At 67.0% G+C, this 81,229-nt stretch carries 82 protein-coding genes and 1 pseudogene; 39 read left to right on the top strand and 44 right to left on the bottom strand.

The genetic code is table 11. The features are described from left to right. Positions 1-709 precede the first annotated feature (709 nt). From ACX80K_RS15475 to ACX80K_RS15465, 3 genes and pseudogenes are all read left to right on the top strand, one after another. Entirely contained in the window at positions 710-1,321 is a 612-nt protein-coding gene (locus ACX80K_RS15475; RefSeq protein ID WP_459272789.1) for a TetR/AcrR family transcriptional regulator, read from the top strand. A gap of 258 nt (positions 1,322-1,579) precedes the next feature. Next, a pseudogene (locus ACX80K_RS15470) lies at positions 1,580-1,756 on the top strand (DUF3060 domain-containing protein); the annotation flags it as partial. 272 nt (positions 1,757-2,028) lie between these two features. Continuing rightward, positions 2,029-2,859, top strand: a complete 831-nt coding sequence (locus ACX80K_RS15465) for a GAF domain-containing protein (protein ID WP_459272788.1) — start codon at positions 2,029-2,031, stop codon at positions 2,857-2,859. Positions 2,860-2,938: 79 nt separating this feature from the next. Here ACX80K_RS15465 and ACX80K_RS15460 read toward each other — a convergent pair whose 3' ends face one another. After that, positions 2,939-3,142, bottom strand: a complete 204-nt coding sequence (locus tag ACX80K_RS15460) for an ANTAR domain-containing protein (RefSeq protein ID WP_459272786.1) — start codon at positions 3,140-3,142, stop codon at positions 2,939-2,941. 48 nt (positions 3,143-3,190) lie between these two features. Here ACX80K_RS15460 and ACX80K_RS15455 point away from each other — a divergent pair, with 48 nt between their 5' ends. The 3 genes from ACX80K_RS15455 to ACX80K_RS15445 all read left to right on the top strand — a co-directional run bounded on the left by ACX80K_RS15455 (position 3,191) and on the right by ACX80K_RS15445 (position 4,815). After that, positions 3,191-3,424: a hypothetical protein gene (locus ACX80K_RS15455; protein ID WP_459272785.1), complete on the top strand. Its 234-nt coding sequence runs from the start codon at positions 3,191-3,193 to the stop codon at positions 3,422-3,424. Positions 3,425-3,593: 169 nt separating this feature from the next. Beyond that, the gene (locus ACX80K_RS15450) at positions 3,594-3,752 is read left to right on the top strand and encodes a hypothetical protein (protein ID WP_459272784.1); all 159 of its coding nucleotides are present in this window, start codon (positions 3,594-3,596) and stop codon (positions 3,750-3,752) included. Between the two features lie 103 nt (positions 3,753-3,855). Further along, a complete protein-coding gene (locus ACX80K_RS15445) occupies positions 3,856-4,815 on the top strand; it encodes a DNA/RNA non-specific endonuclease (RefSeq protein ID WP_459272783.1) in 960 nt (319 codons plus the stop codon). 34 nt (positions 4,816-4,849) lie between these two features. On the opposite strand, the gene ACX80K_RS15440 is transcribed toward ACX80K_RS15445, so the two are convergent. From ACX80K_RS15440 to ACX80K_RS15415, 6 genes are all read right to left on the bottom strand, one after another. After that, positions 4,850-5,590, bottom strand: a complete 741-nt coding sequence (locus tag ACX80K_RS15440; RefSeq protein ID WP_459272782.1) for an SDR family NAD(P)-dependent oxidoreductase — start codon at positions 5,588-5,590, stop codon at positions 4,850-4,852. Positions 5,591-5,742: 152 nt separating this feature from the next. After that, complete coding sequence (locus ACX80K_RS15435) at positions 5,743-6,648, bottom strand: AAA family ATPase (protein WP_459272781.1); 906 nt, start codon at positions 6,646-6,648, stop codon at positions 5,743-5,745. Then, positions 6,635-8,116, bottom strand: coding sequence for a Mu transposase C-terminal domain-containing protein (locus tag ACX80K_RS15430; RefSeq protein ID WP_459272780.1), 1,482 nt, complete (start codon positions 8,114-8,116; stop codon positions 6,635-6,637). The genes ACX80K_RS15435 and ACX80K_RS15430 overlap by 14 nt, the downstream gene beginning before the upstream one ends. Positions 8,117-8,128: 12 nt before the next feature. Continuing rightward, complete coding sequence (locus ACX80K_RS15425) at positions 8,129-8,692, bottom strand: recombinase family protein (RefSeq protein ID WP_459272779.1); 564 nt, start codon at positions 8,690-8,692, stop codon at positions 8,129-8,131. A gap of 524 nt (positions 8,693-9,216) precedes the next feature. Then, the gene (locus ACX80K_RS15420) at positions 9,217-10,278 is read right to left on the bottom strand and encodes an aldo/keto reductase (protein ID WP_459272778.1); all 1,062 of its coding nucleotides are present in this window, start codon (positions 10,276-10,278) and stop codon (positions 9,217-9,219) included. A gap of 52 nt (positions 10,279-10,330) precedes the next feature. Beyond that, positions 10,331-11,602, bottom strand: a complete 1,272-nt coding sequence (locus tag ACX80K_RS15415) for an MFS transporter (protein ID WP_459272777.1) — start codon at positions 11,600-11,602, stop codon at positions 10,331-10,333. Positions 11,603-11,768: 166 nt separating this feature from the next. Between ACX80K_RS15415 and ACX80K_RS15410 the strand changes: the two genes are divergently transcribed. Further along, positions 11,769-12,674, top strand: a complete 906-nt coding sequence (locus ACX80K_RS15410; protein ID WP_459272776.1) for a helix-turn-helix domain-containing protein — start codon at positions 11,769-11,771, stop codon at positions 12,672-12,674. 101 nt (positions 12,675-12,775) lie between these two features. Here the strand turns inward: ACX80K_RS15410 and ACX80K_RS15405 are convergent, their stop codons facing one another. From ACX80K_RS15405 to ACX80K_RS15395, 3 genes are read right to left on the bottom strand one after another with little or no spacing between them, the layout of a single operon-like run. Beyond that, a complete protein-coding gene (locus ACX80K_RS15405) occupies positions 12,776-13,594 on the bottom strand; it encodes an AAA family ATPase (RefSeq protein ID WP_459272775.1) in 819 nt (272 codons plus the stop codon). Continuing rightward, complete coding sequence (locus ACX80K_RS15400) at positions 13,594-14,997, bottom strand: transposase (protein ID WP_459272774.1); 1,404 nt, start codon at positions 14,995-14,997, stop codon at positions 13,594-13,596. Before ACX80K_RS15400 ends, ACX80K_RS15405 begins: the two co-directional genes overlap by 1 nt. 48 nt (positions 14,998-15,045) lie before the next feature. Next, on the bottom strand, positions 15,046-15,651 hold the full coding sequence (locus tag ACX80K_RS15395) for a recombinase family protein (RefSeq protein ID WP_459272773.1): 606 nt from the start codon (positions 15,649-15,651) through the stop codon (positions 15,046-15,048). Between the two features lie 156 nt (positions 15,652-15,807). Between ACX80K_RS15395 and ACX80K_RS15390 the strand changes: the two genes are divergently transcribed. Then, the gene (locus ACX80K_RS15390; RefSeq protein WP_459272772.1) at positions 15,808-16,422 is read left to right on the top strand and encodes a recombinase family protein; all 615 of its coding nucleotides are present in this window, start codon (positions 15,808-15,810) and stop codon (positions 16,420-16,422) included. Between the two features lie 188 nt (positions 16,423-16,610). On the opposite strand, the gene ACX80K_RS15385 is transcribed toward ACX80K_RS15390, so the two are convergent. Both ACX80K_RS15385 and ACX80K_RS15380 read right to left on the bottom strand, forming a co-directional pair. After that, on the bottom strand, positions 16,611-17,435 hold the full coding sequence (locus tag ACX80K_RS15385) for an SDR family NAD(P)-dependent oxidoreductase (protein WP_459272771.1): 825 nt from the start codon (positions 17,433-17,435) through the stop codon (positions 16,611-16,613). 128 nt (positions 17,436-17,563) lie between these two features. Continuing rightward, on the bottom strand, positions 17,564-18,508 hold the full coding sequence (locus ACX80K_RS15380) for an alpha/beta hydrolase fold domain-containing protein (protein ID WP_459272770.1): 945 nt from the start codon (positions 18,506-18,508) through the stop codon (positions 17,564-17,566). A gap of 80 nt (positions 18,509-18,588) precedes the next feature. Here ACX80K_RS15380 and ACX80K_RS15375 point away from each other — a divergent pair, with 80 nt between their 5' ends. The 8 genes from ACX80K_RS15375 (at position 18,589) to ACX80K_RS15340 (ending at position 29,120) form a co-directional block, all read left to right on the top strand. Continuing rightward, a complete protein-coding gene (locus tag ACX80K_RS15375; protein WP_459272769.1) occupies positions 18,589-19,182 on the top strand; it encodes a TetR/AcrR family transcriptional regulator in 594 nt (197 codons plus the stop codon). A 107-nt stretch (positions 19,183-19,289) separates the two neighbouring features. Continuing rightward, positions 19,290-20,090, top strand: a complete 801-nt coding sequence (locus ACX80K_RS15370) for an SGNH/GDSL hydrolase family protein (RefSeq protein WP_459272768.1) — start codon at positions 19,290-19,292, stop codon at positions 20,088-20,090. A gap of 1,220 nt (positions 20,091-21,310) precedes the next feature. After that, positions 21,311-22,330 carry a UDP-glucuronic acid decarboxylase family protein gene (locus tag ACX80K_RS15365; RefSeq protein ID WP_459272767.1) on the top strand — a complete coding sequence of 340 codons (1,020 nt, stop codon included), beginning with the start codon at positions 21,311-21,313 and terminating at the stop codon, positions 22,328-22,330. A 77-nt stretch (positions 22,331-22,407) separates the two neighbouring features. Next, positions 22,408-23,727 (top strand): UDP-glucose dehydrogenase family protein, encoded by a 1,320-nt coding sequence (locus ACX80K_RS15360; protein WP_459272765.1) that lies wholly within the window; start codon positions 22,408-22,410, stop codon positions 23,725-23,727. Positions 23,728-23,753: 26 nt separating this feature from the next. Then, positions 23,754-24,800, top strand: a complete 1,047-nt coding sequence (galE, locus tag ACX80K_RS15355; protein ID WP_459272764.1) for a UDP-glucose 4-epimerase GalE — start codon at positions 23,754-23,756, stop codon at positions 24,798-24,800. A gap of 107 nt (positions 24,801-24,907) precedes the next feature. Then, a complete protein-coding gene (locus ACX80K_RS15350) occupies positions 24,908-26,668 on the top strand; it encodes a glycosyltransferase family 2 protein (protein ID WP_459272763.1) in 1,761 nt (586 codons plus the stop codon). A gap of 202 nt (positions 26,669-26,870) precedes the next feature. Further along, the gene (locus tag ACX80K_RS15345; protein WP_459272762.1) at positions 26,871-27,542 is read left to right on the top strand and encodes a PIG-L deacetylase family protein; all 672 of its coding nucleotides are present in this window, start codon (positions 26,871-26,873) and stop codon (positions 27,540-27,542) included. A 501-nt stretch (positions 27,543-28,043) separates the two neighbouring features. Continuing rightward, positions 28,044-29,120, top strand: a complete 1,077-nt coding sequence (locus ACX80K_RS15340) for a glycoside hydrolase family 53 protein (protein ID WP_459272761.1) — start codon at positions 28,044-28,046, stop codon at positions 29,118-29,120. A 514-nt stretch (positions 29,121-29,634) separates the two neighbouring features. On the opposite strand, the gene ACX80K_RS15335 is transcribed toward ACX80K_RS15340, so the two are convergent. The 6 genes from ACX80K_RS15335 to ACX80K_RS15310 form a co-directional block, all read right to left on the bottom strand. Continuing rightward, a complete protein-coding gene (locus tag ACX80K_RS15335; protein ID WP_459272760.1) occupies positions 29,635-30,186 on the bottom strand; it encodes a PadR family transcriptional regulator in 552 nt (183 codons plus the stop codon). Between the two features lie 250 nt (positions 30,187-30,436). Next, entirely contained in the window at positions 30,437-30,958 is a 522-nt protein-coding gene (locus ACX80K_RS15330) for a 2'-5' RNA ligase family protein (RefSeq protein ID WP_459272759.1), read from the bottom strand. 54 nt (positions 30,959-31,012) lie between these two features. Beyond that, positions 31,013-31,930 (bottom strand): FHA domain-containing protein, encoded by a 918-nt coding sequence (locus tag ACX80K_RS15325; RefSeq protein WP_459272758.1) that lies wholly within the window; start codon positions 31,928-31,930, stop codon positions 31,013-31,015. A gap of 15 nt (positions 31,931-31,945) precedes the next feature. Continuing rightward, positions 31,946-32,191 (bottom strand): hypothetical protein, encoded by a 246-nt coding sequence (locus ACX80K_RS15320; RefSeq protein ID WP_459272756.1) that lies wholly within the window; start codon positions 32,189-32,191, stop codon positions 31,946-31,948. Between the two features lie 147 nt (positions 32,192-32,338). Further along, the gene (locus ACX80K_RS15315; RefSeq protein ID WP_459272755.1) at positions 32,339-33,322 is read right to left on the bottom strand and encodes an aldo/keto reductase; all 984 of its coding nucleotides are present in this window, start codon (positions 33,320-33,322) and stop codon (positions 32,339-32,341) included. A gap of 8 nt (positions 33,323-33,330) precedes the next feature. Beyond that, positions 33,331-34,941, bottom strand: a complete 1,611-nt coding sequence (locus tag ACX80K_RS15310) for a cryptochrome/photolyase family protein (RefSeq protein WP_459272754.1) — start codon at positions 34,939-34,941, stop codon at positions 33,331-33,333. A gap of 146 nt (positions 34,942-35,087) precedes the next feature. On the opposite strand from ACX80K_RS15310, the gene ACX80K_RS15305 reads away from it, so the two are divergent. Further along, entirely contained in the window at positions 35,088-36,581 is a 1,494-nt protein-coding gene (locus ACX80K_RS15305; protein WP_459272753.1) for an FAD-dependent oxidoreductase, read from the top strand. Positions 36,582-36,611: 30 nt separating this feature from the next. Here ACX80K_RS15305 and ACX80K_RS15300 read toward each other — a convergent pair whose 3' ends face one another. From ACX80K_RS15300 to ACX80K_RS15290, 3 genes are read right to left on the bottom strand one after another with little or no spacing between them, the layout of a single operon-like run. Beyond that, positions 36,612-37,010, bottom strand: a complete 399-nt coding sequence (locus ACX80K_RS15300; RefSeq protein WP_459272752.1) for a hypothetical protein — start codon at positions 37,008-37,010, stop codon at positions 36,612-36,614. Beyond that, positions 37,000-37,587 (bottom strand): Asp23/Gls24 family envelope stress response protein, encoded by a 588-nt coding sequence (locus ACX80K_RS15295; protein ID WP_459272751.1) that lies wholly within the window; start codon positions 37,585-37,587, stop codon positions 37,000-37,002. The genes ACX80K_RS15300 and ACX80K_RS15295 overlap by 11 nt, the downstream gene beginning before the upstream one ends. After that, on the bottom strand, positions 37,578-38,450 hold the full coding sequence (locus ACX80K_RS15290) for an RNA polymerase sigma factor (RefSeq protein ID WP_459272750.1): 873 nt from the start codon (positions 38,448-38,450) through the stop codon (positions 37,578-37,580). Before ACX80K_RS15290 ends, ACX80K_RS15295 begins: the two co-directional genes overlap by 10 nt. 273 nt (positions 38,451-38,723) lie before the next feature. On the opposite strand from ACX80K_RS15290, the gene ACX80K_RS15285 reads away from it, so the two are divergent. From ACX80K_RS15285 to ACX80K_RS15260, 6 genes are all read left to right on the top strand, one after another. Continuing rightward, positions 38,724-39,263 (top strand): Asp23/Gls24 family envelope stress response protein, encoded by a 540-nt coding sequence (locus ACX80K_RS15285; protein WP_459272749.1) that lies wholly within the window; start codon positions 38,724-38,726, stop codon positions 39,261-39,263. Between the two features lie 100 nt (positions 39,264-39,363). Continuing rightward, positions 39,364-39,546 (top strand): DUF2273 domain-containing protein, encoded by a 183-nt coding sequence (locus ACX80K_RS15280; RefSeq protein WP_459272748.1) that lies wholly within the window; start codon positions 39,364-39,366, stop codon positions 39,544-39,546. Between the two features lie 6 nt (positions 39,547-39,552). Continuing rightward, positions 39,553-40,014 (top strand): Asp23/Gls24 family envelope stress response protein, encoded by a 462-nt coding sequence (locus ACX80K_RS15275; RefSeq protein ID WP_459272747.1) that lies wholly within the window; start codon positions 39,553-39,555, stop codon positions 40,012-40,014. Then, on the top strand, positions 40,011-40,544 hold the full coding sequence (locus ACX80K_RS15270; protein WP_459272746.1) for a DUF6286 domain-containing protein: 534 nt from the start codon (positions 40,011-40,013) through the stop codon (positions 40,542-40,544). The genes ACX80K_RS15275 and ACX80K_RS15270 overlap by 4 nt, the downstream gene beginning before the upstream one ends. Before the next feature lie 14 nt (positions 40,545-40,558). Beyond that, positions 40,559-41,185 carry an alkaline shock response membrane anchor protein AmaP gene (amaP, locus tag ACX80K_RS15265; RefSeq protein ID WP_459272745.1) on the top strand — a complete coding sequence of 209 codons (627 nt, stop codon included), beginning with the start codon at positions 40,559-40,561 and terminating at the stop codon, positions 41,183-41,185. A 71-nt stretch (positions 41,186-41,256) separates the two neighbouring features. Next, positions 41,257-41,430 carry a CsbD family protein gene (locus ACX80K_RS15260; protein WP_459272744.1) on the top strand — a complete coding sequence of 58 codons (174 nt, stop codon included), beginning with the start codon at positions 41,257-41,259 and terminating at the stop codon, positions 41,428-41,430. A 102-nt stretch (positions 41,431-41,532) separates the two neighbouring features. Here ACX80K_RS15260 and ACX80K_RS15255 read toward each other — a convergent pair whose 3' ends face one another. The 10 genes from ACX80K_RS15255 to ACX80K_RS15210 form a co-directional block, all read right to left on the bottom strand. Beyond that, positions 41,533-41,916 (bottom strand): DUF7793 family protein, encoded by a 384-nt coding sequence (locus ACX80K_RS15255; protein WP_459272743.1) that lies wholly within the window; start codon positions 41,914-41,916, stop codon positions 41,533-41,535. A gap of 54 nt (positions 41,917-41,970) precedes the next feature. Beyond that, a complete protein-coding gene (locus ACX80K_RS15250) occupies positions 41,971-42,381 on the bottom strand; it encodes a DUF7793 family protein (RefSeq protein WP_459272742.1) in 411 nt (136 codons plus the stop codon). A gap of 147 nt (positions 42,382-42,528) precedes the next feature. After that, positions 42,529-43,758: a D-mannonate dehydratase ManD gene (gene manD / locus ACX80K_RS15245; protein WP_459272741.1), complete on the bottom strand. Its 1,230-nt coding sequence runs from the start codon at positions 43,756-43,758 to the stop codon at positions 42,529-42,531. 50 nt (positions 43,759-43,808) lie between these two features. Beyond that, complete coding sequence (locus ACX80K_RS15240; protein ID WP_459272740.1) at positions 43,809-44,780, bottom strand: sugar kinase; 972 nt, start codon at positions 44,778-44,780, stop codon at positions 43,809-43,811. Next, positions 44,777-45,415 (bottom strand): bifunctional 4-hydroxy-2-oxoglutarate aldolase/2-dehydro-3-deoxy-phosphogluconate aldolase, encoded by a 639-nt coding sequence (locus tag ACX80K_RS15235; protein WP_459272739.1) that lies wholly within the window; start codon positions 45,413-45,415, stop codon positions 44,777-44,779. Before ACX80K_RS15235 ends, ACX80K_RS15240 begins: the two co-directional genes overlap by 4 nt. A 14-nt stretch (positions 45,416-45,429) precedes the next feature. Beyond that, complete coding sequence (dgoD, locus tag ACX80K_RS15230) at positions 45,430-46,590, bottom strand: galactonate dehydratase (RefSeq protein ID WP_459272738.1); 1,161 nt, start codon at positions 46,588-46,590, stop codon at positions 45,430-45,432. Continuing rightward, complete coding sequence (locus tag ACX80K_RS15225; protein WP_459272737.1) at positions 46,556-47,089, bottom strand: gluconokinase; 534 nt, start codon at positions 47,087-47,089, stop codon at positions 46,556-46,558. Before ACX80K_RS15225 ends, dgoD begins: the two co-directional genes overlap by 35 nt. Before the next feature lie 3 nt (positions 47,090-47,092). Further along, positions 47,093-47,989, bottom strand: a complete 897-nt coding sequence (locus ACX80K_RS15220) for a carbohydrate ABC transporter permease (protein ID WP_459272736.1) — start codon at positions 47,987-47,989, stop codon at positions 47,093-47,095. Continuing rightward, on the bottom strand, positions 47,986-48,927 hold the full coding sequence (locus ACX80K_RS15215; protein ID WP_459272735.1) for a carbohydrate ABC transporter permease: 942 nt from the start codon (positions 48,925-48,927) through the stop codon (positions 47,986-47,988). The genes ACX80K_RS15220 and ACX80K_RS15215 overlap by 4 nt, the downstream gene beginning before the upstream one ends. A 104-nt stretch (positions 48,928-49,031) precedes the next feature. Further along, positions 49,032-50,333: an ABC transporter substrate-binding protein gene (locus ACX80K_RS15210; protein WP_459272734.1), complete on the bottom strand. Its 1,302-nt coding sequence runs from the start codon at positions 50,331-50,333 to the stop codon at positions 49,032-49,034. A gap of 156 nt (positions 50,334-50,489) precedes the next feature. Here ACX80K_RS15210 and ACX80K_RS15205 point away from each other — a divergent pair, with 156 nt between their 5' ends. After that, positions 50,490-51,263, top strand: coding sequence for a FadR/GntR family transcriptional regulator (locus ACX80K_RS15205; RefSeq protein ID WP_459272733.1), 774 nt, complete (start codon positions 50,490-50,492; stop codon positions 51,261-51,263). A 24-nt stretch (positions 51,264-51,287) separates the two neighbouring features. Here the strand turns inward: ACX80K_RS15205 and ACX80K_RS15200 are convergent, their stop codons facing one another. Next, complete coding sequence (locus ACX80K_RS15200) at positions 51,288-52,058, bottom strand: alpha/beta fold hydrolase (protein WP_459272732.1); 771 nt, start codon at positions 52,056-52,058, stop codon at positions 51,288-51,290. Between the two features lie 126 nt (positions 52,059-52,184). After that, complete coding sequence (locus tag ACX80K_RS15195; RefSeq protein WP_459272731.1) at positions 52,185-54,461, bottom strand: beta-galactosidase; 2,277 nt, start codon at positions 54,459-54,461, stop codon at positions 52,185-52,187. A gap of 344 nt (positions 54,462-54,805) precedes the next feature. Here ACX80K_RS15195 and ACX80K_RS15190 point away from each other — a divergent pair, with 344 nt between their 5' ends. Genes ACX80K_RS15190 through ACX80K_RS15180 form a run of 3 tightly spaced genes read left to right on the top strand, consistent with a single transcriptional unit; the run spans position 54,806 to position 57,983 of the window. Beyond that, entirely contained in the window at positions 54,806-56,137 is a 1,332-nt protein-coding gene (locus ACX80K_RS15190) for an ABC transporter substrate-binding protein (RefSeq protein ID WP_459272730.1), read from the top strand. Beyond that, positions 56,134-57,123 carry a carbohydrate ABC transporter permease gene (locus tag ACX80K_RS15185; protein ID WP_459272729.1) on the top strand — a complete coding sequence of 330 codons (990 nt, stop codon included), beginning with the start codon at positions 56,134-56,136 and terminating at the stop codon, positions 57,121-57,123. Before ACX80K_RS15190 ends, ACX80K_RS15185 begins: the two co-directional genes overlap by 4 nt. Then, entirely contained in the window at positions 57,117-57,983 is an 867-nt protein-coding gene (locus ACX80K_RS15180; RefSeq protein WP_459272728.1) for a carbohydrate ABC transporter permease, read from the top strand. The genes ACX80K_RS15185 and ACX80K_RS15180 overlap by 7 nt, the downstream gene beginning before the upstream one ends. A 65-nt stretch (positions 57,984-58,048) precedes the next feature. Here ACX80K_RS15180 and ACX80K_RS15175 read toward each other — a convergent pair whose 3' ends face one another. After that, entirely contained in the window at positions 58,049-58,951 is a 903-nt protein-coding gene (locus ACX80K_RS15175; protein ID WP_459272727.1) for an AraC family transcriptional regulator, read from the bottom strand. A 52-nt stretch (positions 58,952-59,003) separates the two neighbouring features. Here ACX80K_RS15175 and ACX80K_RS15170 point away from each other — a divergent pair, with 52 nt between their 5' ends. The 4 genes from ACX80K_RS15170 to ACX80K_RS15155 all read left to right on the top strand — a co-directional run bounded on the left by ACX80K_RS15170 (position 59,004) and on the right by ACX80K_RS15155 (position 65,653). Continuing rightward, positions 59,004-62,342, top strand: a complete 3,339-nt coding sequence (locus ACX80K_RS15170; protein WP_459272726.1) for a DUF5107 domain-containing protein — start codon at positions 59,004-59,006, stop codon at positions 62,340-62,342. Beyond that, positions 62,339-63,643, top strand: coding sequence for a cellulase-like family protein (locus ACX80K_RS15165; RefSeq protein ID WP_459272725.1), 1,305 nt, complete (start codon positions 62,339-62,341; stop codon positions 63,641-63,643). Before ACX80K_RS15170 ends, ACX80K_RS15165 begins: the two co-directional genes overlap by 4 nt. A gap of 308 nt (positions 63,644-63,951) precedes the next feature. Beyond that, entirely contained in the window at positions 63,952-64,725 is a 774-nt protein-coding gene (locus ACX80K_RS15160; RefSeq protein ID WP_459272724.1) for a hypothetical protein, read from the top strand. Positions 64,726-64,819: 94 nt separating this feature from the next. Beyond that, positions 64,820-65,653, top strand: a complete 834-nt coding sequence (locus tag ACX80K_RS15155) for an amino acid-binding protein (protein ID WP_459272723.1) — start codon at positions 64,820-64,822, stop codon at positions 65,651-65,653. A 15-nt stretch (positions 65,654-65,668) separates the two neighbouring features. Here the strand turns inward: ACX80K_RS15155 and ACX80K_RS15150 are convergent, their stop codons facing one another. The 3 genes from ACX80K_RS15150 to ACX80K_RS15140 form a co-directional block, all read right to left on the bottom strand. Beyond that, complete coding sequence (locus ACX80K_RS15150; RefSeq protein WP_459272722.1) at positions 65,669-66,346, bottom strand: Pr6Pr family membrane protein; 678 nt, start codon at positions 66,344-66,346, stop codon at positions 65,669-65,671. After that, complete coding sequence (gene mscL, locus ACX80K_RS15145) at positions 66,343-66,762, bottom strand: large conductance mechanosensitive channel protein MscL (protein ID WP_459272721.1); 420 nt, start codon at positions 66,760-66,762, stop codon at positions 66,343-66,345. Before mscL ends, ACX80K_RS15150 begins: the two co-directional genes overlap by 4 nt. Positions 66,763-66,832: 70 nt before the next feature. Then, complete coding sequence (locus tag ACX80K_RS15140) at positions 66,833-67,390, bottom strand: TetR/AcrR family transcriptional regulator (protein WP_459272720.1); 558 nt, start codon at positions 67,388-67,390, stop codon at positions 66,833-66,835. Between the two features lie 61 nt (positions 67,391-67,451). Here ACX80K_RS15140 and ACX80K_RS15135 point away from each other — a divergent pair, with 61 nt between their 5' ends. After that, complete coding sequence (locus ACX80K_RS15135; protein WP_459272719.1) at positions 67,452-69,029, top strand: MFS transporter; 1,578 nt, start codon at positions 67,452-67,454, stop codon at positions 69,027-69,029. Positions 69,030-69,119: 90 nt separating this feature from the next. On the opposite strand, the gene ACX80K_RS15130 is transcribed toward ACX80K_RS15135, so the two are convergent. Next, positions 69,120-69,383, bottom strand: coding sequence for a WGxxGxxG family protein (locus ACX80K_RS15130; protein WP_459272718.1), 264 nt, complete (start codon positions 69,381-69,383; stop codon positions 69,120-69,122). A gap of 192 nt (positions 69,384-69,575) precedes the next feature. Between ACX80K_RS15130 and ACX80K_RS15125 the strand changes: the two genes are divergently transcribed. Next, on the top strand, positions 69,576-70,148 hold the full coding sequence (locus ACX80K_RS15125) for a GNAT family N-acetyltransferase (protein WP_459272717.1): 573 nt from the start codon (positions 69,576-69,578) through the stop codon (positions 70,146-70,148). Between the two features lie 100 nt (positions 70,149-70,248). Beyond that, the gene (locus ACX80K_RS15120; protein WP_459272716.1) at positions 70,249-71,859 is read left to right on the top strand and encodes a peptide chain release factor 3; all 1,611 of its coding nucleotides are present in this window, start codon (positions 70,249-70,251) and stop codon (positions 71,857-71,859) included. A 70-nt stretch (positions 71,860-71,929) separates the two neighbouring features. Here ACX80K_RS15120 and ACX80K_RS15115 read toward each other — a convergent pair whose 3' ends face one another. After that, positions 71,930-72,802, bottom strand: a complete 873-nt coding sequence (locus tag ACX80K_RS15115) for a TPM domain-containing protein (RefSeq protein ID WP_459272715.1) — start codon at positions 72,800-72,802, stop codon at positions 71,930-71,932. A 52-nt stretch (positions 72,803-72,854) separates the two neighbouring features. Next, positions 72,855-73,850: a squalene cyclase gene (locus tag ACX80K_RS15110; RefSeq protein ID WP_459272714.1), complete on the bottom strand. Its 996-nt coding sequence runs from the start codon at positions 73,848-73,850 to the stop codon at positions 72,855-72,857. Between the two features lie 426 nt (positions 73,851-74,276). Here ACX80K_RS15110 and ACX80K_RS15105 point away from each other — a divergent pair, with 426 nt between their 5' ends. Beyond that, the gene (locus tag ACX80K_RS15105) at positions 74,277-75,464 is read left to right on the top strand and encodes a glycosyltransferase family 2 protein (protein WP_459272713.1); all 1,188 of its coding nucleotides are present in this window, start codon (positions 74,277-74,279) and stop codon (positions 75,462-75,464) included. Between the two features lie 11 nt (positions 75,465-75,475). Then, on the top strand, positions 75,476-75,637 hold the full coding sequence (locus ACX80K_RS15100) for a hypothetical protein (RefSeq protein WP_459272712.1): 162 nt from the start codon (positions 75,476-75,478) through the stop codon (positions 75,635-75,637). A 67-nt stretch (positions 75,638-75,704) separates the two neighbouring features. Here ACX80K_RS15100 and ACX80K_RS15095 read toward each other — a convergent pair whose 3' ends face one another. The 3 genes from ACX80K_RS15095 to ACX80K_RS15085 form a co-directional block, all read right to left on the bottom strand. Further along, entirely contained in the window at positions 75,705-76,445 is a 741-nt protein-coding gene (locus ACX80K_RS15095; RefSeq protein WP_459272711.1) for a GAF and ANTAR domain-containing protein, read from the bottom strand. Positions 76,446-76,595: 150 nt separating this feature from the next. Beyond that, complete coding sequence (locus ACX80K_RS15090; RefSeq protein WP_459272710.1) at positions 76,596-77,249, bottom strand: DUF3105 domain-containing protein; 654 nt, start codon at positions 77,247-77,249, stop codon at positions 76,596-76,598. A gap of 121 nt (positions 77,250-77,370) precedes the next feature. Further along, positions 77,371-78,018 carry a DUF305 domain-containing protein gene (locus tag ACX80K_RS15085; protein ID WP_459272709.1) on the bottom strand — a complete coding sequence of 216 codons (648 nt, stop codon included), beginning with the start codon at positions 78,016-78,018 and terminating at the stop codon, positions 77,371-77,373. Positions 78,019-78,168: 150 nt separating this feature from the next. Here ACX80K_RS15085 and ACX80K_RS15080 point away from each other — a divergent pair, with 150 nt between their 5' ends. From ACX80K_RS15080 to ACX80K_RS15070, 3 genes are read left to right on the top strand one after another with little or no spacing between them, the layout of a single operon-like run. Continuing rightward, positions 78,169-78,492, top strand: coding sequence for a metal-sensitive transcriptional regulator (locus ACX80K_RS15080; protein ID WP_459272708.1), 324 nt, complete (start codon positions 78,169-78,171; stop codon positions 78,490-78,492). Between the two features lie 35 nt (positions 78,493-78,527). Further along, the gene (locus ACX80K_RS15075) at positions 78,528-78,749 is read left to right on the top strand and encodes a heavy-metal-associated domain-containing protein (protein WP_459272707.1); all 222 of its coding nucleotides are present in this window, start codon (positions 78,528-78,530) and stop codon (positions 78,747-78,749) included. Position 78,750: 1 nt separating this feature from the next. Further along, positions 78,751-81,024, top strand: a complete 2,274-nt coding sequence (locus ACX80K_RS15070; protein WP_459272706.1) for a heavy metal translocating P-type ATPase — start codon at positions 78,751-78,753, stop codon at positions 81,022-81,024. An 87-nt stretch (positions 81,025-81,111) separates the two neighbouring features. Here the strand turns inward: ACX80K_RS15070 and ACX80K_RS15065 are convergent, their stop codons facing one another. Continuing rightward, the gene (locus ACX80K_RS15065) at positions 81,112-81,228 is read right to left on the bottom strand and encodes an ANTAR domain-containing protein (RefSeq protein WP_459272790.1); all 117 of its coding nucleotides are present in this window, start codon (positions 81,226-81,228) and stop codon (positions 81,112-81,114) included. Position 81,229 lies beyond the last annotated feature (1 nt).

The following is an 81,229-nucleotide window of genomic DNA, read 5'->3' as shown; positions in this document are numbered from 1 at the left end:
AGCAGATCCAGCACGTCGTACTCGTCGACAAGGGTGTCCGCGATCCTCACGAAGGCGGCACTGACCCGGCCTGCGCGGGTGGTTATCTCCATGAACCCAATTTTAGGGCCCACCGCGCCGAAATCACGGGGTCGGGGGCGGCGTAAAAAGTTAGGAGGAACTAACCCGATTCGGTGATCATGCGGGCCGAATCAGGGTGCGCCGTGCATTCCCATGCTGGGCTGCCCGTGCACCGTCGCTCGATTGGCTCCGATGATCTTCTCGATGTCAGCGGGTGTAAGCTCCTGTGCCGTCAGATTTCGAGCACGTTCAGCACTGCCTACCGCCCGAATTACCTCGACCAGGACTTCCACCTCACACCTAGAAGCGCTGCCTGTGTCTGCGGCCCACATCCGGCGGTTCGGTTCCCATACGCCCTGGGCCATCCGCTTCAGATTTCTTAGAACAGCGGCCGTGAATTTCCATCGAAATCGCGGGCTTCTTGGATTTTCGTTGGTGTGTCCCTTGGTTGGATCCAGGGATGTGGTTGCCATGACCCACATCTGGGGGCGACCTTGGACCGACACGATGACGGGTCTCGCCATGCCGTAAATCCTGTCAGGGGTAACTGATGCCGGCCGTCGGTTCGGGAGTCTTTCCGGGATGTTCCATGCGTTTCATAGCCTGTGCACGGCATTGTCGGGGTATGAGCGAGACATACAGTACGGGTATGGCGAAGGTGCCGAAGTTGCAGCCGTTACGCGGTGGCGCTCTGGGAGGCACCCGGTCGGCAGTGCGCAAAGCGGTGGTCGGCGCCGTGGCGCAGCTCCTGCGGGATGGGGGTATTGCAGCGGTGACAATGCCAAGGACCGCAGACGCTGCCGGTATGTCACCGGCAACCCTCGACAAGTACTTCTCGGAGGCGGAGATCCTGATCCTGGCGTGGCGTGAGCAGCAGGTATCCCGCTATCTTGCCTACCTTCGCGGTCACGCAGTGCCGAGCGCTGATCCGATGGACACACTGCAAACGGTCCTCGAAGTCTACTCGGTGGTGTCCCAGCAATCTTCAACGCCGAACGCTCCGGCTGCTCGAGACGACATCACTCCGAGCGGGACTGCCGACGAGCACCAGCAGACGTATCTGACAGACCTCATCCAACAAGCTACCCACCAGGGTCTTGATACCGCCGCGTCGGGCCGCCGGATCAGGACCGACCTGAACGCCTCGCAGCTCGCAGCCTTCGCCTTGCACGCCGTACACAGCGCCGCATTCGCACCGACACCAGAAGCCGCACGAGCCCTCGCCCGCGTGATCGTCAACGAACTCACCGTCCGCGGATGAGATCACCCCGATACGGGGCGCCTGAAGCTTCTCCACAAATCAGGTGGCCGCAACTACACCAAATGCACCGCCGGCGGGTATCACACGAAGACTCGGGCAGTCTCAGTAACCGAGAAGGATTGGTACCTCACCGTGGTGCACCTCCTGCCCACCCGGGCACGGCACAAGCCTTCTCACGCTTCGTTAAGGCTTCGCCTGACAACAAAAGTGCTTGACCCATGAAAGTGGCAGGCACCCCCGTTCAAAGGCGACGGCAACACTGCCACAACAGGATCAGTGCCCGAGGTGAGCGTCGACGGAGACAACAACACCATCAAGGTCGAGGAGACCAGCGACATCAAGGTCGAAGGCGATGAGAACACAGTGACTTACGAGAGAGGCGACCCGGTCATTGAGACCGAAGGAAGCAACTCCGTCGCCGCCGCCGAACCCTGACCCTGGCCACAGTTAAGACAACTACCTCATCATTCCTGCCGTGGGTGACTCGTCCTACATTGCCCGCCTTTCGGGCAGTACCGCCCGAAGTTGCATCCCTCGCCCGGCTCGGACATATGCAGCAGGATCACGCAACAACTCGCCCTTCTGCGCTTTCGGCGGCTTCGCTTGCTACCGTAAATAGTAAGCATGCTGTTGAAGTGCTGGAGTGTTGATCGGCGACATGCGGTCGTGCAAGGACTGCGGTAGGCCGTGAGCCCGGAGGATTGATAGTGAGCACTGAAGCGCAGGTTCAGCGGATGCGGGAAGTACTCTCGACCACCCGGCTGAGCGTGGAGGATGTATGGATCAGCTATTACGGGGTCGGCGGAGCGATGTCCCAGTTCGAGATCGAGGCATACCTCGGCGGGCTGCTGATCCTGCCAATCGAGGAATGTGACCTGCTCGTCGAGGCGACGAATGACCTGCTCTCACAGGCAGAGACGAATCTGCGGATCCCACGATGCGACACAGAGGAGTCTTCCCAAGCGTCCAGAAATTCGCGCAGGGCCCTGGGGTCTGCGGGTGCGTTCCTGTTCACCGCGAAGGAGCAAGAGCAAGAACGCCTCGACGCTCTCACTCGGTCCCACCTCTTGGACACGGGGCCGGAGACACGGTTCGATCGGATTACCCAGGAAGCCAAGGACTACTTCCAGGTCAGCTCCTCGATCGTCGCGCTGATCGATGACCGACAGCAGTTCCTGAAGTCCGTCATCGGTCCGGTCCAGCAGAACATGCCGCGAGAAATCTCCTTCTGCAACGCCACGATCCGCAACGCGGGCCCTCTCATCGTCCCGGACGCGCTCGAGGACGACAGATTCAAGGTCAACCCCCTAGTTCTCGGCGAGCCATACATCCGCTTCTACGCCGGCTACCCGCTGCGCGGACCCGGCGGTTGGACGATCGGCACCCTGTGCGTCATCGATCAGAAGCCGCGCGACTACTCCCCGCGGGACGGCAGGAAACTGCGAACCCTCGCACGCCAGGTCGAAGCCGAGATCAATGGCCCGACACTCCTGCCCGACGAATCAGAGACCGACCCCACGCCGGAACCTGACCAGTAGCAGGCAGGCGCCCGACCCAAATCGAACACATGGATCAACCACACCATCAGGGGGTCGATGTGGCACCTGGCAGCGGGAGTCAGCTGTCGAAATGCGTCCGTACCGGGCCCGTCTGGCCCAAAGACACCAACACGTTTGAGGCGAGGTCCCGTAGCTTCACGTTCCGTCCGCTCGAGGCGGCACGCAGAATCTTGATCGCTTCGTCCTGGCTGCACCGGTTCTGCCCCATGATGACCCCGACTGCAAGGTCGATCGTGGTCCTGGATTCCATCGCCGTCCTCATATGCCGGGACGTATCGCTGAGCGTCGCGATCCGAACCGCAAGCCCTCCGTGGTGATCCAAGACGCCGGCGGTAACCCCACCACAAGTACTGCCCCGGTCACCCTCAGCCTCACCAACGCCGCCGGCGCCATTCTCACCTGCGCCCCAAACCCGAAACCGGCCGTCTCCGGAACCGCGGCATTCGCCGGGTGCAGGATCGACAGGCCCGGAACCTACACGCTCACCGCGACCTCCGGCACCCTCACCACCGCGGTCAGCACCACCATCACCATCGCGAGTTAGGAATCCTTGGTGACGTCGCGGATCTCACCGAATCGCAAAAGCGGACTCTCATCCTCCCGAGTCTGAGGCGCTTCCCAGGGTGGTCCGTCAGCTCCAGTCAGCACCAGTCAGCACTGCGCCCCTGGAGCTGCTGTTGTCCTCAACCGTGGTGGAACCTACGGTCTGACTCATGAATAGAAGCGTGCTGCGCAGCGTCATCATCGGAGTCATCGTGGGAGCTGTACTGGGGGTGCTCCTCTTCCGGGGAATCGGCCCCATCGTCGGCATCATCATGGGCGGATGTCTGGGCTACGCGTTCCACCTCGCCGCCCAGAGGAACAATAAATAGCCAGCACGGGCACCCGGCGCCCCTCGCCGCGTGCCCGATGAACGGCATGCGCCTTGCTGGACGCGTTCATCCACCTGTCACCTGCCGCTGATACCTTCAGCCGATGGACGCCACCCTGCCCGACCCCCGCATCACCACCACTGCTGCGACTGCTGCGACTTCCGCGACTTCCGCGACTTCCGCGACTGTCGAGAACCTCTCGGACCGTGAGGGCTTCGACGAGGACTTCCTGAGTCGCCGGGTACCGATCCCAACGCTGGACGACGTCGAGACGGTCCTGCTGCCCTATACCCATTTCTCGGTGCTGATGCGGCTGGACAAGCGCCTGGCAGCCATCACCGCACTTGGCATCGACGGGGCGAAACTCCTGAACCTCGACCGGTCCGGCATTGACTGGCGCCTCGACCCGCGCCTGGCCGAGGACCAGCAGACCGGGGAACGGGTCTACGCGAACAATGAGATTGACCGCGGGCACCTCGTCCGCCGGGCCTCCGCGGTCTGGGGTGACACCCGCGCTGAGGCAGCGCAGGCGAACGAGGACACCTTCCACTACACCAACGCCGCCCCGCAGGCCGCGACGTTCAACCAGGGCCTCGAGCTCTGGCTGGGCCTGGAAACCTACCTGCTGGAGAACGCCGCCGACCATGGCCGGCGATTGGTCGTCTTCACCGGCCCGATCTTCAGCGACCAGGATCCCGTGTACCGGGGCGTGGACATCCCGCTGCGGTTCTTCAAAGTCGCGGTGTTCCTGGTGGGCGGATCTCTGGCCGCTACGGGCTACGTCGTGGACCAGACGCCGCAACTGAAGGACCTACCGGACGTGCCGAAGCCGGGCGCTGTGGACGACGGGGATGAGGGGGACGCTCCCCCGCTGGGCCCGTTCCGCACCTTCCAGGTGCCAGTTCGGGACATCGCCGCTCTGACCGGCCTGGATCTGGCACAGCTGATCGCCGTGGACCGGATGCCGATTGCTACTGCGCTGCCGAGCGCGCGGGTCACGTCGGCCTGGCGGGAGCTCATCAGCCCGGAGTGTCTCGACCTGGACTTTGACCTGAGGAGCTAGTCGCACCCCGTGTTTCCCGCCGGGGCGAGGCTCTCTACCCAGACGAGTCATTTTCCTTCTTCATGAAGTAGTCCACCCCGGTGTAGCCCCCGTCGGCGACGATCGTTGCTCCCGTGATGAAGGATGCGGAGTCGCTGAGCAGGAAGGAGACGATGCCGGCGATGTCGCTAGGTCTTCCATTTCGACCCAGGGGTGTGAGGCCGGCCGCTTCGTAGGGTTCGGCCAGGATGCCGGAGTCGACCCATCCCGGACTCACGGCGTTGACGCGTACACCATGGGGGCCGAGCACGTTGGCCAGACTCCGGGTGACCGACAGAAGAGCTGCCTTGCTGGCCGAGTAGGCGATGCCGCGGAACGACCCCACCGATGCGTCCGTACTGGCGATGTTCACGATGCTCCCACCTGCCGGCATGTGGAGGCCGATCTCCCGGGCGAGGATGAGAGGGGCCGTGACGTTCACCTCGAACGACCTGTCCCAGGCGTCGAGGCTGAGCGCTTCGAACGGTTCCTTTTCCAGAAGCCCGGCGTTGTTGACCACGGCATCGAAGGAAAATTCGTCACGGATTCGAAGAGCGAAATGCTGCACCCCGGCCCGATCAGCGAGGTCGAGGCGGCGTATCTCCACTCCGTGCGTACGTCGGAGAATGTTCGCTTCGTCGAGGCTCGTGTTGTAGGTCGCGACCACCCTCCAGTCCCGCTCCGCGAGGTGTTCGGTGATGGCTCGACCGATTCCTCGCGCTGCGCCGGTAATGAGGACGGTGCGTTGGCGTGTCATCGTATTGCCTCCACCTTGATCTCGTAGCGAGGAATCGCATGATGGGCGGCGGAGACCGGCGCTGCCGAGCGCATGAGCATATCCGCCACCGAGGCCCTCTGGTAAAGGTCGCTTGTGAGTCGCAGCGGTGAATGGCGTGGTTCTCGCAATGGTTAATGGCCGATGAGGAGTGTTTCGCGGGCGGCGTCGACGACTTCGGGTGTGAGGGTGTCGAGCTTATTGATGGCCTGAATGCGTTCGATTTGTGTGGTGAGCCGATCGACGAGTCGGAAGTTCCCGCCGGTAATTCGGACGATGGTCGCGATCGCGGTGGTGTGAGCGATCGGGTCGGCGGTCGTGCTGTTGGCCGGAAGTCGTTGAGTCAGGACAGCGGTGAGTTCATCGGGTGTGAGTGGCCGGTATTCATGGGCGAAGCCGATGCGGCTATAGAGCTGCGGGTATCGGGCAAGTCTCTTCTCGATGCCGGGCATACCGATGAAAAGTACGCCCATGTGGTGGCGGTCGAAGTAGTCACGGACTTGTTCGAGGCCGGCAGTCTTGAGGCGGTCGGCTTCATCGATGATCAGTAGTTCGGTGCGGCCGCTGGAGCGAGACTCGGTATGAACGTAGGGGTCGACGGCGCCGTGCTCGGCGTAGTCGACCGCGAACGAAATTTGTTGGCAGGCCTTCGGGAGCCCGGTGTCGATCTGCCGGACGGTAGCGGCGACGGTAGGAGTGAAGAACGCTGTGCGTGCTTCAAGGGCCCGGGGCGGGACGGAGCCGGACTGGTCAGTAAACGCCGTGTGCCATTGTTCCCAATCATCAACGGCAGCGTAATGCCTTGCGGAGAGGGTCTTTCCGATGCCGGGTGGCCCCCAGCAGAGTCCGATGTAGCGGTGGGTGCGAACGGCGTCAGCGAACTCGGTGAAGCGTCGGTGCTCACGGGTGCTTAGGAACGGAGGCCGGGTCGGTAGCGGTGGGGCGTCGTCGTTGACCTCACCGAAGTCGCCGGTCAGGAAGCGGCGGCCATCGTCGTTCTTACCGAAAAGGACCGTGGGCTTGGTGCTAATCGGTCGCATAGAGGCGCAATCTGTTTCGTCGTGGAGTTGCCTCCACGTGCGGCGGGGCTGGGGTCGGTTCCGCGTCAATCGAGTCAGTCAGCCCAATCGAGTCGGATGGGTTGATCGGGATGTAGCGGGTATCGGTGGGTAGTGCGTCGGCGAGGCTGCGGCGTTGCCGGAGTTGCTGTTTGAGTTCACGCCGTCGTGTGGAGCGGGCGGCCCGGAGTTCTTCCAGGGAGACGGATGCGGCGGCGAGTTCAGGGGCAATGGCACGGCACAGGTACTCATTGTTGAAGTAGACGCGGATTTCCCCAACGTCGCGAGGGTTGAAACGCACGGTCACGTGCTCACCGACGTAGGCGGCGAGGACAGGTGAGATGTAGCGGGTGGAGGCAAACTGCACGCCGTCGCGCTGCACTTTTCGGGTGGCGGCCGCGGTCAGCAGGAGCAGGTCCAGGTCGTCGGGTCGGGCGGGGCTGCGAGGGATGAATCCGGCGGAGGCCCACCGGTGCGCGGGGGTGTCGCCAGTTTGGGAGTGCTTGCGCTGGTTGTAGTCGGTGACGATGAAGCGTTCGAGGATCCCATCGAGATCCTCGAGGTTCAGCGCCGGCGGAGAGACTGGTTTGCCGTTCATGCCGTGGGGGATGTGTCCGGGCAGGTGCGGCAGCAGTTCGGTGGCGATGGTGCCGTAGAAGCGTTCGATCTTCCCGCGGCCCTGCGGGACGGCGACCCGTGAGTGGATGAGTTGGATGTGGGTGTCGAGGCAAACCTGTTCGAGTCGGGCGGAGGTGAAGTCCGAGCCGTGGTCGCTGTAGAGGACATCGGGCAGCCCGGATACAGGCCAGGCGGGATTTGCCTTGCGGTTCACGGCCTGATGCAGCGCCAGGGCGGTCCGCTCGGCGGTTGGGGCACCAAGGAACACGGTGTAGCCGGCGATGGCTCTCGAGTAGTCATCGAGCACCACGGTCAGCCATGGCCGGACCGGGTCGCCGGCCTTATCGAGGATCATGACGTCTAGCAGCGTGTGATCGGCTTGCCACTGCTCATTGGGGTGGTTCGCGGTCCGGCGAAAGACCAGTTCGAACGTGTCCCGGTACGCGGCGTCCCCGTGGTGGGCGAGGGTCCAAAGGCCTGGGTCGATGCCAGCGATGATCGCGCGGACGGTGGAGTAACTGGGTGCCGGGAGCCCGCGGTCGCGGGCGATGTCGGTGACGCGCCGATGGACGAACGCTTTGCTGGGTTCCGGCCGGCGAAGCGCCAGACCCTCAATCGCCTCCACGAGTTCTGCGGGAAGGTGTCTTGTGCCGAGGTCACACCGTCGGGCTGGTTGCAGACTGGTTGACGACGGATCGGCGCGATAGCTGGTGGCCCAGCGGCTCAATGTGCGGAGCGGAACCCCTGACTCCGCGGCGATACGAGTCCATGGGATGCCCTGGTCGTGCTGGTGCAGCAGGTCGATCTTGTCCTGGACGCTGCGCCGCACCACGGCAGTCCGCCCTTATGCCCTGACGTCTTCGCCGAGGTGGCGGTAGATCGTCCCGCGGGAAACCCCGAACGTCTCCGCGATCTGCTGCACCGTGTATGTCTTCTCGTCATACATTGCCCGGGCCTGCCGGATCTTCGTCGCGCTCATCTTGATCCGGCCACCGCCTTTACGGCCGCGGGCCCGGGCCGCAGCCAGACCGTCCTTTGTGCGTTCCACGATGAGGTCGTGTTCGAACTCCGCGATCGCCGCGAGCATATGGAAGAACAACCGCCCACCAGGGGTCGTCGTATCAATGCCCTGCGAGAGAGCCCTCAACCCGACGCCTCGCTTCTCGAGCCCGTCGACGACTTCCTTCAGGTTCCGCACCGACCAACCAAGCCGGTCGAGCTTCGTCACGACGAGGGTGTCCCCGGCGCGCAGGTAGTCCAGCGCATCACCGAGGGCGGGACGTTTCGCGAGGACACCGGAGGCGTGCTCGATGAAGACCTTCTCGCACCCGGCGGCTTCGAGCACGTCGGTCTGACCGTCGAGATTCTGCTCCCGGGTCGACACGCGTGCATATCCGACAGCTCTCATGGCCCGAACTGTATCGCGAACGTCGGTGGCAGTACATAGCTCTCGGACACGGCCCATGGAACACGGCGCGCCGTTTCTGGCACTCTCGCTGTCGGTTCTCGCAGTCGTCTGCACAGATACTCAAAGTCCCCTGCACGAGCGAAGGGCCACCCCATTCGCTCGTTGTGGACGATGCCGGCACCGAATTCGGCACCGTCGCGATGAGGCGCCTGGGTCGGCAAGGGTGCGAGTTCGATGACGCACGTGCCGCCGACGAGTGCGACCTCAGCGCGCACCACGACCGCGCCAATGCCGTCAATGAGGTGTTGGCCGACGCCGCGGCCGGTTGCCGGCGGAGCCCGTGCAACGCGCGCAAACGCTACCGCCCTCTGTCCGACGGTCTAGAACCGGTACACAAGAGCGAAACGCTCGCACCCCGGAATGACGCCCGTTTGGTGGAGTCGAATAGTACGAAGGACGATCAACGGCACCCGGCGTGAGGGTTGGGGCTGCCCAGTCCTAACACTGGGCAGCCTCCGCTTCTCCTAGTGGTCGAATAGCTCGCCGAGTCCTTGTGCGCTGGAATCGATGTAGCGGGCGACCTGCAGTGTGCCGAACGGTCCGTAGGGGTAGTCGCCGGGTGTCGGGGCGCTGGCCTCGTTCAAGGCGGCGGTGTCGGCAGGGTCGAGGGTAAGGTCGGCGCCGGCGAGGTTGTTATCGAGTTGGGTAAGGCTGCGTGCTCCGACGATCGGTGCGGTGACGGCGGGCTGGTTGGCAGTCCAGCTGATGGCGACCTGGCTGGGTGTCGCATCGATGCGTTCGGCGATCGACTTCACCGTCTCGATCGTGCTCCAATTGCGGTCCTTAGACGCATAGTCGGCGGAGGCGTGCTCGTAGACCGGGTTGCCCGATCCGGCGCGGGTATCGGGTGACGCCGTGGCGTCACGCTGGTACTTGCCCGTCAAGTAGCCACCAGCGAGCGGCGACCACGGCAGCAAGCCGATTCCGTTGTGGAGAGCGGCGGGAATCACCTCCCACTCGATTTCGCGGGAGAGCAGGCTGTACTGCTGCTGCAGGGTGACCGGCAGGCTCACGCCCATGGCATTCGCGGTGGATAGGACGAGCTGCAGTTGCCAGCCGGTGAAGTTCGACAGACCGATGTAATGGATCTTCCCGGCGTGCACGGCGTCGTCGAGGAACGACAGGGTCTCTTCGACCGGGGTGATCGGGTCCCAACCGTGCAGCTGGTACAGGTCGATGGTGTCGACCTGGAGGCGGCGGAGGGATGCTGTCAGGGCTCGGTCGAGGTGGCGGCGGGAGAGGCCGACGTCGTTGACGCCCGGTCCGGTCCCGAAGCGACCTTTGGTGGCCAGAATGACCTTGTCGGTGAAGTCGTCGGGGCGGCTGGCGAACCAGCGGCCGATGACGGATTCGGACTCGCCGCCGCCGTAGACGTTGGCGGTGTCGATGAAGTTGCCGCCGGCGCCGAGGAATGCATCGAGGATGGCGTGCGAGTCGACTTCGGAGGTGTCGTCGCCAAAGCCCATCGTGCCGAGCGCGATGTTCGAAACCGAGAGGCCGGAGTTGCCGAGTGTGCGGTACTGCATGAGTGGTGCTCCTTCGTCGTCATACGGGTATGGATGGAAAAGTTCGTGAAAGCTACGCCTCGACGGCAGTGGGCTCCGAGACTGTCGGTGCGACTGTGGTTCCGGTGGGGGCGGTGTCCGCTGCGGTCGGTGCTGCGTTGTGTCGGTCGGCGCGGGTGGTGGCGAGGATCGCGAGTGGGATCAGGCCGATGGCGACCATGATGGCTCCGACCACTTCGGGGCCGACGACACCGACGTCGGATTCGAGGGCCTGTCCAGCGACGAACGAGCCGGCGGCTATGCCCAGATTGAAGGCGGAGACAGCGATCGCCGCGGCCAGCGTCGGAGCGGTGCTGGCGAACTTCACCGCGAGGGATGTCGCGACCGGGGGAACACTCATTCCGGCGACTCCGAGCACCACCACGAGCATGATGGTTGCTACAGGGTTCACCGACAGTGGGATGAGCAGAGCGAGCACGGTGGTGCCGATGATTGCGGCACCGATAAAAGTTCGGACCGGGTTGCGGTCACCGAGGCGTCCACCGAGGTTCGTTCCCACAAGGGAGCCGATTCCGAGGCCCACGAGGACGAGCGGGACTGCCCAAGAGGGGAGCCCGGTGCGGTCGGTGAGTAGTGGCGAGATGTAGCTGAATGCGGCCATGACGCCGCCGGTGACTGCGGCGGTGGCTAGCACGAGCAGCCAGATGCGGCCGCTGCGGAATGCTTGCAGTTCCCGGGTCATCGATGCTGGGGCCTGTTGGGTGTCGGCGGGGGCGAACCGTCCGATGACAGCGGCAGCGATCACGGCGAGGATCGCGAGGGACCAGAATGCGCCGCGCCAGCCGATCAGCTGGCCGACGAGTGCGCCGAGCGGCACACCGGCGACGGTCGCGAGTCCGACTCCGCTCATCATCACCCCGAGGGCGCGTGAGCTGAGAGCGGCGCCGGCGGCGGTCATCGCCACGACGGAGGCGACCGACCAGAACGCGCCGGTTGCGAGGGCGGCGGCGATGCGAGCGATCAGCGCGATCTCAAAGGAGACGCTGAGGGCTCCGACGATGTGGCTGGCAGCAAATACCAGTAGCGCGAGAACGAGGGTGAGGCGGCGGGGTAGGCGCAGGGTGGCGATCGCCATGACCGGGGCGCCGACGATCATGCCGAGGGCGAAAACGGTGATCAGCAGCCCGACCTGGGCGAGGCTGACCCCGAAGTCGGCGGAGATCTCGGGCAGCAGTCCGGCGATGATGTACTCGGTCGTGCACATCAGAAATGTGCCAAGAGCGAGCAGCGGCACAACCGCGGGAAGTTTCTGCCGATTCCCGGCGCCGAGTGTGGTGTGGGTCATGGTGATGTCGGTCCTTCTGATCGTGGACAGGGTGGGTATGCCGACGACGACAGTGACGTGCGAACACAATCAAGACAACCCGGTCGGATCGGGACAAAACAGTCACGGGTTATCCGTGTACTGGCAGGGAATGGCTACCCATACATGCCGGTCGTACTGTGAGGGCATGGACACGCACAACGACATCCGGGAGTTCCTGACCTCCCGCCGTGCGCGGCTCACGCCCGAACAGGTCGGTCTGCGCTCCTACGGACGCCGCCGCGTACCGGGCCTCCGTCGTGATGAGGTCGCCCAACTGGCCGAGATCAGCGTCGAGTACTACAGCCGCCTCGAGCGCGGAAGCCTCAAAGGCGTTTCCGAAAGCGTGCTCGTCTCCCTTAGCCACGCCCTGCGCCTCGACGACACCGAAGAACGCCACCTGCGCGACTTGATGCGCACCGCCGACACACACATCCGTCCAGCCCGTCCTCGCGCCAAACCCACCGGGGTCCGTCCGTCGGTGCAGCGGATGCTCGACGCGATGACGACTATCCCCGCGGTGGTTCAAAACAGCCGACTCGACATGCTCGCCACCAATCAGCTCGGCCGCGCCTTCTACCTCGACCACTGGGACAACCCCACCGGCAAGGCCAACCACGCCCAATTCATCTTCCTCGACCCCCGAGGACGCGATTTCGCCCCCGACTGGAACGCTGCCGCCACCGACGTCGTCGCCCTCCTCCGTGCCGCCGCCGGCCGCGACCCTCTCGACAAAGACCTCTCCGACCTGATCGGAGAACTCTCCACGCGCAGCGATGAATTCCGCGCACGCTGGGGCGCCCACAATGTGCTGCAACAAAAAGCCGGCGCGAAACTCATTCGCCACCGCATCGTCGGCGAACTCACCGTCGACTTCGACGTGCTCGAACTCGTCGCCGCCCCCGGCATGATGCTGTACACCTACAGCGCAACGCCCGGCAGCCCATCCGAAGACGGGTTGCGGCTCCTCTCGACTTGGGCCGCATCAAACACGACGTTGCTCCCAACTACCCCTCGTCACATAACCGGGAATCGAAACGTTCACGCACCGTAGAATAAGTGAACAGTTACGTGACGGTCGGCGGCGTCATCTCATGATGTGACTTTCAGCGGAAGTGGCGGGGTTCTTGCACGATGACTGGCGGGCTTGATCAATCAATTGGTCCCGATGACGAGTGTGCTGCGGGCTGCTTCGACGACGTCGTTGGTGATGACATGGAGGTCGTTGATTTTGAGGATGCGATCGATCTGGGGGAAGAGCCGTTCGAGGAGTCGGAAGTTCCCTCGGGTTATGCGTTCGATGGTGGCGGCTGCTTGGGCATCGGTGAAGTCCTCCGGATCGAACTTCTGGCCCAAGCGGGCCCATTGGCGGTGCAGAACGAATACGAGCTCGTCGTGTCCTAGTGGTCGGTATTGGTGGGCGAAGCCGAGCCGGCTGTAGAGCTGGGGGTAGCGGCTGAACTGTTTGTCGAGTCCTGGCATTCCAATGAAGATCACTGCCGTGTTTTGGCGGTCGTGTCGGTCGCGGAGGATTTCCAGTGCCGTGGAGTTGAGGCGTTCGGCTTCGTCGACGATGAGCAGTTCGACGAACTTGTGCCATGCTGCTGCTCGTCCGGAGGTGGGTGGCTTGTATCCGGTGGTAATCATGTGGTGTTCGATGCAGATTCCGGTGCGATCGATATAGAGGTCGAGTTCGTCCCGGAGTTGTTTGGGTCGGGCGAGGACGGGTGGGGTGTAGAGGACGGTGCGGGTCTGATCAGCTGCAGCCCACGCCTTTTCGTCACTTTCGTCGCGGGGCCCCCAGGTGTGGACGAGAGGTTCGATGGTGTCCCAGTGTGCGTAGCGACGGGCGGAGAGGGTTTTGCCGACGCCGGCGGGCCCGAAACAGATTCCGATAGTGCGTTGCTTGCGCACGGCGTTGGCGAACTCAACGAATCGACGATGCTCCTTGGTGGCAATGAAGCGGCCTGTCATCAGTCCTCCTCGTAGAGGCGCAGCCGTGGCCGCGGTGTGGTGTGTGGCGGTGCGGCAGGAGGTGATGGTTCGTCCTGCTCAGGTTCTAGACCGTGAGCGGGGAAGGTTGTGATGTGTTCGTTGATGTGGGTTCGAAGCTGGCGGCGGCGGGCAGTTCGAGCGGCTTGGATTTCCTTGATGCCGATGCTTGTGTGCTCGTAGGTGGGGTTGATGGCGTTGCAGACGAAGCTGTCGCGGTGGAAGACGCGGATTTCGCTGATGTCTCTGGGGTCGTATCGGATGGTGATGGTCTCCCCGACGTAGCTGGCAAGAATCGGGCTGATGTAGCGCAGGCCCTGGAAGCGGATGCCGTCGCGTTGGACCCGGCGAGGTGCCTGGACGGTCAGGAGGAGTTCGTCGAGTTGCTCGAGGGTGTCGGGTAGGCGCGGCATCCACCCGCCGGCGATCCACGCGTTGGTGGGGGTGAGCTTTGTTTCGCTGTGTCGGCGGTGGTTGTAGGTGTTCACGATGAGCTCGTGCAGGGCGGTGGGGAGGGTGCCGAGCGTCAGTGTGGGCGTCGGGTGGGAGCGCCCTGTTGTGATGTGTCCGGGCAGTTCGGCGAGGAGCTCGGTGTTGATGGTGCCGAAGAATCGTTCCACCTTCCCGCGGCCCTGGGGTCGGGCGACGGCGGAGTGGATCATCCGGATCCGCAGGTCGTTGGTGACGTGGGTGAGGTGGTGGCTGGTGAAGTCGGAGCCGTGGTCGACGTAGAGGACGTCGGGTATTCCACAGATCGGCCAAGCCGGGTCGTTTTTGGGCCAGATTGCCTGACGCAGCGCGAGGGCTGTGTTCATGGAGGTTGGAGCGCTGAGGAACACCATGTAGCCGGCGATTGCCCGGGAATGGTCGTCGAGGATGATGGTCAGCCATGGGCGGACAGGCTTCCCCTGGGTATCGAGGATGAGGATGTCGAGCATGGTGTGGTCGGCTTGCCAGATCGCGTTGGGTTGATCGGCCTGGCGGCGTAGCGCCAGCTCATACTTGTCGCGGTACGCCACCGGTCCTTCCAGTGCAAGCACTCTCATCCCGGGATCGAGGTCAGCGACGACCTTTCGAACCTGTGCATAGGTCGGTATCGGCCAGCCCTTCTCCGCACAGATCTTTGTCATCGTGCGCGTGATGGAGGCAATGGATCGTCGGGGTCGGACGAGGGCGAACCCTTCAATCATGCGCACGACGTCCGGAGTAAGAGATTCAGGTCGGGTGCGCTGTTTGGGCTTCAGCCCCTGCAGCCCCTGGACTTTGTAGGTGTGTTTCCAGCGTTCGAGAGTCCGCAACGGGATGCCGCTCTCTCGCGCAATTGCCGCCAGGGGAATATCGTCTTCGACGTTGAGGCGGAGGTAGGACCAGCGTTCAGTGACCACGTCCGCTGGGGTGGACGAGGAACCCGTTGGGGCGTGACCTTCTGCCATCTACGCCGCCGGCTTCACCTTCGGTTTACGGCCTTTGGTCGGTGTCGCATGGTCTCGCTTCAACGTCCGGTAGATCGTGGTCCTGCTGACACCGAGGACCTTCCCGATCTGTTCGACGGTCATGTCCTGCTGCTCATACATGCGCCGCGCGGCAGTGACCTGGTGAGGACTCAGTCGTGGTGGGCGCCCACCGGTGCGACCTCGAGCGCGGGCTGCCTCAAGGCCGGCGTTGGTGCGCTCCTTAATAAGGTCTCGCTCGAACTCGGCGAGAGCGGCGAAAACGTGAAAGACCAGTCGGCCGCCCGGTGAGGTCGTATCAATGGTTTCCTGCAGGGACTTGAACCCAATGCCCTTGTCCTGGAGTGCGGTGAGCTGGTCAATGAGGTGCCGGATGGATCGGCCGAGGCGGTCGAGCCGCCACACCACGAGCGTGTCTCCTGGGCGCAGCTGATCCAACAGTTTGGTGAGTTCCGGGCGCTTATCGAGGGACCCCGAAATGGTGTCGACGAACACCCGATAGCAGCCAGCAGCATTCAGTGCATCGACCTGCAGCGCGGCATCCTGATCAGTTGTCGACACTCGCGCGTACCCCAGAAGGTGACCCATGCCCTCCAATGTAGCGGAACTCGTCATGCGAGAGCAGAAGTGGAGCATAGATTCTGGCACTGAGTATCGCTACAGGAAACGAGCTTCTACGAGCCGATCAGCGGCACCTACGCCATCTGTAGCGAATACGGTCGTATAAGTGACAGGAGATTTGGGATGCTCGTGGGCTACATGCGCGTGTCGAAGTCCGACGGGTCGCAGACCACCGACCCGCAGCGGGACGCTCTGCTCGACGCCGGCGTCAACGAGGCCCAGCTGTACGAGGACCTCGCCTCGGGGAAAAAGGATGACCGACCCGGGCTGGTCTCGTGCTTGAAGGCCCTGCGGAGCGGGGACACGTTGATCGTGTGGAAGCTCGACCGGCTCGGCCGGAACCTGCACCACCTGGTGAACACGGTGCACGACCTCACCGCCCGCGGCGTCGGACTGAAAGTCCTCACCGGACAGGGTGCCGCGATCGACACGACCACCGCAGCAGGAAAGCTCGTGTTCGGAATCTTCGCCGCCCTCGCCGAATTCGAGCGGGAGCTGATCTCCGAGCGGACCGTCGCCGGCCTTGCCTCCGCTCGAGCGCGCGGCCGGGTCGGTGGTCGACCGTTCACGATGACGCCAGGGAAGGTGCGTTTGGCCATGGCGTCGATGGGCAAGCCCGAAACGAACATCGGCGAACTCTGCAGAGAACTCGGCATCTCCCGCCAAACGCTCTACCGACACGTCTCACCCACCGGGGAGATCCGCCCCGACGGCGAACGCGTACTCAAGAAAAAGTGATCCCATGCCTGGCCGCTGCGACGTCCATCTATCGCTGGATGCAGGCTAGTGCAGAGGAGTGTGAGAACCAGATACTCACACTCCTCTGCACGAACGCCGGAACCATGCACCCTGTCGTGCAGAGAACTGCGAGAAACGACACACGCGTCGAGTGCTCCATGGACCACTGTCGATAAGACGTTTGGCGATCATTTCTCCTTGACTTCCTGGCCGGCGCGTGTGCCGCCGTCAACGAGGATGTCGGTGCCGGTGAGGTAGCCAGGTGCTTCACTGGCGCAGAAGGCGAGAACGGCGGCAATCTCTTCGGGGTGTCCGAAGCGTTTGATGGCGGAAACTTTCAGGAACTCGGACGCGCCGTGGTCTTTCTCAAGCTGTCCCATTGGGGTGTCGAAGCTTCCCGGAGACACCGAAACGATGCGGGCACCTTTGTTGCCGAAGGCGCCTGCGAGTGAGCGGGTGTACCAGATCACGAATGCCTTGCTGAGACCGTAGGCGACACCGGTGTGAAGCTTCTTGCCAAAGACGCGAGCACGTCTGACGATGATGCGTTCGAACGCGGCGGGGTCGGTCTGTGCCAGCGGGAAGCTCCGGAACGGGATGAGAACTTTGGGTAGCCCGTGGCCCGCAATTGAGGCGACATTCACCAGGGCGTCGCCCTCGGTTGCGCGCTCAAGAAAGGCTTGAGCGACGTGAACCGTGCCGATGCCGTTGATGCTCGCTATGCGGCCGGGCGTTCCCATCTGCGGGCTGATGCCAGCGGTGTGCACAACGGCTCGCACGTGATGCCCACCGTCTTCGGCGCTTTCGAAGAGGCGGTTCACCGAGGATTGATCGGTGATGTCGCAGACGAATCCGGCGGCGTCGATGTCCAGCTCCGCCAGATCACGCACCGCTTGATCGATGCGGCCTTGATCGAGGTCCGCGAGGACGATGCGATGGTCTCGGCCGAGAATTCGTGCGGTGGCGAGCCCCATTCCTCCGGTCCCACCAGTAATGAGGGCTGTCTGGGTCATGTAACTCTCCTGGAAGTTGTTCGAGGCGTTCGAGACGAACCGAGCGGCCAGTGTCGGCACACGGTGTACTGCTGAAAAGGAGGTCTTCCGGCCCCTGTTCGGGGCGCAAAGGATTTTCTCCGTCAGAGTTAGACCACGAGTGAGAGGTGCTTGCGCACGAAGGCCACCGTTTCCGCGGACACGGCGGCTTCTTCGGGCGCGTTGCCGTAGCCGGCGTGCGGGCGCGCGTCGAAGATGTGCAGGTCAGCATCGACTCCCGCCTCACGGAGCTTGCGGTGCATGCGGACCGTGTTGGACAGGAACAGGTCGCGGGTCCCTGAGATGAGCAGGGTGGGCGGAAATTCGGTCACGTCGCCGAACAACGGCGAGAGGTAAGGATCGGTCAGGTCGTGGCCGCCGGCGTAGAGGAGGTTGGCGTCGCGGAGGCTCTGCAGACCGACGCTGACGTCGGCGAGGGTGACGAAGCTGTCGCCGGACTCGGTGAGGTCCACCTCGGGGGTGAGCAGGACGAGCCCAGCAGGCATCGGCAAACCCTCAGCTTTCGCGCGGAGCAGCAGTGCGGCGGCGAGGTTGCCGCCGGCCGAGCCTCCACCGACGATGATCCGCGACGGGTCACGCACCTCGAGCAGAGCCTTGTACACCGCCACGACATCGTCCAGTGCAGCCGGGAATGGGTGCGCGGGCGGCATCCGGTAGTCCGGCGCCCAGTGCACCACCGGTGTGCTCAGCGCACTGATCTCGGTCATCACCCGGGTGAGGTCGCCGCCGCCCATGATCAGTCCGCCGCCGTGAACGCTGAGGAAAACGGGCGAATCATCTCCCCTCGGTGCGCCGTCCGGCACCACGACGTACGTGGGGACGCCGCCGATCTGCTGCAGCTCCGAAGTCATCGGCAACGTCATACCACCCAGCATCTGGGCGATCATCACATCGGATTGTTCGACCAACGCCGTCCACCCTGCCGTGTCATCCAGCGCGGGATTCGGCGTTCGCATGATGGGTACTTCCAGTCCCGCACGGGCGGCATCGCTGAGGAAGCTCGGTGCGGGCGGGGGGTTGATTGGTTCGGTCATGACATCTCCTTTGACGTGGACATTGGTAATTGAATACGCATCGTCTCCTAAATGCAAGGGATGGGTGTTAGCCTCAGCGTATGAACGCAGCCGAAGGTGGCCCGCCACCGAGGCGGGGGCGTCCGCGGGATCCCGGGATCCGAGAGAAGGTCCTCACGATTGCGGCAGCCCTGTTTACCGAGCGCGGGTATGACGCCTTAACGATGGAGGCGATCGTTGCCGGCAGCGGGGTCGCCAAGCGCACTCTGTACCGGTGGTGGCCGGCAAAGTCAGCGGTCGTCGCCGACGCGATCCTTGGCGGATACCTCACCGTGCCCCGGAACCCGGTCCCGCACACCTCGGACGTCTGGGCGGACCTCGACGCCTGGCTCGGCCTGGTCTCCGTCACAATGCGTGGACCCTACGGCGAGGTTCTGCGCACCTCGACCGCGATCAGTGCGACCGAGCCAGCGCTCGGCGCACAACTCGCTGAAGCCTTCGGTCGCCCCGCGCTCACAGACATCCGTGCGCGCCTTGACGAGGCCGTCGACGCCGGACAGATCTCGGAGACCGCTGATCTGCCAGCGACGATCGATCTGCTGATGGCGATCATCGTATACGTGGGCACAACCCGCCAAGACGTTACGAGGATTCCTGCTGTCATCGCTGTTCTACGATCCGGTATCTCCTCATGAGTGCGTCGGCAGAAGAGTGGGGCACCGCCTGCAGAGGACAGTGAAGCGAAGCACTCGCGCGATCGATATGGGCGGTTTCACTGCAGCGGTTCTGAAAGGATCAGTTTATGAGTAGGTATCGGAAGATCGTCGGCTTGGGTAGCTCGTTCGCCGCTGGCCCTGGAATCGAGCCGGTCGAAGATGCCCATGCGATGCGCTCGTCGCGCAACTATGCCCACTTATTGGCAGATCGCCTCGGCGCGGACCTGGTTGACCTGTCCGTCTCGGGTGCGACGACTGCCACCATCCTCGATACGCCACAGATCACCATGGCAGGAGTGACGTTTCCGCCGCAGATCAATGGGGTACACGCCGATACCGACCTCGTCACCGTGACCGCCGGTGGAAACGACCTCCAATTCGCAGGATCCATGCTCTACGCAGCCTGGTCACAAGCACAGCCCGACAGCCCGATGGTCACCATGCTCTCCCAGGGCGTCTACGGCGGCATTCCCGAGCCGACCGACCAAAGCATCAACGCCGTAGCGGAGGGACTCGCCAAGATCGTGAACGAAGTCCGTGCCCGCGCACCTCACGCCCGCATTATCCTGGTGGACTACGTGACCGTCATCGGAGGTCAGAACCACGGCGAGGGTTGGCCTTTCTCCACCGACGAGACCGCCGTCTTCCTGCGCATCCAAAAAGCCCTCGTCCGCGGCTACGAGATCGCAGCCGAGCGATCCGGCGCCGAGTTGCTCCAAGCCTCGAAACTGAGCGTCGACCACGGCCTCGGATCAGCAGAACCCTGGGTGTTCGCGTTCCAGCCCTCGATAGAGAAAACCGGCTCATCGTTCCACCCCAACGACGCGGGAATGTCAGCGATCGCCAACGCCTTGACCCAACACTTAACCCATGAAATGTCCTCCTGAGGGTAAGTCCGCCATGAGCCGGCCGTTGCACCAAGCGACCCGCACAATGGACGCCAAGGACGAGCCCGCCACATAGCGCTGCGAAAGCAGAGCCTTTTACCGCTGCGATTCACAGGGTCGCTGTTCCTGGCCTCGGAGCACCTCGACGTGATCTGGCGGTTGGCATGCCGTCCGAATCTGCTGAGGATCTGCTACTGCAGTGCTGTCCGTATTCAGCGGGGCTTCCGGCACGGGTGGATCAGCGAAGTCAGGATTTTTCGGGTCAGACTGCCGGGCAGGACATGTCTCCTCGGAAGTATCAGCTTGCTCTGGGCGACCGCGCCCACCGCTCATCAAAGGCCAGTTCTTCCTTTGCTGAGAACAGGCGACGTGAAACACATTGTTGAGACAGAACATGGGCGTGAGCTTCTCCGCCGATGCTGAGGTTTAACAACCCTCTGCCGGACACCTCAACCATCCAGTCAAGGGATCCTTTACTAAGACAGCAAACAAATGGACTTCGGCCCCTCTCCTCCCAAAGCACACTTCAGCCCCCGACTGCCAAGACGGCTTTGTGCCGAATATTTTCCGCCATCTCAGGTCTACTCGCAACCAAAGCCGCCGTTACAGTCAGCATCAGGGTCGACAAGCAGTGAAGGTCGAATTATTGCAGCACGAAAAGTCCGGCGCCTGGCTTCGAGGCAGTCGCAAATCGTACTAATCGCCTGCTGCAGCCAAAGCTGGGGTAGCAGGTAGCGAGAGCATCATGCTAGATCTCCTACAAGTAAAGCTTCTTAGGCTACCAACGTCTGTTCTTCCGTCATAAACCGTCTCAAAGCATGTTCTCTCCGGAAACGCAGCTGCTACTTGACAGTCAGACTTCCGTTAGTTCTGCTCGCCCCGTCATGCGAGGCCCATTCATTCGCGCTTACTTTCTTCACACGCGTCACACCTCCGTTTCTCATGGTGCTCAAACCGGGTAGGAATGCAGGGAAGCAAGTAGGTGTTTACTCGCAGGGACGAGTATGCGAACCCGTACAGAGCACGCCCAGAGCGCGTACAGGATTTTGTCAGGCATCGTTCCCTGACGACGGGTTTGCTCGTATCTTCAACCCACCCAGCCATTCAAGGCACTGGCTGTGGCCAACTGCGGCGGCGTTCGCCGCCAGGGATAGGGCGCTGGACTGACGCCCTCTACACCTCACCTCAATAACCCATTTCAAGCATCGTTAGGGGTAAATATGCGTGTCCTAGTTACCGGAGGAGCTGGCTTCCTTGGCTCCCACTTGTGTGAAAGCCTCCTACAACGTGGTGATTCCGTAATTTGCGTCGATAACCTCTCGACCGGCCGACGAAGCAATATCGCAGCGTTCACCGAAGCCCCTAACTTCGCTTTTCTACAGGGCGATGTCAGCAGAGCATTGAAAGTTAGGGGTCGCGTCGATGTTGTAGCACACTTGGCGAGCCCCGCGTCTCCACCCGACTATCACCGACTGCCCCTGGAAACGCTGGCGGTGGGCAGTCGAGGAACCGAAAATGCATTGAAGCTTGCCGATGACAAGGGAGCACGTTTCATCCTCGCGTCGACAAGCGAGGTCTATGGGGATCCCAGCGTCCACCCGCAAAATGAGCAGTATTGGGGCAATGTCAGTTCGATCGGCCCTCGAAGCGTTTATGACGAAGCGAAGCGCTTCGCGGAGGCTATTTCGATGGCATATGCCCGCACCCGGGGGGTGAACGTCGGGATCGTGCGGATTTTCAACACCTTTGGCCCGCGCATGAGGGCGGATGATGGGCGGGTGGTGTCGAGTTTCATCGCGCAGGCGCTCAACGGTGATCCGTTGACTATCTACGGGGACGGCCGGCAAACCCGCAGCTTCTGCTATGTCGACGACCTCATCCGCGGGATCGTGGCAATGGTCGACAGCGACGAGAGGGGACCCATCAACTTGGGAAACCCGGTGGAACGGACGGTGGAAGATCTTGCCCGGATGGTCCTGGACATCACGGGGTCATCCTCGACGGTCGAATTTCATCGGCGACCCGTGGACGACCCGACACGGCGCCGTCCGGACATCAGTCTCGCCAACGCCCTGCTGGGGTGGCACCCCCAAGTTTCGACGGAAGAAGGCCTGCGCCACGCCATCGCGTACTTCCGCTCCTGCTCAGCCGAGGTGTTTGCAGCCGCAGACGGCCTTGGCGGAGCCCAGTTCGAAGGGGTTGCCTCACAGTCCGATCCCCTAGCTGCCGCGTCTGCCTGAGAAGGCCATCGGTCAGAACCAAGGTGCCACAGAGCGCCCCTGACCCCGTCCACACTTCACCTCCAAGGAGATCAGCCATGCGCATCACCGTGATTGGAACAGGGTATCTAGGTGCCGTTCATGCCGCTGGGATGGCCCAATTTGGACACGACATTCTAGGCGTGGACGTTGATGCCGCCAAGATTCAGCGGCTGGGTCAGGGGCTGGCACCGTTCTATGAACCCGGGTTCCCCGAGTTACTCCGTGAAGGACTGGATTCGGGCCGCCTGCGCTTTTCCACGTCTTTGCGGGAAGCTGCAGAGTTCGGTGATGTCCATTTCATCTGCGTCGGCACCCCACAGCGGCCGGGATCGACCGCAGCGGACATGAGGTTCGTGGACGCCGTCATTGAAGGACTCGCGCCGCATCTGCATCGACCCTGCCTGATCGTAGGTAAGTCGACGGTCCCGGTGGGAACGGCGGCCCGGCTCACGACGATGGCCACCGGGTTGGCTCCCGCAGGCGAACTGGTCCAACTTGCCTGGAATCCGGAATTCCTCAGGGAGGGGTTCGCGGTCAATGACACACTTCACCCGGACCGGCTTGTTGTGGGGGTCTCCTCGGCAAAAGCCGACGCTACACTGCGGGAACTGTACTCGAACATACTCGAGGCAGGGACACCCTACATTTCCACGGACGTCGCTACCGCTGAGCTTATCAAGGTTTCCGCGAACGCATTTCTGGCCACGAAGATCTCGTTCATCAACGCGATCTCAGAAGTCTGTGAGGCGGTGGGAGCTGACATCATGCCCCTTGCCGCGGCGTTAGGCCACGACGCGCGGATCGGCAACCGCTTCCTTTCTCCTGGCGTGGGCTTCGGCGGAGGCTGCCTGCCCAAAGACATCCGCGCCTTTCTGGCCCGGGCCGAGGAACTGGGTATCGACGAAGCGCTGACGTTCCTCAAGGGCATCGACACCATCAACATCAATCGACGTCGGAGCGCGGTCAATCTGGCCCGGGGGATGCTTGGTGGCTCCCTCATGGATAAGAGGATCACCGTCCTTGGGGCTGCTTTCAAGCCCAACAGCGACGACGTCCGTGACTCGCCAGCGCTCAACGTCGCGAACGCGCTCCAAAACGAAGGCGCGCTCGTCCGCGTTCATGATCCGGAGGCTATCGAGAATGCCCGCGCCGTTCACCCGTTGCTCAACTACACGATGGATGTCGACAAAGCCCTTGAAGGAGCGCAGCTGACGCTTCATGTCACGGAATGGCAGGAATACCGAAATCTCGATCCCTTCCGTCTTGCCACTCTCGTCACCGCCCCCCACATTCTCGATGCCAGAAACACTTTGGACATCGACCACTGGCGCTCAGCGGGATGGACCGTTCGCGCCATGGGCCGACCCACCCGGTGAATCACACCCCATGAGAGGACAGAAGCATGACTAGACCCACAGCCCTCGTCACCGGCGGAGCCGGCTTCATCGGTAGCCACTGTTGCCTGGACCTCATCCTCAACGGCTACGACGTCGTCGTGATCGATAATTTCATCAACAGTTCCGCGGCCGCTTTAGACCAGGTCCAACGGATGACAGGCACCGATATTGCCGTCCATCAGGCAGACCTGGCCGATAAGGAGGCCCTGACCACGGTCTTCAACAGGCACGAACTCGATGTGGTGGTCCATTTCGCCGCACACAAAGCTGTCGGCGATTCCATGAACCGACCGCTGGAGTACTACACGAACAATGTGTCGGGGCTGCTCAACCTCCTCAACGTCATGCAGGGTGCCGACCTCCGGCACATGATTTTTTCCTCCTCGTGCTCCATCTACGGGGAAGCCCTGGAGCAGCCCCTGACAGAGAAGTCGCCGGTGCACCCCACCAACCCGTATGCCCAGAGCAAATGGATGTGCGAGAAAATTCTTTCCGACGTGTGTGCACGCTATCCCGAGTGGTCCGTCACAGCCCTGCGCTACTTCAACCCGACCGGCGCTCACGAGAGCGGGGAGATCGGGGAGGATCCCACGGGCATCCCCGGCAACATCGTGCCCTTTCTGACCCAACTCGCCGCGGGCCGGCTTGATGAACTGCAAGTGTTCGGTGCTGACTATCCAACGCGGGATGGAACGGCCGTCCGGGACTATATCCATGTCATGGACGTTGTCGAAGGGCACCGACTGGCGCTCGAAAAAGGTCCGGTACGCGGCTTCCGCGCCTACAACCTCGGCACCGGCAGGGGAACCTCCGTCCTCGAACTCATTCGCGAGTTCGAGGCCGTCACCGGCCATGTCGTCCCCTATCGAATCGTCGAACGCAGGCCCGGGGACGTACCCGAACTCGTGGCCTCCCCTGCCCTCGCGAACGCCGAGCTGGGTTGGACGGCACGACGGAACCTTACGGAAATGTGCCGGGACGCATGGAACTTTCAGGAGAAACACCCGGCCGGTTATGAGAACTTCCTCCTGGGGTCCGGGAAAAACACATGAGCGGAGAAACAGCACCAGCTCTAGAACCCAGAGCGACGCCGCCCTCGCTCAAGGACCGCAGGGCAAGGGGCACGAGACGGCACAGGGACGGCAACCCGGCACCGAGCATGATGACAGCCGCCACACCCTACGGCCCGATCCTTGCCGGAAGCCGAGCACCCCGTCTCGAAACGAACTCCAGCCTCTACATTCCCGTACTGTCGCCGGGTCCACGGGCCGTGGTGGCCGCGCTGACGCTCGGATGGTGCATCGCGTTCATCGCCTTCTGGACCTGGTGGCTTCAACCGCAGCACAACGTGGGATGGCCAGGACTCCTGCTGAATTCAGCCCTGCTGTTCTACCTGACCTACATGCCGAGCTATTTCCTGGTGGTGGTCAACCGCCTCCGCCGGATCGATCCGGCCCTGCCGGTACCGGACCTGCGAACGGCCTTCGTAGTCACGAAAGCGCCGTCCGAGCCGTGGCCCCTTGCACGGAAAACGCTTCTGGCCATGCTGGCGCAAAAGTTTCCGCACCCCTACGATGTCTGGCTCTGCGACGAAAACCCCGGACCGGAAGTCAAGCAGTGGTGTGCCCAGCATGGCGTCCGGATCTCGACGAGGCACGAAGTCGCGGAATACCACCGCACCCAATGGCCGCGACGGACACGGTGCAAGGAGGGCAACCTCGCCTACTTCTACGACCTCCACGGCTATTTGGCGTACGACGTGGTCGCGCAACTCGACTGTGATCATGTGCCCTCCCCAACCTACCTGGCCGAGATGATCCGGCCCTTCACCGACCCCGCCGTCGGCTACGTCGCCGCACCCAGCATCTGCGACACCAACGCGGCAAACTCCTGGTCCGCCCGAGGGCGCTTATACCGCGAAGCGACCTTCCACGGCCCCGTGCAACTTGGGCACTCCGATGGTCTCGCCCCTTCATGTATCGGTTCCCACTACGCGGTCAGAACGACGGCGCTCCAGAGCATCGGTGGCATCGGTCCGGAACTCGCCGAAGATTTCTCCACTTCATTCCTGCTGACTTCTGCCGGATGGAAGTCCACCTTCGCTCACACCGCCGAAGCGCACGGCGAAGGGCCTCACAACCTCTCTGCGATGGTGACGCAGGAGTTCCAGTGGTCCCGAAGCCTGGTGATGCTGCTGATCGACACCGTGCCGCAGCACCTGCGTCGTTTCGCCTGGCCGCTGCGACTACGATTTCTGTTCGCCCTCTCCTACTACCCCCTCCTCACGCTGACCACCGCCGCGGGCCTGATCATGATGATGATCGCAGCAGTCACGGGCGTGCCATGGGTCAATGTGGATTACGTCGAATTCCTCATTCGATGGCTGACGATGAGCCTGTTGACGCTGGCCATCGCCGCGTTGATCCGTAGCCAGGGTCTTCTACGGCCAGCAACAGCACCACTCATCAGCTGGGAGAGCTGGCTGTATGCCTTCGTACGATGGCCGTTCATCGCGTGGGGAGTTTTCGCTGCCGTCATGCAGAAATTCCGGCCCAGCTCCCTCAGCTTCCTGGTGACCCCAAAGACAACCGGAGGGCTGGAACCCCTCCCCGTCCGCCTCGTGCTTCCCTACGCTGGCATCTCCGCAGCCATGGCCATAGCCGCTCTGATCGGCGAAACCACCACTGCCGCCTTCGGATACGTATTTCTCTGCATACTGGGCGCTGTTTCCTATGGGATTGTGACCATGACGCTCCCACTTCTGCATGCCCTCGAATCCGCGCGCAATGCAGGCACAGCCTTCCGCACAAGCCTCCACAGCACCGCAGTCGTTCCCCTGGCCCTGGCAGCAGGCGTCTGGGCGCTGATTGTGCCCGCGGTATGGGCCTACCCCACCTATTTCCTTCACTTCGTGCAATAAGTTCCGTCGTGACACGCGCCCTAGATAGACCTGCCCGACGGATCTGGCTTGAGAGAGGACGAACCATGGCTGAACCAGAAGCCCTCGTCATGGATGGAGCCGGCTTCACCGGCGTCGCCCTAATCCAAAACACCCGCTCCCTCACTGGCTCCGGAGTGGCGCGGCTGCGTAGCCTTCTGGTCCCCCAGTCTGTGGTGGCCACATGAACGACCACAGAGCTACGGCGACACACAAGGATGCGCAGTGGCGCGACAACACCCGGACTCGCCTCATCATCGCCCCGCATGCTGACGATGAAGTACTCGGCTGCGGCGGTCTCCTCGCGAAGTATCCCGAGGAGTGCGTCGTCGCCGTGTGTTCCATTCCAACCGAGACTCGCAGGCAGGAAGCGGCGGTGGCCCACGCGCTCCTGGGCCACCGCGAGACGCACTGGCTTGAGCTCGAGCCCGACTACACCGGACGTGGCCTCGTGACCGTTTTCGATGATTTGCTTGATAAACACCAACCGGACGAGATTTATCTTCCGTATCCGGACCTTCACCAGGACCACATAGCAGTGTATGAAGCCGGGATGAGAGCCGCCCGAACGTCCATGAAGGAAAGTCACTGGTACGTCCGGGCAGTATTTATTTACCACGTCGCAGCCTACACGGCGGAACTCTTCCCCACCGGGCTCAGATTCGACACGTTCGAAGATATTTCAGGGTGGCCCGTCGCTGCTAAGGCTCGGGCTATGGACGCCTATCAGTCAGAGACGGCACCGCCCCCTTTTCCCTCCAATGGAAGTGCGCTCCTCGTCCAAGCCGCCGCGCTCGGGTCGGTGCATCGCCTTGAGGCCGCTGAACAATACGCGGCAGTCAGGGTCATTCGCTGAAGATGGGCACTACCCCAGCATCTGAAAATCACCGAAGCGCATATCGTCACAAAAAGTGGGTGAAGTGAAAACAGTAACGAACCTCAGGGTTGGTATCTCTGCTCGTCACCATCGCCCAGTCGGCGCCCTGCGTTGGGTCGTTACCTGCCGTCCAGCAGACCGGGGCGGCCTCCGCAAACCACCTCGCTGGGTCACCAACATTTCGTGCGCAAGTACCCCGAGAATCGGATACAAGTTTATTGTCTTGATGTATGTGCCCACGCAGACCACGCCTCGAATAGCCTGCGGCCGATCTCGAGCCCTCCCACGGCGCCGCCTGCTCCAACTCGGGGTCACTGGCCTTGAGCATTGCATCGCCGCCCGAGCCCACTCGTGAAGCACCGCCCGGCGGACGCGACCGGAGCTCGGCGTCATCCAAGACGCCGGCGCAACGCCCGGCGGATAAGTGTTTTTCTTACCACGTCCGTAGTGATTGTCGGTGTAATTGTCGCAGGATCCTGCATGACCCGCCCAACGTCATTGTCGGCCGTGAGTGTCCGTGGCGCCGATATTTCCTTCACACTGCAACAAGAAGCTATCGGCCAAACCTTCAGCGATCGAGGCCGGACGGCGCCGCTCGAGGAGATCCTCGCCGACCACGGAGCGAACCACGTCAGGCTCCGGGTTTGGGTTGATCCTCCGGCCGGCACCAGCGATCTGAACTCCGCCCTGACCCTGGCAAAGCGCGCCCATGCTGTCGGCCTCGAACTCCTCCTGGATCTGCACTACTCCGACACCTGGGCCGACCGAACTTTCCAGCAAACACCCAGGGCGTGGCAGGGGCAGAGCCCAGAAGCGCTGCGACAAACCGTTGAAAGCTACACACGAAAGGTCGTGGCCGCTTTCGCCAATCAAGGCACGCCGGTCAACATCCTGCAGATCGGCAACGAAACAACGCTCGGGATGCTCTGGCCAACCGGCCAAATCTACAAAAAGAACGGCGAGGACTGGAGGGAATACGCCGAACTGGTCAAAGCCGGAATCGACGGAGCCAGGCTCGGCGACCCGGGAAACAGCCTCCAGATCATGCTTCACTCCGACACCGGCGGCGATCGAGAGTCGTCGATCTACTACTTCGACCGCCTCCAGCAGCAAGGCGTCACTTTCGACCTCATAGGACTGTCGTACTACCCGTTTTGGCACGGCCCGCTCGACGCACTTCGACGAAACCTCCACGAATTGGCGTCCAGGTACGGCAAGGACATCCTCATCGCTGAAACCGCCTACCCGTGGACCCTCTCGAGTAACAGCAATACCCAGAGCGTCGTCACAACCCTCAATGCCCTGCCTGAAGCATTCAGCTACCCACCCACCCCTGAAGGACAAGCAAAATTTTTCGAAGACCTCAACCGGGTACTCCGCGAAGTCCCCGACAGTCACGGCGCCGGCTACCTGATCTGGGAACCCGGTTGGCGTCCAGGCATTCCAGCAGACGCGAATACCGGCAACACACACAGCAACCTGACCCTCTTCGATTGGACAGGCCAAGGACTACCCGCACTGGACGCCTTCCAACCCACCGGCACAACACCGCCCTGAAGTAAACACTTCCCGCCTCGCCGTCCTCACCGCCCGCATCAACCCGTTTTAGGCAGCGCTAGCAGCCGTCGTCATCAATGAACGCCCCATTTGCTTACCCTTCAGATCCACCCGCGTGGATACTTAAGTTGGGTATTGAATTAGGTAGCGGTGTTAGATCTTGACTCGCCTGCGCTGCTTCTCGGTGACATATGCGCTGTTATCGGCAATTCGGCCTCGCGTAGTCCGCCAGCACCACGACGACCGGGTCCTGGCGGAACCGAACGCGTATGCACGGCGGCGACCACGGGGCCCTGCCGCCTTCCGTGCCCTACAGCGACAAGTGCGCTCGGCCTGACATGCAAGCACTTCATTCCTGGGCGATGAACGGCGTCCCGCTCGGGCCGCTCCTACCGGGTGTCGGAACCGGCTGCGCAGCGAATCCCCGATGTGTCGATTCACCGGCGGAGCTGTGATCCGACATCAGCCTGAGGGTGGGCTGCAGGAAGCGCGTTCCTCTCGCGGTGAGGTTCTCTCAGGGAGTGTCGGCGAGAAGCAGGTACATCTCCTTCCGCGCCCTGGCCAGGATCTTCTGGGCCTGACGCAGCTGCTCCTCCGATCCGCCCCGCCGCAGTTCGTGCGCCGCGGCCGCCAGAGCCCGCACCTCGTCGGTGAACTCCTGATCGCTCTGCGGTCCGAGATCCCAGGGTAGTCGACCCGCCTCGGCATGCGCGGCGGCCTCCGCCATGCCCGCCTCGGTAATCCTGAACAAGCGCTTGCCGTCGACCTCCAGCACGGTGACGAGCTCGGCTTCCTCCAGCGCCTGCAGCACCGGATAGATCGAGCCGGGACTCGGCACCCACATCCCCTGGGACCGGGCGCTGATGCTCTGGATCAGGCCGTACCCGTGCGAGTCCTCCTCGGCCAGCAGGATGAGCACCGCTGCCCGGACGTCCCCCCGGCGCGCTCTCGCTCCGAATCTGCCCTGCGGCGGGAACCCGCCGGCGAAACGACCGGGCCCGAACTTGCCCGCCGGTCCGAACCCTCCGTGCATGTTCTCCGGGTTGAAGCGAGGAAAGCTGAACATCATGACCTCCAGAATCGGTGTATCACGTGCGTCAACGATACATCGCTACGCGCCCGAGCGATATATCGTTGATCCACCTTCCCGGCTGTTTACCTGCGTCTGCCGTGTTCTGCTGCGGAGGCCTCGCAGGCGTGCCAGAGGGCATCGGGTACGGAAACGGCTTCCCTGTGACGCCACCCGGCAACCGCAGTGGAAGCACGCCGCGCGGCGGTAGGACGCGATGTCCGGTCGGGGCTCGCCGAGTCCGGAACTAGCCGCCGGCGAGCAGCACGAGGCGCTTCTCCTTCGCGTCCCAGCGGCGCACGATCCCGGCGTCGAGCCGTCCGAGCTGGCGGTCCCGCAGGATCCCGAGCGCCACGGCCAGCTGGTCCGCGGTGAGACCGTGACCGAGGGTGATGTGCGGCGTCCACGCCCCCGGGACGGTGGTCGGCACGGCGTCCGGGACGCCGTCGAGAGCCGCCCAGAGGCGGCGGTGCAGTTCGGTCAGATCGACGTCGGCCACGACCTGCCGCGCGAGGACGAACTTCCGCCGCGTCGGGAAGACGAGGAAGCCGGCCGTGACCAGCTCCAGCGCGTCCCCCGCGGCGGCGGCGAGGTCGGCGTCGTAGCGGTCGTCGATCCGCGCGGCAGCCGCGAGCGTGATGTGCGGGGCGTTGCTGAAGGACTGGTGCTGCGACTGGTTGGGCAGGCCTGCTGCCTCCAGCGCGGCCCAGTCCTCGAGCAAAAAGCCCTCCGACGCCGGGCCCAGCAGGAGTTCGACACTATCGGCCATGCCGGACGTGCCCTCCTGCCGGGCCCTGCGACGGGTGCAGTCCCCGGACCGGGATCAGCGTGGCTGCCGTCGGAAGTCGCCGACGCCCGCCGAGCCGTCCACCTCGGTGACACCGGTCCGCGGGTTGCGCTGCGGGCGCTGGTAGGACAGCTCGCCGCCGTTGCGGCCGCCGAACGGCCTGCCGTGGTCCGCGTACTCCTCCCGGAAGAAGGCCAGGGCCCAGGCGCCGAGCTGGATCCGCGCACCGGTCCTGAGGATCGAGGGCTCCCTGCCGTTCACGCTGCCCGTGATCGCTCCGTGCGGGACCAGCACGTACTCGTCGTCCTCGGTGTGGAGGATCTCCGCGTGGAGGTCCTCCAGGCCGCCGAGGTTCAGCATCGCGTCGTCGGCGCTGCCGATCGTGGTGCGGTCGGCCACGAGTTCGAACTCCCGCGGCACCTGACCGTCCCAGACCTGCGAGTTCTGCACGAAGATGAGCCGCGGGCGGCCGCCTCCCCGCACGTAGTGCGTCGTCGTGATGGTCCGCCTGATCCGGCGGTTGACCGTCGGTACCAGGGGGAACGGCGTGGACGGCGGGAGGAGCGACGGCGCGGAGCCCTTCTCGAGCGCGCGCCGCCCGATGCCGAGCAGCGGTGCGAGCGTCCCCGGCGCCCCGAGCCGGATGTGCGGGGAGCGTGTGAACAGGCGCTGCGCCATGGAGGTCTCCACCGCGCCGAGGCTGACCAGCGGCCCCTTGGGACCGGTGACGGAGACCGCGAGTCCGCGGCGGGCGAGGAGCCCGGCGAAGGCCCGTACCTGCCCGATGCTGGGCAGGTTGTTCCCGCGGAAGGCTGCCGGGTCGTCGACGAAGATCTCGACGGTGGTGCCGGCCGCTCTCACGGTGCCGGACAGTCGCGCCTCCGGCTTGCCGTCGGTGGCCGGCTCCCCCAGCGAGAAGTCGATGTCGATGTCGAACCTGAGTGACGAGGCCATGTCGGTCGGGGCGGTTCAGCCCTGGGAGGTGCCGGCGGTGTTGTCACTCGTGGTGATGCGGAGCGTCCCGTCGAACTTCCAGGTGGCACGCGGGGCGTCGGGGCCGATGTCCCGCGGGACCTCGATGGTCATGTCCTGGAGCGTGTAGTTGATGGCGGCGCCCCGGCCGGTGAGGTAGGACCACATCTCCTCGGCGAGGTCGGTCCAGTCGCGGATGGTGTGGGTCTCGCCGGTGCTCGCGCTCGAGGTGTTCTCAGTCATGTCGATTCCTTCATCGGTTCTTCAACAATGACAGACGTCCTCTGACTCCGTCTGACGTGGGTACTGCTCACCCTAGCGGAGGCGCCATGCGACCGGAACCCGCCGGCGGTACGTGCGGACCGCCGGCGGGCCCCGGCGCCCTGCGGGTCACCACTTCGGATGGACGGTGGCCCTGAAGTGGTGGTCGTAGATCCCGGCGACGGCGGTACTGATCCCGGCTCCGAGGTCCGCGTGCCCGGCAGCAGCGGCGTTGGCGCGGGCCTGTTCCGGGGTGCGCGCTCCGGGGATGACCGTGCTGACGCCGTCCTGCGCGATGATCCAGGCGAGGGCCGCCTGCGCGGTGGTGACGCCGTCCGGGACCAGGTCGGCGAACTCGCGCGCGGCCTGCAGCCCGGTCTCGTAGTCGACGCCGGAGAAGGTCTCGCCGACGTCGAACGCCGCGCCGCTCCGGTTGTAGTTGCGGTGGTCGTTCTCGGCGAACGCGGTGTCCTTCGTGTACTTGCCGGAGAGCAGCCCCGAGGCGAGCGGGACGCGCGCGATGATGCCGACGCCGGCGGCCTTCGCCGCCGGCAGGACCTCGTCGAGGGGCTTGAGGCGGAAGGCATTGAGGATGATCTGCACGCTCGCCGTGGTGCCCCGGGAGATGGCGGCGAGCGCCTCGTCGGTGCGCTCCACGCTGACGCCGTAGTTCCGGATGACGCCCTCGCCGACGAGCGTGTCCAGGGCGTCGTAGACCTCGTCGGAGCTGTAGACGGAGGTCGGCGGGCAGTGCAGCTGCACGAGATCGAGGGCGTCCACGCCGAGGTTGGTCCGTGACCGGTCGATCCACTGGCGGAAGTTGGCCAGCGTGTAGTTCTCGGGTGTCTGGTCGACCCGGCGGCCCATCTTCGTGCCCACGAGGATGTCGAGGTCCGGGTTGTCCGCGAGGAACCGCCCGATCGTCGTCTCGCTCCTGCCGTCACCGTAGACGTCCGCCGTGTCGAAGAAGGTCACGCCCGCGTCGACGGCCGCGTCGAGGACCGCGACGGCGTCCTTGTCCTCCACCTCGCCCCAGTCCGCGCCGAGCTGCCAGGTGCCGAGGCCGACGACGGAGACGGGACGGCCGGTTCTTCCAAGGGTTCGCTGTTCCATGGTTCCGACTATAGGCCGGGCAGCGTGGACTGGGCCGCCGGTGCCTCCTGCGCCGTCCGTGCGTCAGCGGGGCGCTCCTCCAGCGGCGCCCTCGCCTCCGTCCGTGTCCTGGCGCCGGGGTCAACGGACCGGTACCCGTCCACCGCCGTCGACCCCTTGCCGGGAATCCACCGGGCCGCCTCGTGCTGCAGGTCGGACCGCCGCTCGGCGTCCATGCGGTCGAGGAGGACCACCACCATGTTGGACCGCGGGTTGCGGCGGAACAGGTCCCGGTAGTCCCGGACGAACTCCCAGTAGAGCGCGTCCCAGCTGAACCGCCAGGGGCCGTCCTTGAAGTCGCTCATCTTCTTGATGTAGTTGCTGCCGCTGACATAGGGCTTGGTGGTGATCATGGTGCCGGCCGCGTACTGGCTCATGGCGTAGACGTTGGGGACCATCACCCAGTCGTACGCGTCGATGAACATCTCCATGAACCACTCGTAGACGGCGTCCGGCTTCGCCCGCATCAGCAGGGCCGCGTTCCCGAGGATCATGAGGCGCTCGATGTGGTGGGCGTACGCGGTGTCCAGGACGCGGGTGATGACGGAGTCCACGGGTTCCAGCCCGGTGTCCCCGGTCCACCACCGGGGGTCCAGGTCGGCCGTCAGCTCCAGGGTGTTGCCGGTCCGCATCTCCCGGCCGCGGAGCACGTAGGACGCACGGATGTACTCCCGCCAGCCGATGACCTGGCGGATGAAGCCCTCCACGCTGGCGATCGGCGTCCCATGGCGTCCGGCGAAGTCGAGTGCGAGGTCCACCACCTCGGCAGGGCTGAGGAGCCCGGTGTTCATGCTGGAGCTCAGCGCCGAGTGGAACAGGTAGGTCTGGCCCACGGCGATCGAGTCCTCGTACGGGCCGAACAGCTCGAAGCGCTCGGAGAGGAAGGCCTCGAGTGCGTCGGAGGCCTGCCGGTGCGTCACGGGCCAGTTGAAGGAGTCCGCGTTGCCGGGGTTGTCGGGGAAGGCGGTCCCGACCCAGGCGATGGCGTCCTCCACCTCGGGAGGACGCTCGAACTCGGGGAGGTCCGGCAGGGCGACCGTCTTCGGCAGCTTCTTGCGGTTCTCGGTGTCGAAGCTCCACTTCCCACCCGTCGGGGAGGCGTCGGACTCCACGAGGATGCCGAGCCGCTTGCGCTGCCACTCGTAGAAGGTCTGCATGCGCCAGTTGTGCGAGGAGAAGTAGGTGCCGATCTCCTCCCGCGGCGTGAGGAACTGCGGCGTCTCCAGGCTGCGCGCCTCCACCGCGGCGTCGGCGAGGGTGCGGGTGAGCCGGCGCTCGAGCCAGTCGTCGACGACGTCGTAGTAGGTCACGAGGGTGGCCCCGCGATCGGCGAGCACGGCGGACAGGCGTTCCTGGCTGGTGTGCTCGGCCGATGTCTCCACGTAGTCCACGCCGAAGCCGGCGTCCTCAACGCGGCGCGCGAAGATGGTCATCGCCGCGCGGTGCAGCACGAGTTTCTGCTGGTGGAAGCGCAGGCTGCGGAACAGGAGGTCGTCCTCGAGGAACACGAAGTGCGTGTCCCGGGAGGCCTCGAGGTGCTCCTCGAACAGTTGGTGCGGCAGGACGAGTCGAACGTGCACCGGGGGCGCCTTCCATGCGGGAACAGTCGTCGGACGCCACCCTAGCGTCCGCCTCGGACACGGGCTCAGGCCCGCCTCCGGGCGCTTGACTGTAAGCAGGCTTAGTGGTTCCGTGGGATCACCGTCCGGCTCCTGAGAGGACCACCGTGAGATCACTCTGGCTCGACACCGCCCCGACCATCCCCACCGACTCCCTGCAGGCGGGCGCGCGGTACGACTCCGTGGTGGTGGGAGCCGGCCTCACGGGCCTGACGACTGCGCTCCTCCTCGCCCGGGCAGGCCACCGTGTGGCGATCCTCGAGGCCCGGACCACGGGGGCCGTGACCACCGGCAACACCACCGCGAAGCTCTCCCTCCTCCAGGGCACCACCATCTCCACCATCCTCGGGCACCACGACGCCGACCTGGCGCGGGCGTACGTGACGGGCAACCGGGAGGGCCAGAGCTGGCTGCTGCGCTTCTGCGACGAGCACGGCATCGGCTACGAACGACGGGACGCCGTCGACTACGCGACCACGGACACGGGCGCGCGGAAGCTCGTCGCCGAGCACGAGGCCTGCACGGAGGCCGGCCTGGCCACCGAGCTCGGCAATGCCGCGGAGCTCCCCTTCCCCGTCCGGAGGACCCTGCGGCTGAAGGACCAGGCCCAGTTCCATCCGCTCGAGGTCCTCGCCGGCCTCGCCTCCGAGTTCCGCAGGCACGGCGGCGTGCTGATCGAGGGCGTCCGCGTGGAGGGCGTCACGAAGGCAGGCGCGGGCGCCCATGGCGTCGAGCTGAGGACCAGCGCGGGCGCGGTGACGGCATCGAACGTGGTGCTGGCCACGGGCATCCCCATCCTGGACCGCGGCGGGTACTTCGCCGTGCTGCAGCCCATGCGGTCGTACTGCGTGGCGCTCACCGTGGACGACGACGTGCCGGAGGACATGTACCTCAGCGCCGACTCCCCCACCCGGTCCCTGCGCACCGCCACGGTCGGCGGCAGGAAGTACCTGATCGTCGGTGGCAACGGGCACAAGGTCGGGCACACCTCCAACACGCAGGCCCGGGTGGACGACCTCACGCGCTGGGCACAGGAGTACTTCCCCACCGCCCGGCCTGCCTACGCCTGGTCCGCCCAGGACTACACGCCTGCCGCAGCCGTGCCGTACGTCGGCAAGGTCCCTGCCGGCGGCGGGCACATCTATGCGGCGACGGGGTACAACAAGTGGGGCATGACGAACGCCGTCGCCGCCTCCCTGGCCCTCGCGGCCGAGATCCTCGGGGGCAACATGCCGTGGGCGGAGACGCTCTACCGCACGAAGGTCAGCCCGGCCGACGCCCTGCAGACAGCGCAGGCGAACGCCGTCGTGGGCCTGGAGATGGTCACGGGCTGGCTGTCGGGCCTCGCGAAGACGGCATCGGCCGCGCCCTCGGAGGGCGAGGGGCGTGTGATCCGCGAGGGTGCGCGCCCCATCGGAGTCTGCACCGTGGACGGCGTGCAGCACCGCGTCTCGGCGGTCTGCCCGCACCTCAAGGGCATCCTCTCCTGGAACGACGCCGAGCGGTCGTGGGACTGCCCGCTGCACGGCTCGCGCTTCACGGCCGACGGGAGACTGCTGGAAGGGCCGTCGACGTCGGACCTGGCCGACACGCGGAGGTAGGCCAGGGACCCTCGACCCGCGGAGGGTCGATCAGGCGGCCGGGGCCCCCTCGATGGCCAGGATGGTGACGTCGACCCGGCCGACGGTCAGGCCGTGCGCCCGGACCAGGGCGGCGGCGAGGTCCTGCGCCTCCCGCGCCAGGCCGAGTGCGGATCCGTTGATGTCGGTGGCGATGTCGACCTGCAGGTCGAGGACCGCGTCCGTGAGCGTGAGGACGAGTCCGTCGCGCGTGACGGCGGGAGGCGACGCGGCGGGCCTGAGCTCCCTGTGCAGTCGGTCGAGGGCCGCCGGTGTCCAGCGGTCGATGACGCTGCGCACGGTCGGTTCCAGGCGCACCACCCCGGGATGCCCGGCGAGGGCGGCGCTGAGAGCGTCGGCGAGCGCGTCGAGGTCGGCGAGCTGCGCCTGCAGGGGCTGCTCAGACGTCATAGAGATCCTCCACGATGATGTCGATCTGCTGCATGGTGATGGACGTCTGGGCCCGCACGATGGTGTCGACCCGTTCACGGAGCAGATCCATGGTGGCGGGGATCCTCACCTGCGAGGAGATGGCCACGGTGAGGGTGATACGCACGTCCTCGGCGTCCACCGCCGCGGTCGTGGGGTGAGGGGCCGTCTGCGCACTGGCGATGGTGCAGCGGCGGGCGCGGACCCCGGGGAGCGTGGATGCCGCGAACCGGATGAGCCCGCTCAGCGCCTGTTCACTGATGTCGATGGTGCCCAGCGGTGTGGTGGCCAGTGGTGTGCGTCGACTCCGCCGGATCTCGGCACGGGCGACCATCATGATCGCCTCCTTGACCCTGACGCCGGGCTGCAGGGCGGGGTCGTCGCGGTCACGGTCGCGCAGTGATCCCGTGACTGCTGCGAGGTGGTGAAGCGCCAGGCGCGCACTCCGGCAGTCCGGGCATCCCTCTTCGTGGGGAGTAGGGGGCCGGTCGATGGACTCCCACACGTCGTCGATGATCCGCCCGCACCCCAGACGCGGCTGATCCTCGTTCAACGCCATGGTTGCATCCCTTCCGCGAGGAGCCGTCGGGCCCGCGCAATGCGTCCGCGGACAGTACTTTCGGGTAGTTGCACGATCACTGCAATCTCAGCGTAGGAGAAGTCGTGGACATCCCGCAGTAGCCAGCAGGCCCTTGAACCGGCGGGGATGGTCTGCAGCAGGTCGGCGAGCGCCTGCATCTGGGCTTCGGTCTCGTGGTGGAGCGCAGGATCCTGATTGGTCCTCGAGCCGGGTGCGGTGAGCATCCGGCCTCCGGTCCCGCCTTCCCGGAGCGCGGACTCCGATGATCCGTCGGATCCTCCCTCGTCGTCGAACGGGACAGGATCCACCGGCCGGCGCTGGCGGCCGCGGAGCAGGTCGAAGCACTTGTTCGTCGCGGACCGGTACAGCCAGGGGATGAAGGCCTGGGGGGCGGAGAGCGTGGGCAGGTTCCGCCAGGCGGCGATGAAGGTCTCCTGCACGACGTCCTCGGCCTCGGCATGATCACCCAGCATCCTGAACGCCAGCCTGAAGACTCCTCCCTGGTAGGCGGAGACCAGCCACTCGAAGGCATCGAGGTCACCGTCCTGGGCCCGGGCGACGATCGTCGATTCGTCCAGCTCGTCCAGGGACACCTCCATCTGCTCGGACGACGGGACCGCCTCCGGCCCGCGCGTCTCCTGGGCTGTTGCGGCGTCGCCCGCATCGGGCGTGGATCGGGGCGTCGGCGCCACCTCCTCCCGCGTCCCGGAACTGCGCCCGATCATCGCCGTCGGCGCGGCATCGTCGATCAGGGCGTCGAAGGATCGGCCGGCTCCTGGCCCGTCGGGGTCGTGCGTCCCGGCGGGCCCCGGCACGCCCGGGTCGTCAGGGATGGGTTCCATCGGGCATGCCTCCTTCCTGCAGGGTGGTGGGTCGGCGCGGTCCGCCGGGGCGCGCATCGACACGGAAAGCATAAGCGAACGCGCGGGACTCCTTCCGACCGGTGCGGACCCGGAGGTGGGGGGCCGGTGAGACCGGCGGTCGTGCCTGCTCCCGTCCGGAGCGGCCGACGGAGCCTCAGGAAAAGATTCCGAGCCATCGGCGTGACGAATCAGGAGCGGCGTCGTCCTTACCTGTGTACGGCACCATCCCCCACACAGAGGACATCGATTCAGATGGCAGAGGATCAGAGCACAGCAGCACGCCGCGTAGCGGCAGTCCCCACCACGGGCGAGGAGCAGAAGCGCCAGGTGGAGCAGGTGCGCGAGGCCCCGAAGTACCAGGCCGCGAGCCCCCTGCAGACCGATCAGGGCAACACGTCGATCGCCGATACCGTGGTGCAGAAGATCGCCGGCATCTCCGCTCGTGAGGTCCCGGGTGTCCACGCCATGGGCAACGCGGCGCGCCGTGCCTTCGACCAGCTCGCCGAGCGCATCCCCGGATCCCAGACCAACGCCTCCGGCGGGGTCAGCATCGAGAAGGGCGAGAAGCAGACCGCGATCGATGTCACCGTCGTCGTCGAGTACGGGGCGTCCATCGTGGACGTCAGCAACAACATCCGCAGGAACATCATCAGCGCGGTGGAGCGTGCGACGGGCCTCGAGGTCCTCGAGGTCAACGTGACGGTCTCCGACGTGCACCTGCCCACGGACGACGATTCCGACGATTCCCCGAACGGCACGAAGACGTCCTCGACCGGCAAGGAACTCGAGTAACCACTCGCCGCGATCCCCGTCGCCGGTCCGGGCCCCGGGAGGATGCTCCCGGTGGGCCCCGGACCGGCGCGCCCCATCCGCACCACTTCTTAGGACTGTCATGTCACGTAGCACTATCGGCCTGTTCGTCGGGCTCCTCCTCGGCATCGTCGCGATCTTCGGGGGGTTCCTCGAGTTCCTGGCGGTCGTCCTCTTCGCGGCGGCCGGCCTCCTGGTGGGGCGTTTCCTCGACGGCAAGCTCGACCTGCAGGACTTCGCCGGCTCCCGCGGCCGGCGGAGCTGACACCCCATGGCCATCATCACGCCCAGTAGCGGCGTCCGGCAGCCGGCACCCCCGCTCCCACACCACGCCGCGGCAGGAACAGCCCCGGAGGGTCGGCCGGACCCGCCGGTAGCACGCGGCCGGGGGACGCTCACGATGAGCGAGAAGGTCGTGGAGAAGGTCGCCGCACAGGGCGCCTCCGAACTCCCCTTCGTCGGAGGATTCGGCGGAGGGGTACTGGGCGTCGGACGGCACGCAGGAGCCGGGCACCGCCCCCGTGCCTCGATGGAGCTCAGCGGCACCGGTGTCACGGTCTTCCTCGACATCGCACTCGACTTCCCGGCGGACATCGCGGCGCGATCGGCGGACATCCGCCGACACGTGACGAGCACACTCGAGCGGGTCACCGGCCTCCGCGTGCGTCGGATCGACATCACCATCAAGGCCCTCACCACGGGAGCCGACCGACCCTCCAGGAGCCTGCAATGAGTAGCACCACGATCCGCAGGCGCCCGGCCCGGAGCATCCCGGCGATCATCTGCGCGGTCCTGCTCCTGGGCGCCGCGTCGGCAGCCGTCTGGGCCGGCGTCACCGCCCTGGCAGGGGACTCCCGCCTGCTCGACGCGGCCGCTACCGTGACCGCGGCGCCCTGGTCGGACCAGGCGGTACTCGCCGCGGCGATCCTCACCGCGGTGGCCGGCCTGCTGCTGATCCTCATCGCCCTGGTACCGGGCCGGTACGACGCCCACGTGATCAACCACGGAGGTGTCGCCCGAGCCGCGCTGAGGAACAGGGGGCTCGAGACCTTCCTGACCGATGTCGCGACCACGATCGACGGCGTCGATTCCGCCAGGACGGCCGTTCCCAACCGCAGGGCCGAGGTCCGGGTCGCGACCTACCTGCTGGAGCGCGGAGAACTGAAGGCAACCGTGACCCGCACGCTGCAGCAGCGGATCGATGCGCTGGATCTCGCGCACCCACCCCGGGTGTCCGTGAGTGTCAGCACCCACCGGAACTAGGACGAGGACCCATCATGCGCTACACCGCAGGACGCCTCAACCGCGTCTGGCTCACCATCACCGGCATCATCCTCCTCGGCGGCGGGGCACTGGCCACGGCCATCGGCCTCGGCGTGCTCGACGGCGCCCTCCCCGGCGCCCTCTCCGGACTGCGCGCGCCGGACCGCGACCAGCCGGTCCTCCTGCTGACAGGTGGGGACCCGGTGCTCGCCGGCGTCCTCACCGCCGCCGGCACCGTCCTCGGGATCCTCGCCGTCCTGTGGCTCCTGGCGCAGGTACCGCGTAAGCGCGGAGCCTCCACCCTCAAGCTCGAGGACCCCGACGGCAGGGGACTGACCGTCCTGAGACCCACCCTCCTCGAGGACGCGATCAGCAGCCGCGTCGGGGAGCTCGACGACGTGACCGGCGCGAAGACCGTCGTCCGCGGGTCCTCCCGGACTCCGGACGTCACGGTCCGCGTGGTCACCACCTGCCATGCGGACATCCCGCGCGTCCTCCGGGACGTCGAGGAGCGCATCAGGCACGACCTGCGCGAGACCCTCGGCCGGGAACCGGCGGCTTTGGCCATCGGGGTCGACGTCCGAGCCGACCCGAAGAAGGACGGCTCCGTCACCCTCGAGGGCGTGCCACTCCGCGCCTGAGGGCACCACGAACCCCGGCCGCGACCAGCGTGCCGGTCATCCAAGAGCACGACACGACAGAGGAGAATTCCATGGGACTGGACGACAAGATCAAGAACGCGGCGGAGAAGGTGACCGGCAAGGTCAAGGAGGGCGTCGGCGAGGCCACCGACAACGAGCGCCTCCGCTCGGAAGGCCACGCCGACCAGGCCAAGGCCGACGTCAAGGGCGCCGGGGAGAACGTGAAGGACGCGTTCAGGAAGTAGCCCTCCGTGCGTCGGGGGCCATCCGGCCGGGACACGGCGGGTGGCCCCCACGCAGTTCCGGCTGGAACGCCGCCGCGCACGGCGGCACGGCTACCCGGGTGTTCAGCCCGCGTGGGGATGATCCATCAGCCAGGCGAGCCCTTCGCTGCACTGGTCGAAGTGCCGGGTCGGGTACGGCGGGCGGTGCACCTCGGTGAAGAAGGCCGCGAGGGTCCTGTCCACGGCGGACGGGCCGACGATCGCCATGGCGGCGATGTTCAGGGTCCTCGCGAAGAGGAGGAGTGCGCCCCGGCTGAGGGACACCATGCCGTTGAGCTCCACGAGCATCGGCGGGCAGACGTCCGGGGCGAGGGCGTTGGCGCGCCCGACCAGCGCGGCAGCAGCATCATCGCTGACGCTCGTGCGCTCCCGCCAGCCGATCCACAGGACACCGTCCCGCATCGCGGCGGAGAACGGCTCCCCCGCGGCACCCGGCGCATCGCTCACTGTCCCGCCCCCATGATCTCTCCGGCGGCCCTCCGGCCGCCGCTGGTATGCACACTACCGACAGCCCTCGCCCCCGGAGCCCACCAGGGACTGGTGGGGATCAGGGAGATGACCGGACAACCACCTCAGCGCGAGAGCCTCGACGGTGAAGTAGCGGGCTGGATGGAGAGCCTGCTCCGCCGATGCGGCGAGGACCCGGTCCATCGGCGTGGAGCCCAGCATCGCCGCAGCCAGGACATTCCGGTCGGCGGCGAAGGAGGCACGTGCTCCGGCGTCGAGGCTGCGGATATTGCGCATGTCCACCAGGATCGCGTACGGGACCCGGTCGACCACGAGGAGGCTGCGCTCGAGGACGTCGTCGGCGTCCTCGGTGTGCACCTCGGTCCCGGGCAACCACGTCAGGCGGATGAGGGCCGGACGAAGAAGCGTGATGCACGCCCTCCCGCCCGCTGCTCGAACGTCCATGCTTCCGTCGCCCCATCCCCCATGGTCACCGCGGTACGACGAACCCCGTGCGCATGCGCCCACGACCGTCGACCGACGCCTCAGCCTAGCGTCGGTCCGGTCGTGAACTTCCGGTTGCACGGGAGCCGGAAGGATGCTTCCGGGCGTTCACCAGTCGTGGATGGTCCCGTCCTTCAACCGGTTGAAGGGCAGGTAGGCCGGGGTGTAGGGGTGCGCCCTCGCCGCCTCCATGTTCAGTTCCACGCCCAGTCCCGGCTGGTCGCCGGGGTGCAGGTGTCCGTCGGTGAACGTGAAGGACTGCTCGAACACCGTGTTCGTCAGGTCGCCGTGGCGCATGTACTCCTGGATGCCGAAGTTGTGGATGGCCAGGTCGAGATGCAGTGCTGCAGCCATGCCTACCGGGGAGATGTCCGTCGGACCGTGGATGCCCGACTTGATCTGGTACTGGGCGGCGAAGTCGAGGATCTTCTTCAGGGCGCTGATCCCGCCCGTGTGCGTCACCGCCGAACGGACGTAGTCGATCAGCTGTTCCTGGATCAGCGTCTGGTAGTCCCACACCGTGTTGAAGACCTCGCCGATGGCGAGGGGTGTGGTGGTGTGCCGGCGGACGAGCCTCAGGGCGTCCTGGTTCTCGGCCGGCGTGCAGTCCTCCAGCCAGAAGAGATCGTAGGGCTCCAGGGACTTGCCGAGCCGGGCCGCCTCGATCGGCGTCATGCGGTGGTGTCCGTCGTGCAGCAGCGGCAGCTCCGGACCGAATTCGTTGCGGACCGCTTCGAACACGGTCGGGATGTGCCGGAGGTAGGCTCGGGTGTCCCAGTCCTCCTCGGCGGGCAGGGCGGCGCGTTGAGCCGGCTCGTAGTCGTAGCGGGCCCCGCCGGACGTGGGCTGGGCCGCCACACCGTAGACCGCGTCGATGCCCGGGACCGCGGTCTGGATGCGGATGGACTTGTAGCCGAGCTCGAGGTGCTCGTGCACCGAGTCGATGATCTCCGGGATGTCCCGGCCGCTCGCGTGCCCGTAGGCCCGCACCGCAGTCCGGCTCGCCCCGCCCAGGAGCTGGTAGAGCGGCATGTTCGCGGCCTTCGCCTTGATGTCCCAGAGTGCGACGTCGACCGCGGCGATCGCTGCCATCGTCACCGGTCCGCGGCGCCAGTAGGCCCCGCGGTACAGGAACTGCCAGGTGTCCTCGATCCGGTGGGCGTCCCGCCCGATGAGCAGCGGCACCACATGGTGCTCCAGGTAGGAGGCGGCCGCCAGTTCCCTGCCGTTCAGGGTGGCATCGCCGAGTCCCGTCAGCCCCTCCTCCGTCGTGATCTTCAGGGTGACGAAATTACGGTCCGGACTGGACACGATGACCTCTGCGGAACGGATCTTCATGGTCTTCCTTCTACTCGTCGAGCTGCTGATCGGACGGCCGAGCGGACTGCTCAGCGGACTGTCGTCCCGGACGGTCGGCCCACGAGGGCGAGCTCCTTCCTCGTGGGCAGGCGCTCCCAGTCGGTGTTGTCGGAGACGGCGAAGGCCCCGAGCGCCACACCGCGGTCCAGGCGCTCGCCCAGCTGCAGTCCGTCGAGGGTCGCCGACAGGTACCCGGCGGTGAAGGCGTCACCGGCACCGACCGTGTCGACGACGGGCACGTCCAGTGCGTCCCGGTGCTCGACGGAGCCTGCGGCACTCCCCGCGAGGTCCCACCCCGTGGCGCCGTCGGCGCCCCGTTTCACGACGACCTCGCGCACCCCGGACGCGCCGAGATGCTGCACGGCATCCTCCTCGCTCGAACCTGCGGGGCCGAGCAGGAGCAGTTCGTCCTCCGACGCGATGACGATGTCGGAGTAGGCGGCGATCCCGGCCAGGACCTCGGACGCGCGGGCCGTCCCCCAGAGCTTCGAGCGGAAGTTCACGTCGAAGGACACCGTGATGCCGGCGGCCCGTGCCTGGCGGGCGGCAGCGAGGCCGGCGGCGGCGGCGCTCTCGGACAGGGCAGGGGTGATGCCCGTGAGGTGCAGGATGCGGCATCCTGCCCGCACGGGGGCTTCGACGTCGTCGGGGCCCATCGCCGAGGCGGCGGACCCGGACCGGTAGTAGGTGGCCTGCGAGAGTCCCGCCCCCTGCGACTCGAGGATCATCAGGCCGGTGGGCCGCACGGGGTCGATGGACACGGCGTCGGTCAGGACGCCCTCCGCGCGCAGGGTGCGGAGGGCGTAGTCCCCGATCCCGTCGTCGCCCAGGCGTCCTGCCCACCGTGCGAGGTGGCCGAGGCGGGCCAGCCCGATCGCGACGTTCGTCTCGGCGCCGCCGAGCGACATGGACATGCCCCCGCCCAGCCGGAGCGGCCGCGGGGTGCGGATCGATCCCATCGTCTCCCCGAACGTGAGGACGTCCACTTCCGGCAGGGTCATGGGGAGACGCCCTTCACCGCGGTGAGGAACCCCCGGGCGCGGCGGCGGAGGGCGTCGAGGCTCCCGCCCCCGGTGGCATCGCCGATCAGCGGGGACCCGACGCCGACGGCGAGTGCGCCCTTCCCGAGATAGGCGACGGCGGCGTCCTGGTCGACACCTCCCACGGGGATGAAGGGGATGCCGGGAAAGGGGTCGCGGAGTGCGGCCAGATAGCCGGGGCCACCGAGGGAGGCGGGGAACAGCTTGATGGCCGAGGCTCCCTGGCTCATCGCCGCGTAAGCCTCGGACGGGGTGAGCGCCCCCGCGAGGACCGGGATCCCGCGTCCGGTGGCGGCGGCGAGTGAGGGACCGGAGGCCGGCGTGACGATGAACTCCGCTCCTGCCTCGGCGACCCGGCGGACATCGTCGGCGGTGAGGACCGTTCCCGCTCCGATGTGGGCGCGGCCGTCCGTCTCCGCCCGGATGCGGGCGATGACGTCCACCGCATCCGTCGAGTTCAGGGAGACCTCCAGGAAGTCGACGCCCTCGTCCACCAGCGCCGTCGCCGTCCTGAAGCAGGCGTCGGCGTCGGTGCCGCGGATGATCGCCAGGAGGCGGGAGGTCCCGAGTCCTGCGAGGAGAGTGGGGGTGTCCATGGGGAGTCCTTCCGTCACCATTCGGCGTACGCGCCGTCGTCGTGCCGCCAGACGGGCGATCGCCACGCGTGACCGCGCTTGTCCACGCGCCGGACGGCGGCTTCGTCGATCTCGATGCCCAGTCCGGGCGCGGTGAGGCGTTCGACGGAGCCGTCGACGAACTTCAGGGGTGTCTTGTCCAGCACGTAGTCGAGGACCTCCGCGCCCTGGTTGTAGTGGATCCCGATGCTCTGCTCCTGGATGAGGAAGTTCGGGGTGGCGAATCCGACCTGCAGGCAGGCCGCGAGCGCCAGCGGGCCGAGCGGACAGTGTGGTGCCAGCTGGACGTCGTAGACCTCGGCGAGGGAGGCGATCTTGCGCACCTCGGTGATACCGCCGGCGTGGGAGAGGTCGGGCTGCGCCACGGCGATGCCCGCCTGGAGGACCGGCAGGAACTCCTGCCGGCTGTAGAGCCGCTCGCCGGTCGCCACCGGGATCGACGTGGACTGCGTGAGGCCCCCGATCAGGTGCGAGTTCTCCGGCACGGTGGGTTCCTCGAGGAACAGCGGGTGGAACTGTTCCAGGAGCGGAGCCACACGCCGCGTGTTGGCGAGGGTGAAGCGGCCGTGGAAGTCGACGGCGACGTCCCGGTGGGGGCCGAGGACCTCCCGGGCGGCCGCTACGCGCTGCACGACGTCGTCGAGTTCGGCGACGCTGGCGATGGGGCTCATGCGCCCGCTCGCGTTCATCTTGACCGCGGTGAGTCCCACGGACAGCTGGGCGGCGACGGCGTCGGCGATCTCGGCGGGCTCGTCACCGCCGATCCACCCGTACATGCGGATGCGGTCCCGGACATGCCCGCCGAGGAGTTGATGCACGGGCACCCCCAGGGACTTGCCGTGGATGTCCCAGAGCGCCTGGTCGAGCCCTGCGACCGCGCTGGCCAGGATGGCCCCTCCCCGGTAGAAGGATCCCTTGGTCATGACCTGCCAGTTGTCCTCGATGCGGAGCGGGTCCGCGCCGATGAGCAGTTCCGACAGCTGGTCGACCGCGGTGCGGACGGTCTCGGACCGCCCCTCGACGACGGGCTCCCCCCAGCCGACGATCCCCGTGTCCGTCTCCACGCGGACGAACAGCCAGCGGGGCGGGACGAGGAAGGTCTCAATCCTGCTGATACGCACGGGTCCTGCTTTCATCGAGGAACGCTGCCGCGTCGGAGACGAGCTCCTGAGGGCGGGATCCGAGGTCGAGGACGATTCCGTCCTCCGTGTCGTCGAGGTGCTCGAGGGTGGAGTACTGCGAGTCGAGGAGTGACGGCGGCATGTATTCGTGTTCGCGCAGCGAGATCCGGGCGGCGACGAGGTCCCGTGGCCCGTAGGGGTGCACGAAGGCGACGCCGGGGGCGTACCCCCGCAACAGGTCACGGTAGGTCCGCTTGAGGGCCGAGCACGCCACGACGATCCCGCCCGGGGTGCCGTCGGCGAGCCGGGCACCGACGGCATGGAGCCAGGGCAGGCGGTCCTCGTCGGTCAGGGCGGTCCCCGCCGACATCAGGGCCCGGTTCCGCGCGGGGTGCAGGTCGTCGCCGTCGACGAAGGGGACGCCGAGCGTGTCGGCGAGCATCGACCCGAGGGTGCTCTTGCCACAGCCCTGGACCCCCATCACCACGATGACGGGGGCTCGTCCGTTGTCCATGGCCTATCCCTTGGTGGCGCCGGCGGTGAGCCCGGACACGATGTACTTCTGGGTGAACAGCGCGATCACCATGATGGGGATGGTCACGACGACGGACGCCGCCATGAGTCCTCCCCAGTCGATGCTCGCGTAGGCCACGAAGTTGAAGATCGCGACGGGGAGGGTCTTCGTGTCGGCGCCGGACAGGACGAGGGCGAACATGAAGTTGTTCCACGAGAAGATGAACGCGAGGATGCTCGCCGTTGCGATCCCGCCGATGGACAGCGGCAGGGTGACCTTCAGGAACGCGCCGATGTGGGTCAGTCCGTCCACCCGCGCTGCCTCCTCCAGCTCGAGGGGCATCGAGTCGTAGTAGGACATGAGGATGTAGACGATCAGCGGGAGGGCCACGAACATGTGCGAGAGGATCAGCACGCTGTAGCCGCCGACCATCGAGAGGTTCGAGAAGACGTAGTACCAGGGCACGAGCAGGCTGACGCCGGGGATGATGCGGGCCATCAGGACCACCAGTGCCGAGCGCCGCATCGCGAACCGGCTCATCGCGTAGGCGGCCGGTATCCCGATGATGAGCGACAGCGCGGTGGAGGCGAACGCCACCCAGAAGCTGTTGAACACGAAGGACAGGTAGTTGTTCCGGCCCAGCACCGTCTCGTAGTTGGCCGTGGTCGGCGTGAACACGAGCGTCTTGCCGGCGTCGTAGATGTCCACGTTCGTCTTGAGGGAGGCGAGGAACATCCAGACGAGCGGGGCGATGAAGGCGGCCACCACGAGGATGAGGGCCACGACCCGGAACACCTTGTAGGCGCGCGAGCGGAACGGCTTCCTGCGCCGGGCCGGAGCGCCGGAGCGGGCTGCATCGTCGGCTCCTGGCTGGATCAACCTGGGTGCGGCGAGACTCATTTCTGCACTTCCTTCCGGCGGCGGGTCAGGACGAACATCACGGCGACGATGATCAGGAAGAAGATGATCAGGACCGTCGAGGAGAGGCCGTAGTCGTTGTAGTCGAAGCTGAGCCCGTACGCGTAGACGTTGAGGGTCTCGACCTCGTGGAAGGACCCTCCGCCGCGGCCCTTCGTCGCGTAGAGCAGGTCGAAGGTCTTCAGGGCGTCGATGCTCCGCAGCAGGATCGCCACGATGATGGTGGGCATGAGCAGCGGGACGGTGATGAACCGGAAGCGCTGCCAGGCGCTGGCGCCGTCGATCCTCGCGGCTTCGTCCGGCTCTTCCGACAGTGACGTGAGTCCCGCGAGCAGGATGATGACGACCATGGGCGTCCACTGCCAGATGTCGATGAAGATGACCGTCGGCAGGGCCGAGTAATGGCCGGACAGCCAGGGCTGCGGCGGGATCCCGACGAGCCCGAGCATCTGGTTGGCGAACCCGATGTTCGGATCGAAGATGAGGCGCCACATCATGCCGACGGCCACGGGCGTGGCGACGAGCGGGAGCAGGATCGCGACGCGCACCCACTTCTCGCCCTTGAACGGCCGCCAGAGCAGCAGGGCGATCGACATGCCGAGCACCAGCTGGACGGTCAGGGCGACCGCGGTGAAGACGAACGTCCGCGCGACGGCCGGCCAGAAACGCTCGGTGTCCGTGAGGACGTCGGCATAGTTGGCGAACCCGATGAAGTCGGATTCGGCCCGTACGGAGCCCGAGGCGTCGGTCAGGCTGAGGTAGAGCGTCCAGCCCAGCGGGAACACGATGAGGATCGCGACGAAGATCATGGCCGGGGCTGCGAACAGCCATTTACGGTGCTCGTTGGCCCAGTCGGAGTAGGCCTTCCACGCATTCTGCTTCTGCGGGACTCTCTTGGGGGGAAGTGCGGCGACGGCCATGATCCACGTCCTCGGGAATTGGAACTTCGGGAGTTCTGTCGGTTCGTACGGCGGCGGTCGCCGTCGCCCCTGGGCGGGACGACGGCGACGGCCGGGCGGCGGGTCTACTCGCGTTCGTCGTCGAGGAACTGCTGGAACGCCTCGTCCGCCGAGTCCGCGGCGGCGTCGACGTCGCCGTCGGTGATGCCGACGACGATCGGGTCGCCGACGATCTCGCGTGCCTCGCCGACGTTGACCACGAGCGGACGGTCATGACCGACGCCGTTCTCGGCGCTGACCTCGATGGCTGCCGCGAGGTCCTCGGGGTAGGTCTCGGTCCCTGCGGGGTCCTGCCAGACGGAGTTGCGGGGCCCCGGGACGCCCTGCTGCTGGATCTCCATCACCATCTCCTGGCTGGTGGCCCATTCGATGAACTTCCACGCGTTGTCCTGGTTCCCTGAGGCCTCGTTGATGCCGAGACCCCACGAGGGGACGTTGTAGGGCTTGGAACCGGCGGGCCCGGCAGGCATGGGCGCGAACCCGACGGTCTCGGCCACCTGCGAATTGGCGGGGTCGGTGGCGTTCTGGTACAGGCTGTCGGCTTCTGTGTAGAAGGCCGATCCGCCCTGCGTGAAGATCGCCATCGCCTCGGGCCAGCTCATGTCGGTGCTGACGTTCGCGGGTCCGTAGTCGTTGATCATGCGGCCGTAGTAGGCGTATGCCTCCTTCGCCTCCGGGGAAGCGACGGCGGAGTTGCCCTCGTCGTCGATGAAGTCGCCCCCGAAGCCGTACAGGAAGCTGGAGAACTGCGTGACGGCCGGCGACTTGCCGGTGCGGGCGACGAAACCGGCGATGTCCGGGTTCTCCTCCTTGATCTGCTTGGCGGCGGCCTCCAGTTCCTCGAAGGTCTTCGGCACCTCGAGTCCCGCCTTCTCCAGCAGGTCCTTGCGGTAGTACAGGACCTCGCGCTCGGTGATGGTGGGGACGCCGACGACGCGGTCCTCGAAGGTGGTGGAATCGACCGGGCCCTCCTGGAAGTCGTCCCACTCCCACTCCGGGTTGGAGCTCACGCGGTCGGTGAGGTCGGCGAGATACCCGTTCTGGGCGAAGAGCTTGCCCTCCTGCAGGGGCCGGTACATCATGACGTCGATCTCGTCGGTGCCGGCATTGAGCTGCACGTTGTACTGCGCCGAGAGCTGGTCCTCGCCGAGTTGGGTGAGTTCGACCGTCAGGCCGGTCTCCTCCTCGAACTGCGGGATGGCCTCGACGACGGCGTCCGTCCAGACGTGGTTGGCGAGGGTGACACGGACCGTGTCGGATCCTGCCTCGCCCTCACCGCCGCCCCCGCCACTACAAGCTGCCAGCGACCCTCCGGCCAGAACCGTCAGGACGGTCATTGCGAGGACGCGCGAGTTCCTGCGTTCCACAATTTCTCCACTTCTCTTCATTGAGGAGCGCCGTCAGTGAGCGGCGCAGGGGGAGTAGATGCGTGACACATCTGCTGTATGCCCTCACCCTAGTGTCATAGATCATACTTTTGAAGACTCGGGGCCATAAAGATCTGACTTTGTTACGCTCACCTCATGGCCTCGACGCATGCGACAGCTGAAGTCCCCGGCATGGAAGGAGTCTTCCTGCCGGCCCTGGATCTGCACGCCACCACGGTGGACCGGCTGGGCCTGGCCATGTGCAGCGGGGAGATGGCGAGCGGGTCGATCGTGCGGATCGACGAGCTCGAGGAACGGTTCGGGGTGTCACGGTCGGTGGTGCGCGAGGCGCTGCGGGTGCTGGCATCCATGGGCATGGTGGCATCGCGCCGGCGCGTCGGCGTGCAGGTCCGGCCCGCGGCCGAGTGGAATCTCTACGACCCCCAGGTCATCAGGTGGCGGCTGGCATCCCACGGGCGCGTGGCCCAGCTGCGGTCCCTGACGGAGTTGCGGACGGCCGTCGAGCCCCAGGCCGCGTCGCTGGCGGCCCTGCGCGCGCCGCTCGCGAGCGCCAGCGAGCTCATGGGCCTGTCGGGGAAGCTCTGGGAGGCCGGGCAGAGCGGGGACACCGACCTGTTCCTGCGGCTCGACATCCAGTTCCACCGCCTCGTGCTCTCGAGCTCGGGCAATGAGATGTTCGGGATGCTGCACTCCCTCGTCGCAGAGGTCCTCGCGGGCCGGACGCACTACGGCCTGATGCCGCAGCACCCGCACGAGGAGGCGCTGCAGATGCATGTGGACGTGGCCAGCGCCATCCAGCGCGGCAACTCCTCCGATGCACACGCGGCGATGCTGTCCATCATGACGCGCGCCATGGACGAGATGAGCACGCTGTGGAACGAGGAAGCGCACAAACCGGCCTCCGCGTGAGCCCCACGCCGCGCAGACGGCGGTTCACCGGCCGCGCACGACGAAGTCCCCGATCCACTGCACGGTTCCCGGATGGTCGAGATGGAAGCCGTGCCGCCCTCCCGGCACCTTCACCAGGGTGGCGCGCGGGATCCCGTCGAACAGCGCCCTCGCGTTCTCGAGCGGGGTCAGCGCATCCTCGGTCCCGTGCAGGACGAGGGTCCTTGCCGCAATCGCGCCGAGGCTCTCCCGCGTGTCGTGATCCCTGCTCGCCCTGAAGTGTCCGCGCTTCGCCGCCGTCGACGCGCGGGACGCGAAGAACGTCCGGACGTCGTCCCGGTGCTGCCCGGCCCACTCGGGATCGAAGAAGTAGGGCTCCATGCGGGCGGGGTCACCGCTGTACAGCGCGGCCGTCGCGTCCCGGGCACGGCGACGGCCTGAGGGCCCACCCGCCGACGTGGCGGCCAGGACCAGGGCGCCGACACGCTGCGGGTGGTCGATCGCCAGCCATTGGCCGACCCGCCCGCCCATCGAGTGCCCGTACACGTGGGCCCGGTCGACCCCTGCATCGTCCAGCACGGCGGTCGCATCCGTGGCGAACAGGCGGGTGGAGTACGCGTCAGGGTCCCCTTCGGTGCTGAGGCCGACGCCGCGGTGATCGAACCGGATCACCCGGAAGCCCTGCGCGAGCTCGGCGACGATCGGGGTCCAGCCGGCGGCGCCCGTGGCCTGGCCCGCGATCAGCAGGAGCGGCTCGCCGCAGCCCTCCGCGGTCCATGACACCTGCACGCCATCGGCGCCCTCTGCAACGGGCATGCTGTCCTCCTCCGCCTCCGGGCCGTGTCCCGACCACTCTTCCGCAGCGGCCGGGCAGTTGTCTGCCGCGGGCCCCGCCGATGAAGGACGCGCCTGGCACGGAAACGGCATCAGGTCCGGCGCGCGTCAGGGGACGGACTCCGCCCAGTGCCAGGACGTCACGGCCGTGACGCACTCGACGCTTCCGCGCTGCCGGTAGGGAGAGGAAGACGTCGGGCGCGCGTCCGCCGGGAGATGGACGTCCGCGTCCTCGTGGAGGGGCAGCACGGTCAGGAGGATCTCCTCCCCGGCGGATACGGGGGCGGCGTCGAGGTCGACGATCCAGCAGGATCCGTCCCAGAAGCGATCGGAGAAGAGGCCTGCCCTGCCGGCGAGGTGCGCGCAGTCGCCGGTCCACCGGATCTCCAGCTCCCGACGCATGATCGGCGACTGCTCGAGCGGCGGCAGGCTGATCCCGTAGGAGGCGCCCAGCGCCCGGATGGTCTCGCCGCTCGGGGCACTCGCGCGACCGGCCGACGTGCCGTAGGTCGGAGGCACCGTGCCGGCGGGCCTCCGGGGGGCCACGTCCAGCCGACGCCGCCCCACCGCGACGGGGGCCGTCCCTGTCCGCACCGCGGTGAAGGACCGCGTCGACGGGGTGTAGCGGACGACCTCGGGGTGGAGGGCCTCCGAGCGCCCGTGGAGCGTCCCGTCGGTCTCGAGCCAGAGGGGCTCCTCGGACAGCAGCAGCTGGCGCCCGCTGCCGGAGCCGAGCACCCAGGCCCTGGTCGCCTCCGGCGCGGGCAGGACGACGACGTCGAGGTGGGCCGTCCCGGTGGTGCACCGATACGTCCTGACCTCCGTGACGGACCCCGAACCGGAACACCCGGCGTCGTCGTCCGGCTGGTCCGGCGTCACGGTGATGCCGTCGGCCCAGTGCCAGCTCACGGGGATGCCGGGCTCCGCGGTGAGGACGAGGACACTGCCGTCCTCGCCGTGCAGGACCGTCAGGGGCGAAGCGGTCGCCCACTCCAGCTCGATCCCGTCGACGACGAGGCCGACGGGCCAGTGGGCGATCGTCCCGGCCGGGATCTCGAGGGGCGCCGGCGGGAACTCCACCGGCGCGCCGTCCATCGTCAGCGAGAACCGCGCGCCCGCGTAGGGCGGGAGCGGCACGTAGGGCTGATGCCAGGTGACGAAGACGAAGGCGGTGCGTCCGTTGCTCCGCACGGCCCAGCGAAGGGTCGTCGTGTCGTCGACCCCTGAGGGGCGGACGTCGGGGAGCCGCGACGGCAGCGGGGCCAGGAGCGCGCCGAAGGCGTCCAGGAAGGCATGCTGGCGTCGAAGGTGGGCGTGGCTGGGCGCGAGCCGGCCGGACGCTCCGACCGGTGCGTGGAAATCGTAGTCGTACCGGGGCAGGTCGTTCGGATACCCGGTGTCGTGCGATTCCTGCAGGCCCGTCGTGTAGGCGTGGTCGCGGGGTGAGGGATTCGTCCCTCCGGCGTACATGTAGTACCCCTGCCAGGCGGAGCCGCTGCCGATCTTGTTGTGGGCGACGGCGGCGATGTCGAGGCCGTCGGGGCGGGGCCGCCGATGGTACGCGGTGGCCATCCCTCCGCCGAGTTCGCACGTCGCCGGTGGGTACGGACCGGCCGCCGGGCCTGCCGCCCCCGGTGCTGTCCGGAGGTCCGCGCCGATGCCGGGGTCGTCCCAGTCGTGCGAGTAGAAGTAGTGTGCCCGGAACGTAGGGTCCCACGGCTGGTCCGCATCGACCCAGAAACCGTCGCCGTACCCACCGAAGAGCGGGACGACGTCGTCGAGCGGGAGGTCCGCCCCGCCCCATGCCGTCGCCGTCCAGAAGGGCGCGGTGATGCCGCTGTCGATCGCCATCTCCTTCAGCGTGCTGAGGTGACCGGGCTGGTCGTAGAGCTCGTTCTCCAGCTGGACCGCGAGCACGGGTCCGCCCGGACGGCAGAGGGCGTCGATCTGTCGTCCGATCGCACGTAGCCAGGGTGCGATCAGCGCCAGGTAGGCGGGGTCGTCGGTCCGGTGGTGCACGGGCGAATCGAGCACCCAGTCCGGGAAGCCGCCGTTGCGGGCCTCGCCATGGCACCAGGGGCCTATCCTGACGACGACGGCCAGGTCCAGCTCCCCGCACAACCGGATGAAGGCGGCGAGGTCGAGTCGGTCCGCGAAGGACACGGCTCCTTGCCGGGGTTCATGGTGCAGCCAGAACACATAGGTGGCCACGACCGTGATGCCTCCGGCCTTCATGAGGTTGAGACGCTCCCGCCACTGGTCGCGGGGTACCCGGCTGTAGTGCATCTCCCCGGAGACGGGGATGACGGGGAGTCCATCCTTCTCCACGAATCGCCCGGTGAGGCGGTAGCGGGACGACTCGTCCCCGCTGACCGGCGGTCTCACCGTTCCCGTTGTCGGCCCTGATCGTCCATCGATCCCCAGGGCGGCTCCCGGCCTACTCGTCATCACTGGCTGTGGACCTCCCGCCGGCCGTCCAGCCGGCTTCCCTGCCTGACGCACCGCCTCGGCAGCGCTCAGGCGGCTCCGCGAGGAGCCGATGCCGCACGGTGTGGCACGGGGATCATCTAAGCAAAGCGCGCCGTCGAATCAAACTTGCGCGGGCACATGTACAGGATCGTCCATATTCCCAGCGCATATACCTATGTCGGACGAACTCCTCCACGCCTAGATTTGCCGCAGCGGACTCGTCGGGTCCCTTCCCGTCCTGCAGTGCAAAGGAGCATGTAATGTTCGGCAACCACTTCTCGAGCCGCCGGTCGGTCCTGGCCGCATCGGTGATCATCGTCCTCTCCGGTGGGCTCACTGCCTGCAGCAGTTCCGGCGGCGAGGCCGCACCCGCCGCGCAGGAGGGCCCCGTGGACATCACCTTCCAGTCCTGGGTCCCCAACATCGATCAGGCCGTCGACGCCTACAACGCTTCCCAGGACGACGTGAATGTCACCCTGGAGACGATCACCGCCGGACCCGACGGCGGGTACGCCAAGATGCTGTCCGCCGTCCAGGCAGGCAACCCGGCCGATGTCGCCCAGCTCGGATACGACGCGATCCCGGACTTCCTCGTCAACGATGCGCTCGAGGACATCACCGAGTACGTCGGCGATCAGGAGGACGAGTTCGTGCCCTGGCAATGGGAGACCGGGGTCTTCAACGACAGCGTCTATGCAGTCCCGCAGGCGAGTGGGCCGCTCGGCCAGTTCTACCGCAAGGACGTCTTCGACTCCCTCGGTATCACCTATCCCACGACGTGGGACGAGTACTACGAAGCCGCCAAGAAGATCCGGGCCTCCGACCCCGACCGGTACATCACGGCATTCGCCTTCAACCAGGCACCCTGGCTCATCGGCCTGTCCCAGCAGGGTGGCGGGAACTGGTTCGCCGCCGAGAACGATGCCTGGACCGTCACCATCGACGACGACGAAACCCTCAAGGTCGCGGACTTCTGGCAGAGGATGATCGACGAGGACCTCGTGAAGATCGAAGCGGACTTCTCGAGCGAATGGAACGCGGACATCCAGAACGGCAACGTCGTCTCGTGGATCTCGGGATCCTGGGCCGACGCCATCCTCCGAGGCACGGCACCGGATACGGCAGGGCAGTGGGCCGTCGGCGCCATGCCCCAGTGGGAGGCCGGCGAGAACGTCTCCGCGACCTGGGCCGGCGGTTCCGCCAGTGCCGTCCTCAAGGGTTCGGACCATCCCAGGGAAGCGGCGGAGTTCGCGGCCTGGCTGAACTCCGACCCGGAGAGCGTCAGCATCCTGACCAGCGTCGGAGCAGGATGGCCGGCCATCGCCGACACCAGCTCCATCGCGTCCCTCCAGGACGATCCGGAGGTCTTCGCCTTCTACGGCGGTCAGGACATCTGGGACGTCTTCGCCGAGTCCGACAAGAGCGTCGACAACACCTGGAAGTGGCCTCCCCTGTCCTCGACCCTGTTCGCCTCGCTCAGCGACAACGTCAAGACAGCCGTCGAGAGCGGGACGCCGCTCAAGGATGCCTACAACAGCACGCAGGACGACATGACCGCCGCTCTCGAGGACAAGGGAATCGCGGTCAATTGAGCCAGACCCGAGCGGCGGGGCGCATCGAGCGCCCCGCCCCAGCCTCGACACCCTCCGGCAGCAGCCCCCGCACCCCCGTGACGGCACGGGCCCAGCCTCTCCGTCACTCCAGGGCAGCCGTGCTGGTGATGGTCGCGCCGTTCGCAGTCATGTTCGCCGCGTTCTTCATCGCCCCCATCGTCTACGCGATCAATGACAGCCTCTTCTCCACGAAAGCATCAGGACTGGGCTTCGGGGCGCCCGAGAAGACCTTCGTCCTCTTCGACAACTACGCTGCCGCCCTCGGCAATGCGTCCTTCCGTGAGAGCCTCGGGCGGCTCCTGGCCTTCGCGGCCATCGAAGTACCGCTCATGGTCGTCACCGCGGTCGCCCTCGCGCTGCTGATCGACTCCGCCAGCGCCCGGCTCCCCCGGCTCTTCCGGGTCGTCTTCTTCATTCCGTACGGGGTGCCCGGAGTCATCGCCGCCCTGCTCTGGGGCTTCCTCTACATCCCGGCGACCAGCCCGATCCTGCAGATCCTGTCCTCCGTGGGCATCGACCTGAACCCGCTCAGCACCGACAGCATCCTCTTCGCGATCGCCAATATCGCCCTGTGGGGCTTCGCCGGCTACAACATGCTCATCCTCATCGCGGCCCTCAACGCGATTCCCTCGGAACTCTACGAGGCAGCGAAGATCGACGGCGCCTCCGACTGGGCGATCACCTGGCGTATCAAACTGCCGCTGGTACGCCCCTCCGTCATCCTGATCACCGTCTTCACGATCATCGGCACCCTCCAGCTCTTCGTGGAACCACTCGTCCTCAGGCCACTGACGACGGCGATCAGCTCCGACTACACCCCGAACCTCGCTGCATACAACCAGTCGTTCTCCCAGGGGAACCCCAACCTGGCCGCCGCCATGGCTGTTCTCGTGGCGCTCCTCGGTTTCGCCTTCTCCTTCGGGTTCCTCCGGCTCGTGAACCGCACAGGAGACCGCGCATGGTGAGAACCAGCAGGCCGATACGCCCGCCGCTGACCAGCACCCTCGTGGTGAACGGCGTGCTCATCATCGCCGCCCTCTACTTCCTCCTGCCCATCCTCTGGGTCCTCGTGGCGGCGACCAAGAGCCCGGGAGAACTGTTCAGCAGCTTCGGCCTCTGGTTCACGGACTCGCCCCAGGCCTGGCAGAACATCGGCAACGTCTTCACCCAGGACGGCGGCATCTTCACCTCCTGGGTCCTCAACAGCATCCTGTACTCCGCGGTCGGCGCCCTGGCAGCGACGGTCCTCTCCGCCGCTTGCGGCTACGCGATCGCGAAATTCCCCTTCAAGGGCCGTGAGCTGCTGTTCTCGATCATTCTCGGCGGAGTGCTCGTCCCCGCTACGGTGATCGCGCTGCCGCTCTACTTCCTCCTCAACGCCGTCGACCTCACGGGTACGTACTGGTCGGTCCTTCTTCCCAGTATGGTCAGCCCCTTCGGCGTCTACCTCGCCCGTATCCATGCCAATGCCGCGGTACCGGACGAGATCCTCGAGGCCGCCCGCATCGACGGTGCCGGCGACCTGCGCATCTTCGGGGCCATCGCGGCCCGCATGATGACCCCGGCACTGGTCACGATCTTCCTCTTCCAGTTCGTGACGATCTGGAACAACTACCTGCTGCCGCTGGTCATGCTCAGCGAGACGAGGACGTTCCCCCTCACGCTCGGACTGACCCTGTGGAATTCGCAGACCCAGCGCGATCCCGCGTTCTACCAACTGGTCGTGACCGGGTCGGCGCTCTCGGCGATCCTGCTGGTGGCGCTCATGATCGGACTGCAGCGCTTCTGGAAGGCCGACCTGACCGCGGGTGCCACCAAGGGGTGAACACAGCCCCCGCCGGCCCTCCCCCGCAGCCTTCGTCCGTCCGGCGGACCTGCAGCCCCTTCCTCCTATCCCTTCCGCTCCGATCGGTAGGCACTCGGGCTCGACCCGTGCAGGCGACTGAACTGACGGGAGAAGTAGAACTGGTCGGACATCCCGATCTCCTGTCCCACCTGCTTCACGGACAGCTCGGTCGTATCCAGGAGGCGCCGGGCACGCGCCATCTTCAGGGCCAGATGGTGCGCGAGGACGCCTCCCCCGGTCGCCTCCCGGAACAGCTTGCTGAGCTGGGACGACGACACGCCGACGACCGCGGCCAGATGAGGTACACGGATCGCCCCGTCGATGCGTTCCTCGAGGAAGCGCATCGCCTGTTCCAGGGGCGTCCCCTGCTCGGGGGACCTGCGATCCACGGCCAGGGAGGTCAGCAGACGCCACGCCATCCCGGCCGTCGCGATCAGACGCGCAGGTGACTGGTCACGTTCCAGCGCGCTGATGATCTCATCGAGCACGGCCGTCAACCGATCCACGGCGATCAACCCGATCAGAGGCCGGTCGGGCGTGACGCCGGCCTCGGCAATGAGCTCCGGCACATCCGTTCCCCGGACGTGGCACCACCAGATCGTCCATGGATCGTCCTCGTCGGCGCCGTACGCGTGTGGCAGACCGGTGTTCCCGGGGAGGACGACCGCCGTCGACTTCGCCACCCGCATCCGGACGCCGGCAACCTCGACCCACCCGCTGCCCGCCGTGCAGAGCATGACGATGGTCTCAGGTGCTCCCCTCGGCCGGTGCCGCCCGTGACCGGTAGCAGTCGGGAAGAACCCTGCATCGGTGACGATCATCCGACGGGTGACCGGACGGCTGAGCGCCTCCCTGACCAGAGGACGCGGGACGACGACCAGGCGCTGGTCATCGAAGCCCGCAGCCCGTCCCTCGACAGGGTGGGGCGTATAGGATCGTCCATGCATATTTCATTATGTGCCATGGCGGTAGGGGCGACCCGTTCCTACTGTTGATCCTGTGAGCCATGCCGATGACGTCCAGAGTTCCATCGTCCTTCCCCCTGCGCCCGAGGATCAGCAGCGTCTTCTCGATGCAGGCGGCGTGGCCTGCTGGAGCGAAGCGGTCCTCATCGACACCTATGCGCCCGCAGAACCGGATGAATATCCGATGTTCCTGGACCGACGCGTGTATCAGGGTTCCAGCGGACGGGTGTACCCCATCCCGTTCACCGACCGGATCTCGGCGACGAAGGAGCCCCGCCTCTGGCAGGCGGTGCACCTCGAGAACCGGTGGATCCGGCTGATGGTCCTGCCCGAGCTCGGGGGACGGATCCATATCGGCTACGACAAGACCAACGGATACGACTTCTTCTACCGCAACAACGTCATCAAACCGGCCCTCGTCGGCCTGGCGGGACCGTGGATCTCCGGCGGGGTCGAGTTCAACTGGCCCCAGCACCACCGCCCGGGTACCTACCTACCGGTCGAGACGGCTGTCGACCGGTCCGAGGAGGGCGCGGTGACCGTCTGGCAGAGCGACATCGACCCCCTGCAGCGGATGCGCGGCAGCCATGGCATCCGGATCCGTCCCGACAGTTCGCACATCGAGGTGCCCGTCCGGCTCTACAACCGCACCGACGAGCCGCAGACCTTCCTGTGGTGGGCCAACGTGGCCGCCCATGTGCACGAGGACTACCAGTCGTTCTTCCCCGTGGACGTGCGTTACGTGGCGGACCATGCGCGACGAGCCATCACTGCTTTCCCCCGCGCGGACCGGCCCTACTACGGGGTCGACTACCCTGCAGGCGTCAGCCCGTCCCGACCTGACGCCGACCGGATCGACTACTACGCGAACATCCCTGTTCCCACCTCGTACATGGTCACGGAAAGTCGTGATGACTTCTTCGGAGGTTACGACCATCGGGCCGGAGCCGGCTTCGTCCACTGGGCCCCCCGCTCCATCGCCCCCGGGAAGAAGCAGTGGACCTGGGGCAACGGTCCCGTAGGGCACGCCTGGGACCGGCTCCTCACGGATACGGACGGCCCCTACGTGGAACTCATGGCCGGGGTCTTCACCGACAACCAACCGGACTTCAGCTACCTCGCACCCGGCGAGACGCGGACCTTCAGCCAGAACTGGTACCCCATCCGAGCCATCGGGCCCGCTCAGCAGGCGACCCGGGACCTCGCACTCTCCCTGCGCCGTACGGGCGAAGGGCCGGCAGGCGGGCATGCTGTCCAGGTGGGCGTCGCGAGCGCGGTCGTCCTCAAGGAAGCCCGGATCATCCTCACCAGCGGGGGTGCGCCCGTCTGGGAGACGGTGACGCCGATCGCACCTGACCGGCCCTTCACGATGCCCGTGCATCTTCCCTCCGCCCTGGCCCCAGCATCGCTCACAGTGCGCGTCCTCGTCGACGACGTCGAGCTCATCCGCTGGACGATGCCACCCGAGCAGCCCGACCCTCCGCTCCTCGACCCCGAGGATCAGGGGGGCGAGGAGCCGTGGGTTGCGAGCGAGCCGGCACCGCCGGCGGAGCTGGCCTCGGCCGACGAGCTCTACCTCACCGGCATCCACCTCCAGCAGAACCGCCATCCGACGCGATCCGCAGCCCCCTACTTCGAAGAGGTACTGCGCCGCGATCCGCGCGATTCCCGGGCATGCCTCGCCCTCGGAGCCTGGTACCACCACCGGGGGGACTACGACGCGGCCTCGGGACTCTACACGAGAGCACTCGACCGCCTGACCAGCCGGAACCTCAATCCACCGACCGGGGAGGCGCACTACAGGCTCGGTCTTCTCGCCGAACGAGCCGGGCGTCTCGTGGAAGCAGAGGACCTCTTCAGGAAGGCTGCCTGGGACAGCGCCTGGGCGCACCCTTCCCACCTCGGTGCAGCCCGCGTGGCACTTCGGACGCACAGGACCTCCGAAGCCCTCGAGCAGGCCGATCAGGCGAGGCAGCACGACTCCGCAAGTCCTGCGGCGCAACACGCGGCGGTCGTTGCGCTGCGGCGGAAGGGTGATCATCGTGCGGCCGAACACCTGCTGCGACAGAGGCTCGCCGCCGACCCGCTCGACCCCGTCGCCCAGGCCCTCACGGGAGAGTTCGCGCCGATCGATCCGCGGACCGTCCTGACCGTCGCCTGCGAGATCCGGCGGCTCGGTGACACGACGGGCGCGCTGGACCTCACCCGGACCGTCCTGGTGTCGTCACCGAGCACCTTCGGCAACCAGGAACCGATGCGGCACTATCTCAGGGCGCACTGGTTCCAGGCCCTCGGCGACCGGGCAGCAGCGGCAGCTGAACGAGGGGAGGCCCGACGGACGACGACGAAGTACGCGTTCCCCTCCGGCCTCGACGACTTCGACGCCCTGGTCGCCGCAATCACCGCTGAACCATCCGACGACGTCGCCCACGCACTGCTCGGAGCCTGGCTGCTCGATGCCGGTCGCACAGCGGACGCACACCGGGTACTCGAACGGGCGACCCGGATGGGTTCCACGGACCCCGTGGCCTGGCGGAACGCGGGCGTGGCCACGATCAACAGCGGTGGGTCCGTCGCGGCCGGAGTCGCCTACTTCGACCGGGCACTCACCCTCAGAGCCGGAGACCCCCGCCTCGTCTTCGAGCGCGCGCTCCTGGCCTCCCTGACCGACGAGCCCCTCGAGTCGCGGCTGCAGCGGATCGAGCAGTGCGGGCCGTCGGTGCTCGTCCGCGACGACCTGGCACTCCACTACGTCAACCTGCTCGTGGACGCGGACCGGGCCGAGGATGCGCTCGCCATCATGCGGGACCGAATCTTCCAGCCCTTCGAAGGTGGGGAGGGAGAGGCGCTTGCGGCCTATGATCGGGCGTCCCTTGCTGCTGCCCGGCGCCTCCTCGATGCGCAGCCCTCCGCTGCAGCCCGCTTGTTGAGGCAGGGGATCGAGGCCCCCTCGAACCTGGCCGAAGGACGCCACCCCGCGGGCAGCCTCGCCGAACGATTCGTTCTGCTCGGAGATGCACTCGGGGCGTCGGGCGACGTCGAGGAGGCGCGGGTCGCCTATGCCCGGGCCTGCGAAGGCCCGGGTCCCCGGGCCGTGAACCGGACGATCGACCACGAGGACTACTGGCGGGGGGTGGCCTGTCTCAGGCTCGGCCGCGACCATGAGGCGACCGAGGTCTGGCTGGACCTCGAGCGCAGGGCGTCGGACCTCGAGAAGGCTGGTCCGGAGGTCGACTACTTCGCCACCTCACTGCCTGAGCTGCTGCTGTTCACGCGCACCGCCGGGACGGACCGGGAGCTGCTGGCCCACCGACTCAGGGCTCTCGCCGACCGCGGCAGGTGCCTCCAAGCGAAGGAGCTGACCGCATCATGAGCGACCGATACCTCGGACCAGGAACCGTCGATCCCTCCCCCACGGGTCTGACCGGACCGGTTCCCGAGCACCTTCCCTCCCGGCTCACCATCAGCCTGTGGGACTTCTCCTGGTACACCCGGGCAGAGGCAGGCGGGCCCTACGCCGATCTCGATGCGGCATGCGCGGCAACGGCAGCGCTGGGATACAACACCATCAGGATCTGCGCAGCCCCCCTGCTGCTCTTCGGGAACCTCGGTCTGGCGGACCTCGCGTCGGCCCTGGAGATCGAGGGCCTGGGCCCGCGGCCGGACGGCGGGTACTTCGGGCAACGCACCCGCTGGTACGACGCCCCGGGCGGTTACACGCTCGACCTGCAGGAACGCCTGATCGAGCTCTTCGATGCGGCGTCCAGGCACGGCCTCGTCGTCGTCCTCGCCAGCTGGGAGTACCAGCAGTCCCCTGCTTTCGCTCGATCGGAGGACTGGTTCCGCGCGATCGACGCGGTCCCCCTCCCGGACCGGTACGCCCTCCTCGCCGGCGCGTGGGACCGACTGATTCTCGCCCTCACCGACGCGGGCCATCGGCAGCGGATAGCACTCGTCGAGGTCCACAACGAAGTCGACTTCTCCATCCTGCCCGGACTCCAGGACGGCGGCGGTGAGGCCGTGCGACGCCTCCGGGATCTTCATCCCGACCTCCTGATCACGGCGAGCTACGGAAAGCCTCCCCACCTCACGATGCATGAGCTCCCGGACAGCCTCGGGGCGGCCCAATTCCACATCTACAGCTACGGAGTCCTCGACGCGCTCCAGAAGAGGATCGACATACGGTCCCAGAACAGCCCTGATTTCCCCAATCCGGAACTCACCGCCCTCCTGCGGCCCGGTGCCCCGACGCCCACCCACTACGGGCGGCCGGCAGAGTGGAAGTTCGCGGCCACCGTGGTGACCGACCAGATGGTGTACGGCTACGACTGGATCGACACCGAGGCGTGGGACGCGTGGCTCTACAACGAGTACGGTGCCTACCGCGAGGTCATGCGCCGGGAGATCGAATCGCGGGTCATCGCCGTCGCCGGATGGGCGCGCTGGCGACAGATCCCGGCGATCGTCGGTGAAGGCTGGATCGGTTACACGCCACTCCATGGCACGTTCGAGGAAGGACCCATCGGCCGGGAACTGGCGGAGCACGGCATCAGGACCGCCCTCGAACACGGGGTCTGGGGCATGGTCCTGGGATCGAACGCGGCACCGCACCACCCCTTCTGGTCGAACAGGGAATGGCAGCTGCGACTGAACGCGCTGATCCTCGGACACTGAACCCTGCGCAACTCCGCCGACGGCGGAGCTGATCACCGCGGCTCAGAAGCATCGATAGCGGGCGGCTGCAGAACGCACTGGGGCGCCCAGGGATCCGTGCCTTCCGGGAACTTCCGGGCTCGGTCATCGAGTTAAGGAGTCAGCTGCCCTTCGTCGAATCGCCGGCGCAGCCCTTCACCCACACGAGGAGTGCATCATCGTCAGCCGGACTGCCATGATCGGGGCCGGGCTCCTCGGGCTCGCATCGGCCCGCGGTTCGGCCGGGACGGACGCCCCCGGAGCTGCCGCACAGCGGCTGGACCTGCCTCATGACCCCTGACGACGGGTTGCGGAGCCGGCGGCGTCCCCCACTCCGGCTGTTCCTGGGCGTTCTGATGCTCGGGGTGCTGGCGTCGGCGGTGGTCCTCCTCGGGCCCGGCCTGCTCGGCAGCGTGCGCACCGCGGGCGGCGTGCTGTCGTCCGTGAGCTCCGAGTGCACGGTCGGGACTCCCGGCGGGACGATCGGGCTGGACCGGGACGAGGCGAAGCTCGCCACGACGGCCGTGGCGCTCGCGGCCCGTGGCCTCGAGGCGCCCGACACCGCCGGCATCGATGAGGCGGTGCTGCAGCAGCTCGCCGACGGGCCGATCCATGACGCGGGTCCCAGCCTGAGCTGCCGGGGATCGGCGGCCACGGACCTGCCGGTGGAGCAGCTCACCGCCAGCGGCCTCACACCCCGCGCCGAGCAGGTACGCGCGGAGATGGCCGATGTGTTCGGGGACCAGAGCCTGGGCGGGTTCGCGCCAGGCGGCGTCGGCCAGGGGCACGGCGGGGACTCGACCCACTACGACGGCCGCGCCGTCGACGTCTTCTTCCGCCCGGTGTCCGAGGAGAACCGCCGGGACGGGTGGATCCTCGCGCACTGGCTGGTCGCCCATGCCGAGGACCTGGACATCCAGTACGTGATCTTCGACGACCGGTTCTGGAGCGCGCACCTCGCACGAGGGCAGTGGCACGACTACGACGCACCCGAGCCCGGCAACGAGATCCTGCGCCACCTCGACCACGTCCACGTGGACGTCCTCGGCGGGAACACCGGCTGAGGGAGCCGTCCGGTCAGGTCGCCCGTACGTCAAGTTGTTCGTCATGGAACAGGGCGGCAACGCCGTCGAAACGGGCGCCTTCCACGATGAAGTCATGACGCGCTCATCAGGTTCCACTGCCGCTTCCCTCCGTTGCGATTCCTGCGGGCAGCTGCCCGAGCCGGGCAAGGTCCGGCTGACGCTCGCCAACGTCGCAGTCATGCTGCCCATCGAGCTGGCCGTCCATGCCGTGGTGGTCCAGACCCACCTCAGCTACCCGCTCAAGGTCCTCCTCCTCGCGCTCACCGCCACCGCGCTGGTGATCTGGGTGGCGGAACCCTCGGTCATGAGGTTCCTGCGGAGCTGGCTCCACGCGCCGGCCCTGAGACAACGCCGGCGCCTCGATACGGCGACCGATCTCTGGCGTGCGCGGGCCCTGGTCGACGACAGTCCGGGGTCCCTGGAGCGGATCTCGCACCAGCTGGCGCGGCGCGGCATCAACATCCTCTCGCTCCACATCCACCCCGGCGCACCGGCGAGCGTCGACGAGTTCGTCCTCGCCGTGCCCGCGGGTGTGGACGAGCAGGACCTCGTCCGGGCCTTCTCGGCCGGCGGCTGCATCTCGGCCCGGGTGTGGCCGTCCACCGCCCTGGCTCTCGCCGACGGGCAGACGAAGGCTCTCTCACTCGCCTGCCGTGTCGCACAGGACCCACTCGAACTGCGCTACGCCGTCGCGGAGCTGCTCATGGCCGAACCGGTGATGTCGCCGTCGCCCGCCGTCAGGTCGTTCGTCGAGGGGTCCGAGTTCCTGAAGATCCCCTCCCCCGCCGGGGAGCCGATGGTGTTCTCCCGGATCGGGGAACCCTTCACGGCCGCCGAATCCGCGCGCGCCCACCGGCTGTCCGAGCTGGCAGCCGTGGCCGCGCACTCCACGGACCACGCTCCCTGAGGAGTGTCCTGCGGATCAGTCCCGGCTGCGCCGTACCCTCGCAGCGAGGCCCGCGACGGGATCCGCGGATCTGCTGACGAGGATGACGAGGGCACCGGAACCGCCGATCGCGGCGGCGATACCGACCGCGTGGAGCAGCACCGAGGCATAGCCGGACGCCGGATCGAGGAACGGGTACGGGACCCAGCCGTCGGTGGCCCCCCGCACGAGCACCACCAGGAGCCAGATCAGCGGGTAGGCGAGGATCAAGCGGAGCACGCGGTAGGACAACGGCCGGCGGTCGCCCGTCGCCACCCAGTCCAGGAGCGCATAGATCGGGAAGGCCACGTGCAGCACCCAGTTCGCCCACGGAAGCTCGACTCCACCGGCGAGCCCCGCGAGCAGCAGGTTGTAGACCACGCCGACGACGAGCATGTACGTGGTCACGGCGGCCCGGACCGGCACGAGCCACTCGGGACCGTCGGCGCCCCGCAGGTGCAGGACAGCCGCGAGGAGCAGGACGACGGCGGCCGCGATGTTGCTCTGCATCGTGAAGAACCCGAAGAAGTTGAACGGGTTGACGGCACCGCGGGAGGCCGTGTCGAGGAAAGTCGCCGTGACGGCGACGAGGACGACGGCGGCCACCGCGAGGCGCACCCCCGCCCGCAGCGGGACGACCCGCGGAACCCGCTCGGACGCCGCCACTCCGGTCATCGCCGGGCGTCCCGCGCGGCCATCTCCCGCAGCAGGTCGCGCATCTCCGTGAGGAGGGCCGTGTCGACGGGCATCGGTTCCTGCTCGACCTCCCGCGCGGCGGCGTGTGCGTGGAGGCGTGCAGTCGCGCGGTTCATGGGTACCACGAAGAGGAAGTACACGACGGCGGCGGTGATGAGGAAGGTCACCCCGGCCGTGATGACGGCGCCGATGTCCACGAAGGTGGCGTCGTTGCCGGCTCGGACGCGGAAGCCGAGGCCCGAGGCGTCGATGCCGCCGGCCGAGGCGATGAGCGGATTGATGATGTTCGCGGTGAACGCCCCGACGAGTGCCGTGAAGGCGCTGCCGATGACGACGGCGATCGCCAGCTCGATGACGTTGCCGCGCAGGATGAAGTCGCGGAAGCCCTGGATCATGCGGTCCTCTCGTGGTCGTGGACAGGTGTCGGACGGGCGGCTCCGCGGTGCCCGGTCGGGCCCGCGGCTGTCAGGGGTTCGCCGGTTCGTTGCCGCGCCGGCTGACGATGAGGTCGACGACGTCGAGCAGCTCCTCGATCTCGTCGCGGCTGGTGCGTCCTGCGCCGTCCGTGGCGAAGAAGGCGGCGTCGTAGTAGAGCCCGTCACCGAGCAGTTTGACGGCCCGCGCGGCGGTCCGGTCGCCGAGCTGTGCCTGGAGTGCGCCGAGCCATCCCTCCTGGATCTCGGCGAGGGAGGACTTGGCGGTGGGGTGGCCCTGCTGGGCGAGCCGTGCCATGGAGACGAGCGCCCTGTCGAGGGCGCTGTCCTCGAAGACGGAGGTACGGACGTAGTAGCGGGCCGCTCCGTCCTCCGCCGAGGCCATGGCGTCGCGGTCGCGGTCGGCCAGCCCGCGGAGACGGTCCGCGAGGCCGTCCACGAGGGCCTCCTTCGAGGGGAAGTGGTAGAGCAGTCCGCCCTTGGAGACGTCGGCTGCGGCGGCGACCGCCTCCATGGTGGCGGCCCGCTCGCCGTCGCGGATCAACGCGTTTTCGAAGCTGTCGAGGATGCGCTCACGGGAACTGGACACCCGTTCATGATACCGGTCACCTTTCTTGTACTGTACCGGCTGGACGGTATAGTCTTGGAGCATGACCACTACACCCTCCCCCTCCGCACGTGTGTCCGAGGTGAACCCGCGTGCCGTTCAGTCCTCCTCCCCCTCCCTTGCCGGCCGCCGCGAATGGTTCGCTCTCGCCGTGCTGATGCTGCCGGTGTTGCTGGTCTCGGTCGACAACACCGTGCTGAGCTTCGCCCTGCCGGAGATCTCCCGGCACTTCGCCACGAGCGGCACCATGCTGCTCTGGATCGTGGACAGCTACCCGCTCGTCCTGGCGGGACTCCTGGTGGCGATGGGCAGCTTCGGTGACCGCTTCGGCAGGCGCCGCCTGCTCATCATCGGCGCGGCCGGCTTCGCCCTGTTCTCCGTCGCCGCCGCCTTCGCGCCGACCGCCGGCTTCCTCGTCGCGTCCCGCGTGGGACTCGGCGTCTTCGGCGCCATGCTCATGCCCTCGACGCTCTCGCTGATCCGCAACATCTTCACCGACCGCAACCAGCGCCGGATCGCCATCGCCGTCTGGGCCGCGGGGTTCTCCGCCGGAGCGGCCCTCGGTCCCCTGCTCGGCGGCCTGTTGCTCGAGCACTTCTGGTGGGGCTCCGTCTTCCTCCTCGCGGTACCCGTGCTCGTGCTCATGCTCGCCCTGACGCCCGTCGTCGTCCCCGAGTCGAAGGACTCGAACCCGGGGCGCGTGGACTACGCGAGCATCGTCCTCTCCATCGGGACCATGCTGCCGGTGGTCTATGCCATCAAGAACCTGGCGAAGGGCGGGCCGCTGCTCGTCTCGGTCACCGCGGCGTTCATCGGTCTCGCAGCGGGCACCGTGTTCGTCCTGCGGCAGCTGCAGCGGCGCGATCCCATGCTGGATGTGCGCCTGTTCACGGTGAGGGCCTTCACGGGCGCCGTCCTGGTGAACCTGCTCGCGATCTTCTCGCTCGTGGGGTTCCTGTTCTTCGTGTCGCAGCACCTGCAGCTGGTCCTCGGCTACACGCCGCTCGACGCGGGCCTCGTCCTGCTGCCGGGCCTGCTCATGACGATCGTCGCGGGCCTCGGCGTCGTGCCGCTCGCGCGTCGCCTGCCGGCGCACGTCGTCGTCTCGGTGTCGCTGCTCTTCTCCGCCGTCGCGTACTCGATGATCGCGCTGCTCGGGGAGGGCGGATCCGCCGGCTTCCTCATGATCGCGTTCGTCGTCCTCGGCGTCGGCGTCGGCGCGTCGGAGACGGTGTCCAACGACCTCATCCTCTCGACCGTCCCGGCCGCAAAGGCCGGTGCCGCCTCCGCGGTCTCCGAGACCGCCTACGAGGTGGGTTCCGTCCTCGGCACCGCCGTGCTCGGCAGCATCCTGCTGGCGTCCTACCAGCGGAACCTGCTGCTGCCCCCGGGCCTCAGCAGCGCCCAGGCGGAGTCCTCCACCGAGACGCTCGGCGGCGCCGTGGAGGTCGCTGCACAGCTCGGCCCCACCAGCGCATCGCTCCTCAGGGACTCGGCGTTCCATGCCTTCGACAGCGGTGTCACCGTCACGGCCGGCATCGCGGCGCTGCTCATGGTCGGCGCGTCGGTCCTCGCTGCATGGAGCCTGCGGAGCACGACGGCGCAGCGCGTCGACCACTGAGCGTCAGCAGAACGGGACAGGGGTCCATTCCTGAAGGAATGGACCCCTGTCCTTTTCAGGCGTGCTCCGGGAGCCCGCCGGGACCCCGACCTAGTGGCCGGCGCGGTTCGGATCGTTGACGCTCGAGGCGCCGTTGGCACGGTGATCCACGTGCTCCTTCTTGTTCTTCTTGAGCAGGCCCGCCAGGCCGAGGAGGCCGAGGAGGCCCCACAGTCCTGCGTCGCCGTTGCCCTCTTCGCTCTGCTGGGTCTGCTCCGTGGCGGGAGCGGTCTCTTCAGCGGCGGTGGAGGGGGCTGCCATGCCCATCAGTACGGCCAGGGTCAGGGCTGCGGTGGCTGCGGTCTTGCGCATCATGGTGTTCCTTAAGTAGGGGAAGGCTCCTGTCGAAAGCCCGATGATCAGCCTACTTACCACTCGTCGCCCCGTGCCGGGAAGAAAGTCGCCCCGGAGGCTTGCGGGGGGCAGGGCGCACGGGGTAGACGCGGACGTGCGCGGTGCTCACGGGCGGCCGTTGTCGGCGGAGGAGGCGGGTGGAACAGTGGGTGCATGGTGATCGAGGTGCGTCCGGCGACGGCGTTCGCCGATGTCGCGGCGATGGTGGGACCCCGGCGCGCGGACGCGAACGTCTGCTGGTGCCTCAGCTATCGCCTCCCGGCGAAGCAGAACGCGGCGCTGGTGGGGCCGGAGCGGGGTGAGCTCGTGCAGCGCCTGTGCCGCGAGGACCCGCCGCCCGGCGTGCTCGCCTACGAGGGCGACGAGGTGGTCGGCTGGGCCGCCGTCCATCCGCGTGCCGACACGGGTTTCGCCCGCAGCCGCACGATCCCGCACGTCGACGACGTCGACGTGTGGTCCGTCTGGTGCATCCGCGTGCGGCCCGGCCAGCGGGGCAAGGGGGTCTCGCACCGGCTGCTCACAGGCGCGGTCGACTTCGCGCGCTCCTGTGGAGCGCCGGCGATCGAGGGGTACCCGGTGGACAACCGGGGTGCCCGCGTCGACACCACCATGGCCTACGTCGGCACGCGGAAGCTCTTCGACGAGGCCGGCTTCACGAAGGCGGCGGGGACGGATTCCGTCGTGAACGGGTTCCCGCGGGTCCTCATGCGGCTCGAGCTGACCTGACGTCCCCGCCGGGGGCCCCGATCGGCTCCCCTACCCATGCGCACAGCGAACAGGAGCCCTCCCCGGCGGGACGCTCGCCGTCATCGGGGACAATGGAAGCGTGGCCCTGCTAACCGAATCCCCCGTCCTCGACGCAGACGCCGTCCGCCGTGAGGCCGGACGCCGTCGTACCTTCGCCGTCATCTCGCACCCCGACGCCGGGAAGTCGACGCTGACGGAGGCGCTCGCGCTCCTGGCGCGCGCCATCCAGGACGCCGGCGTCACGCACGGCAAATCCAGTCGGCACGCCACCGTCTCGGACTGGATGGGCATCGAGCAGGAGCGCGGCATCTCGATCAGCTCCGCCGCCCTGCAGCTGACCTACCGCGACACCATCCTCAACGTCGTGGACACCCCGGGGCACGCCGACTTCTCCGAGGACACCTACCGCGTCCTCGCCGCCGTCGACTCCGCCGTCATGCTCATCGACGCCGCCAAGGGCTTCGAACCGCAGACCGTGAAGCTCCTCGCCGTCTGCAAGGCACGGAACATCCCCATCATCACGGTCATCAACAAGTGGGACAGGCCGGGACTGGACGCCCTCGGCCTGATCGACGACGTCGGCGAGCGCACCGGCATGACCCCCGTGCCGCTGACCTGGCCGGCAGGCATCGCCGGAGACTTCCGGGGGCTGATCGACCTGCGCGCGGAGCGGGCCATCGCCCTTCAGGCCGTCGACGGTGGCGCACAGGCCGCAGCGCAGACCGACGTGGACATCGATGCCCTGGACCCGCGTGACGCGGGCGTCTGGCTCGACGCGCGCGAGGAATCGGGGCTCGTGGAGTCCTCGAACGGCTCCTTCGACCGCGAGGAGTTCGAGGCGGCACGCCAGACGCCCGTCCTGTTCGCGGCCGCGGCCAAGAACTTCGGCGTGTCCCAGCTCCTCGACATCCTCGTGGACGTGGCTCCCTCCCCCTCGCCGCGACCCTCCAAGGAGGAGGAGCCGCGCCCCATCGACGCACCGATGTCGGGCTTCGTCTTCAAGGTGCAGGCCGGCCAGGACAGCGCGCACCGCGACCACATCGCCTACCTCCGGATCTGTTCCGGGACGTTCGAGCGCGGCATGGTCATCACCAACCAGCGCACGGGCAAGCCCTTCGCCACGAAGTACGCGCACCGCGTCCTGGGGCGCAGCCGCGAGGTGGTGGACACCGCCTGGCCGGGCGACGTCGTCGGGCTCGTGAACGCGACGAGCCTCCGCGTGGGCGACAGCCTCTTCGCCGAGCAGCCCGTGCAGTTCCCCGACATCCCCCGTTTCTCCCCCGAGCTCTTCGCCGTCGCCCGCGCCAAGGACCCGGGACGCTACAAGCAGTTCCGGCGCGGCATCGAGCAGCTCGAGCACGAGGGCGTGGTGCAGGTGCTGCGCTCGGACCTCCGTGGCGACCAGGCACCCGTGCTCGCCGCCGTCGGCGCCCTGCAGTTCGAGGTCGCCGCCCAGCGGCTCGGTACCGAGTTCAACGCGCCGACGTCGCTCGACCACATCTCCTACACGCTCGCCATGCGCGTGGCCCCGGAGAGCCAGGGCGTCCCCCAGACCTTCCGCGGCGGCGAGATCCTGTTCCGGTCCGACGGAGAGATGGTCGCGGTGTTTGGCGACAAGTGGAAGGTGGGGCACTTCAAGAAGGACTTCCCGGACGTCGTGCTCGAGCCGATCGGCGCGGCCGTCGACTAGCAGCGCCCGCCCGCTCCGCCCGACCGGCCGGTAACTGCCCGTACCTGGTCAGCAGCCGGTCGGTCGCCTGTCAGTAGCTTCCCGAAGCCCCGCCGCCGCTGAAACCGCCGCCCCCGTTCATCGAGGAACCCGAGGAATTCCCCCCGCTGCCGCCGGAATAGAGCGCGGGGTTGGCGATGTAGAGGGGCAGCCACAGACCGGGATTGCTCACCGCATCAGCGCCCCGGTGGCTGTACCGGTACTTCCGGTAGTCCTCACGCTGCTTGTCCGTCAGGCGGAGGTCCGGATCGGCGTCCTCGGCGGCCCGCAGCTCCTCGTCCGACAGACGACGACGGCGGCGGGAGTCCGCCGCGATGACCCAGACGATCGCCCCGAGGAGGACGGCGACAGCGCCCGCCACTGCCGCGAAGAGCCCCCAGTCGAAGGGCTCCTTTGCAGGTCCCCGGCCCTGCGCATAGCCGTAGATCTGGCCCACGGCCTCGGTCAGCCCCGCGGCGTACTCCTCGTCGGCGAACGCCGGCTCGAGGACGTCCTCGATGACCTGCTCGGCGTCGTCGTCGGAGAACTCCTCGCGTGCGCCGTCGGCCGTCTCGATGCGCAGCTCGCGCTCGCCGGTATCCGCGACCACCAGGACGCCGTTGTCAGCCCCGTCGTCGCCGACGCCCCAATCGGTCGCGACCGAGCGGGCATAGTCCTCGATGGACCCGCCAGCGCCCTCCACCGTCAGGACGGCCACGCGCGCTGCGTCTGTGCGGGCGTTCTGCGCGTCGATGAGGGCGTTCAGCTCCTCCTCCTGTGCAGGGGTGAGGACGTCGGCCGCGTCGAGCACGTTGCCCTCGCGCGGCGGTTCCGGGACGGATGCAGGCTTCCCATCGCCGCAACCCGTCAGGAGGAGCAGCACCAGGGCCGCAGTGGCCGTCCTTGCTGCGCGATCGTCCTTCATGGTGGTCCCCCTGCGCCGACGGAGCGGAACCGGCGTCCCGCTCACGGTCATTCTAGGGGACCCCGAGGTCGCGTCCGAGGGCGGACTCCCACCAGTCGAGCACCCGCACCGCGTGGAAGGTCAGCCAGGGGGACGGCTCCCCCGCGGGCACGTCGACCTCGAACCAGACGCGGCCCGGATGGCGGCGCTGCTGCAACCAGGTACCGTCCGGTTCACGGGCCGCCCGGACGAGGTCGACGGCGTCACCGAGCCGGGGGTCCGGCGCCATGGCGTCGTGCCGCGTCGCGCGACGGAAGTAGTCGAGCGCCCGCAGCGCGCTGTAGTAGGAGCGGAACGGGTAGGCGAAGGCACCGACCCACGCTGCCACGGGTTCGCCCGTGGACAGCCGGTAGAGCAGCCGCCGGCGCAGCAGGTACTCCTCGGCGGCATGCCGGGCAGCGGTGAGTCGCGGGCTCCCGCCGGTACGGATCTCGTAGTCGAGCACCCCGTCCAGGGCGCTCAGCGTGGACGGGAAGGATGCCCTCGTGGAGCCCTCCACCCACGCGCAGTTCCAGCCGCCCTCGTCGGCCTGCCGCTCCACGAACCACTCCGCCAGCGCACCCATGTCGAGGCCGAGCCACGCTCCGTTCGCGAGCGTCATGCCGTTGATGCAGGCATCCACCTCGCCGTCCCAGTAGGGCAGGTCGTCGTACTCCCAGCGGCAGCCGGCCCGGATCCGTTCGGCCGTGTCGCCCAGGGCGGCGGCGTCGAGCCCCCACTGCCTCAGGCTGGTCAGGGACCAGGTGGTGGCGGTCCACGGCTGCCCACCCGGACCGGCGGCCTCGGGCGCTTCCGGGTCGAAGTCCTTCGGGAAGAACGCCCCTCCGGCCCACTGCCCGTCCGGGTCCTGCTGCGCCATGAGCCGCGCGCCGAACCCCTCCGTCGCGACCTGCTCCCGCGTGCGTGCCCACACGTTCTCCGGCGCGCCGGCGAGGTCGCGCTCCACCTGCCAGCGGAGCGTGGGATCGGAGGCGAGAAGCCAGTCGGTCAGGGGCCTGTCCAGCGACATGGATCGAAGGCTACGACGGCCCCGCGTCCGCCACAAGCATTCCCGGTGAACCCCTTTTCTGTCCGAGTAATTTCTGCCGCATGAATGAGTAAGAGGCCGCGAAGTCGCGGATCTCCTACTCGCGCGGTATCTCCCGCAATGCAATGTACTTGTTCCCAAGAACCTCTCCGGTCCTTCGATGCCCTGCGTATCACCCGGAAGTCGATGGTGAAACGGAAGCCCCAGCAATTGCGGCATCTGACCACTCGCGAATGCCTTTCACACCGGCATTCGACGCTGCCCGAGAATCGGCAGCGGAAGACGAGTGAATTGATGTCCGGGAATCCGCACCGAACCTGGGCGACTTTCTCGAGGGGTCGTCCGAGGACGTCTCACATCGAACCTGCAACCCGTCGAGGGTCTGCGCAAGCCCTTCAGGAGTCCGCCGTGCCTGCAGCACTGTCCCCGTTCCCGACCGATGTGTCGGAACCCGGCACCATGCATCCCATGCTGCCGGCAGCCGATGCCACACGGACGGCGGTGGCCCCCGGGCGCGAACGATCGTCCCGGGTGGTGGTGCTGGTGCCGGCCTACAACGAGGCCGGGTCGATCGGGGCGACACTCGACGCCCTGATGATCCAATCGCGTCCGGCGGACCTGATCGTGGTCATTCCCAACGGGTGCACGGATTCGACGGCGATGGAGGCCCGGAAGTATCCGGTGACCGTGATGGAACTGCCCCGTCTGGAGCACCGCAAGTCGGAAGCACTAAACAGGGCATGGATGGAGTACGCCCAGGATGCCGACGTCGTCATCTGCCTGGACGCGGACACCGTGATGCCGCCCGACGCCGTAAGGAACTGGTCGAGGGAGTTCGCTGCGGAGGGAAGTGCGCTGCTGGGTGGCTCGTCGTCGAAGTTCACGATGCAGCAGCCGGGTTTCCTGAGCCGGCTGCAGAAGGCCGAATTCGCCACGTGGACCGACGTGGCCCTGCGACGTGGCCGGACCAGCGTGCTGGCAGGCACAGGGTGCGCCATCAACAACGACGTCCTGCGGAAGATCGCTGCCCGGGACGATCGCGAAGGGCCATGGGCCTACACGTCCCAGGTCGAGGATTTCGAGTTGACCTACCGCATCCGTGAGCTCGGCTACCTGTGCCAGGTATCCCCGGACGTCCGGGCCTACACCGACTCCATGAGGACGGTCAGGGCTCTATGGGGCCAACGGATGAAGTGGCAGGTCGGCACCGTCGAGGACCTCCTGGACCTGGGCGTCAACCGGCTGACCCTGCGGGACTGGGGACAGCAGGCCATGGGCCTGTCGAGTGTCTTCCTCAAGCTCCTGTGGATCGCGGTCATCGTTCTGGCGCTCTCGCTGGGAGTCTTCGAATTCGTCCTGTTCTGGTGGCTGGTTCCCATCCTCTTCGTCGCGCTGGATATCAAGCGGGCATTGCGGATTCCCCACCGGGACTGGAAGGACGTCCTGATCGCAGCATCATTCTTCCCCCAGGAATTGTATATGTGGCTGAGATCCGGGTGGTTCGTCGCCTCCTGGTTCGCCGTCCTGACCTCCAAGATCACCCGGCGGCGCATCGACCGCTGGGAAGCACAATACACAGCAGAGGAATCCAACTGATCATGTACGGAATGAATTCGACCATCACCGCTTCCGGAGCCGCGCTGACCTCGACGGGGCTGGCCTTCACCGGACTGAACATCGGCGCCGGCCTGTTGACGGCATTCGGCATGGTGCTCATCGGGGTGGCCCTTCTGGCTCTGTTCCGCCCGGACGGCAAGGTCCGCCCCTGAGTACGGGCCCCATCTCGAAGCCCGACAAGCGCAGACCGGCGCGTGTCGGGCTTCGAGGCGTCCCGGGTCAGGAGTCGAAGTGCGTCTCGGGGAGCTGCTGGCCGAGCGACGTGACGACCGCCGCCGCGATGTCCGCCAGCTTGATGTTGCGCCCGCTGGATGCCGCCTTGAGGATGGTCATCGCCGTCGCGTGGCTGCACCGGTTCTGCCCCATGACGATGCCCGCGGCCACGTCGATCGTCGTCCGGGAGTCCATCGCGGCCCGCAGGTGCTTGCTCGTGTCCACCGCCTGCGCGATCCGGACGGCCATGCGCAGTGACTTCGAGGCCTCGCGGGCGAGCTCGCCGGCGGCCGCTACCGCCGCCTCGTCGAAGGCCCCGGGCTGCGGCGAGTAGAAATTGAGCCCGGCCGCGGCGAGCCCGTCGAGGGGGATGGGCAGGCCGAGTGCCGAGCGGATCCCGTGGTCGATGATGGCGGCCGTGTAGTCCCCGAACCGCGATTCGCTGCGGAAGTCGGGGACGACGTACGCCTGGCCCTCGCGGGCCGCGCGGAGGCAGGGGCCGTCGTCGAACTCGTACTGGACCTCGTCCATGCGCTGGGCGTGCTCGCTGCTGCTCGCGACCGTCGTCCTGGACCGCGGTCGGAGGAGGGTGATGCCGCAGTACACCTCCGTGTCGCCGGTCGTGAGGGCATCCGCCGCCACTTTCACCAGCGCGTGGAGGAAATCGTTGATGTCGGAGCTCTCGAGCACCATGTCCTGGAGCATCCCCGGCAGGGAGATGTCCCCGAATGTCTGGTTGTCGGTCACAGCTCTCTCCCCTCAGGTCACTCGGGGCAGCCTGCTGCCACCCGCGGATGCCACGCTACCGGGCCTGCGCACACGGGGGAAACGCGGAGTTCGCCAGGGACGGCGCGGCTCGCCGTTCCCGGTGCGCCGCGCCGTCCGGCATGCGGGGAGCTAGGAGGCGAGCCCGGGAGGGGTGATGCCGCCGGAGCAGGCCGCACCGGGCTCGCGGGTCTGCTCGCCCTGGATGTACTTGTCGAGGAAGGTGCCGAGCCGCGCGTCGTCGGCGGAGTCGACCTTCAGCTGCAGGCCCCACGCGCTGGCGGCGATCGGGGTGTCGAGGCCCGGGTAGGGGCTGAGCAGCACGTAGGAGCGCGTCCCCACCAGTTCGGTGAGCTTGTCGATCTCCGCCTGGTCCATCTCCGGGTCGTACGTGACCCACACGGCGCCGTGCTCCATGGAGTGCACCGAGTTCTCGTTGGGGACGGGCTCGGTGTACACGCCGCAGTTGGTCCAGACCGGGTTGTGGTTCCCGCCCACCGGAGGCGACTCCTCGTACTCGACCGTGCCCTCGACATGGTCGAACGTGACGTCGGGGTACTCCTGGACGCCCTCGATCCCCTGCGAGGCCGCGGCCTCGCGGTCACGGTTCACCTGGACCTGGTTCACGATCACGAGGGTCACCGCGATGATGACGGCGAGGATCACAGCGCCGATGCCGCCGAAGATCAGGGCGTTGCGCTTGCGCTCGCCAGCACGCTGCTCGGCCTGGATGGCTGCCAGGCGCGCCTGACGGTCCTGGTTCTCCTGGGATCGCTTCTTGTTCAACGGATGTCCTTCGTGCTGGGGGGTGCGGCGTCGACCGCGGGGCGGATAGCGCCGGGAACCAATCTACCGGCGGGGCTCGTCAGTCCGGGGCCACCGCGCGGGCGCGTCCCGGACCGGCGTGCTACAGGGCGTCGAGCATGTTCTGCAGCAGCGTGATCTCGGCCTGCTGGCCGGACTGGATCTTCGTGGCGAGGGTGCGGACCTGCTCCGTCGCGGCGAGGTCGGCGCCGGCCTTCGCCATGTCCACTCCCGCTTCGTGATGGTTGATCATCAGGTTCAGGTACAGCCGTTCGGCGTCCTCCCCGCGTGCTGCACGCAGCTCGTCGAGCTGGGCGCCGGTCGCCATGCCGGGCATGAGGCCCTCGGGGGTCATGCCCGCAGTCCCTGCCCCCATCTCCATGCCGCCGTGACCGGCTCCGGTCATCCACGCCATGCGGGGCTGCGGACTGCTCTGGTCCAGGCTCCATTCCTCCAGCCACGCGTACATCTGCCCGGCCTGCTGCTGCTGGGTGAGGGCGATGTCGTAGGCGATCGAGCGCAGCGTCTCGTCGGCGATGTTGTCGCGGACGATCAGGGACATCTCGACGGCCTGGTTGTGGTGCACCTGCATGTCGCGGGCGAACCCGGCATCCGGGCTGGTGGTACCGGGATAGGAAGGGCCCGAGGAGACGCGTCCTGCGGTGAAGGCCAGCGCGAAGAGCGCAAGGACCGCGATTCCGGTGAGGGCCAGGAGAACTCGCTTCTGCCAGCCCGACAGCGAGAGGGTCATGAACGTCCTTGGATCGGGGGTGTGCCATCAGCCAACCTACGGCATGGCGCTGGGCGTTCCCTCGACGCGGGAATCCGCGGCGGGAATAGCGCCGCACTCTGGCAGGTTATACCCCCCCGGGGGTATTGTTGACGCAGGAGAGGAGCCACCATGAGCATTCCCGACACCGGGCACGCGGCATCGCACGGCTATACCGCGGACAAGGACGCCTACCTCAAACGGCTTCGGCGCATCGAGGGCCAGGTCCGCGGGATCGCGCGCATGGTCGAGGAGGACCAGTACTGCATCGACGTCCTCACCCAGGTCGCAGCCGTCAACAAGGCACTCCACGCGGTCTCGATGGGACTGCTCGAGGACCACATCTCGCACTGCGTCGTCGGAGCCGCCCGGGAGTCCGAGGCCTCCGGCAGCACCGACGCCGTGCAGGAGAAGGTCCAGGAGGCGACGGCGGCCATCGGCCGGCTCCTGCGCTAGACCACCCCTCGACCCCACCACCAAGGAGAAGAACCATGACCACCACCACGATCGGCATCACCGGCATGACCTGCGGCCACTGCGTCAGCGCCGTGCAGAGCGAACTGTCGGAGCTGCCCGGCGTCGAGAGCGTCGACGTCGACCTCGTCAACGGCGGCACGTCCACCGCCACCATCTCGTCCTCCGCACCGCTGGACACCGCGTCGATCGACGGAGCCGTCGCCGAAGCCGGTTACACCGTGGTAACCGCGTCCTGACATGACCACCCAGCAGATCCCGGGCACCGGGCAGGAGTCGCGCGTCGTCGAACTCGCCATCCAGGGCATGACGTGCGCCTCCTGCGTGGGGCGGGTCGAGCGGAAGCTCGGCAAGCTCGACGGCGTCGAGGCGAGCGTCAACCTGCCGCTCGAGAGCGCCGTGGTCCGTGTCCCCGCGTCAGTCACCGACCAGGACCTCATCGACACCGTCGTCGCCACCGGGTACGGCGCGCACGTGGTGCACCCCGACCATCCGGGCGACGACGCCCACGACTCCCCGGCGTCGCTCCTCGGAGCGCGCCTGGTCCTCGCCGCGGTCCTGGCCGTCCCGGTGCTGCTGATCTCCATGGTGCCCGCCCTCCAGTTCCCCGACTGGGGCTGGGTGGTCCTCGCCCTGGCCCTGCCCGTGGTGACGTGGTCCGCGTGGCCGTTCCACCGCGCGGCGGCGATCAACGCGCGCCACCTCTCCTCCACCATGGACACGCTCGTCTCGATCGGCGTCACCGCCGCCTTCCTGTTCTCGGCCTGGCAGCTCGTCGCCGATCCTGCGCTCACCCGGCACGGCGGCATCACGGGGATGAGCATGGACGAGCCCTCGCTCTACTTCGAGGTCGCCGCCGTCGTCGTGACGTTCCTGCTCCTCGGCCGCTTCCTCGAGGCATCCGCCAAGGAGCGCGCCGGGAACGCGCTGAAGTCGCTCCTGAGCCTCGGCGCCAAGGAGGCGCACGTGCTGCGCACCGTCGACGGCGAGCGCACCGAGGTCACCCTCCCCGCCGACAGGCTGATCCCCGGCGACGAGTTCGTGGTGCGTCCCGGGGAGAAGATCCCGACCGACGGTGTCGTCACCGACGGCCACAGCGCCGTCGACACCGCCCTCCTGACCGGCGAGAGCATCCCGGTGGAGGTCGCACCGGGCGACACCGTCACCGGAGCCACCATCAACTCCTCCGGCAGGCTCGTGGTCCGCGCGACCCGCGTCGGATCGGACACCGTGCTCTCCTCCATGGGCCGCCTGGTCAGCCAGGCACAGAGCGGCAAGGCGCGTATCGCACGTCTCGCCGACCGCATCAGTGCCGTCTTCGTCCCCGTGGTCCTGGTGCTCGCGATCCTCACCTTCGTGCTGTGGCTCGTCCTCGCCGGAGACCTCGACGCGGCGTTCACCGCCTCGGTCACCGTCCTGGTCATCGCCTGCCCCTGCGCGCTGGGACTCGCGACCCCGACGGCGCTCCTGACGGGCACCGGCCGCGGCGCGCAGCTCGGCATCCTCATCCGCGGGCCGCAGGTCCTCGAGGACACGCGCACCGTGGACACGATCGTGCTGGACAAGACCGGCACCGTCACCACCGGCATCATGGCCGTCGACGACGTCGTCGCCCTGGCCGGCCCCGCCGGTGCTCCAGCCTCGTCCGCCGATCTCTCCGCCGCCGGAATGCTGCGCCTGGCGGGCGCCGTCGAGGCGGCGAGCGAGCACCCGATCGCCCGGGCCATCGCGCGGCACGCCGCGGCGTCCGGTCCGCTGCCGCAGGTGCACCGCTTCTCGAGCGCTCCGGGAGGCGGGGTGCGCGGGGAGGTCGACGGCGTCACCGTCACCGCCGGGCGTGCCGGTTGGCTCGACCGGAACGGCATCCGCCCCACCGACACCGAGACCGCGGCGTTCGGAGCCGCCGAGGACACGGGGGTGACGGCCGTGTGGGTGGCGGTCGACGACGTCGTGGCGGGCTTCATCACGCTGTCGGACACCGTCAAGGACGGCTCCGCGGCCGCCGTCGGACGCCTGCGACGGCTCGGCCTCCGCCCGGTGCTGCTCACGGGTGACAACCGCGCCGTCGCCCTGCGGGTCGCCGCAGCGGTGGGAATCGACGCGTCGGACGTGCGTGCCGGCGTGACGCCCGAGGAGAAGGTCGATGCCATCCGCGACCTCCAGGCCGCGGGGGCCACCGTCGCGATGGCGGGCGACGGCGTGAACGATGCCGCGGCGCTGGCCCAGGCGGATCTCGGCATCGCGATGGGTTCCGGCACGGACGTGGCGATCGAGGCCGCCGATCTCACGGTGATGGGCAACAGCCTGGAGCAGGTGGCGCAGGCGATCGAACTCTCGCGCCGCACGCTCGGCACCATCAAGGGGAATCTCTTCTGGGCGTTCTTCTACAACGCCGTGGGCATCCCGGTCGCGGCCCTCGGGCTGCTCAACCCGATGCTCGCCGGAGCGGCGATGGCGGCGAGCTCGGTGCTCGTGGTCGCCAACTCGCTGAGGCTGAGGAGCTTCGGCCGGTAATCCACGGAGGCCGGCGGGTGGACGACGGCGGCCTTCGGGACCCCTTCGGACCGGGGCCACCGGGCCCGACCGGGGCTCCCGCCGGGGTCAGAGCGTGAGGGTGCGGTTCAGGACCGCCTCCGCCGTATCGCGCAGGCTCGTATTGTGCGCCCGGGCGTGGGCACGGAGTCGCCGGAAGGCCTCGTTCGTGTCGACGGTCGAGATA

Source organism: Arthrobacter sorbitolis (assembly GCF_054510995.1).
The sequence above is the reverse complement of the archived record's forward strand: the minus strand, read 5'-3'. Positions and strand labels throughout refer to the sequence as shown.

Coding starts and splice junctions, on each gene's coding strand:
- ACX80K_RS15475 (WP_459272789.1), top strand. CDS start 710: ATGGCGAAGGTGCCGAAGTTGCAGCCGTTACGCGGTGGCGCTCTGGGA.
- ACX80K_RS15460 (WP_459272786.1), bottom strand. CDS start 3,142: ATGAGGACGGCGATGGAATCCAGGACCACGATCGACCTTGCAGTCGGG.
- ACX80K_RS15450 (WP_459272784.1), top strand. CDS start 3,594: ATGAATAGAAGCGTGCTGCGCAGCGTCATCATCGGAGTCATCGTGGGA.
- ACX80K_RS15445 (WP_459272783.1), top strand. CDS start 3,856: ATGGACGCCACCCTGCCCGACCCCCGCATCACCACCACTGCTGCGACT.
- ACX80K_RS15440 (WP_459272782.1), bottom strand. CDS start 5,590: ATGACACGCCAACGCACCGTCCTCATTACCGGCGCAGCGCGAGGAATC.
- ACX80K_RS15435 (WP_459272781.1), bottom strand. CDS start 6,648: ATGCGACCGATTAGCACCAAGCCCACGGTCCTTTTCGGTAAGAACGAC.
- ACX80K_RS15425 (WP_459272779.1), bottom strand. CDS start 8,692: ATGAGAGCTGTCGGATATGCACGCGTGTCGACCCGGGAGCAGAATCTC.
- ACX80K_RS15420 (WP_459272778.1), bottom strand. CDS start 10,278: ATGCAGTACCGCACACTCGGCAACTCCGGCCTCTCGGTTTCGAACATC.
- ACX80K_RS15415 (WP_459272777.1), bottom strand. CDS start 11,602: ATGACCCACACCACACTCGGCGCCGGGAATCGGCAGAAACTTCCCGCG.
- ACX80K_RS15410 (WP_459272776.1), top strand. CDS start 11,769: ATGGACACGCACAACGACATCCGGGAGTTCCTGACCTCCCGCCGTGCG.
- ACX80K_RS15405 (WP_459272775.1), bottom strand. CDS start 13,594: ATGACAGGCCGCTTCATTGCCACCAAGGAGCATCGTCGATTCGTTGAG.
- ACX80K_RS15395 (WP_459272773.1), bottom strand. CDS start 15,651: ATGGGTCACCTTCTGGGGTACGCGCGAGTGTCGACAACTGATCAGGAT.
- ACX80K_RS15390 (WP_459272772.1), top strand. CDS start 15,808: ATGCTCGTGGGCTACATGCGCGTGTCGAAGTCCGACGGGTCGCAGACC.
- ACX80K_RS15385 (WP_459272771.1), bottom strand. CDS start 17,435: ATGACCCAGACAGCCCTCATTACTGGTGGGACCGGAGGAATGGGGCTC.
- ACX80K_RS15380 (WP_459272770.1), bottom strand. CDS start 18,508: ATGACCGAACCAATCAACCCCCCGCCCGCACCGAGCTTCCTCAGCGAT.
- ACX80K_RS15375 (WP_459272769.1), top strand. CDS start 18,589: ATGAACGCAGCCGAAGGTGGCCCGCCACCGAGGCGGGGGCGTCCGCGG.
- ACX80K_RS15370 (WP_459272768.1), top strand. CDS start 19,290: ATGAGTAGGTATCGGAAGATCGTCGGCTTGGGTAGCTCGTTCGCCGCT.
- ACX80K_RS15365 (WP_459272767.1), top strand. CDS start 21,311: ATGCGTGTCCTAGTTACCGGAGGAGCTGGCTTCCTTGGCTCCCACTTG.
- ACX80K_RS15360 (WP_459272765.1), top strand. CDS start 22,408: ATGCGCATCACCGTGATTGGAACAGGGTATCTAGGTGCCGTTCATGCC.
- galE (WP_459272764.1), top strand. CDS start 23,754: ATGACTAGACCCACAGCCCTCGTCACCGGCGGAGCCGGCTTCATCGGT.
- ACX80K_RS15350 (WP_459272763.1), top strand. CDS start 24,908: ATGATGACAGCCGCCACACCCTACGGCCCGATCCTTGCCGGAAGCCGA.
- ACX80K_RS15345 (WP_459272762.1), top strand. CDS start 26,871: ATGAACGACCACAGAGCTACGGCGACACACAAGGATGCGCAGTGGCGC.
- ACX80K_RS15340 (WP_459272761.1), top strand. CDS start 28,044: ATGACCCGCCCAACGTCATTGTCGGCCGTGAGTGTCCGTGGCGCCGAT.
- ACX80K_RS15335 (WP_459272760.1), bottom strand. CDS start 30,186: ATGTTCAGCTTTCCTCGCTTCAACCCGGAGAACATGCACGGAGGGTTC.
- ACX80K_RS15330 (WP_459272759.1), bottom strand. CDS start 30,958: ATGGCCGATAGTGTCGAACTCCTGCTGGGCCCGGCGTCGGAGGGCTTT.
- ACX80K_RS15325 (WP_459272758.1), bottom strand. CDS start 31,930: ATGGCCTCGTCACTCAGGTTCGACATCGACATCGACTTCTCGCTGGGG.
- ACX80K_RS15320 (WP_459272756.1), bottom strand. CDS start 32,191: ATGACTGAGAACACCTCGAGCGCGAGCACCGGCGAGACCCACACCATC.
- ACX80K_RS15315 (WP_459272755.1), bottom strand. CDS start 33,322: ATGGAACAGCGAACCCTTGGAAGAACCGGCCGTCCCGTCTCCGTCGTC.
- ACX80K_RS15300 (WP_459272752.1), bottom strand. CDS start 37,010: ATGACGTCTGAGCAGCCCCTGCAGGCGCAGCTCGCCGACCTCGACGCG.
- ACX80K_RS15295 (WP_459272751.1), bottom strand. CDS start 37,587: ATGGCGTTGAACGAGGATCAGCCGCGTCTGGGGTGCGGGCGGATCATC.
- ACX80K_RS15290 (WP_459272750.1), bottom strand. CDS start 38,450: ATGGAACCCATCCCTGACGACCCGGGCGTGCCGGGGCCCGCCGGGACG.
- ACX80K_RS15285 (WP_459272749.1), top strand. CDS start 38,724: ATGGCAGAGGATCAGAGCACAGCAGCACGCCGCGTAGCGGCAGTCCCC.
- ACX80K_RS15280 (WP_459272748.1), top strand. CDS start 39,364: ATGTCACGTAGCACTATCGGCCTGTTCGTCGGGCTCCTCCTCGGCATC.
- ACX80K_RS15275 (WP_459272747.1), top strand. CDS start 39,553: ATGGCCATCATCACGCCCAGTAGCGGCGTCCGGCAGCCGGCACCCCCG.
- ACX80K_RS15270 (WP_459272746.1), top strand. CDS start 40,011: ATGAGTAGCACCACGATCCGCAGGCGCCCGGCCCGGAGCATCCCGGCG.
- amaP (WP_459272745.1), top strand. CDS start 40,559: ATGCGCTACACCGCAGGACGCCTCAACCGCGTCTGGCTCACCATCACC.
- ACX80K_RS15260 (WP_459272744.1), top strand. CDS start 41,257: ATGGGACTGGACGACAAGATCAAGAACGCGGCGGAGAAGGTGACCGGC.
- ACX80K_RS15250 (WP_459272742.1), bottom strand. CDS start 42,381: ATGGACGTTCGAGCAGCGGGCGGGAGGGCGTGCATCACGCTTCTTCGT.
- manD (WP_459272741.1), bottom strand. CDS start 43,758: ATGAAGATCCGTTCCGCAGAGGTCATCGTGTCCAGTCCGGACCGTAAT.
- ACX80K_RS15240 (WP_459272740.1), bottom strand. CDS start 44,780: ATGACCCTGCCGGAAGTGGACGTCCTCACGTTCGGGGAGACGATGGGA.
- ACX80K_RS15235 (WP_459272739.1), bottom strand. CDS start 45,415: ATGGACACCCCCACTCTCCTCGCAGGACTCGGGACCTCCCGCCTCCTG.
- dgoD (WP_459272738.1), bottom strand. CDS start 46,590: ATGAAAGCAGGACCCGTGCGTATCAGCAGGATTGAGACCTTCCTCGTC.
- ACX80K_RS15225 (WP_459272737.1), bottom strand. CDS start 47,089: ATGGACAACGGACGAGCCCCCGTCATCGTGGTGATGGGGGTCCAGGGC.
- ACX80K_RS15220 (WP_459272736.1), bottom strand. CDS start 47,989: ATGAGTCTCGCCGCACCCAGGTTGATCCAGCCAGGAGCCGACGATGCA.
- ACX80K_RS15215 (WP_459272735.1), bottom strand. CDS start 48,927: ATGGCCGTCGCCGCACTTCCCCCCAAGAGAGTCCCGCAGAAGCAGAAT.
- ACX80K_RS15205 (WP_459272733.1), top strand. CDS start 50,490: ATGGCCTCGACGCATGCGACAGCTGAAGTCCCCGGCATGGAAGGAGTC.
- ACX80K_RS15200 (WP_459272732.1), bottom strand. CDS start 52,058: ATGCCCGTTGCAGAGGGCGCCGATGGCGTGCAGGTGTCATGGACCGCG.
- ACX80K_RS15190 (WP_459272730.1), top strand. CDS start 54,806: ATGTTCGGCAACCACTTCTCGAGCCGCCGGTCGGTCCTGGCCGCATCG.
- ACX80K_RS15180 (WP_459272728.1), top strand. CDS start 57,117: ATGGTGAGAACCAGCAGGCCGATACGCCCGCCGCTGACCAGCACCCTC.
- ACX80K_RS15175 (WP_459272727.1), bottom strand. CDS start 58,951: ATGCATGGACGATCCTATACGCCCCACCCTGTCGAGGGACGGGCTGCG.
- ACX80K_RS15165 (WP_459272725.1), top strand. CDS start 62,339: ATGAGCGACCGATACCTCGGACCAGGAACCGTCGATCCCTCCCCCACG.
- ACX80K_RS15160 (WP_459272724.1), top strand. CDS start 63,952: ATGACCCCTGACGACGGGTTGCGGAGCCGGCGGCGTCCCCCACTCCGG.
- ACX80K_RS15155 (WP_459272723.1), top strand. CDS start 64,820: ATGACGCGCTCATCAGGTTCCACTGCCGCTTCCCTCCGTTGCGATTCC.
- ACX80K_RS15150 (WP_459272722.1), bottom strand. CDS start 66,346: ATGACCGGAGTGGCGGCGTCCGAGCGGGTTCCGCGGGTCGTCCCGCTG.
- mscL (WP_459272721.1), bottom strand. CDS start 66,762: ATGATCCAGGGCTTCCGCGACTTCATCCTGCGCGGCAACGTCATCGAG.
- ACX80K_RS15135 (WP_459272719.1), top strand. CDS start 67,452: ATGACCACTACACCCTCCCCCTCCGCACGTGTGTCCGAGGTGAACCCG.
- ACX80K_RS15130 (WP_459272718.1), bottom strand. CDS start 69,383: ATGATGCGCAAGACCGCAGCCACCGCAGCCCTGACCCTGGCCGTACTG.
- ACX80K_RS15125 (WP_459272717.1), top strand. CDS start 69,576: ATGGTGATCGAGGTGCGTCCGGCGACGGCGTTCGCCGATGTCGCGGCG.
- ACX80K_RS15115 (WP_459272715.1), bottom strand. CDS start 72,802: ATGAAGGACGATCGCGCAGCAAGGACGGCCACTGCGGCCCTGGTGCTG.
- ACX80K_RS15110 (WP_459272714.1), bottom strand. CDS start 73,850: ATGTCGCTGGACAGGCCCCTGACCGACTGGCTTCTCGCCTCCGATCCC.
- ACX80K_RS15100 (WP_459272712.1), top strand. CDS start 75,476: ATGAATTCGACCATCACCGCTTCCGGAGCCGCGCTGACCTCGACGGGG.
- ACX80K_RS15085 (WP_459272709.1), bottom strand. CDS start 78,018: ATGACCCTCTCGCTGTCGGGCTGGCAGAAGCGAGTTCTCCTGGCCCTC.
- ACX80K_RS15080 (WP_459272708.1), top strand. CDS start 78,169: ATGAGCATTCCCGACACCGGGCACGCGGCATCGCACGGCTATACCGCG.
- ACX80K_RS15075 (WP_459272707.1), top strand. CDS start 78,528: ATGACCACCACCACGATCGGCATCACCGGCATGACCTGCGGCCACTGC.
- ACX80K_RS15070 (WP_459272706.1), top strand. CDS start 78,751: ATGACCACCCAGCAGATCCCGGGCACCGGGCAGGAGTCGCGCGTCGTC.